The sequence below is a fragment of the Kineosporia sp. NBRC 101731 genome, assembly GCF_030269305.1.
GTDB lineage: Bacteria > Actinomycetota > Actinomycetes > Actinomycetales > Kineosporiaceae > Kineosporia.
Map to the genome: position 1 here is coordinate 226,047 of NZ_BSTC01000010.1, position 86,730 is coordinate 312,776.

At 70.0% G+C, this 86,730-nt stretch carries 77 protein-coding genes and 1 pseudogene (1 of these 78 cut by a window edge); 49 read left to right on the forward strand and 29 right to left on the reverse strand.

Annotated elements, in window-relative coordinates; translation table 11 throughout:
• Positions 1–1,542: the 5' portion of a diguanylate cyclase domain-containing protein gene (locus QSK05_RS25370; RefSeq protein ID WP_285599829.1), read on the reverse strand. The gene continues 1,065 nt to the left of window position 1, outside the view; 1,542 of the gene's 2,607 nt are visible here — the first part of the coding sequence; the start codon lies at positions 1,540–1,542; its stop codon lies off the left edge, out of view.
• A gap of 273 nt (positions 1,543–1,815) precedes the next feature.
• Here QSK05_RS25370 and QSK05_RS25375 point away from each other — a divergent pair, with 273 nt between their 5' ends.
• Positions 1,816–3,180 (forward strand): M20/M25/M40 family metallo-hydrolase, encoded by a 1,365-nt coding sequence (locus QSK05_RS25375; RefSeq protein ID WP_285599830.1) that lies wholly within the window; start codon positions 1,816–1,818, stop codon positions 3,178–3,180.
• 72 nt (positions 3,181–3,252) lie between these two features.
• Here QSK05_RS25375 and QSK05_RS25380 read toward each other — a convergent pair whose 3' ends face one another.
• Entirely contained in the window at positions 3,253–3,504 is a 252-nt protein-coding gene (locus tag QSK05_RS25380) for a DUF5703 family protein (RefSeq protein ID WP_285599831.1), read from the reverse strand.
• A gap of 107 nt (positions 3,505–3,611) precedes the next feature.
• On the opposite strand from QSK05_RS25380, the gene QSK05_RS25385 reads away from it, so the two are divergent.
• Positions 3,612–3,950 (forward strand): primosomal protein, encoded by a 339-nt coding sequence (locus QSK05_RS25385; protein ID WP_285599832.1) that lies wholly within the window; start codon positions 3,612–3,614, stop codon positions 3,948–3,950.
• Between the two features lie 522 nt (positions 3,951–4,472).
• On the forward strand, positions 4,473–6,740 hold the full coding sequence (locus tag QSK05_RS25390; RefSeq protein ID WP_285599833.1) for a SulP family inorganic anion transporter: 2,268 nt from the start codon (positions 4,473–4,475) through the stop codon (positions 6,738–6,740).
• Positions 6,741–6,857: 117 nt separating this feature from the next.
• Here QSK05_RS25390 and QSK05_RS25395 read toward each other — a convergent pair whose 3' ends face one another.
• Complete coding sequence (locus tag QSK05_RS25395; protein WP_285599834.1) at positions 6,858–7,787, reverse strand: aldo/keto reductase; 930 nt, start codon at positions 7,785–7,787, stop codon at positions 6,858–6,860.
• 42 nt (positions 7,788–7,829) lie between these two features.
• Here QSK05_RS25395 and QSK05_RS25400 point away from each other — a divergent pair, with 42 nt between their 5' ends.
• The 5 genes from QSK05_RS25400 to mshC all read left to right on the forward strand — a co-directional run bounded on the left by QSK05_RS25400 (position 7,830) and on the right by mshC (position 12,262).
• The gene (locus tag QSK05_RS25400; RefSeq protein ID WP_285599835.1) at positions 7,830–8,675 is read left to right on the forward strand and encodes an undecaprenyl-diphosphate phosphatase; all 846 of its coding nucleotides are present in this window, start codon (positions 7,830–7,832) and stop codon (positions 8,673–8,675) included.
• 35 nt (positions 8,676–8,710) lie between these two features.
• Complete coding sequence (locus QSK05_RS25405) at positions 8,711–9,445, forward strand: histidine phosphatase family protein (RefSeq protein ID WP_285599836.1); 735 nt, start codon at positions 8,711–8,713, stop codon at positions 9,443–9,445.
• A 10-nt stretch (positions 9,446–9,455) separates the two neighbouring features.
• Entirely contained in the window at positions 9,456–10,022 is a 567-nt protein-coding gene (locus QSK05_RS25410) for a DUF3090 domain-containing protein (protein ID WP_285599837.1), read from the forward strand.
• Positions 10,023–10,039: 17 nt separating this feature from the next.
• On the forward strand, positions 10,040–10,918 hold the full coding sequence (locus QSK05_RS25415) for an SCO1664 family protein (protein ID WP_285599838.1): 879 nt from the start codon (positions 10,040–10,042) through the stop codon (positions 10,916–10,918).
• An 87-nt stretch (positions 10,919–11,005) separates the two neighbouring features.
• Positions 11,006–12,262 carry a cysteine--1-D-myo-inosityl 2-amino-2-deoxy-alpha-D-glucopyranoside ligase gene (gene mshC, locus QSK05_RS25420; protein WP_285599839.1) on the forward strand — a complete coding sequence of 419 codons (1,257 nt, stop codon included), beginning with the start codon at positions 11,006–11,008 and terminating at the stop codon, positions 12,260–12,262.
• Positions 12,263–12,339: 77 nt separating this feature from the next.
• Here the strand turns inward: mshC and QSK05_RS25425 are convergent, their stop codons facing one another.
• The gene (locus tag QSK05_RS25425; RefSeq protein ID WP_285599840.1) at positions 12,340–13,212 is read right to left on the reverse strand and encodes a PAC2 family protein; all 873 of its coding nucleotides are present in this window, start codon (positions 13,210–13,212) and stop codon (positions 12,340–12,342) included.
• A gap of 256 nt (positions 13,213–13,468) precedes the next feature.
• Here QSK05_RS25425 and QSK05_RS25430 point away from each other — a divergent pair, with 256 nt between their 5' ends.
• Entirely contained in the window at positions 13,469–14,221 is a 753-nt protein-coding gene (locus QSK05_RS25430; RefSeq protein WP_285599841.1) for an HAD family hydrolase, read from the forward strand.
• Between the two features lie 640 nt (positions 14,222–14,861).
• On the opposite strand, the gene QSK05_RS25435 is transcribed toward QSK05_RS25430, so the two are convergent.
• The 3 genes from QSK05_RS25435 to QSK05_RS25445 all read right to left on the reverse strand — a co-directional run bounded on the left by QSK05_RS25435 (position 14,862) and on the right by QSK05_RS25445 (position 19,329).
• Positions 14,862–17,390, reverse strand: coding sequence for an ABC transporter permease (locus tag QSK05_RS25435; protein WP_285599842.1), 2,529 nt, complete (start codon positions 17,388–17,390; stop codon positions 14,862–14,864).
• 1 nt (position 17,391) lies between these two features.
• Positions 17,392–18,138, reverse strand: a complete 747-nt coding sequence (locus QSK05_RS25440) for an ABC transporter ATP-binding protein (protein ID WP_285599843.1) — start codon at positions 18,136–18,138, stop codon at positions 17,392–17,394.
• A gap of 333 nt (positions 18,139–18,471) precedes the next feature.
• Complete coding sequence (locus QSK05_RS25445) at positions 18,472–19,329, reverse strand: RecB family exonuclease (protein WP_285599844.1); 858 nt, start codon at positions 19,327–19,329, stop codon at positions 18,472–18,474.
• Positions 19,330–19,477: 148 nt separating this feature from the next.
• Here QSK05_RS25445 and QSK05_RS25450 point away from each other — a divergent pair, with 148 nt between their 5' ends.
• The 3 genes from QSK05_RS25450 to arc all read left to right on the forward strand — a co-directional run bounded on the left by QSK05_RS25450 (position 19,478) and on the right by arc (position 23,865).
• Positions 19,478–20,602, forward strand: a complete 1,125-nt coding sequence (locus QSK05_RS25450; RefSeq protein ID WP_285599845.1) for a site-2 protease family protein — start codon at positions 19,478–19,480, stop codon at positions 20,600–20,602.
• Between the two features lie 143 nt (positions 20,603–20,745).
• Positions 20,746–21,822, forward strand: coding sequence for a tRNA (adenine-N1)-methyltransferase (locus QSK05_RS25455; RefSeq protein WP_285599846.1), 1,077 nt, complete (start codon positions 20,746–20,748; stop codon positions 21,820–21,822).
• 303 nt (positions 21,823–22,125) lie between these two features.
• The gene (gene arc, locus QSK05_RS25460; protein WP_285599847.1) at positions 22,126–23,865 is read left to right on the forward strand and encodes a proteasome ATPase; all 1,740 of its coding nucleotides are present in this window, start codon (positions 22,126–22,128) and stop codon (positions 23,863–23,865) included.
• Between the two features lie 3 nt (positions 23,866–23,868).
• Here arc and QSK05_RS25465 read toward each other — a convergent pair whose 3' ends face one another.
• Positions 23,869–24,387: a DUF3054 domain-containing protein gene (locus tag QSK05_RS25465; RefSeq protein WP_285599848.1), complete on the reverse strand. Its 519-nt coding sequence runs from the start codon at positions 24,385–24,387 to the stop codon at positions 23,869–23,871.
• A 177-nt stretch (positions 24,388–24,564) separates the two neighbouring features.
• Here QSK05_RS25465 and dop point away from each other — a divergent pair, with 177 nt between their 5' ends.
• From dop to QSK05_RS25505, 8 genes are all read left to right on the forward strand, one after another.
• On the forward strand, positions 24,565–26,085 hold the full coding sequence (gene dop, locus QSK05_RS25470) for a depupylase/deamidase Dop (protein WP_285599849.1): 1,521 nt from the start codon (positions 24,565–24,567) through the stop codon (positions 26,083–26,085).
• A gap of 352 nt (positions 26,086–26,437) precedes the next feature.
• A complete protein-coding gene (locus QSK05_RS25475) occupies positions 26,438–26,638 on the forward strand; it encodes a ubiquitin-like protein Pup (protein ID WP_231482011.1) in 201 nt (66 codons plus the stop codon).
• Between the two features lie 175 nt (positions 26,639–26,813).
• Complete coding sequence (prcB, locus tag QSK05_RS25480) at positions 26,814–27,641, forward strand: proteasome subunit beta (RefSeq protein WP_231482010.1); 828 nt, start codon at positions 26,814–26,816, stop codon at positions 27,639–27,641.
• On the forward strand, positions 27,638–28,516 hold the full coding sequence (gene prcA / locus QSK05_RS25485) for a proteasome subunit alpha (RefSeq protein ID WP_285599850.1): 879 nt from the start codon (positions 27,638–27,640) through the stop codon (positions 28,514–28,516). Before prcB ends, prcA begins: the two co-directional genes overlap by 4 nt.
• Before the next feature lie 131 nt (positions 28,517–28,647).
• Positions 28,648–30,009, forward strand: a complete 1,362-nt coding sequence (gene pafA / locus QSK05_RS25490) for a Pup--protein ligase (protein ID WP_285599851.1) — start codon at positions 28,648–28,650, stop codon at positions 30,007–30,009.
• 106 nt (positions 30,010–30,115) lie between these two features.
• Positions 30,116–31,084 (forward strand): FKBP-type peptidyl-prolyl cis-trans isomerase, encoded by a 969-nt coding sequence (locus tag QSK05_RS25495; protein ID WP_285599852.1) that lies wholly within the window; start codon positions 30,116–30,118, stop codon positions 31,082–31,084.
• Between the two features lie 117 nt (positions 31,085–31,201).
• The gene (locus QSK05_RS25500; RefSeq protein ID WP_231482006.1) at positions 31,202–31,582 is read left to right on the forward strand and encodes an FKBP-type peptidyl-prolyl cis-trans isomerase; all 381 of its coding nucleotides are present in this window, start codon (positions 31,202–31,204) and stop codon (positions 31,580–31,582) included.
• Between the two features lie 78 nt (positions 31,583–31,660).
• The gene (locus tag QSK05_RS25505; RefSeq protein WP_285599853.1) at positions 31,661–32,383 is read left to right on the forward strand and encodes an FKBP-type peptidyl-prolyl cis-trans isomerase; all 723 of its coding nucleotides are present in this window, start codon (positions 31,661–31,663) and stop codon (positions 32,381–32,383) included.
• Positions 32,384–32,408: 25 nt separating this feature from the next.
• Here the strand turns inward: QSK05_RS25505 and QSK05_RS25510 are convergent, their stop codons facing one another.
• On the reverse strand, positions 32,409–33,587 hold the full coding sequence (locus tag QSK05_RS25510) for a DUF3866 family protein (RefSeq protein WP_285599854.1): 1,179 nt from the start codon (positions 33,585–33,587) through the stop codon (positions 32,409–32,411).
• Between the two features lie 48 nt (positions 33,588–33,635).
• On the opposite strand from QSK05_RS25510, the gene QSK05_RS25515 reads away from it, so the two are divergent.
• From QSK05_RS25515 to QSK05_RS25555, 9 genes are all read left to right on the forward strand, one after another.
• Positions 33,636–34,664: a helix-turn-helix transcriptional regulator gene (locus QSK05_RS25515; RefSeq protein ID WP_285599855.1), complete on the forward strand. Its 1,029-nt coding sequence runs from the start codon at positions 33,636–33,638 to the stop codon at positions 34,662–34,664.
• Positions 34,661–35,671, forward strand: coding sequence for a helix-turn-helix transcriptional regulator (locus QSK05_RS25520; RefSeq protein ID WP_285599856.1), 1,011 nt, complete (start codon positions 34,661–34,663; stop codon positions 35,669–35,671). The genes QSK05_RS25515 and QSK05_RS25520 overlap by 4 nt, the downstream gene beginning before the upstream one ends.
• 297 nt (positions 35,672–35,968) lie before the next feature.
• Positions 35,969–36,331 carry a hypothetical protein gene (locus tag QSK05_RS25525; protein WP_052527724.1) on the forward strand — a complete coding sequence of 121 codons (363 nt, stop codon included), beginning with the start codon at positions 35,969–35,971 and terminating at the stop codon, positions 36,329–36,331.
• 111 nt (positions 36,332–36,442) lie between these two features.
• On the forward strand, positions 36,443–36,775 hold the full coding sequence (locus QSK05_RS25530) for a hypothetical protein (protein WP_285599857.1): 333 nt from the start codon (positions 36,443–36,445) through the stop codon (positions 36,773–36,775).
• Between the two features lie 52 nt (positions 36,776–36,827).
• Positions 36,828–37,115, forward strand: coding sequence for a Sec-independent protein translocase subunit TatA (gene tatA, locus QSK05_RS25535; RefSeq protein ID WP_285599858.1), 288 nt, complete (start codon positions 36,828–36,830; stop codon positions 37,113–37,115).
• A 98-nt stretch (positions 37,116–37,213) separates the two neighbouring features.
• Positions 37,214–38,071 (forward strand): twin-arginine translocase subunit TatC, encoded by an 858-nt coding sequence (gene tatC / locus QSK05_RS25540; protein ID WP_285599859.1) that lies wholly within the window; start codon positions 37,214–37,216, stop codon positions 38,069–38,071.
• Between the two features lie 35 nt (positions 38,072–38,106).
• Complete coding sequence (locus QSK05_RS25545) at positions 38,107–39,021, forward strand: diacylglycerol/lipid kinase family protein (protein ID WP_285599860.1); 915 nt, start codon at positions 38,107–38,109, stop codon at positions 39,019–39,021.
• Positions 38,997–41,834: a DEAD/DEAH box helicase gene (locus QSK05_RS25550; RefSeq protein WP_352302554.1), complete on the forward strand. Its 2,838-nt coding sequence runs from the start codon at positions 38,997–38,999 to the stop codon at positions 41,832–41,834. Before QSK05_RS25545 ends, QSK05_RS25550 begins: the two co-directional genes overlap by 25 nt.
• 146 nt (positions 41,835–41,980) lie before the next feature.
• Positions 41,981–42,406 carry a superinfection immunity protein gene (locus QSK05_RS25555; RefSeq protein WP_285599862.1) on the forward strand — a complete coding sequence of 142 codons (426 nt, stop codon included), beginning with the start codon at positions 41,981–41,983 and terminating at the stop codon, positions 42,404–42,406.
• Here QSK05_RS25555 and kdd read toward each other — a convergent pair.
• Positions 42,383–43,492 (reverse strand): L-erythro-3,5-diaminohexanoate dehydrogenase, encoded by a 1,110-nt coding sequence (gene kdd / locus QSK05_RS25560; RefSeq protein ID WP_352302591.1) that lies wholly within the window; start codon positions 43,490–43,492, stop codon positions 42,383–42,385. The genes QSK05_RS25555 and kdd overlap by 24 nt on opposite strands.
• 77 nt (positions 43,493–43,569) lie before the next feature.
• On the opposite strand from kdd, the gene QSK05_RS25565 reads away from it, so the two are divergent.
• Positions 43,570–44,943 (forward strand): KamA family radical SAM protein, encoded by a 1,374-nt coding sequence (locus tag QSK05_RS25565; RefSeq protein ID WP_352302594.1) that lies wholly within the window; start codon positions 43,570–43,572, stop codon positions 44,941–44,943.
• On the opposite strand, the gene QSK05_RS25570 is transcribed toward QSK05_RS25565, so the two are convergent.
• Positions 44,916–45,356 carry an Lrp/AsnC family transcriptional regulator gene (locus tag QSK05_RS25570; protein WP_285599865.1) on the reverse strand — a complete coding sequence of 147 codons (441 nt, stop codon included), beginning with the start codon at positions 45,354–45,356 and terminating at the stop codon, positions 44,916–44,918. The two genes, QSK05_RS25565 and QSK05_RS25570, sit on opposite strands and share 28 nt — an antisense overlap.
• Before the next feature lie 199 nt (positions 45,357–45,555).
• On the opposite strand from QSK05_RS25570, the gene QSK05_RS25575 reads away from it, so the two are divergent.
• Positions 45,556–46,476: a 5'-3' exonuclease gene (locus QSK05_RS25575; protein ID WP_352302597.1), complete on the forward strand. Its 921-nt coding sequence runs from the start codon at positions 45,556–45,558 to the stop codon at positions 46,474–46,476.
• Positions 46,477–46,479: 3 nt separating this feature from the next.
• Here QSK05_RS25575 and QSK05_RS25580 read toward each other — a convergent pair whose 3' ends face one another.
• Complete coding sequence (locus QSK05_RS25580) at positions 46,480–47,034, reverse strand: hypothetical protein (protein WP_285599867.1); 555 nt, start codon at positions 47,032–47,034, stop codon at positions 46,480–46,482.
• 164 nt (positions 47,035–47,198) lie between these two features.
• Here QSK05_RS25580 and QSK05_RS25585 point away from each other — a divergent pair, with 164 nt between their 5' ends.
• From QSK05_RS25585 to kal, 6 genes and pseudogenes are all read left to right on the forward strand, one after another.
• Positions 47,199–48,320 (forward strand): hypothetical protein, encoded by a 1,122-nt coding sequence (locus QSK05_RS25585; RefSeq protein WP_285599868.1) that lies wholly within the window; start codon positions 47,199–47,201, stop codon positions 48,318–48,320.
• Between the two features lie 37 nt (positions 48,321–48,357).
• A pseudogene (locus QSK05_RS25590) lies at positions 48,358–49,323 on the forward strand (glycoside hydrolase domain-containing protein); the annotation flags it as partial.
• A gap of 72 nt (positions 49,324–49,395) precedes the next feature.
• A complete protein-coding gene (locus QSK05_RS25595) occupies positions 49,396–50,976 on the forward strand; it encodes an amidohydrolase (protein WP_285599869.1) in 1,581 nt (526 codons plus the stop codon).
• A gap of 84 nt (positions 50,977–51,060) precedes the next feature.
• Positions 51,061–52,632 carry a lysine 5,6-aminomutase subunit alpha gene (gene kamD / locus QSK05_RS25600; protein WP_285599870.1) on the forward strand — a complete coding sequence of 524 codons (1,572 nt, stop codon included), beginning with the start codon at positions 51,061–51,063 and terminating at the stop codon, positions 52,630–52,632.
• Positions 52,629–53,396, forward strand: a complete 768-nt coding sequence (gene kamE, locus QSK05_RS25605; RefSeq protein ID WP_285599871.1) for a lysine 5,6-aminomutase subunit beta — start codon at positions 52,629–52,631, stop codon at positions 53,394–53,396. The genes kamD and kamE overlap by 4 nt, the downstream gene beginning before the upstream one ends.
• Positions 53,383–53,856: a 3-aminobutyryl-CoA ammonia lyase gene (gene kal, locus QSK05_RS25610; RefSeq protein WP_285599872.1), complete on the forward strand. Its 474-nt coding sequence runs from the start codon at positions 53,383–53,385 to the stop codon at positions 53,854–53,856. Before kamE ends, kal begins: the two co-directional genes overlap by 14 nt.
• Positions 53,857–53,880: 24 nt before the next feature.
• On the opposite strand, the gene QSK05_RS25615 is transcribed toward kal, so the two are convergent.
• Both QSK05_RS25615 and QSK05_RS25620 read right to left on the reverse strand, forming a co-directional pair.
• Positions 53,881–54,609 (reverse strand): hypothetical protein, encoded by a 729-nt coding sequence (locus tag QSK05_RS25615; protein ID WP_285599873.1) that lies wholly within the window; start codon positions 54,607–54,609, stop codon positions 53,881–53,883.
• 34 nt (positions 54,610–54,643) lie between these two features.
• On the reverse strand, positions 54,644–55,528 hold the full coding sequence (locus QSK05_RS25620; RefSeq protein ID WP_285599874.1) for an ABC transporter ATP-binding protein: 885 nt from the start codon (positions 55,526–55,528) through the stop codon (positions 54,644–54,646).
• 770 nt (positions 55,529–56,298) lie between these two features.
• Here QSK05_RS25620 and lnt point away from each other — a divergent pair.
• Genes lnt through QSK05_RS25635 form a run of 3 tightly spaced genes read left to right on the forward strand, consistent with a single transcriptional unit; the run spans position 56,299 to position 59,463 of the window.
• Positions 56,299–58,062 (forward strand): apolipoprotein N-acyltransferase, encoded by a 1,764-nt coding sequence (lnt, locus tag QSK05_RS25625; RefSeq protein WP_285599876.1) that lies wholly within the window; start codon positions 56,299–56,301, stop codon positions 58,060–58,062.
• Between the two features lie 19 nt (positions 58,063–58,081).
• Positions 58,082–58,921, forward strand: a complete 840-nt coding sequence (locus QSK05_RS25630; protein WP_285599877.1) for a polyprenol monophosphomannose synthase — start codon at positions 58,082–58,084, stop codon at positions 58,919–58,921.
• A 23-nt stretch (positions 58,922–58,944) separates the two neighbouring features.
• Positions 58,945–59,463 (forward strand): FxsA family protein, encoded by a 519-nt coding sequence (locus QSK05_RS25635; protein WP_285599878.1) that lies wholly within the window; start codon positions 58,945–58,947, stop codon positions 59,461–59,463.
• A gap of 426 nt (positions 59,464–59,889) precedes the next feature.
• Here QSK05_RS25635 and QSK05_RS25640 read toward each other — a convergent pair whose 3' ends face one another.
• The 3 genes from QSK05_RS25640 to QSK05_RS25650 all read right to left on the reverse strand — a co-directional run bounded on the left by QSK05_RS25640 (position 59,890) and on the right by QSK05_RS25650 (position 63,160).
• Positions 59,890–60,240: an RNA polymerase-binding protein RbpA gene (locus tag QSK05_RS25640; protein ID WP_285599879.1), complete on the reverse strand. Its 351-nt coding sequence runs from the start codon at positions 60,238–60,240 to the stop codon at positions 59,890–59,892.
• Positions 60,241–60,461: 221 nt separating this feature from the next.
• Positions 60,462–61,847, reverse strand: a complete 1,386-nt coding sequence (locus QSK05_RS25645; RefSeq protein WP_285599880.1) for an MFS transporter — start codon at positions 61,845–61,847, stop codon at positions 60,462–60,464.
• Between the two features lie 56 nt (positions 61,848–61,903).
• Positions 61,904–63,160, reverse strand: coding sequence for a M15 family metallopeptidase (locus QSK05_RS25650; protein ID WP_285599881.1), 1,257 nt, complete (start codon positions 63,158–63,160; stop codon positions 61,904–61,906).
• A 290-nt stretch (positions 63,161–63,450) separates the two neighbouring features.
• Between QSK05_RS25650 and QSK05_RS25655 the strand changes: the two genes are divergently transcribed.
• Positions 63,451–65,649, forward strand: coding sequence for a malate synthase G (locus QSK05_RS25655; protein WP_285599882.1), 2,199 nt, complete (start codon positions 63,451–63,453; stop codon positions 65,647–65,649).
• 71 nt (positions 65,650–65,720) lie between these two features.
• Here the strand turns inward: QSK05_RS25655 and QSK05_RS25660 are convergent, their stop codons facing one another.
• On the reverse strand, positions 65,721–66,545 hold the full coding sequence (locus tag QSK05_RS25660) for an enoyl-CoA hydratase/isomerase family protein (protein WP_285599883.1): 825 nt from the start codon (positions 66,543–66,545) through the stop codon (positions 65,721–65,723).
• A 138-nt stretch (positions 66,546–66,683) separates the two neighbouring features.
• Between QSK05_RS25660 and QSK05_RS25665 the strand changes: the two genes are divergently transcribed.
• The gene (locus QSK05_RS25665) at positions 66,684–67,070 is read left to right on the forward strand and encodes a winged helix-turn-helix transcriptional regulator (RefSeq protein WP_352302600.1); all 387 of its coding nucleotides are present in this window, start codon (positions 66,684–66,686) and stop codon (positions 67,068–67,070) included.
• Here the strand turns inward: QSK05_RS25665 and QSK05_RS25670 are convergent.
• Positions 67,046–68,017 carry a GlxA family transcriptional regulator gene (locus QSK05_RS25670; RefSeq protein ID WP_285599886.1) on the reverse strand — a complete coding sequence of 324 codons (972 nt, stop codon included), beginning with the start codon at positions 68,015–68,017 and terminating at the stop codon, positions 67,046–67,048. The genes QSK05_RS25665 and QSK05_RS25670 overlap by 25 nt on opposite strands.
• A gap of 199 nt (positions 68,018–68,216) precedes the next feature.
• Between QSK05_RS25670 and QSK05_RS25675 the strand changes: the two genes are divergently transcribed.
• The 3 genes from QSK05_RS25675 to QSK05_RS25685 all read left to right on the forward strand — a co-directional run bounded on the left by QSK05_RS25675 (position 68,217) and on the right by QSK05_RS25685 (position 72,085).
• Positions 68,217–69,476: an amino acid permease gene (locus tag QSK05_RS25675; protein ID WP_285599887.1), complete on the forward strand. Its 1,260-nt coding sequence runs from the start codon at positions 68,217–68,219 to the stop codon at positions 69,474–69,476.
• A gap of 9 nt (positions 69,477–69,485) precedes the next feature.
• Positions 69,486–70,862 carry an FAD-binding oxidoreductase gene (locus QSK05_RS25680; RefSeq protein WP_285599888.1) on the forward strand — a complete coding sequence of 459 codons (1,377 nt, stop codon included), beginning with the start codon at positions 69,486–69,488 and terminating at the stop codon, positions 70,860–70,862.
• Positions 70,863–71,002: 140 nt separating this feature from the next.
• The gene (locus QSK05_RS25685) at positions 71,003–72,085 is read left to right on the forward strand and encodes a DNA glycosylase AlkZ-like family protein (protein WP_285599889.1); all 1,083 of its coding nucleotides are present in this window, start codon (positions 71,003–71,005) and stop codon (positions 72,083–72,085) included.
• Positions 72,086–72,235: 150 nt separating this feature from the next.
• On the opposite strand, the gene QSK05_RS25690 is transcribed toward QSK05_RS25685, so the two are convergent.
• From QSK05_RS25690 to QSK05_RS25710, 5 genes are all read right to left on the reverse strand, one after another.
• Positions 72,236–73,153: a metallophosphoesterase family protein gene (locus QSK05_RS25690; RefSeq protein ID WP_285599890.1), complete on the reverse strand. Its 918-nt coding sequence runs from the start codon at positions 73,151–73,153 to the stop codon at positions 72,236–72,238.
• Positions 73,154–73,162: 9 nt separating this feature from the next.
• Complete coding sequence (locus QSK05_RS25695; protein ID WP_285599891.1) at positions 73,163–73,810, reverse strand: hypothetical protein; 648 nt, start codon at positions 73,808–73,810, stop codon at positions 73,163–73,165.
• A 49-nt stretch (positions 73,811–73,859) separates the two neighbouring features.
• Positions 73,860–75,971: an NACHT domain-containing protein gene (locus QSK05_RS25700; RefSeq protein WP_285599892.1), complete on the reverse strand. Its 2,112-nt coding sequence runs from the start codon at positions 75,969–75,971 to the stop codon at positions 73,860–73,862.
• Between the two features lie 44 nt (positions 75,972–76,015).
• Positions 76,016–76,693 (reverse strand): 7-carboxy-7-deazaguanine synthase QueE, encoded by a 678-nt coding sequence (locus tag QSK05_RS25705; RefSeq protein ID WP_285599893.1) that lies wholly within the window; start codon positions 76,691–76,693, stop codon positions 76,016–76,018.
• 225 nt (positions 76,694–76,918) lie between these two features.
• Entirely contained in the window at positions 76,919–77,536 is a 618-nt protein-coding gene (locus QSK05_RS25710) for a TetR/AcrR family transcriptional regulator (RefSeq protein WP_285599894.1), read from the reverse strand.
• Positions 77,537–77,689: 153 nt separating this feature from the next.
• Here QSK05_RS25710 and QSK05_RS25715 point away from each other — a divergent pair, with 153 nt between their 5' ends.
• Positions 77,690–78,835 carry an alpha-hydroxy acid oxidase gene (locus tag QSK05_RS25715; RefSeq protein ID WP_285599895.1) on the forward strand — a complete coding sequence of 382 codons (1,146 nt, stop codon included), beginning with the start codon at positions 77,690–77,692 and terminating at the stop codon, positions 78,833–78,835.
• On the opposite strand, the gene QSK05_RS25720 is transcribed toward QSK05_RS25715, so the two are convergent.
• From QSK05_RS25720 to QSK05_RS25740, 5 genes are all read right to left on the reverse strand, one after another.
• Positions 78,800–80,611 (reverse strand): serine/threonine-protein kinase, encoded by a 1,812-nt coding sequence (locus QSK05_RS25720; RefSeq protein ID WP_285599896.1) that lies wholly within the window; start codon positions 80,609–80,611, stop codon positions 78,800–78,802. The genes QSK05_RS25715 and QSK05_RS25720 overlap by 36 nt on opposite strands.
• A 147-nt stretch (positions 80,612–80,758) precedes the next feature.
• Positions 80,759–81,604: a helix-turn-helix transcriptional regulator gene (locus QSK05_RS25725; protein WP_285599897.1), complete on the reverse strand. Its 846-nt coding sequence runs from the start codon at positions 81,602–81,604 to the stop codon at positions 80,759–80,761.
• A 315-nt stretch (positions 81,605–81,919) separates the two neighbouring features.
• Entirely contained in the window at positions 81,920–83,002 is a 1,083-nt protein-coding gene (locus tag QSK05_RS25730) for a lactonase family protein (RefSeq protein ID WP_285599898.1), read from the reverse strand.
• Between the two features lie 23 nt (positions 83,003–83,025).
• Positions 83,026–83,439: a nucleotide triphosphate diphosphatase NUDT15 gene (locus tag QSK05_RS25735; RefSeq protein WP_285599899.1), complete on the reverse strand. Its 414-nt coding sequence runs from the start codon at positions 83,437–83,439 to the stop codon at positions 83,026–83,028.
• 284 nt (positions 83,440–83,723) lie between these two features.
• Entirely contained in the window at positions 83,724–84,566 is an 843-nt protein-coding gene (locus QSK05_RS25740; protein WP_285599900.1) for an LLM class flavin-dependent oxidoreductase, read from the reverse strand.
• A 72-nt stretch (positions 84,567–84,638) separates the two neighbouring features.
• Here QSK05_RS25740 and QSK05_RS25745 point away from each other — a divergent pair, with 72 nt between their 5' ends.
• From QSK05_RS25745 to QSK05_RS25755, 3 genes are read left to right on the forward strand one after another with little or no spacing between them, the layout of a single operon-like run.
• On the forward strand, positions 84,639–85,127 hold the full coding sequence (locus QSK05_RS25745) for a YxiG-like protein (protein WP_285599901.1): 489 nt from the start codon (positions 84,639–84,641) through the stop codon (positions 85,125–85,127).
• Positions 85,124–85,519 carry a YchJ family protein gene (locus QSK05_RS25750; RefSeq protein ID WP_285599902.1) on the forward strand — a complete coding sequence of 132 codons (396 nt, stop codon included), beginning with the start codon at positions 85,124–85,126 and terminating at the stop codon, positions 85,517–85,519. Before QSK05_RS25745 ends, QSK05_RS25750 begins: the two co-directional genes overlap by 4 nt.
• A gap of 40 nt (positions 85,520–85,559) precedes the next feature.
• Positions 85,560–86,225 (forward strand): class I SAM-dependent DNA methyltransferase, encoded by a 666-nt coding sequence (locus tag QSK05_RS25755; RefSeq protein ID WP_285599903.1) that lies wholly within the window; start codon positions 85,560–85,562, stop codon positions 86,223–86,225.
• The last annotated feature ends 505 nt before the right edge of the window (positions 86,226–86,730 follow it).

The following is an 86,730-nucleotide window of genomic DNA, read 5'->3' on the forward strand; positions in this document are numbered from 1 at the left end:
GGAGTGACCGGTCCTGATCACCTGCTCACCCAGCCCCAGCAGCTGTTCGTCCTCGGTGGCCCCGGCCCGTTCCAGCTCTGCGGGATCGTGGTAGATCGAAGGCCGGTGGATGCCGACCACCTCGTCCGCCCGCCACCCCAGCATCTGCTCCGCGCCCCGGCTGAAGAACGTGATCAGCAGACTGGACGCGTGGCACCCGACGATCGCTACGTCCTCCACCGCGTCCAGAACCCCGGCCAGCCGGGTGTGCGCCTGCTGGAGATCCAGCTCGGCCTGCCGCATCTCGGTCACGTCGAGCACGGTCGAGCGCACCCGGGCGGGCCGGCCGTCGGGGTGCCGGTCGAGCCGGTTGCGGGCCATCAGCGTGCGCTCGGTGCCGTCCGGGCGCAGCAGCCGGAACTGCATGTCGGGGATCCCGATCCCCTCCTGCGCCCGGGACAGCGCGGCGATCACCACCCCTCGGTCGTCCGGGTGGATCAGCTCCAGGTACGCCTGCGCGGCCGGGGCCACGCTCCCCGGCTCCCGGCCGATCTGAGCGAACATTCCCGCGCTCCAGCGAGTCTCGTTCGAGTCAAGGTCCCAGGTGGACGAGCCCAGACCGGCGATCTGCTCGGCCGCCACGAGATCGGCGCCGTCGGCCCGGGTCCTCTCCAGCAACCGGGACCGGGCCTGCGCGGCGAGCACCACGAACAGCGTGCACAGCGTGGCCGAGACCAGCACGGCCTGGATCGCGAACGTCTGGGCGGCCGGCGGTTCCTGCACCACCGGACCGACCCCGCGCAACGCGCCGACGGTCGTGATCACCGCCATCAGCAACAGCGAGCCCATCGCCCGGGCCGGGCCCAGGCGCAGACCGCCCCAGATCAGCGGGACAGCACAGACGAAGTCGGGCACGACCCGCTGATCGGTCAGGAAGACGCCCGCGGTCGTCAGGCCGAGCACCACGGCCTGGGCGGCCCACTCCAGGTTCAGCCGGTGCCGCCGGACCTCCCGGAGCAGGCTGCCGGCGTCCGCGGAGACCAGGAACAAGGGCGACACCATGAGCAGGCCCAGGCAGTGGCTGCGCAGGTACCCGTTCCACAGCCCGGGAACGGATTCCCCGCCCGGAAGATCCTGGGTCAGGGCGAACACCGTGGCGCCGCACATCACCCCGCCCACCGCGCAGCCCGCGAACCGCACGGCCGCGAGGGGAGAGTCCAGCAGCACCCCGCCGGGAAAAGCCCGGCGCAGCAGGAGACTGATGACGAGGGTCTCGCCGAGGCCGGCGCCGAGCACCAGCAGGGCGCTCTCCAGGGACGCGTAGTACGTGCTGAGACGGGTGACGAGCTGCCCGGTGGCCAGCGCGACCAGGGTGATCGGCCAGGACCGGGGACGCAGCCGGGCCAGCAGTGCCACCCCGAGACCGGAGAGCGGCCACCAGACGGACACCGGCAGGGCCGGGTCGCGCAGCAGGCGGATCCCGAACTCGGACACCCCGAGCCCGAGCAACAGGCAGCCGACGAGGAGCCCACCGTCCCGTGTCAACCGCCCCTGGGCAGTCACGTCGTGCCTCCCGTAGGGTCGGCGGACCGCAGCGATCGGCACTGCTGGCACCCCTGTTCGCGCGTCTTCGTCACGCTCCGGGCAGCAGGATCGACGAGCCGTTCACCGGACTTGACCCCGGACTCCCGGGACCACTCCCGTGCCACTCCCGTGGCGTTCTCGTGCCGTTGCGTGAACCGGGACGCAAAGGGTCAGTTCACGCGTCCTCCATCAGAGATCGTGCCCGTTCGTGTGTACGGTGGCCGGACCAGACGACTTGCGGAGGTCCACGTCATGAGAAGGCCATCGGCACCCGTGCCCGCCGGAGCCGACCCGGCACTCGCCGGGGAGTACCCATCGGCCGGCGACGAGGTGGTGTCGATCTGCCGTGACCTGCTGCGGATGGACACGAGCAACTACGGCGACAACAGCGGCCCGGGCGAGCGCCAGGCCGCCGAGTACGTGGCCGCGCTGCTGTCCGAGGTGCAGATCGAGCCGCAGGTGTTCGAGAGCGAGCCCGGTCGCACCAGCGTGGTTGCGCGGTTCCCGGGCACCGACGCCGGCCGCCCGGCGCTGCTCGTGCACGGTCACCTCGACGTGGTGCCCGCGCAGAAGGAGGACTGGCGGATCGACCCGTTCTCCGGCGAGATCGCGGACGACTGCCTGTGGGGCCGCGGCGCCGTGGACATGAAGGACATGGACGCGATCATCCTGGCCACGATCCGGCAGATGCGCAGGGAAGGCCGCAAGCCCCCGCGCGACATCGTGCTCGCCTTCATGGCCGACGAGGAGGCCGGCGGGGTCAAGGGCTCGAGCTGGCTGGTGGACAACCACCCGGATCTCTTCGAGGGGGTGGACGAGGCGGTCAGCGAGGTCGGTGGTTTCTCGGTCGAGCTCCAGGGCCGGCGCACCTACCTGCTACAGAGCGCCGAGAAGGGCATCGCCTGGGTGCGCCTGACCGCGCGCGGACGGGCCGGTCACGGCTCGCAGGTGAACGGCGACAACGCGGTGACGCACCTGGCCGAGGCCGTGGCCCGGATCGGCGCGTACCGCTGGCCGACCGTGATCCCGGCGACCGTGCGGGCCTTCTTCGAGGGGGTGCGCGAGCAGACCGGCGTGTCGCTGCTGGCGGGGGAGGAGGTGGACGTCGAGAAGCTGCGCGAGATGTTCGGCACCACCGCGCGCTGGCTCGAGGCCACCGTGCAGAACACCGCCAACCCGACCGTGCTGGACGCCGGGTACAAGCACAACGTCATCCCCGGCCAGGCCCGCGCCCTGGTCGACTGCCGCTACCTGCCGGGCCAGCGGGACGAGCTGATGCGCACCCTGACCGAGCTGGCGGGCGATCGCGTCACGGTCGAGGTCCTGCACGGTGATGTGGCCCTGGAGGCGGGGTTCGAGGGCGGCCTGGTCGACGCGATGCGTCAGTCGCTGCTGGAGCTGGACCCGGGGGCCGCGGTGCTGCCGTACTGCCTGTCCGGGGGCACGGACAACAAGGCGTTCAGCCGGCTGGGCATCCGGGGCTACGGTTTCGCGCCGCTCAAGCTGCCCGCCGACCTGGACTTCGCCGGCATGTTCCACAGCATCGACGAGAGGGTCCCGCTGGAGTCGCTGCGCTTCGGCGTGCGCACGTTCGACCGCTTCCTGCAGCTGGCCTGAACGCCGGTCCGACCACTGGCGCTGTGACGCTCGTCGCGGCGGGGCCCGGCCCGGGCCCCGCCGCTGTCACGTCTAGATCGTGCGCTCGACGCGCATGATGCGCCGGCGGAGCCAGACCCGCCGGCCGCCGCCGAACGACAACTGCACGCGGGCCAGCTCCCAACGGCCGTACTCGGCCTGTTCGGTGAGCTGTTGCCGCGCTTGTGACCTGCTGATTCCGCGGGGCAGATTGATGATGCGGTACTCGTAGTCGGCTGAGAACGGGGTCGCTTCTGCGCTGGTGGGGCGCACCCTGGGGGCGAGATCACGCACGTTGTCGCTCAAGGCAGCTCTCTTCGTCGATATTCCCATCGGTCGGAGTCCGATCCTTCGGACGCAGGCCCGCACGAGTCGGGTCTGCCCATGTCATCACGAACCGATACGGTCATGCCATGACGACGGAGCCCCGAGCTGCGCTTGACCGCCTGATTGCTGCTCTTGAGGCGCACCTGGACGCCGCCAGCAAGCGGACGGGGGAGGCCGACCCCGCAGTGGTGGCGGCCTACCAGACCTTGGCCGACGCCTTCGAGACCTACGACGAGTCGCTCTACGACGCCTTCGACGAGGTGACGCCCTTCGTTCTCTACGACGACGCCGAAGACGCGCTCACCGGCGAGGACGACGACGAGGACGACGATGACGACCTCGAGGACTACGAGGACGAGGACGACGAGGACGACGATGAGGAGGAGGACGAGAAGGACGACACGCCCGCCCCGGCGCGGCCCTGACCTTCTTTTCCTTCGTTCTTCTTCATGGCCCGCCCGACCATATTCATAGCCCCGCCCGACCATGGGTGCCGGCCGGCTGAGCCGGGCCGGCACTTCGTGCTGTCCGGGCACAGATGAAACACCATTCAATTACTATTCGGTAGTTCGCTGTGGCCACAGTTCAACGTGTGAATACACCACGTCGTTCCCGTTCTCGCGGCATCCGGGGGAATCCCGGGCCCGCGCATCGCCTTCTGCAAATCTTTTGATTAATCTGTAAGGCGTTTCCCGGCAGCGTCTTTGGTGATCTTCACGGCTGATTGCGCCGGTGCCTGAGTGAATTCTCGGGCATCTCGGATTGACCTCAGGGTCTGATGGCCCGCAATCTGTTCACTGTAAGTCTCCAGTCGGACTCATATGGTCACGCTCGGTTTCGACCACGTTGTCTTCCGAGGGCCTTCGGCTGGAGTTCCGGGCATGGACGCCCGACCCACATGTCCCATGCACCTCCCCGACGCCGCCGAACGACGCCAGGAGAGATCCATGAGCAAGGAGTCCACGTCCACCGTGACACCGCCCACCGGTGTGCCGGAGAACCGTGTTGAAGTAACCAAAACAACCACACCGCAGTCTCATTGGCGGGCCGACACGGAAGCGTCGCTGGTCGTCTTCCTGGTCGCGCTGCCCTTGTCACTCGGCATCGCCGTCGCCTCGGGTGCGCCCGTGGTGGCCGGCATCATCGCCGCCGTCATCGGCGGCATCGTCTGCGGGCTGATCGGTGGCGCGCCGCTACAGGTCACCGGCCCGGCCGCGGGTCTCACCGCGGTCGTGGCCGGACTCGTCGCCGAGCACGGCTGGCGGGTCACCTGTCTGATCACCGTGATGGCGGGCCTGGTCCAGATCGGATTCGGCCTGACCAAGGTGGCCCGGGCCGCCCTGGCCATCTCGCCGGCCGTGGTGCACGGCATGCTCGCCGGCATCGGCCTGACCATCGTGGTCGGCCAGCTGCACGTGCTGCTCGGGGCGAAATCGCCCAGCTCCGCCCTGCAGAGCATGACCCAGCTGCCGGGGGAGGTCATCGGCCTGCACACGGCGTCCGCACTGCTCGGGCTCGGGACGATCGCCCTCACCCTGCTCTGGCCTCACATGGTGGCCTACCTGGGCCCGCTGCGCACGGTGCCGGCCCCGCTGGCGTCCGTCACCCTGATGACGCTCGCCTCGCTGCCGTTCACCGTCGAGCGCGTCGATCTGCCCGGCAACCTGCTGTCCGCCGTGCAGCTCCCGGAACTGCCCGACACGGCCTGGGTCTCGGTCGGGATCGGGGTGCTCACCGTGGCCCTGGTGGCCAGCGTGGAGACACTGCTGTCGGCCGTCGCGGTGGACAAGATGCACGAGGGCCGGCGGGCCGATCTCGACCGGGAGCTGATCGGTCAGGGCTCGGCGAACATCCTCTCCGGTCTGGCCGGCGGCCTGCCGGTGACGGGGGTGATCGTGCGCAGCGCCACCAACGTCCGGGCGGGGGCCAGGACGAAGTGGTCGGCCGTGTTGCACTCGGTCTGGGTGGCCCTGTTCTCCGTGGTCCTGGTCTCGGTGGTGATGCGGATCCCGCTGTCGGTACTGGCCGGTCTGCTCGTCGTGATCGGGCTCGGGCTGGTCAATCTCGGTCATCTGCGCAGTGCCCACCGGCACGGTGAGGCGGCGGTCTGGGTGGCCACGCTGGCCGGGGTGCTGCTGCTCAATCTGCTCGAGGGCGTTGTCGTGGGTCTGGTGGTGGCGCTCGGCTTCGCGGCCCGGCGCTCGATCCTGGCCAAGGTCGAGGTGGTGTCCCCGGCCGACGAGCCGGACGGCACCTGGCGGGTCGTGCTCGCGGGCACCGTGACGTTCGTGTCGCTGCCCTCCCTGGCCCGCCGTCTGTCGGCCGTCCCGGCCGGGGCGCCGGTCAAGGTCGAGCTGGAGGTCGACTACCTCGACCAGGCCGCGAGCGAGCACCTGCTGGACTGGGTGGAGGAGCACCGCCGGGGCGGCGGCTCCGTCAGCGTGTGGGAACAGGGCGCACCCGTGCTGAGCGAACTGATCAGCGGCGGGAAGGCCCGCAAGGCAAGGAATCTCGATGACGGCAGCTCCGGGTCGGCCGCACCCTGGGACCATGGCCTGGTCGAGATCTCCTCGAACGTCCCGGCCGACCCGGGCGAGACGCTCGACCGGGTCCGGGTCCTCGACGGCGTGGGCAGTTTCCACGACCGGCTGGGGCCCCGGATGCGGGGGGTGCTGCACGACCTGCGGGAGGGGCAGTCACCGTGCACGCTGTTCATCACCTGCGCCGACTCCCGGGTGGTGCCGAACCTGATCACCCACTCCGGCCCGGGAGACCTGTTCACCGTGCGCAATGTCGGGAACCTGGTGCCGGTGCGGCCTTCCGACCCGGGAGACTCCACCGTGGCCGCGGTCGAGTATGCGGTCGGGGTGCTCGGCGTGAAGACCATCGCGGTCTGCGGGCACTCCGGGTGCGGTGCGATGCGGGCCCTGCTGGAACCGGACGGGGACCTCGGCGGTGCCCTGCCCGGCTGGTTGGTCCACGCACAGGACTCGCTGCACCGCTTCCGTGACCAGGGCGGCACCGACGACACCGACCGGCTGGCCCAGCTGAACGTGATCGCCCAGCTGGGGCACCTGATGGAGCACCCGCTGGTGCGCAGCCGGGTGGAGGCGGGCTCGCTGGAACTGGTCGGGATGTTCTTCGACATCGGCGAGGCGGAGGTGCGGGTGCTGGAACCGGTGACGGGCGAGTTCGACCTGCCCGCAGGGGTTTAGGGCCTGGTCGTGATCATGCAGAACCTCCCCGGAGGTTCTGCATGATCACGACCGGCTCAGGAACATGACCTGCGGGAGCTGTTACGGGGCTGATGTTTCTCACCGGGCCGGGGTTTCTCACAGGGCCGAGGCCGACACTTCGTCGAGCACGCCGAGGATCTCGGCGGGCAGCTCGACGTCTTCACTGCCCAGGGCCTGCCGCAGCTGACCGGCGGTCCGGGCCCCGAGCAGTACCGAGCTGATGCCGGGCCGGTCACGCACCCAGGCCAGGGAGATCTCCAGAGGGCTGAATCCGAGGCCGTCCGCCGCGGCGATCACGGCGTCGGTGATGCGCCGCGACGGGCGGTCGAGGTACGGCTCCACGAACCGGGCGAGATGAACCGAGGCCGCGCGGGAGTCGGGCGGGGTGCCGTGCCGGTACTTGCCGGTGAGTACCCCGCGGCCCAGGGGCGACCAGCCGATCACGCCCAGTCCCAGATGCTCGGCCGCTGGAATCAGCTCGTTCTCCGGATGCCGCTGCACGAGCGAGTACTCGCTGTGCACGACGGCGGGCGGGTTGCCGCCCGAACACGCCAGGGCGGCCTGCCAGGCCGCGACGTTGGCGATGCCCACGTAGCGGGCCCGCCCGGAGCGCACCGCCGTCTCCAGCGCGGAGAGCGTCTCCTCCAGCGGTACGGCCTCGCTCCAGCCCGGGGCCGTCCACAGGTCCACGTGGTCGGTGCCCAGGCGGGCCAGGGTGGCGTCCAGCGCGGTGAGCAGCGAGCGGCGGGACAGGTCGGGGCCCGGCCGGTACAGGGGCACGACAGCCTTGGCCGAGATCACGAGATGATCACGTACGCCCAGGGTCTCGAGCAGCTTGCCGAGTGTCTCCTCACATGCCCCGGCGCCGTAACGGGTACCGGCGTCGACCAGCGATCCGCCTGCGTCGAGAAAGGCTTTCAGCTGGTTGGCAGCCTCGTCCGGGTCGGTCTCCCGGCCCCAGGTCATCGTGCCCAGGCCCAGCCGGGAGACACGTAAGCCGGTGCGGCCCACGTATCGCTGCTCCATGACGTGTCAACCTAGCGCGCGCGGGCTGACAAAGTGGCCCACATGAGTTCCGTCGGATATCTCGATGCCATCGTCCTGGGTGTGGTCGAAGGCCTCACCGAGTTCCTGCCCGTGTCCAGCACCGGCCACCTCACCGTGGCCGAGGGGCTGCTCGGCCTGAAGATCGACGACCCGGCGGTGACGTCCTTCACCGCGATCATCCAGTTCGGTGCGATCGTCGCGACCTTCCTGTACTTCCGGGCCGACTTCGTCCGGCTCGCCCTGGCCTGGCTGCGCGGCCTCGGCCCGGCCCGCGGCCGGCACCACGCGCCCGACCCCGACTACCGCTTCGCCTGGCTCGTCATCCTGGGCTCCAGCCCGATCGTCGTGGTCGCCCTGGTCGGGAAAGACCTCATCGACGGCCCGCTGCGCAACCTCTGGGTGGTCGCGGGCTCCCTGATCGCCTGGAGCGCGGTGATCTGGTGGGCCGAGCGCAACCCGCGGCAGGAGTACGAGGAGACCGAGCTGGGCGTGCGGGAGGTCCTGATCATCGGGCTGATGCAGTGTGTCGCCCTGGTGCCCGGCGTGTCCCGCTCCGGTGCCACGATCTCGGCCGGGCTGATGGTCGGCGCCACCCGGGTCGCGGCCACCCGCCTGTCGTTCTTCCTGGCCGTCCCCGCCCTCACCGGCGCCGGGGTCTACTCGCTGAAAGACGTGAACACCGAGGTCGTGGGCTGGGGCCCGATGGCGGTGGGCACCTTCGTCTCGTTCCTGGTCGCCTACGCCGCCATCGCCTGGCTGCTGAAGCTGGTCGCCGGGCACTCGATCGCCGTGTTCAACCCGTACCGGATCGTGGCCGGGCTCGTGGTGATGGGACTCCTGGCGACCAATGTCCTGTCCGCCACCTGACCCGGCCGGCCGGACACCCCGTAGGCTCATCGACCGTGCCCACCGTTCTGCTCGTCCGTCACGGCCGTACCGCCGCCAATGCGAGCGGGATCCTGGCCGGCTGGACGCCGGGAGTGGCGCTGGACGAGACCGGGCAGGCCCAGGCGAAGACCCTGGCCTCCCGGCTGGAGAACATCCCGCTCCGGCTCGCCGTCTCCAGCCCCCTCCAGCGCTGCCAGGAAACCGCGTCCACCCTCCTGGGGACCCCGGGGAAACCCGAGCTCCTCACCGACGACCGGCTGGGGGAGTGCCGTTACGGCGACTGGACCGGCCGTCCGCTGAAGGAACTGGTCAAGGAGAAGCTCTGGCCGGTCGTGCAGGCCCACCCGTCGGCGGTGACCTTCCCCGGCCCCGAGGGTGAGTCGATGCCGGCCATGCAGCACCGGGCCGTCTCCGCGATCCGCGAGTACGACGCCCGGGTCGCGGCCGAGTTCGGCGACCACGCCGTCTGGATGGCGGTCTCGCACGGTGACGTGATCAAGGCGATCCTCGCCGATGCCCTCGGCATGCACCTCGACCAGTTCCAGCGACTCGTCGTCGACCCCTGCTCGGTCTCCGTGATCCGTTTCACACCGCTGCGCCCGTTCGCCGTGCGCATCAACGACTCCGGCACCGACCTGGCGTCCCTGGTGCCGGTTCCGCCCGCCGAGCCGGCCCCGGGCGACGATGCACTGTCCTCGTCGGACGCGGTCGTCGGTGGTGGTGCGGCACCGTCGTCCGGAACGTCGTAGGGTCCCGGGTATGCCGCGCCAGGTATATGAGTACGAGTCACCGGACCGGTTCGTCGCGGGTACGACGGGCCAGCCCGGTTCCCGCACCTTCTTCCTCCAGGTCCGCACCGGTCACCGCCTGACCACCGTCCAGCTCGAGAAGCAACAGGTCTCGGTGCTCGCCGAGCGGGTCGACGAGCTCCTCGACGAGGTGCTGCGCCGCACCCAGGGCAGCGCCACCGTGCCCGCGCTCGCGCCCACCCGCACCGAGGACACCGCCCCGCTGGATACTCCGATCGAGGAGGAGTTCCGCGTCGGCACGATGAGCCTCGCCTGGGACGGCGAACTCGAGCGCGTCGTGATCGAGTGCTTCGAGGCCGGCGAGAACCTCAACGAGGACGAGGACGAGCTGCCCGACACCGACGAGGAGGCCGAGGGCGCCGTGCTGCGGGTGTCGCTCGCCGGTGCCGCCGCCCGGGCCTTCGCCAAGCGGGCGCTCGCCGTGGTCGGGGCCGGTCGCCCGCCCTGCCCGTTCTGCACGTTCCCGCTCGATCCGGAAGGGCACATCTGCCCGCGGGCGAACGGGTACCGGCGCTGACGGGGACCGGGCCCGGGATGCTCGAGGAGCCGGAACTGCTCCAGCTCCTCGCCGAGGGCGAGATCGACGTCCAGGGCCGGATCACCGGGGCGAGCAACGCCACGCTCTACGTCTCCGTCACCCTCGACGGCGTCAGCACCGGCGCCGTGTACAAGCCGATCTCCGGCGAGAAGCCGCTCTGGGACTTCCCGTCCGGCACCCTCGGCCTGCGCGAGACCGCCAGCTACGCGCTGTCGGCCTACAGCGGGCTCGACGTGGTCCCGCCGACGGCGCTGCGCGACGGCCCGTTCGGTCCCGGCAGCGTGCAGCTGTGGGTCAACGCGTCGGCACAGGACGAGGCGGTCACCGGCGACGGCTCCACCGGTCTGGGCGGCCTGCCGCTGGCGGTCGAGCCGGTGATGGGCGAGCCGGGGGCGGGCGTTGTCGACGTGCTGCCGCCCACGGCCGTACCCGGCGACTGGAAACAGGTCCTGGTGGCCGAGGACGCCGTCGGCGACCCGATCGTCCTCGCGCACGCCGACGACCCGGGCCTGCGCCGCCTGGCCCTCTTCGACGCGGTGGCCAACAACACCGACCGCAAGGGTGGGCACATCCTGCGCGGCGCCCACGGCCGGCTCTTCGGCGTCGACCACGGGCTCACCTTCAACCTGGACGACAAGCTGCGCACGGTGCTCTGGGGCTGGGCGGGTGAACCTCTCGACAACGAGCTGGCCGACCTGCTCGAGCGACTGGTCACCGACCTGTCGGGCGACAGCGAACTACACACGGCGCTGTCGGGTCTGCTCGAGGCCGACGAGGTGCACCGCACCGCCCGCCGGGCCGCCCAGCTGCTGCGGCGCCGGCGCTTCCCGAAGCCCCCGGGCGACTGGCACGCGATCCCCTGGCCGCCCTTCTGAAACGCTGGGATTTATTCCCGGAATTACCGTGGAACTAGGGCCGGACCAGCACGGACATCGCTCGGAGTCGTCAGTTAGGCTCCGTTCGTGATCCCCTGGCCTTCTCCCGCTGTCCCCCGTCTGCCCGGCTCTGGTGCGCCGGTCCGCGTCTTCGACTCCTCGGAGCGCACCCTGGTGACCACGCGGCCGGAGGGTGAGGCCCGCATGTACGTCTGCGGGATCACCCCGTACGACGCCACCCACATCGGGCACGCCTCCACCTACGTCGCTTTCGACCTGCTGCACCGCGCCTGGCTCGACGCCGGGCACGAGGTCTTCTACGTGCAGAACGTCACCGACGTCGACGACCCGCTGCTCGAGCGCGCGAACGCCACCGGTGACGACTGGCGCGCCCTCGCCGACCGCGAGACCGACCGCTTCAAGGACGACATGGTCGCGCTCGGCGTGATCGCCCCACGCGTGTTCATGACCGCCGTGGAGTCCGTGCCGCTGGTCGTCGAGGCCGTGCAGAACCTGCTCAAAGACGGTAAGGCCTATCTGGTCCCCACCCCGGACGCGCTGAACCCCGGCGCCCAGGACGTGTACTTCGACGTCACCGCCGACCCGGACTTCGGCCGGGTGGCCAAGCTGTCTCCCGACGAGGCACGCACCACCTTCGCCGAGCGCGGCGGCGACCCGGACCGGGCCGGTAAGCGCAACGAGCTCGACCCGCTGCTGTGGCGCGTTGCCCGCGAGGGTGAGCCCTCCTGGGAGGGCGAGACTCTCGGCGCCGGCCGGCCGGGCTGGCACATCGAATGCGCCTCGATCGCCCTGCGTCACCTCGGCATGGGCTTCGACGTGCAGGCCGGCGGCGACGACCTGCTGTTCCCGCACCACGAGATGAGCGCCTCGCACGGCCAGGTCATCACCGGCGAAGAGCCCTTCGCCCGGCACTACGCCCACGCCGGCATGGTGCGCCTGGACGGCGAGAAGATGAGCAAGTCCCGCGGCAACCTGGTCTTCGTCTCCCGGCTGCGTGCGGCCGGGGTCGACCCGCAGACCATCCGCCTGGCCATCCTGGCGCACCACTACCGCACCAGCTGGGACTGGACCGACGAGGGCCTGGCGGCCGCCCAGGTGCGTCTGGACCGCTGGAAGGACGCGCTGTCCCGGCAGGAGGGCCCCGACCCGGAGCCCGTGCTCGCGGCCGTCCGCGAGGCGGTCGGCACCGACCTGGACGCCCCGAAGGCGCTCGCCGCGGTGGACGCGTGGGTGGACGAGATGCTCACCACCGGCGGTTCGGTCGAGGGGGCGCCGGGTCTGGTGGCCCGCACGATCGACGCGCTGCTGGGCGTGCGTTTCTGAGTACCTGAAAAATGGGGGACGCCCCACGACGAACGCCCCATGCTCACCGAGCGTGGGGCGTCCGTTTTTTCTGGGGTCTACAGCATTCCCGGCTTGCCGCCGTCCTCGTCCGGCCGGCGTCGCCGCAGGTAGCGCTCGAACTCCTTGGCGATCGCCTCGCCGCTGGCCTCGGGCAGGTCCGCGGTGTCCTTGGCCTGCTCCAGCTGGCGCACGTACTCGCCGATCTCGGTGTCCTCCTCCGCCAGTTCGTCCACGCCGCGCTCCCAGGCCCGGGCGTCCTCCGGCAGGTCACCCAGCGGCACCGTGACGTCGAGTACGTCCTCGATGCGGCGCAGCAGCGCCAGGGTGGCCTTGGGGGAGGGCGACTGGCCCACGTAGTGCGGTACGGCGGCCCACAGCGACAGGCTCGGCAGTCCGGCCTTCGTGGCCGCGTCCTGGAGCACCCCGACGATGCCGGTCGGTCCCTCGTAGCGGGACGGTTCCACGGCGAGCTTGTCCAGCAGCCGTTCGTCGTCACTCGTCGTGGTGACCGGGATCGGGCGGGTGTGCGGCACGTCGGCCAGGAGTGCACCCAGCGTGATCATCGTGCCGACCTTGAGGTCGTCCGCGTACTGCAGGAGCTCGCCGATGAACTTGCGCCATCGCATCGAGGGTTCGATGCCGCGGACGATCACGATGTCGCGGCTGGCCCCCGGAGGTCGCGCCCAGTAGACGCGGGTCGTGGGCCAGGTGATGGTACGACTGCCGTCCTCGTCCGTGCCCACACTCGGCCGGTTCACCTGGAAGTCGTGGTATTCCTCCGGATCGAGCTCTCCGACGCTGGTCGCGCCCCAGACCCGTTCCAGGTGTGCCACGGCTCCGCTGGCGGCCTCACCTGCGTCGTTCCAGCCCTCGAAGGCAGCCACCATCACGGGGTCCCGCAGTGGCGGCACTCCCGACAGATCTGTCACGCCTTCTCCTCGCTCACACTCGTCATCGCGGTGAGGTCACCGCCCTCGCCGCCCAGCCTACGGGCGGTGCGGGTCCGGCCGCCGCAGACGGGCTGGACGCGGACTCTAGACTCGGTAAGAGAGCCTGCGCCTGAGTCATTCCGGAGTCCCTCCGATGACGACGGTGAGTAAGCGCTCCGGGCCACTGCGTGCGGCGACGAGGTCACGCGCGGTACCCCTGTCCGCATCCGGCGTCAGAGGCGAGTACCCCACCACCGTGACAGAGATCAGTGAGTCGACAGAGATCAGTGCGTTGACGGAGATCAGTGCGTCCCGGACCAGCCCGGCCACAACGGCCCTGCGGGCGGCCGGCCTTCCCGCCGCGGTGCTGTGGGACATGGACGGCACTCTCGTCGACACCGAGCCGTACTGGATGGCCGAGGAGCACCTCCTGGTTGCCGAGTTCGGCGGCGAGTGGAGCGACGAGCACGCTCACGCTCTCATCGGCAACGCGCTGATCGACTCGGCCCGCTACATCCAGCAGCACGGCGGCGTCACCCTGCCCGCCGACGAGATCATCGCCCGCCTCACCACCGGCGTCGTAGGTCGCATCGCGGTCGAGGTGCCCTGGCGGCCCGGCGCCCGTGAGCTGTTGTTCGAACTGCACGAGCTGGGCGTGCCCTGCGCCCTCGTCACCATGTCCTACCGCGAGATGGCCGAGGCGATCGTCGCCACCCTGCCCCGCGAGCAGGGCGACTTCTTCCGCTTCCTGGTCACCGGTGACGAGGTCACCCACGGCAAGCCGCACGCCGAGCCCTACCTGCGCGGGGCCCAGCTGCTCGGTGTCGAGCCGGGGGAGTGCGTGGCCATCGAGGACAGCCTGACCGGTGTCGCCTCCGCTGAGGCCGCCGGTGTGCCTCTCCTGGCGGTGGAGCACCTGGTCCCCGTCCCCGAGCGAGAAGGCCGCACGGTCACCCGGAGCCTGGCCGGCTGGACGGCGAAAGACCTGGGCAAGCTCATCAAGAGCTAAGACCCGAGGGCAGGCCCTCCTCACCCCCGAAAAAACCTTCCGTGATCATGCAAAATCTCCCCAGAGTTCTAGAACTGTGGCCAGGAGTTTTCTGCATCCTGAGGTGGGCTCCCGCATCTCCGTCGTGATCAGGCAAGGGTTCCCCGATGATCTTGATGCCCGCTCCGGCCCGGATCCCCGGGTTTCTGGGTCTTTGGTCCCAGTGCGCAGATTTGACCTCCTCCCAACATGTACCCCCGCACCGGTCGGCCGCCGGCTGTCACCGGGCCGGGTACCGAGCGGAGGTGGGCCGGTTCGCAGCGTCACTGTGGAACGCCGACCCTCTCCCCGGTTCCTCAAGCTGGTCATCGGCCTCGGCGTCGCCGCAGCACTGGTCAGTGCCACTGCCCGAGCCGATGCTGCCCACCTGCCACATCTTCCCAGCCTCGGCCGGCCCGGCGGCAGCAGCTGTCATGCTCTGGCGCCCGTCTCGCCGGCCCACCCGGAGTACCGATCTGACCTCGGCGCTCCGATCTGACCCCCGTACTCCGATCTGACCCCTCGTACTCCGCCGACGGGGAACATCCGTGCGTCCTGCCCGCACGGATGTTCCCCCGGAGTGCTCGAAAGGGATCGCCGAACGCTTGCCCGGCCACACCTTTCAGTCGGCCGTGATCGCCTTCAGTACATCGAGGCGCACCGCACGCCAGGCCGGCATGATCGCGGCAACCATCCCGGCGACCGCCGAGAACACCAGCACGATCGCCAGGGTGAGCCACGGGATCGACAGGGCCTCCAGGCCCTGCGACACCAGGGCCCGCTGCAGTACCAGGCCGAGCACGAGGCCCAGGGCCATCCCCAGCACCGCGCCGAACACCGCTGTGCTGACCGACTCCGCGCTGATCATGCGCCGCAGCTGACGCCGGCTCATGCCGACCGCCCGCAGCAGCCCGATCTCCCGGGTGCGCTCGAACACCGACAGAGCCAGCGTGTTGATGATGCCCAGCACCGCGATCAGCACGCTCAGGGCCAGCAGCGCGTAGATCAGGTAGAGCAGCGAATTGATCTGCGCCGCCTGGGCGTCCGCGAACTCGTCACCGTCCTGCACGGAGACCACGAGGAACGGTTTGACCACGTCTTCCAGCTGCGACCGCAGTGCTGCCGTGTTCGTGCCGTCCGACTTCACGTAGAGCAGGAAGTCGCCCTGCTGGGCAGCCGGCACCGTGCCGGCGTACAGGTCGAGCGGGACAATCATGTTCGGGTTGTTCAGCGCCTGGGAATCATCGATGATGCCGCCGACGGTGAGGCTCTGGTTCTTCTGGGTGCCGACCTCGGCCGTGAGGGTGTCGCCGACCTTCCAGCCGCGGTCGTCGGCCGCGGTCTGGCTGACCACCACGTCGCCCGCGTCGATCGAGTCCAGCGAACCGGCCACGACGTTGAGCTTCACGTTCTCGGTCATGGCCCGGGGGTCGGCGGCGATCGCGAACACCGAGCCGTCGGCCAGCTGTACCGGTGCCGAGCGGATCGTCGCCACCGAGGTGACGCCGGGCATCTTGGTCACCTCGTCGGCCACCGTGGTCGGAATCATGGTGAAACCGCCACTGCTCAGCACGTAGTCGGCCGTGAGCTCGCTGTCCACGATGTCGGAGACACTGGCGTTCGCCGAGGAGGCGAACACGCCCACGCTCGACATCAGGGCCAGACCGATCATCAGGGCACTCGCCGTGGTCGCCGTGCGGCGGGGGTTGCGCAGCGCGTTCTCCCGGGCCAGCCGACCGACGGTGCCGTAGAGAGCCGTGTACGGGACGCCGATGAGGCGCACCACCGGTCGGGTGAGCCAGGGCGCGGCCACCAGCAGACCGATGAGCAGCAGCGCGGCCCCGACGCCGACCAGGGCCCACTGCGGTTTGTCGCCCAGCGACCCGGGCAGGATGGTGGCGAAACCGGCCAGCACCAGCACCAGGCCGATGATGCCGCGGCGCAGCACACCACCGGGCGGGGTCTGCGCGTCGTCGCGCAGCGCCGCGATCGGGGCGACCCGGGAGGCCCGCAGAGCCGGGAAGATCGCCGACAGCATGGTCACCACCAGGCCGATCAGCAGACTGACGACCACCGTGGTCACGGTGACCGGCAGGCCCCCGGTGATCTCCAGCCCGGACTGCTTCACCACGGCCTGCAACCCGGCCGCGAGCAGGATGCCCAGGCCCAGACCCACCACCGAGCCGGTCAGGCCGAGGATGGCCGCCTCGCCGAGCACCACCCGCAGTACCTGACCGCGGGAGGCACCGACCGCCCGCAGCAGGGCCAGCTCACGGGTGCGCTGGGCGACCAGCATGGAGAAGGTGTTGGCGATGATGAAGGCCCCGACGAACACCGCGATCAGGGCGAACACCAGCAGGAACGTCGTGATGAACCCGATCGCCGTGCCGAAGGAGTCTTTCTGCTCCTGATAGACGACGTCGCCGGTGACGACCTCGGTACCGGCCGGGACGACCTGGGCGATCCGGTCGCGCAGCGTCTCCTGGCTCACCCCGTCGTCGGCGCCGATGGTGAACGACGGCACCTCGCCGTCCGGGGCCCAGGTGGCCTCGGCGGTCTGCTCGTCGAGCAGCACCAGGGTGGCGCCCGCCAGGCTGCTGCCGAAGGTGAAGACCCCGGTGATCGTGACGTTCTGCGGGTCGTTCTGGATCAGGGCCTTCGTGGTGTCGCCCAGTGCGAGCCCGGCCAGCTCCAGGGTGGACTCGTCGACGAGAACCTCACCCTTCTTCTCCGGGGCCCGGCCGGAGGTGATCTCGATGGTCGGGTCGTCCGGGTCGTAGCCGAAGCCGAGGTTGGGCGCGCCGCCGTTACGGGTGGCGGTGCCTTCCCGGTTGACCAGGATCGCCGTGCCGGCCATGTCGGGCGCGACGCGGGCCACACCGTCGACGGCCTCGATCGTCTTCTCCAGCGAGAGCGGGAGCGGCTCGCGCTGTTTCGAGCCGTCGACCGCGGTGGTCTCCAGCTGGGACCCGCGCACCTGCACATCGGTGCCGGCTGAGGTCTGTTCGACGATCGCGTCGAACGTGCGGGTGATGCTGCCGCTGAGCACCAGTGTGCCCGCCACCAGCGTGACGCCGAGGCAGACCGCGAGTGCCGTCAGGGCGAAACGGAGCCGATGGGTGAAGATTCCCTTGACGGTGATCTTGAACATGTCAGCTTCGCCGTCCGGTGGCGTCGAAACCGCGCATCCGCTCGAGCACCTTGTCGGCGGTGGGGTCGACCATCTCGTCGACGATCTCGCCGTCGGCCAGGAACAGCACGCGGTCGGCGTACCCGGCCGCCACCGGGTCGTGGGTGACGATGACGATGGACTGCCCGAACTCCTTCACCGAGTTCTGCAGGAACGACAGGATCTCGGCGCTGGCCCGGGAGTCGAGGTTGCCGGTCGGTTCATCGGCGAACACGATTGCCGGCCGGCTGACCAGGGCGCGGGCGCACGCCACCCGCTGCTGCTGGCCGCCGGACAGCTCGGTGGGCCGGTGGCTGAGCCGGTCGCGCAGCCCTACCGTGTCGACGACCCGGTCGAACCACTCCTGGTCGACCTTGCGCCCGGCAATGTCGACGGGGAGTGTGATGTTCTCCCGGGCCGTCAGGGTCGGCACCAGGTTGAACGACTGGAAGATGAAGCCCAGGCGGTCGCGCCGCAGCTGGGTGAGTGCCTTGTCCTTGAGTCCGCGCACCTGCACGCCGTCGATCTCCACGTCGCCCCCGGTGGGCCGGTCCAGCGCCGCCATGCAGTGCATGAGCGTGGACTTGCCCGACCCGGAAGGCCCCATGATGGCGGTCATCTCGCCCCGGCCGAAGTCGACGCTGACGCCGCGCAGGGCCTTGACCTGCGCCTCGCCCTGCCCGTAGACCTTTTCCAGATCAATCGCTCTCGCGATTGCTTCCGTTCCCACCCTGTACTCCCCATGGTTTCGTCTTCGGACTGGCACAGAACAGTGGGGACTGGTGCATCCCCCGGATCCCTCTCCTACCGTTCCCGAGATGCGTACCCCCACGCCTCGGGTGCCTCCCTGATCCGACCCCGATCTTGCTCCGGCCGGGGTCAGGGATCGTGCACCGGCCGGTGACCAGTTTGTCACCCGGGCCGCGGACGGCGCCGGGACAGGCCGCAGGAGTGCGGCAAATTGACACACCGGTAACGAGCCGCCGCCGTGGTCTCCAGATACGCCGGGGCCGTGACCGCGGTGGTCGCACCGTCGTGCGCAGGCCCTGCCGTCGAGCCGGCGTCATCCGGGGTCCGCCATGACCAGGGCCTCGTCGGACCGGTCCGGGTTGAGGAACCGGGTCACCGCGTCAGCCGGGACCGGTGGTGGCGTGCCACCTTTGGCCGGGCAGCGGGCGTGGTGGTCGCACCACGAGCACAGGCGGCTGGGGGAAGGCCGCCAGTCGCCCGTGCGGGCGGCCTCGGTGATCGCCTCCCACAACGCCTTCACCTTGCGTTCCACGGCCAGCAGGTCGGCCTCGTCCGGCTCGTACCGCAGGATCTCGCCGTCGCCCAGGTACACGAGCTGGAGCACCGTGGGCAGGATGCCCCGGGTGCGCCACAGCACCAGCGCGTAGAACTTCATCTGGAACAGGGCCTTCGCCTCGAACGCCTCCGACGGGGCCCGGCCGGTCTTGTAGTCGACCACCCGCAACCGGCCGTCGGCGGCCACGTCGAGCCGGTCGACGTAACCGCGCAGCATCAGCCCGTCGTCCAGCACGGTCTCGACGTAGAGCTCGCGGTCGGCCGGTTCCAGCCGGGTCGGGTCCTCCAGCGCGAACCAGCGGCCGACCAGCCGGGACGCCGAGGCCAGCCAGCCCTCCAGCTCTTCCTGCGGCTCGTCCCCGTAGAACAACGCCGAGACCTCGGGCCGCTCCTTCTGCACGTGGGCCCAGGCCGCCGGGAGCAGCTCCTGCGCCGCCTCGACCGTGCGCCGGTCGGCGGGCAGGTCGAACAGCCGTTCCAGCACCTCGTGAACCAGTGTGCCGCGCACCGCGGCGGAGCTCGGGGCCTCGGGCAGCCGGTCGATGACACGGAAGCGGTACAGCAGCGGGCACTGCATGAAGTCGGAGGCCCGGGACGGGCTGAGTGCTGCTGCCATGCCGGAAACCCTAGACGTGGGGTCCGACAGTTCTGATGACGACCGGAATGTCCCCCCGGGCGAGCGCCGCGACCTGCTTTAACATCCTGCAGGTGACCAACCCCGGGCCCGGCGGACAGATGTCCCGCGCGACATCCGGCCCCGGCCGATGAGTGCCGCCGAGAAGACCCCCGCCGCGGAGTCCGGGATCCGCCTGGGCCGGGTCGGGCGGGTGCCGGTCTACCTGCGCCCGTCCTGGTTCCTCGTCGCCGCCGCGATGACCCTGCTGTTCGCACCCACCGTGCGCGCCTGGGTGGACCTGACCGGCCCGGGCGTCTACCTGATCAGCTTCGTCTTCGCCCTGATCCTGCTGCTGTCGGTGTTCGTCCACGAGGCCGCGCACGCGCTCGCCGCCGCCGCTACCGGCACCCCGGCCACGGCGATCGTGCTCGACCTGTGGGGCGGTCACACCGCCTTCGACACCCCCTCCGCCGGCCCGTGGCGAGCCGTTGCCGTCGCCGTGGTCGGCCCGCTGTCGAACGTCGTCATCGCCCTGGCCGCCGAGCAGGCCGTGCACGGCGCCGAGCCGGGCAGCGTGCTGCGGCTCCTGCTCGTCGCGACCGCCACCTCCAACCTGGTGGTCGCCGGCTTCAACGCCCTGCCCGGACTGCCGCTGGACGGTGGCCGGGTGCTGGAGGGCTTGATCTGGCGGTTGAGCGGCGACCGGCTCCTGGCCGCCGTGGTGGCCGGCCACGCCGGCCGGGTCATCGCGGTCGGCACCCTGGTCTACGCCGGTTTCTCCGTCCTGACCGGTGAGCGCGGGCCCGCCAGTGCCTTCTGGCTGGTTCTCGTCGGCATCCTGCTGTGGCGGGCGGCCGGGCAGGCGGTCGAGGTGGCGCGCTGGAACATCCGGGCCGAGGCGGTGCTCGTGGACGATCTGCTGCAGCCCGCGGTGGCGGTGTCCTCCGGAGCCACCGTCGCCGGGGCCCTGATGTCGGCCGCCGGGGCCGGGGCGACCGCCGTGGTCGTGCTCGACGTGTACGGCCGGCCCTCCGCCATCGTCGACGAACGCGCCGCCGCCGGCGTGCCCGCGGCCCGGGCCGAAGAGGTCCGGGCGGGTGCCGTGGCCGAGGCCCTGCCCGCCGGTGCGGTCCTGGCCACCGGCCTGGCCGGTCAGGAGTTGATCCAGGCCCTGCAGGACGCTCCGTCCGCCCGGTACGCGGTCCTCGGCCCCGGTGACGTCGTGGTCGGCGTGCTGGACTGGGAGGACGTCGCCCGGTTCGTCGCCCCCTGACCGGTGACCTGACCGGTGACTGACCGATGACCCCGGGCCGGTGCGCACCCGCGTCCTGGATCACCGAACGATCACTGAACGATCACCGAAGGATCGCCGCCCCGGCGCGATCCACCCCCGCCGCGCCCATAGACTCGCTCCTCATGACCGAAGCACCCCCCGCCCCCACCGGCGCCGATCGCCGCCGGGGCCCGTTCCGGGCCGGTGACCGGGTGCAGCTCACCGACCCCAAGGGCCGGCTGCACACGATCGCCCTCGACCCCGCCAAGGAGTTCCACACCCACCGTGGGTACTTCCGCCACGAGGAGCTGATCGGGCAGCCCGACGGCTCGGTGATCCGCAACACCGCCGGGGTCGAGTACCTGGCGCTGCGGCCGCTGCTGGCCGACTACGTTCTGTCGATGCCGCGCGGTGCCGCCGTGGTGTACCCGAAAGATTCCGGGCAGATCGTGCAGATGGCCGACATCTTCCCCGGGGCCCGCGTCGTCGAGGCCGGGGTAGGGTCCGGCGCTCTGACGATGTCCCTGCTCAGGGCGGTGGGCGACACCGGGCTCGTGCATTCCTACGAACGCCGCGAAGACTTCGCCGCCATCGCCAAGGCGAACATCGAGACGTTCTTCGGCTCCGAGCACCCGTCCTGGCAGATCACTGTGGGTGACGTCGCCACCGACGTGGTGGAGACCGACGCCGACCGGTTCGTGCTCGACCTGCTGGCCCCCTGGGACTGCCTGGAGGCCGTGGCGAAGGCGCTCGTGCCCGGCGGTGTGCTGATCTGTTATGTGGCGACCGCCACCCAGCTGTCCCGCACGGCGGAGGCCCTGCGCGCGGACGGCCGTTTCACCGAGCCGCAGGCCTGGGAGTCGATGGTCCGCGGCTGGCACCTGGAAGGGCTGGCGGTACGCCCGCAGCACCGCATGGTCGGCCACACCGGCTTCCTGCTCACCTCCCGGCGCATGGCCGACGGCCTGACCGCACCGCTGCGGCGCCGGCGCCCGGCCAAGGCCGCCGCCGACGGTGAGCAGGGCGTGGCCGAGGCGTGGGGCGAGTGGACCGCTGTCGACCTGGGGGAGCGCCCGGTGTCCGACAAGAAGGTCCGCAAGGTGCGTCGCGACGTCACCGGCGCTTCGGCGCAGGCCCTTGCGCTCGCCGAGGATCTGGACACCGATCCGGCCGACGAGCAGGACGGCGAACCCCGCCCAGGTTTCGATCCCGCTAATTGATGCCCGTGCGGGGTGGCTTTTTCGGCGTTCCCGGGTGATGGTTCTGAGCCAAAGGGCGCCAGTCATCCGGGAACGGTGGAGAGATCTCGGTCACCTTGCTTGTCCGGTTACGGACGGTCAAGTGACCATTGAGACACCCATTGTCACTCCGCACGTGCCAGGATGGCTCCTTTCCGGTCTGCGACGGTGCCGACCGGCACGAGATTTCATCTCGTGGATGGATTTACGCCGGATCGCCGTTAGGGCGTGAAAGCGGGCTAGGGTCGAAGCATCGACCTTGCGCCGGACGGGAGGGTTACCGCCATGACCGACCACAGCAGCGGGTACGGCCTTGACGAGGCCGCGCTACGGCGCGAGATCGTTCGCCTCCAGCAGGAGGTCGAGCGACTCTCGGCTGCACGGACTCCAGGGGCGGCAGGAGACGAGATAGAGCGTCTCCGCGCCCAGGTCAACCAACTCGGATCCCAGAACGAGCGTCTGGCGGGCACCCTGCGCGACGCTCGCGAGCAGATCGTCCAGCTCAAGGCCGAGGTGGACCGGCTCGCCCAGCCCCCCAACACCTTCGGCGTGTTCGTCGGCCAGGCCGAGGACGGCACGGTCGAGATCATCAGCTCCGGGCGCAAGATGCGGGTCGCGGTGAGCCCGTCGATCGAGGTCGACGAGCTGCGACCGGGCCAGGAGCTGATGCTCAACGAGGCCTTCAACGTGGTGGCGGCGCGGCAGTTCGAGAAGACCGGCGAGATCGTCATCCTCAAGGAGATCCTCGACGAGGGCGAGCGCGCGCTGGTCATGGCGCACGCCGACGAGGAGCGCGTCGTGCACCTGGCCGGGGCCCTGCGTGATCCGGAGGTCAAGCTCAAGGTCGGCGACGCCCTGACCATGGACCCGAGGTCCGGGTTCGCCTTCGAGAAGGTTCCCCGCGCCGAGGTCGAGGAGCTCGTCCTCGAAGAGGTGCCCGACATCGACTACTCCGACATCGGTGGCCTGGGGCCGCAGATCGCCAACATCCGCGACGCGGTCGAGCTGCCGTTCCTGCACCCCGAGCTGTACCGCGAGCACGGGCTCAAGCCGCCGAAGGGCGTTCTGCTGTACGGCCCTCCCGGCTGCGGGAAGACGCTGATCGCCAAGGCCGTCGCGCGGTCGCTGGCGAAGAAGGCCGCCGAGGCCAGGGGAGAGAAGGACTCCAAGTCCTACTTCCTCAACGTCAAGGGCCCCGAGCTCCTGAACAAGTACGTCGGTGAGACCGAGCGGCACATCCGGCTGATCTTCAGCCGGGCCCGCGAGAAGGCCAGCGAGGGCACCCCGGTGGTGGTGTTCTTCGACGAGATGGAGTCCCTGTTCCGCACCCGTGGCTCGGGTGTGTCCAGCGACGTCGAGACCACGATCGTGCCGCAGCTGCTGTCGGAGATCGACGGTGTGGAGCGGCTCGAGAACGTCATCGTGATCGGTGCCTCCAACCGGGAGGACATGATCGACCCGGCCATCCTGCGTCCCGGCCGGCTCGACGTGAAGATCAAGGTGCAGCGGCCCGACGCCGAGGGTGCCAAAGACATCTTCACGAAGTACCTGACCGAGGACCTCCCACTGCACCCGGACGATCTGGACGCCAACGGTGGCTCCCGCAGCGCCACCGTCGACGCGATGATCCAGCGCACCGTCGAGCGGATGTACGCGGAGTCCGAGGAGAACCAGTTCCTCGAGGTCACCTACGCCAACGGTGACAAGGAGATCCTCTACTTCAAGGACTTCAACTCCGGTGCGGTGATCCAGAACATCGTCGACCGGGCGAAGAAGGGCGCGATCAAGAACTTCCTCGACTTCGGGCAGCGGGGCATCCGGCTGCAGCACCTCCTGGACGCCTGCGTCGACGAGTTCAAGGAGTCCGAAGATCTGCCGAACACCACCAACCCCGACGACTGGGCGCGGATCTCCGGCAAGAAGGGTGAGCGGATCGTCTACATCCGCACGATCATCCAGGGCAAGCAGGGCACCGAGCCCGGCCGCTCGATCGACACCGTGGCAAACACCGGCCAGTACCTGTAAGTCCTAGCTACGCAGCCGTTCCGGTCGGCTCGCCGCGTGCGGGTCGGCCGGGTCGGTGGGTTTGCTCGAGGACGTCGTCGAGCCTGCGCGGGTCTGCTGCGGGAGGGTTCGGGGCCGGCTGGGGGAGGTCGTGCGTAGCTGGCGCCGGACGGCGAACCGGGCCGTGGTGCGCCATCCGGCCAAGGTCAGGGCGAGGAACACCGTGGCGACCATGACGAACGAGAACGGTGTGCCGTCGTGCTGGACGACGTTACGCAGGATCATGCCGATGACCAGCGTCTTGATCAGCACCATCGCGGCACCCGGAAGGCTTGCCGGGGCCAGGCGGAACGCCACCACTCCGACGTAGCCGCCGGCCACGCCGAGCCAGAACGGCCAGCCGGTGGTGAGCAGCCCGGTGAGGGTGATGCCCTCCTCGTGCGAACTGCGCCCGATCGACACGAACACCAGCACGCAGACCAGGTCGGCCAGCGCGGCGACCGCCAGGGCCCGGCCGGCCGTGCGGGAGGTGGAGGGGATCATGACCTGCGCTCCTAGGGATCGCTCGTCGCGGTGCTACGGGCTCGTCAGCGTAGCCACCGAGCCGGGTTCACCGGAGGGGAACCCGTCACCTCAGCGATGTGGGGGCCCGGTGGCCGGATGCTTGTCGTACCCGGCGCCTAGGCTGAGTTCCATGAGCCGAACCAGGGCGGTGCCCCGATGACCGCGCGCCGGGTGATGGGGATCGAGACCGAGTACGGGGTCTCCGCCCCCGGCGACCCCGCCGCGAACGCGATGCTGATGTCGTCGCAGGTGGTGAACGCCTACGCGGCGCCCTTGGGCAGCCGCGCCGGGCGGGCCCGGTGGGACTACGAGGACGAGGCCCCGCTGCGCGACGCGCGCGGCTGGGAGATCAGCCGCGACAGCGCGCACTCCAGCCAGCTCACCGATGCCCCCGACGACCCGGGGCTGGCCAACGTCATCCTCACCAACGGGGCCCGGCTCTACGTCGACCACGCGCACCCGGAGTACTCCTCGCCCGAGGTGCTGACCCCGCGCGACATCGTGCGGTGGGACAAGGCCGGTGAGCAGGTCATGCTCGAGGCCTGCCGGCGGATCGCCGCGAATCCGGGCCTGGGCGACGTCAACCTGTACAAGAACAACACCGACAACAAGGGTGCCTCCTACGGCACCCATGAGAACTACCTGATGCGCCGGTCCACGCCGTTCGCCGACATCGTCCGGTACCTCACGCCGTTCTTCGTGTCGCGGCAGGTCATCACCGGGGCCGGCCGGGTCGGCCTGGGGCAGGACGGCACCGGCACGGGTTTCCAGATCTCCCAGCGCGCCGACTTCTTCGAGGTCGAGGTCGGGCTGGAGACCACCCTCAAACGACCCATTATCAACACCCGCGACGAGCCCCACGCCAGCGCCGACAAGTTCCGCCGCCTGCACGTCATCATCGGTGACGCGAACCTCTGCGAGGTGGCGACGCTGCTCAAGGTCGGCACCACCAACCTGGTGCTGGCGATGATCGAGGACGCGGCGTTCACCCGCGACCTGTCGCTCGAGCGCCCGGTCGGCACGCTGCACGACGTCTCACACGACCCGACGCTGAAACAGCAGGTGACGCTGCGGGACGGCAACTCGATGACCGCACTGGAACTGCAGTGGCTGTACTTCGAGCAGGCCAGCGCCTATGTGAGCGACCGGTTCGGTGACGACGCCGACGAGGCCACCACCGAGGTGCTCACCCGCTGGGAGAGTGTGCTCAGTCGTCTCGGTGAAGACCCCATGCTCTGCGCCCGGGAGCTGGACTGGGTGGCCAAACTGCGACTGCTCGAGGGTTTCCGCAACCGCGAGAACCTGAACTGGGACGCCGCCCGCCTGCAGCTGATCGACCTGCAGTACGCCGACGTGCGCCCGGAGAAAGGGCTCTACCACCGGCTGGCGTCGCGCGGGCAGGTCGAGCGCCTGGTCACCGACGCGCAGATCACCGAGGCCGTGCACGAGCCCCCGCACGACACCCGGGCCTACTTCCGCGGCCGCTGTCTGGCCCGCTACGGCGAGAACGTGGCCGCGGCGAGCTGGGACTCGGTGATCTTCGACATCCCGGGCCGGGGGGCCCTGCAGCGGGTGCCCACCCTCGACCCGTCCCGCGGCACCAAGGAGCATGTGGAGGCCCTTCTGCAGCGCTGCCGCACGGCGGCCGACCTGGTAGACGCCCTGGCCGCCGAATAGGCGCACAGCGGCCTTCCGGGAGGCCGCTGCCGACCGCTCAGCACGTGATCCGAGCCCGGACCGAGCCCGGACCGAGCCCGGACCGAGCCCGGACCGAGCCCGGACCGAGCCCGGATCAGGCACGGACCCAGCTCGGATCAGGCACAGACCCAGCTCGGATCAGGCACAGACCCAGCCCGGATAGAGCCCGGAACCGGCCCCGGCACGCCCGGTTGCGGACTGTTTCTCGTCCCCTACACGGTGTCCATCAGGTAATTCTTCGCAGAGTGGGCTACGGCACGCGCCTAAATCGCGGGCACATGCTTAGGATCACTGCAAGGAAGCTCGCAATCGCAGAGCGCAGGAGGCAGTCATGGCCGGTCAGGAACAGCAGCGCCCGACCCGACGCGACGACGAGCCCGCCGACGACGCCGCCCCCGCGGCGCCGCCCGCGGGTGGTGCGGCCCAGACCACGGACGCCGACGTGGACGCGATCCTCGACGAGATCGACGACGTCCTGGAGAGCAACGCCGAGGAGTTCGTCAAGGGATTCGTACAGAAGGGCGGCCAGTGACGGCAGCCGTCCGGGGCGGACCGGGCCCCTCGCGGGCCCGGTTCCACCCCCCATGCCGCCCTCATGCCGCCCTGAACATCGCCCCGACGCCGTCGTCCACCGGTTCGCGCTACGCGGAAAACTTCTCGTGCCGAGCCGATGAGCGAACGCCGTCCATCTGGATAGGGTTTCGCCCGTGACTGCCGATCCCTTCCGTGAAGGGCGGTTGCCGGAGGCGTTCTTCGCTCCGGGCAACTCCTCGTTCACGGACTTCCTCGCCGCCCACGCCGAACACCTCCTGCCCGGGCGAAATCTGCCCGCCGGAGCCGTCATGCCGGAACTGCCGCACTCGACCACGATCGTTGCCGCCACGTTCGACGGCGGAGTGGTCATGGGTGGCGACCGGCGCGCCACGATGGGCAATTACATCGCCCACCGCGAGATGGAGAAGGTCTACCCGGCCGACGACTACTCGGCCGTCGGCATCTCCGGAACGGTCGGGCCCGCCATCGAGATGGTGCGCCTGTTCCAGGTCGAACTGGAGCACTACGAGAAGATCGAGGGCACCCTGATGTCCCTCGAGGGCAAGGCCAACCGCCTGGCCACCATGCTGCGGGGCAACCTGCCGCTGGCCATGCAGGGCCTGGCCGTGGTGCCGCTCTACGCCGGCTATGACCTAGACCGCAACGTCGGGCGCATCTTCTCCTACGACGTCAGCGGTGCCCGCTACGAGGAACACGGCTACCACAGCACCGGTTCCGGTTCGCTGTTCGCGAAGGGCTCGCTGAAGAAACGCTGGCGTCCCGGGCTGACCGCCGACGAGACGGTCGGCGTGGTGCTGGAATCGCTGCAGGACGCGGCGGACGACGACTCGGCCACCGGTGGTTCCGACGTCGGCCGGCGCATCTACCCGGTGCTCGTCGTGGTGACGGCCCAGGGTTACCGGCGGCTTTCGCAGGACGAGACCGAGGCCGCGTTCCAGGCCGTCGTCGCGCGTAACGCCGAGGGAGGGAGCGCCCGATGAGCATGCCGTTCTACGTCCCGCCCGAGCAGCAGATGAAAGACCGGGCCGACTACGCCCGGCGCAACATCGCCCGTGGCCGGCCGGTCATCGTCCTCGCCTACGACAACGGCATCGCCTTCGTCGCCGAGAACGCCTCGCGCTCGCTGCACAAGATCAGCGAGATCTACGACCGGATGGCCTTCGGCGCCGCCGGCCGTTACAACGAGTTCGAGAACCTGCGCGTGGCCGGGGTCCGGTACGCCGACCTGCGCGGATACTCCTACGACCGCAGCGATGTCACGGCCCGGGGCCTGGCCAACGCGTACGCCCAGATCCTGGGCAATGTGTTCACCCAGGACTCCAAGCCGATGGAGGTCGAGCTCGCGGTCGCCGAGGTCGGCGCGACCCCCGAGCAGGACCAGATCTACCGGCTCACCTACGACGGATCCGTCGCCGACGAGCAGGGTTTCGTGGTGATGGGCGGTCAGGCCGACACCATCTCCTCGGGCATGCAGGAGCGCTGGCGACCCGGTCTGACGTTGTCGGCGGCGCTGACCCTGGCCGTCGAGATGCTCGGGCGCGACAGCACCAACGGGGCCGACCGGGCCCTCACCCCCGATCGTCTCGAGGTCGCGGTGCTGGACCGGGCCCGGCCCCGGCGGGCCTTCCGCCGGCTCGGCGGGCAGCTGCTCGAGGCGCTGCTCGCCCCCGACGACCCGACCACCGACGTGCCGAGCAGCGACGACTCGCGGCCCGGGGCGCACGACACGCTGACGGGGGAGCAGGCGCCGGCGAGCCCGGTGAACCCCGTACCGCAGGTGGGTGACCCGGTTTCGACCGAGCCCGACCAGGAGCCCGGCCACCCCGGGAACGACGCAGGGGGCGCAGGAGAATGACCGGATCGCTGCCGTTCGGGCCCGAAGGACTTCCCGACGGGCCCGACGGTGGCGAGCCCGGAACGAACTCCACGATCAACCCATTGCCCCACACTGGTGCCAATGGGCGAGAAGGCACCTACAGTAAGGGAATGGACCGCCGAATCTTCGGGCTGGAGACGGAATACGGGGTCACGTGCGCCTTCGAGGGGCAGCGCAAGCTGTCGCCCGACGAGGTGGCGCGGTACCTCTTCCGCAAGGTCGTCTCATGGGGCCGTTCCAGTAACGTCTTTCTCCGCAACGGTGCCCGGCTGTACCTCGATGTCGGTTCGCACCCCGAGTACGCCACCCCCGAGTGCGACGACATCCGCCGGCTGGTCGTTCACGACCGGGCCGGTGAGCGCATCCTCGAAGGTCTGCAGGTCGACGCCGAGCGCAGACTGCACGAGGAGGGAATCCAGGGCGATGTCTTCCTCTTCAAGAACAACACCGACTCGGCCGGGAACTCCTACGGCTGTCACGAGAACTACCTGGTCTCGCGGCACGGCGAGTTCGGCCGGATGTCCGACATCCTGATCCCGTTCCTCGTCACCCGGCAGATCCTGGTCGGGGCCGGCAAAGTGCTGCAGACGCCGCGCGGTGCGGTGTACTGCCTGTCCCAGCGGGCCGACCACATCTGGGAGGGCGTCTCCAGCGCCACCACCCGGTCGCGTCCCATCATCAACACCCGCGACGAACCGCACTCCGACGCCGAGCGGTACCGGCGCCTGCACGTCATCGTCGGTGACTCGAACATGTCCGAGACCACCACGATGCTCAAGGTCGGCGCCACCGACCTGGTGCTGCGGATGATCGAGGCCGGTGTGGTGCTGCGCGACCACACTCTGGAGAACCCGATCCGGGCCATCCGGGAGATCAGTCACGACCTGACCGGTCGGCGCAAGGTCCGCCTCGCCAACGGCCGCGAGGCCACGGCCCTGGAGATCCAGGAGGAGTACCTGGCCCGGGCGAAGGAGTTCGTCGAGAGCCGCGGACTCCAGACCGACAACGTGAAGCGGGTTCTCGACCTCTGGGAGCGTGGTCTGCGGGCCATCGGTACCGGCGACCTGTCCCTGGTGGACCGGGAGCTGGACTGGGTGATCAAGCACCGGCTGATCGAGCGGTACCGGGCGAAGCACAACCTGCCGTTGTCCTCGCCCCGCATCGCCCGGATCGACCTGGCGTACCACGACATCCACCGCGACCGGGGGCTGCACTACCTGCTCATGAAAAAGGGCCTGGTGGAACGGGTCGGGGCCGACATCGAGGTGTTCGAGGCCACGTCCGTGCCGCCGCAGACCACCCGGGCGAAACTGCGCGGCGACTTCGTGCGGCGGGCCCAGGAACGCCGTCGCGACTTCACGGTGGACTGGGTGCACCTGAAGCTCAATGACCAGGCGCAGCGCACAGTTCTGTGCAAAGACCCGTTCCGTTCCGTCGACGAGCGCGTGGAGCGACTGATCCAGAGCATGTGAGCCAACTGTGACCCGGGCCGCTTCCGGGCACCTGGGCGGATGCCGGGCACCCTCAGCTATATGCCCTAGGGTGTTCGGCGTCCCGTTCCCACGACGAAGGTCGAACGTGCTCTCACGCAAAGCCCTGTTGCGCGCCGGCGCGGTTCTCGTAGCCGCCGCGGCCGTGGTCTCCGGCTGCTCCAGCGCTTCCTCCGGGAGTGCGGGGAAAGCCGCGTCCAGTACGACGACTGACATCGAAGCGATCAAGGTCACCGGCAAGGTCGGTGACACCCCCAAGGTCGACGTGCCCACGCCGTTCTCGACCGAGAAGACCACCCGCAAGATCCTCACCGCCGGTGACGGTGCGAAGGTCACGGCGGGCCAGCGTGTCTCCATCGACTACCTGGGCATCAACGGTGCCGACGGCAAGCAGTTCGACAGCAACTACGACGGTGACACCTCGGCGTTCACGCTGGACGCCGGCCAGGTCATCAAGGGCATGGTCACCGGCCTCGTGGGTGCGCCCATCGGCTCCCGCGTCCTGATCACGATCCCTCCGGCTGACGGCTACGGCACCCAGGGTGTCTCCGCTGCGGGCATCGGACCGACGGACACGCTGATCTTCGTGGTCGACATCGAAGACGCCGCCGACGTGCTGAAGCGGGCCACCGGCAAGAAGATCGCGGCCAAGAAGGGCCTGCCCACGGTCAAGCTCGACAAGACCGGCGCCCCGACCATCACCCTGCCCGACGGCAAGGCTTCCGACTCCCTCGTCGTGCAGCCCCTCATCGAGGGCACCGGCGCGAAGGTGGCCAAGGGGCAGACCATCACCGTGCAGTACACCGGCGTGGTCTGGCCCGGCGGCAAGGTCTTCGACTCGTCCTGGGCCAAGGGTTCCCCGGCCAGCTTCGAGATCGGCGCCGGCCGCGTCATCTCCGGCTGGGACAAGGGTCTGGTCGGCAAGAAGGTCGGCAGCCAGGTCCTGCTCGTCATCCCACCCGACGAGGGCTACGGCGCCGAGGGTCAGTCGGACGCCGGCATCAAGGGCACCGACACCCTGGTCTTCGTCGTCGACATCCTCGACACCACCGGCTGAGTCGATTTGAGTGCAGGGCGGCCGTGAAGCAAGCTTGACGGCGCCCTGACACCCGGTCGCCCACCCTGGCTGCCTCGGTGCGGCCGACGACCACGCACGTCACTAAGGAGAAACACCATGAGTGCTGAGCTCAAGCGCCCCGAGATCGAGTTCCCCGAGGGAACCCCGCCCACCACGCTCACGATCACGGACGAGGTCGTCGGTGAGGGTGCGGAGGCCGTGGCCGGCAACACCGTCACCGCGCACTACGTGGGCGTGGCGTTCTCCAGCGGTGAGGAGTTCGACGCCTCCTGGAACCGGGGCGAGGCGCTGAAGTTCCGCCTCGGCGTCGGTCAGGTCATCGCGGGCTGGGACCAGGGCATCGCCGGCATGCGCGTCGGTGGCCGTCGTCGCCTGGTCATCCCGCCGGACCTGGCCTACGGCGCCCGCGGCGCCGGTGGCGCCATCGGCCCGAACGAGACCCTGATCTTCGTCGTGGACCTCGTCGACGCCCGCTGATCTCTGAGCGTCCAGCGCCCCTCCACCGCAGGTGGAGGGGCGCTTCGTCGTTCACGCCAGGTGGAGGAGGGATGGACCATGACGATCCGTGGGTGGGTGCGCCGTTGGAACCAGGACGAGGGCTGGGGCGTGATCGAGTCTCCGGACGTCACGGGTGGTGCCGCGTGGACGCACTGGAGCGTGGTGCAGATGGCGGGATACCGCGAGTTGACGGTGGGGGAGCATGTGCTGTTCGAGTGGGAACCGTTCGATCAGGATGGTTATGGTGCTCGTGCGACCCTCGTCCTGCGGCTCGGGGCGCAGGATGCTCCGGTTGCCGAACCGGAGCGCTCTGGGGCGTTCGCCAGTTCGATGCGGCTCGACATCGACAGCCCGGTCACGGCCGATTCGTCACTGACAGGTCTTCGGCTACCCACCATGACCGTGGCCAACGACGGTTCGCCGCAGATCACGTCGCCGGGCGGTGAACCGCCAGCGGCTCTGATCGTCTGGCCCCTGATCAGGGGAACCGGAGCGCAGATCCGTGCGCAGCAGGTCATCGCCGTGCACTACACCGGCGTGATCTGGCGGGACGGCAAGGTGTTCGACTCCTCGTGGGACGAGCCGGCCCGGGTCGAATTCCAGATCGGTGCCGGTCAGGTGATGCGCGGCTTGGACGAGGGTCTGGTCGGGCAGCAGGTGGGTAGCCGGATTCTGCTGGTGATTCCGCCGGACCTGGCCTCTGGCGCCAGCGGCGTCGGCGACCTCATCGGCCCACACGAGACCCTGATCTACGTCGTCGATCTGCTGGATGCCCGCTGATCTGCGGTGCTGGCCTGCGGCCCGATCAGTGCGCTGGGGCTTGGCGCACCAGGTGTGCGGCGTGACGACCGGCGGCTGCTGCGGCCAGGAAGGCGGCGGGGTCGGCGGCCAGGTTGCGGCCCATCGTCGAAAGTCCCACCGGACTCTCCCCGAGGGCCTCGAGAAGACCATCCACCGGGACCCGGACCTCGCGGTGGCGACCGGTCGGGGCGAAGAGGGGGGCCACCTGGGCCTCGACCAGTGCGGCCAGGTCGGGCAGGGGGATGGGGGCGTTGTCACCCTGGGCTGATGCGGGGTTGCCATCCACCGAGGCGAGCCCAGACACGTCCTCAAGCAAGGAACCGAAGTCGGGGACGACGACATCGGCTGCCGCGAGCGCGACCCGGCCGTAGGCGGTCAGGCTGTGGTGGGAGACGCCGCGGTGACGTTCGCGGGCGTCTGCGCCGGAGATGCGCAGGGTGGCGACGCCGCGCCCATTGAGGACGGCGGCGGCGTTCAGCACCTCGCCGGCCTGGACGCCGGAGAACCCCCAGCGGGTCCCGGTGCCGAGGTTGCCCGGGCCCTGGCTGACAACGGCCACATCGACCTGGGCCACGTGCTTGGCCGCGAGCAGGCCGGAGTGCACACTGACGGCCTCCAGATCGCCACCGAACGCCTGGCCCACGGTGATGCAGGTGTCCAGCCAGTCGGCCTCACGTAGGCCGGCGATCGTGCGGGAGAACCAGGCGGGCAGGGCTCCGCCGTCGGTCATCACGTAGGCGACGCGGGCCTGGGGCGCGGCCTGACGCAGCCCGGCGAGGATCGCGGGCAGTGAACTGTGCAGGTCGGCGACGATCACGGGCAGGCCCAGCAGGTCGTCGGCGTCGGCCAGGACGGAATGGAAGGGGGACTCCTGCTCGTCCACCCCGAGCACCATCGCCTGCAGGGGCGTGTAGCGGGCCTTCACCAGGTGGCCGGGACCGGGCTCCGGATCGGGTGGGAGGGTGTCGAGGAGCGCGGCGACCAGCGCGTAGCCCCCGGTGCCCAGACCGCGCTCCAGTGCGGTCACGTTGAGCAGTACCCGCTGCCCCTCGACCGGCCGCCCGACGAGCGACGGGTAGGCCAGGGCGCGGATCGTGCGCCCCTCCACGACGGCCTCGTACTCGACCGCCCCGTCCCATTCGCGTCGTTCGGACGTGACTCGACCCTCTCGCCACACAATCACGCGCGTGACGATATCTCTCCCTCACCCCGGCTCGGGTAGCTTGGTGCGGTGTCCTCGCGGCGTACCGAGCGGCTGCTCAATCTGGTCATCTGCCTTGCGGCCACCCGGAGGTGGCTGACGAAGGAGCAGATCCGCTCTGCCGTGCCGCAGTACGCCGACGGCGACACCGCCGAGGCCTTCGACCGGATGTTCGAGCGCGACAAGGAAGACCTGCGCGATCTCGGGATTCCGGTGGTCACCGGTACCGATGAGCGCTGGTTCGACGACGAGCCGGGCTACCGCATCGACCGCGACGACTACGCGCTGCCGCCGATCGAGCTGGATGCGCAGGAGCTCGCCGTGGTCGGGCTGGCCAGCCGGGTCTGGCAGCAGGCCGGTCTGGCGGGGCCGGCGGCGCGGGCCCTGACCAAACTGACCGCGCTGGGCGTGGACACCGACGACGCGGGCGCCGGGCTGGAACCGCGCATCCGCACCCCCGAACCGGCCTTCGGCCCGCTCTACGCGGCCACGCGCGACCGGCAGGCGGTGACCTTCTCCTACCGCAAGCCGAACGGCGACCTGGCGGTGCGGGAGGTGGAGCCGTGGGCGGTGGCCAGCCGTAACGGTCGCTGGTACCTGATCGGCAACGATCGCGGCCGGGGCGCGGCCCGGGTGTTCCGGCTCTCGCGCATCGAGAGCGACGTGAAGCGCCGCGGCCGGGCCGGTGCCTATGGGGTCCCGGAGAGTCTCGATGCGCAGTCGATGATCGGCAAGCACGTTCCTCCGGTGGACGACCGGGTCGCCACCGTGCTGTTGCGCACCGGTCGCGGTGCGGGGCTGCGCCGTCAGGTGGTGGCCTGCGCCCCGTCCGCGCAGCGGCCGGGATGGGACGAGCTGCAGATCAGAATTGGGGACGCGGGAATGCTCGCGCAGTCACTGGCCGGCCTCGGGCCGGACGCGATCGCCCTGGAACCGGCCGATCTGCGCGGTGAGGTCGTCCGGCGGCTCAAGGGTGCCCTGGCCACCCAGGCAGAGCTGGTGGCCCCGGACGTGACGATCACTCCGGAAGAGACGATTGACGTGGTGCCCCACCCATGAGCGCTGTCGCAGCGACCGCCCGCCTGTCCCGTCTGCTCACGATGGTGCCCTGGCTGCTCAACCGGCCCGGCGTCGAGCTCGGCGAGGCCGCCCGGAACTTCAAGATCACCGAGCAGCAGCTGGTGAAGGATCTGGAGCTGCTGTTCGTCTGCGGTACGCCCGGGCACATGCCGGACGACCTGATCGCCGCCGAGTGGGACAGCGGCCGGATCTACCTGGCCAACGCTGACGCCATCGCCCGGCCGTTGCGCCTGGACCAGGACGAGGCGATCGCGCTGATCGCTGGTCTGCGCACGCTGTCCGACCTCCAGGAGCCCGGTGAGCGCCGGGCCGTCGACTCCGCGCTGGTGAAGCTGTCGGCCGCCGCGCAGGACGCCGTCCAGGCGGCGAGCCGTCTCGACATCGACCTGACCCCCGGGCAGAGCGGTGTGGAGCAGGCCCTGGGTACGGCCCGCGAGGCTCTGCGGCGCCACCGGCGGCTGCGACTGCAGTACCTGGTGCCCGCGCGCGACGAGATCACCGAGCGGGACGTGGACCCGATGCAGGTCACGAGCATCGACGGGCGCTGGTACCTGGAGGCCTGGTGCCACCGGGCCGAGGGGGTGCGGCTGTTCCGCTTCGACCGGGTGGCCGGGCTGCGCGTGCTCGACGTGGACGGCACCCCGCCCGGCGACGCCGTCTCCCGGGCCGTGGACGAGCAGCTCTTCACCCCGTCCCCGGACGACCTGATGGTGACCCTGGAGGTCGAGCCGCGCGGCCGCTGGGTGGCCGAGTACTACCCGGTCGAGGAGACGCAGGAACTGCCCGGCGGCCGGATGCGCGTGGTCATGCGGGTTGCCTCGCCCGACTGGATCCCGCGTCTGGTGCTGCGCCTGGGAGGTGCCGGGCGGGTGGTCGAGCCTGCCGGTCTGGCCCGGCAGGTCGTCGACACGGCCACGCAGGCCCTGGCCGCCTACGGTGCCCACGGCGCCGCGATGTCACCGGTGCAGCACGAGCCCTCACGCTGAGTCCCGCGGGGTAGTTCGTTCGGGTGGCGTCCCTCTTTCGTGATCCGTAACTCGCTGATGGCGGGGCCGATTCACTCTGTGCCGATTCGCCCGATCGTCCCCGCCCGGCGGCGTTACGCCGTCCGGCTGACGTTGACCCGGGCTGTTGATGTGGCTCGGGCGACACGCCGTGCTCGGCCGATGCACCCCGCGTCACCGGGGCGGCCTAGGTATTACTGTCGGCGGTTAAGGAGTCGCGGGCCGTGGCCGAAGAACTGGTCGACGATGAATGGCGGCTCTGCTGGAGGTGGATCGCAAATGACGACGATCAAGGCGTCGTGCCCGAGCTGCGGTGATGTTGAGCTGACCCCGCACCAGGTGCGTCTCGTCGTCTGCTCCGTGAAGAGCTGGTCCTACTACGCCTTCATCTGCACCACCTGTCACGAGGAGGTGCGTAAGCCGGCCGGTCGAGACGTGGTCGCCCTGCTCATCTCCGGTGGCGTGGTCGCAGAGCCGTGGAACGTGCCGGCCGAGGTGCTCGAGGAGCACGAGGGGCCGACATTGAACTACGACGACGTGCTGGACTTCGCTCTCTGGCTGGAGCAGGCCGACCTACTCGCTGCGGCTGCCGCGGCCCAGGGCCCACGGCCCCGGGCCCAGGCACCCGAGACAGCCGCCTGATGCCGGGCTGAGGGTCGGGGCTCGCGCGAGCCCGAACATCGGAACCGGGGTATCCGCCGACGGGTACCCCGGTTTCGTCATGTACCCCCACGGATGCCCTAGGGTTGCCGGGTGTCCGTGTGGTGGTGGGTCCTGATCTGGGTCGTTCTGGTGCTGGGCGCCCTCGGCGTGCTCGCGATGATCGGATTGTCGCTGTGGCGCAGCGCGAAGGCTCTGCTGCGCGAGCTCGCGACGGCGTCCGGGCGCTTCGCCGAGATCAGCACGAAACTGGAACAGGTCGCCGAACAGGCCCAGTCCCGGGAACCAGCCGTGTTCACCGATCCGTTGGAACTCAGGCAGGAGCGGTATCTCGCGCAGCGTGCGCACGGTGCCCCCCGCGCGGCAAAACCGGTGAGCCGGGCGGGCACAGGGTCTGCCGGGCGACCGGGGCAGCGCGTACGATGACACCGACCGTTGGGCAAACTGTGCGCTACGGGTTCAGTGGAAAGGACATGTCATGGGCTTTCTGAAAGAGCCTTCGCACATCATCATCATCGTCCTCGTGGTGGTGATCCTTTTCGGCAGCCGGCGTCTTCCCGACGCTGCGCGCGGTCTCGGCCGGTCCATGCGCATCTTCAAGTCTGAGATCAAGCAGATGCAGGACGACGACAAGGACACGTCGGCCCGTCGCCGTGAAGACGACCCCCGCACGGCTCCCGTGTACGAAGAGCCGATCGAAGGCCGTGTGATGACGCCGCAGCAGCAGCGTGAGCAGGCCGGCTACCAGAGCCGCAACGACATCTGACGGTCCTTCGGGCCCGTTCGACCCCCATTCGCGAGAGGAACTGACCGTCGGTGGCGGTGCGGAAGCCACAGCGGCGACCCAAGAATCCCGAGGGCAGGATGGCCCTGCGGGAACACCTGGCAGAGCTACGCCGCCGGCTGGTGATCAGCGTCGTCGCGATCATCGTCGGGGCGGGCGTCGGGTGGTGGCTGTACGAGCCGATCATGAACGCGGTGATCATCGACCCGCTGAACGATGCATCGGCACACGGCCAGAAGGTCACGCTGACCTACCGCGCCATCGCCGACGCGTTCAACATCAAGGTCAAGGTCGCGGTCTACACCGGCATCGTGTTCTCCAGCCCGGTGTGGCTGTACGAGGTCTGGGCGTTCATCACCCCCGGCCTGACCAAGAAGGAACGCCGCACCTCGCTGTGGTTCGTCGCGTTCGCCGTGCCGCTGTTCCTCTCCGGCGTCTGGCTGGCGATCCTGGTGCTCCCCAAGGCCGTGGCCTTCGGTGCGGAGTTCGCCCTCGAGGGCTCGCTCAACCAGCCTGACGCCGGCACGGTCATCACCTTTGCCAGCCGTCTCATCATCGCGATGGGCGTGGCCTTCCTCACCCCGCTGTTCCTCGTCGGGCTCAACATGATGGGCCTGGTCAGCGGCCGGAACATGGGCAAGCACTGGCGCCTGGCCGTGTTCGTCGCGTTCTTGTTCGCCGCGATCGTCTCGCCCTCGCCCGACGCCACGCAGATGATCATCATGGCGCTGCCGCTGGTCGGTCTCTACACGATCTCGGTCTTCGTCTCCCTGTTCAACGACCGGCGCCGGGCCCGCAAACGCTCCGACGACCCGATCTTCGGCCTGGGCGACGACGAGTCGAGCCCGCTGGGCGCTGACGACGACCCGATCCGCGACGGCGCCCCGATCAGTGACGACACACCGATCGACAAACCGGAACGGCTCGACCGCACCTGACGACCCGCCTTCATCTGGTCCCGGGCACCACCCCCGTGACCGGCACCGTGATACTCGCCGTCAACCCGGTCGCCGGGGCCGGGAGAGGATTCATCGCGGGCGCCCTGACCGGCGTGCTGCTGCGGCGGGCCGGGCTCACGGTGCATGAAGTGACAGGTCACAGCGCTGACGAGACCCGGAAGGCACTCACCGTCGCCCTCCGGGAAAGACCCGACGCCCTGGTCGTCGTCGGCGGCGACGGCATGGTCAACCTCGGCCTGAACGCGGTGGCCGGCACCGAGGTCCCGCTGGGGGTGGTCGCGGCCGGCACCGGCAACGACATCGCCCGTGAACTCGGCCTCCCGATCCGGGACATCGAGAGCGCCACCGCGGTCGTCGTCCGCCATCTGCACCGCCCCGTGGTCCGCGACGCGGGCCGGGTGACCACCTCGTCCGGTGACACCCACTGGTTCCTCGGCGTGCTCGCCGCCGGTCTCGACGCCCTCGTGAACGAGCGCGCCAACGGCTGGAAACGCGCGCCGGGACGGGCCCGCTACGCCCTGGCGACCCTGCGCGAACTGCCGGGATTCCGCCCGCTGCGCTACCGCCTGCACCTCGACGGGGAACCCGAAGAACGCACATCGATGCTGGTCACGGCCGCGAACTGTGCCTCTTACGGGGGCGGGATGCGGGTCTGCCCGGATGCCCGGCCCGACGACGGGCTGCTCGACGTGCTGACCGTGGAACCGATGCGCGCCGTGCGCCTGCTGACGATCTTCCCCGGCCTCTACCGGGGCACCCACGTCTCCCACCGCAACGTCGAGATCCGCCGGGTGCGGCACCTGCGGATCGAGACCCTGCCCGGCTCGCCGGAACTGGCTGCGTACGCCGACGGCGAGCGCATCGGACCGCTCCCGGTGGAATGTGAGGCAGTACCGGGTGCGATATGGGTTCTCGCTCCGGAGCACTGACGGGTAGCGTAAGCCCGGTGACGTCGCCCGCCGAACGTTTTGCCGCGGCACGAAAGCGCGCTGAGGAGAGCAAAACACCGCTCTCGCGCTTCCGCGGCAAGTACCCCTTCGATCTCGACGGGTTCCAGCTGGACGCCTGTGCGGCGCTCGCCGACGGTCGCGGCGTGCTGGTGGCCGCCCCCACCGGATCGGGCAAGACCGTCGTCGGTGAGTTCGCCGTCTTCCTGGCCATGGACTCGGGCCGCAAGGCGTTCTACACCACGCCGATCAAGGCCCTGAGCAACCAGAAGTACGCCGATCTCGCCCGCATGCACGGGGCCGAGAACGTGGGTCTGCTCACCGGTGACACAGCCATCAACGCCGACGCCCCCGTGGTCGTGATGACCACGGAAGTGCTGCGCAACATGCTCTACGCGGACTCCCCGGCCCTCCAGGGCCTGGCCTACGTGGTCATGGACGAGGTGCACTACCTGGCCGACCGGTTCCGGGGCGCCGTCTGGGAAGAGGTGATCATCCACCTCCCCGACGACGTGCTGCTGGTGAGTCTCTCGGCCACCGTCAGCAACGCCGAGGAGTTCGGCGCCTGGCTGGACACCGTGCGCGGCAACACCGAGGTCGTGGTCTCCGAAGACCGGCCGGTGCCGCTGTGGCAGCACGTGATGGCCAATCGCCAGCTGTACGACCTGTTCGCCGAGAGTTCCTCGACCGACAACCTGAACCCGGAACTGCTGCAGATCACCCGCGACGCGAACCGGCGCGAGCGGCAGTTCCAGGGGGTGGGTGGCCGGCGCGGAGGGACGACGGCGGCCCGCGGGTCGAAGAGCCGGGGCACCTACACCCGGGGCGGCCAGCGTCGGCCCAGTGCGACGCCCAGCCGCGTCGAGGTCATCAACGCGCTCGACAGTGCCGGGCTGCTTCCGGCGATCAGCTTCATCTTCAGCCGGGCCGGTTGCGACGCGGCGGTGCAGCAGTGCCTCTACGCGGGCCTTCGGCTCACCTCGCCGGAGGAACGCACCGAGATCCGGCACGTGGTCGAGTCGCGGACGGCGGACATCCCGGACGAGGACCTCTCGGTGCTCGGCTACTACGAGTGGGCCGAAGCGCTCTCGCGGGGCGTCGCCGCGCACCACGCCGGGCTGCTGCCGGCCTTCAAGGAGGTCGTCGAGGAGCTGTTCACCCGTGGTCTGGTGAAGGCGGTCTTCGCTACCGAGACGCTGGCGCTGGGCATCAACATGCCCGCCCGCAGCGTGGTGCTGGAGAAGCTGGTCAAGTGGAACGGGGAGACCCACGCCGACATCACCCCGGGGGAGTACACCCAGCTGACGGGCCGGGCCGGGCGTCGTGGCATCGATGTCGAGGGCCACGCGGTGGTGCTCTGGCAGCCGGGCCTGGACCCGGAGGTGGTCGGTGGTCTGGCCTCGACCCGGACCTTCCCGCTGCGCTCCAGTTTCCGGCCCACCTACAACATGGCCGTGAACCTGGTCGGTCAGGTCGGGCGGTCCCGGGCCCGGGAGATCCTGGAGACGTCGTTCGCCCAGTTCCAGGCCGACCGTGCGGTGGTGGGCCTGGCCAAGCAGGCGCGTAAGCAGGAGGAGGCGCTCGAGGGGTACGCCGAGGCGATGGACTGTCACCTCGGTGACTTCCGCGAGTACGCGTCGTTGCGCCGCAAAATCGGGGAGCGCGAGACCCACCTGTCCCGCAGTGCTTCCCGCGACCGGCGCTCGGACGTGATCGGCTCGCTGGAGCGTCTGCGCCGCGGCGACGTGATCCGGGTGCCCGGTGGCCGCAAGCCCGGCTGGGCCGTGGTGCTGGACCCGGGCGTCGGCGGTGGCGACAGCCTCGAGGGCCCGCGCCCGTCGATCCTCTCGATCGAGCGCCAGGTGCGCCGGCTCTCGCTGATGGACGTACCCGTCCCGGTCGAGGCGACCACGCGTATCACCGTGCCGAAGAACTTCAACGGCCGGGACGCCACTGCCCGCCGCGACCTGGCGTCGTCGGTGCGCAACGCCCTGGGGGCTCTGCGGCACGACGACGACGTCACGAAACGCCGTCCCAAGGGCAAGAAATCAGCAGCGGACGAGGACGAGGAGCTGAACCGGCTGCGGCGTCAGCTGCGTAGCCACCCCTGTCACGGCTGCGCCGAGCGCGAGGACCACGCCCGCTGGTCGGAGCGGTACTTCCGTCTCCGGCGCGAGACCGATGCGCTGGTGCGCCGGATCGAGGGACGCACCAACACGATCGCGCGGGTCTTCGACCGGGTCTGCGACCTGCTCACCGAGCGCGGGTACCTGGCGGGCGACAAGGTGACGCCCGCGGGGGAGCAGCTGCGCCGGATCTACTCGGAGTCGGACCTCCTGGTCTCCGAGTGCCTGCGCAAGGGCGTCTGGAAAGATCTCGACATGCCCGGTCTGGCGGCCGTGGTCAGTGCCGCCGTCTACCAGTCCCGTCGTGACGAGAAAGGGCTCAGCCCGAGGATTCCCCAGGGCGGGCCGACGCTGGCGCTGGACACCATGACCCGCATCTGGTCGGTGCTCGACGACGAGGAGCGCGCGCACAAGCTCGATGTCACGCCCGAGCCCGACCTGGGGCTGGCGTGGGCCATCCACCGCTGGGCGGGCGGCCAGCCGCTGCAGGCGGTGCTGCGTGACGCCGATCTGGCCGCGGGTGACTTCGTGCGGTGGTGCAAGCAGGTGATCGACCTGCTCGGCCAGATCGCCCAGGCCAGTGACGATCCCGCGCTGGTGCGCACGGCCCGGGCGGCGGTGGAGGCGATCAGCCGGGGCGTCGTGGCTTCCGGTCCGATGCGGGCCTGATGTGATCCTGATACACGCCTGAAAGGGCTAACTGCGGACTTATCGGCCGGGCGGGTCAAGTGCACCGCCCGGCCGGTCCGGCCCGGGCACGATGGTGATCATGTCCGGGGGTTGCGCCGGATCTGGCCGGGGGGAAGCGGTACATCATGGAGTCGGACAGTTCTGGTGCGGGAGCGGTCGGCGGGATTCTCCTGCTGCTCTTCTTCGGGGTGGGCTTCGTGCTCTACTTCGTTCCGCTCATCGTCGCGGTCCTGCGCAAACACCCGCAGATCATGGCCATCGGCGTTCTGAACTTCCTGCTCGGCTGGACCATGATCGGCTGGGTGGGCGCGCTGGTGTGGGCCTTCGTTCAGCCCCAGCCGGCGATCAACCAGCAGTTCCAGCAGTTTCCGCCGCCGTACCCGCAGCATCCCCAGAACCCGCAGCATCCCCAGAACCCGCAGGGCCAGCCGTACCCGCCTCAGCAGCACCAGCAGTATCCGATCCAGGCGTCGTACCAGCCGCCGCCCCCCTCGTTCGGCCCGTCCGGAAACCCGGGGCAGCCGCCCTCACAGCCGCCCCGCGAACAGTGAGCGCACCCCCGGCGATCCGCGAAACTCCGTGAGTGCCAGCTCGGCGTGCCCGGCCGAGTAGCCGTTCCCGACGAGCATCGTGATGTCGGCGGCCAGCGCCTCGGCCCCGAGCGCCGCCGCGCTGAACGAGGTGGCCATCGAGAAGAAGATGATCGTGCCCCGCTCGGCCGTGGCCAGCACCGCGCCGTGCTCGCAGCCCGGAACATCGACGCAGACCACCGTGACATCGGCCGGACCGCCTGCGGCGCGAACCTTCTCGGCCACCTGAACCGGATTGCGGGCGTCGGCCACCACCACCGCGGTGGCCAGCGGCTGGGCATCGAGACGGTTTGCGGCGAGCAGGGTTTCGCGTTCCTCGACCGACCGCACCACGCCGATCCGGTGAGTGGCCCCGGCCGACCGGGCCGCGGCCAGGGACAGGCTGCCACTCTTGCCGGCCGCCCCGATCACGCACACCACGCTCGTTTTCGGGAGGGCACGGGAGCCGCCGCTCTCCCGTGACGGGTACCCGATCGTCATCCCCGGCCCGGCCGTTGAAGCCACCACCCGGGCCGTCAGCGACGGTGCCCCGCACACGTCGAAGACCGCCAGGGCCTGCGCGGCGGGCAGGTCATCGGGCAGCACCGCGGCGATCGAGCGGCCGAACAGGATCGCCCGGCCCGAGCACGGCACCTGCTCCGAGAGTCCGTCCCAGGCATCCAGATCGTCCAGCACCAGCGGTGTGCAGGTCAGCGACACCAGCGTCGCGACCTTCTGACCCACGACGAGACCCAGGGGCGAGTCCGGGCCCACCTGTGCCACCGTCCCGATCAGCATGCCGCCCGAGCCGGTGACCGGATTGTGCATCTTCCCGCGCTCGCCGACGATCGAGCGCACGGCCTCACGCACCGCGGCGCCGTCGCCGTGCTCCTCCAGGAGCTGCCGGAAGCTGGCCGCGTCGAGATTCAGCCGCTCGACGTCGATGTGGACCTCGTCCGGGGCGAGTGGCCCGGAGGGGTCGAGTCGCCATGCGGCCTGTGGCAGAACTCCCTCCGGGGTGAGCACGCGGTGCAGTCCCAGTGGCGAGTGCGGCCCTGCTGCGAACATCGGCATGCTGAAAATCCTCCCGTAGAACTCTCCTCAGAGAGGAAATTCTTGCTTATTCTCAAGGCGTGGCGGAACTCATGGCGTCAAAATCTTCGGCCGGCCGAACGGTGCAGCCTTACGAGTACCGGCGCCGTGAACTGGTCGAGCCCGACTGGACGCGGTTTCCGGGGTGGCGCACGGTGTCGGCGCAGGAGTTCTCGAGCGCCCAGTGGCAACGTTCGCACTGCGTGAAGTCGGTCAAGCAGCTGCACGAGGTGCTGGGTGATCTGGTGCCGGAGGAGTTCTACGCCGACCTGGCCCAGGATCAGCAGGACCACGCCACGATGTCGATGCTGCTCCCGCCCCAGATGCTGAACACCATGCTGACCGACGTGACCACGTCGTCCTCCATGTTCACCGACCCGGTGCGCCGCTACATGCTCCCGGTGGCCAGTGACCGCCTGGCCCACTGGCCGAGCCACCCCCGGGCGAGCCGGGATTCGCTGCACGAGCACGACATGTGGGTGGCTGAGGGGCTCACCCACCGTTACCCGACGAAGGTGCTGGCCGAGCTCGTCCCCACCTGCCCGCAGTACTGCGGGCACTGCACCCGGATGGACCTCGTCGGCACGTCCACCCCGTCCGTGACGAAGCTGAAGCTGGCCGGCAAGCCGGTCGACCGGTACGCGGCCATGATCGACTACCTGCGGGGGCACCCACAGATCAGGGACGTCGTGGTCTCCGGGGGAGACGTCGCGAACGTTCCGTGGCGGCAATTGGAGTCGTTCCTGGACCAGCTGCTCCAGATCGAGTCGATCCGCGACATCCGGCTGGCCACCAAGGCACTGATGGGACTGCCCCAGCACTGGCTGCAGCCCGACGTGCTGGAGGGGATGCATCGGGTGGCGGTCCGGGCCCGGCGGCAGGGGGTGAGCCTGGCGGTCCACACGCACGTGAACACGGTGAACTCGCTGACCCCGGCGGTCGCTGCGGCGGCGAAGGCCCTGCTGGAGGCCGGCGTGCGGGACGTCCGCAATCAGGGGGTCCTGCTGCGCGGGGTGAACGACGCACCCGGGCAGTTGCTCGACCTCAGCTTCGCCCTGCTCGACGAGGCCATGATCACGCCGTACTACTTCTACATGTGCGACATGATCCCGGCCTCGGAACACTGGCGGCTGCCACTGTCCCGGGCCCAGGAACTCCAGCACGCGATCATGGGCTATCTACCCGGTTTCGCCACGCCCCGCATCGTCTGTGACGTTCCGTTCGTCGGTAAGCGCTGGGTGCACCAGGCCGAGAGCTACGACCCGGTGCGCGGTATCAGCACCTGGACGAAGAACTACCGCACGTCCATCGAGACCTGCGACGACCCGGGCACCGGCGACTACGTCTACTACGACCCGATCGACACCCTGCCCACCGCCGGCCAGAGGTGGTGGGGCGATCAGATGGAGAGGGGCCGCGCCTCGTAGGGGGTGGACAGCACGATCGTCGTCCGGGTGCGCACAGCGGCCACCGCGCGGATCCGGGCGAGCAGGCCCTCCAGGGCGGCCGGCGTGGCCACCCGCACCTTGAGCAAGTAGTTCTCGTCGCCGGCCACCGAGTAACAGGCCTCGATCTCGCTGATCGGCACGAGCCGCTCGGGAACGTCGTCGGGCGCCGCGTGGTCGAGCGGAGTCACCGAGACGAACGCGGTGAGCGGAAGGTCCACCGATTCGGACTGCACCACCGCCGTATAGCCCCGGATGATGCCACGCTGTTCAAGGCGCCGGACCCGCTGGTGTACCGCAGATGTGGACAAACCCGTCGCGCGGCCCAGATCAGTGAAACTCATCCGGCCGTCCTGGGAAAGCAGCCGTAAAATCTGTCGGTCGATCTCCTCCATCCGGCGAACGTTACAGGCCGGAAGTTACAGGTGGCACAGCGTTTGCTCTGCGATGTCACCACGTCGCAGAGCGTCACTCCGATGTACCAGTTGCGTGCGCGGTTGCCCGGCCGGACCTGCCTGGACCAGCCGGGACCTACCTGGACCTGGCAGGATCGTTCCCGTGCCCGTCACCTTTCCCGACCCCCGCCCCGAGCTGATGCTGCTCGACGCCGCGTCGCTCTACTTCCGGTCGTTCCACGGCGTGCCCGACACGTTCACCGCTCCCGACGGCACGGTCGTGAATGCGGTGCGGGGGTTCCTGGACTCGGTGGCCTACCTGGTCACGATGCGGGGGCCGCGCCGCCTGGTGGCCTGCTGGGACGAGGACTGGCGCCCGGCGTTCCGGGTCGAGGCGATCCCCTCGTACAAGGCGCACCGGGTGGCGAATCCGCGCACCAACGAGGAAGAGGTGCCCGACCTGCTCACGCCCCAGGTGCCGCTGATCATCGAGGCGCTGTCACTGCTCGGCATCTGCCGGGCCGGTGCCGCCGGGTACGAGGCGGACGACGTGATCGGCACCCTCACGGCCCGGCAGGTCGCCGGGGGCCAGGGTCTGGTGGACGTGGTGACCGGCGACCGCGATCTGTTCCAGTTGGCTAACGACGCGGCCCGAGTGCGGGTGCTCTACGTCGGCAGGGGTGTGCGGCGGCTCGAGATCGTCGATCAGGAATGGCTTTCGGGTAAGTACGGGGTCGGTACCGGGCAGATGTACGCCGAGATGGCCACGCTGCGCGGAGACCCGAGCGACGGTCTGCCCGGCGTCGCCGGCATCGGGGAGAAGACCGCCGCGAGCATGCTCAACCGGTTCGGCACCCTGAGCGCGTTGCGTGCGGCCGCGGCCGATCCGGCGTCGGACCTCTCACCCGGCCAGCGCAAGAAGATCGTCGAGGCCTCCGCCTATCTCGACGCCGCCCCGGCCGTGGTCACGGTCGCCCCCGACGCACCGATCCCGGGTCTGGACGACGCCCTGCCCGACACCCCGCCCGACCACGACGCACTCCTGGCGTTCGCGGAGAAATGGGGTGTGTCCAGCAGTGTTTCGCGGGTGGTGCAGGCGATGACGAAGGCTGCCCGGTAGCACTCAGCCCTCGGCGAAGAGCTCGGCCTGCCGGTTGAGCATCCGCAGCACCCCGAGCACGGCCACGGTGAGTTCATCGATGTCGTCGATCTCGCTGAGCGGCTCCCGGCCGAAGGGCTCACCGGCGATCAGCCGGTTCAGCCACCGGGACTCGCGCTGGGGCAGGCGGAATTCCGAGCCGATGTCGTTCAGGGCGGCCCGGACAACCGCCGCCACCATCGGCTCGGAGGCCTCGGACAGCAGGAGCTCGGCCCGCGCGAGCCAGCCCGAATCTCCCTCGGCGGCGAGCTCGACCTCGTCGCTGAACTGCGTCGACACCTCCAGCTCGAGCCACCAGACGGCCGGCCGGATCTTCTCGAACTCGTCGTAGGGCAGGTGCAGTGCCCGTTCCACGAGGGCGCGGGCCCGGACTTCGTCGCCCTCTTGCAGCCGCGCGACGGCCTTGTCCAGCAGATTACCCGCAGCCTCTTGCAGGGCTTCGGACGTCTCTCCCAGCAGCGCGCCCGAGGCCCGCCGGGTGACGTTGAGACTGCGCTCGGCGCGCCCGGTTTCGATCACCAGAAGACTCCGCTCAGATCGGCGAATCCGGATCAGCGCGCCACTGCCCTGATCTCAAGGGTCGGTCGACAACCAGCCTATCCGCGAAAGACCACCCACCGTCGCACCGGAAATTGATCTTCAGTACCCCGCCCGGTCGGGTGATCGCCATGTCAGGACGGTTCGTGGGGGAAACAGTAACGCCGCCACATCTGTCCTTATATGTAAGGAATCGCACGTCTTCGTGGAGTTCCTGGCACGTCCGGCTCCCCGCCGTCGCACTCGCCGTCTGCCTGACCCCTGTCGGTCTGCTGGCGCCTCTGGCACCGACCACCGCTCACGCCGCCGAGATCTCGGCCTTCGACGCGGTGAACCAGTTCATCGGCACCGAGCTGGACACGTCGCAGAACAAGAGCAACGACGCCTACGGCAACATCTACCCGGGCGCGAGCGTGCCGTTCGGCATGGTGCAGCCCAGCCCGACGACCTGGGGGGAGAGCAACCCCAACGTCAGCCAGAAGGGCGGGTACGAGTACACCGCCTCGCTGATCCGGGGTTTCGGTCTCACCCGGTACGAGGGGACGGGGTGCACGGGCCGGTTCGGTGGGTACGAGTTCCCGACGATCCCGTACGCGGGCGAGCTGACCGGGGGCGTGCTACCGAAGAGCCCCGCGAGCAACATCAAGGACTACTACCTGCCGTTCCGCCACGACAACGAGACCTCCCAGCCCGGCTACTACGGCGTGAAGCTCGACAACGGGGTGGAGGCGGAGATGACCTCCTCCACCCGCACCGCCGTGAGTCGCTACGACTTCCCCAAGAGCGGTAGCTCGTCCCTCATTCTCGACGTCTCCGGCCCGAACAACCGCACCTTCGGCAGTGAGGTGACGATCGACCCGGCGACCCGCACGGTCTCGGGCTGGATGTACGGCGTCGACGTCTGCGACAACGGCAACTACTACAAGGCGTACTTCTCCACCACGTACGACCACGACTTCGCCGCGTACGGCACCTGGACCGACGACACGATGACGGCCGGTTCCACGCACGCGGTGAAGAGTAGTGAGGACGTGGGGGTCGACTACCGGCACGACACCGGCGCCTGGCTGACCTTTGCGCAGGGCGCCAAGGTCGTCGCCACGACCGGGTTCAGTTACGTGAGTGTCGAGAACGCGGCTCTCAACAGTGAGACCGAGGTCGGGGACGACGGTTTCAACGACGTGCGGGCAGACGCGAAGAAGGCGTGGAAGGAGGCGCTCGGGACGGTGGACGCCGAGGGCGGCCGGGGCCTACACCCAGACCGGTAACTACCTCTCCAACCAGCCGGCTTTCGGAACACCCTGGGTCTACAACTGGCTGCAGGCACCCTCGAAGACCACGGATGTCCTCTACCGGGCTGTCGAGCAGATGTACGACACCACGCCGAGCGGACTGCCCGGCAATGACGACCAGGGTGCGCTGAGTGCCTGGTACGTCTGGGCGAACATCGGCCTGTACCCGGCCATCTACGGCACCGGTGACCTGGTGGTCAGCGCGCCGATGTTCGACCGGATCGTCATCGACCCGGTCGGTGTCTCCCGGAAGATCAAGATCAACGCCTCCGGCGTGGCCCGGGGGGCCACGTACGTCAACGGCCTGGAGGTCAACGGCAAGGCCCGGTCGAAGTCCTGGCTGGACAGCTCTTTCGCCCAGGCCGGGGGAACCCTCGACTTCACCATGACGGCGACCGCGGGTACCTGGGGCACTGGTGCCTCCGATGTTCCCCCCTCCTACACCGAGGGATCGAACGCCCCCAACAGCGTGGGCACCACCCCGGACGGCCAGGGCAACCTCGGCTCGATCGACCTCAGCGACTGGTCCCTGTCGCGTGACTCGCTGGCCGCGGCGGGTGTCACGCCGGGGTCCGCGGTGGGCGACTTCACCTGGCCCGCCTCGGGACCGGGGGAACCGGACAACTGGATTCCGCACGGCCAGAAGATCGCCGTGACCGGACAGGGCGCGCTGTCGTTCCTCGGCCTGTCCACCAACGGCCCGGCGAAGGGCACGGCCGTGGTGACCTACACGGACGGCACGACCCAGGACGTCCCGTTCTCCCTCAGCGACTGGGCCGCGAGCCCGGCGGCGGGGGAGCGAGCGGCGGTCACCCTGACCGGCCGCAGCAACGTCAACGGCACGGCGGGCACCGGCACGTTCCGCGTCTTCGCCTCCGCGCCGGTCGCTCTCGATCCCGCCCGGACGGTCGCGTCGGTGACGCTGCCGGAGAGCACCGACAAGGGCATCATGCACATCTTCGATGTCGCGGTGAGCTGACCCGGGCCGGGCGGTCATCCTCGTAGGCCGTGAGGGTGACCGCCCGACCGTCGCATACGCCACACTGACCCCGTGAGTTCGACCCTCTACCGACGCGCCCAGTTGCCGGAGCCCCCCGGCCTCCTCGACGAGTTGCCGCGCCGGTGGGAGGTGCTGGTGCGCGACGGTGTCATCGCCCGGATCACGCCCGAGGGCGCGGCGGCGGACGGGGCCGACGGGGCCGACGAGGTGGTCGACCTGAACGGGGCCCTGCTGCTGCCGGGTTTCGTGGACGCGCACGTGCACGTCACCGACACCGGCCTGTTGCTCGCCGGGGTGGACTGCTCGGGTGCCCGCTCGGTCACCGAGATTCTCGACCGGGTGGCCGATCTGGCCCGCCGTCGGCCCGGGCGGCAGGTGCTGGGACACGGCTGGGACGAGCTGAACCTGGCCGAGGGGCGGCCGCCGACGGCGCAGGAGCTCGACAACGCCAGTGGTGGGGCGGTGGTGTACCTGTCCCGGGTGGACGTGCACTCGGCCGTTGTCTCCGGCGCCCTGGCCGACCAGGCCGGACTGCGAGGGCTCGAGGGCTGGCAGGAAGGTGGCCGGATCGAGCGCGACGCCCACCACGCCGCGCGGCACACGACCCGGTTCGCGATCCCCGCCCCCGAGCGGCGGGAGCTGCAGCTGCTCGCCCTGCGGCACGCGGCGGACCGGGGGATCGTCGAGCTGCACGAGATGTCGGCCCCGCACATCGCCCCGGACGAGGACCTTCTGGCCCTGCTGGATCTGGCGGAACCGGGAACGGCGGACATCGTCGCCTACCGCGGTGAACTGGTCGCGACCGAGCAGGAGGCCCGTGAGGTGCTGGCCCGGTTCGGCGGCCGGCTGGCCGGGCTGGCGGGCGACCTGATGATGGATGGCGCGTTCGGGTCCCGCACGGCCGGGCTGCTCGCCGATTACGAGGACGCGCACGATCACCGCGGATATCTCTACGCCACCGCCGACCAGGTCCGCGACCATCTCGTGGCCTGCACCCGAGCCGGTGTGCAGGGCGGCTTCCACGTCATCGGCGACCAGGCGGTCGCCGAGCTGGTGCAGGGGCTGCGGCAGGCGGCGGAGCAGTTGGGGGACGATGCGATCGCCGCGGCGGGGCACCGTCTCGAGCACGTCGAGGGCATCGGCGCGCACGACATCCGGACCCTGGCCGACCTCGAGGTGATCGCCAGCGTGCAGCCGGCCTTCGACGCGTTCTGGGGCGGGTACGGCCAGATGTACGCGAAACGTCTGGGCATCGACCGGGCCCTGGCCCTGAACCCGTTCCTGTCGATGCTGCGGGCCGGTGTCGACCTGGCCTTCGGATCGGACAGCCCGGTGACGCCGTTCGCGCCCTGGGAGGGCGTGCGGGCGGCACTGCGCCACCACAACCGGGCCCAGCGCCTCGACCTGCGCACCGCGATCGAGGCGCACACCCTGGGCGGGCGCCGGGCCGCCCGCCGCCCGGGGCCGGCGACCGTCCGGCTGGGTGAGGGCGACCGGGCCGAGTTCACCGCCTGGACGTCACCGGGCATCCGGGTGGCGAACGCATCGGCCGAACCGGTCACGCTGGCCGTGCTGGCCGAGGAACTCTACGGCGGTGACCCGGTGCCGGAGCTGGTGCTCACCCGCCGATGACGCTGAATGCGTGCGAGGGACCCGAGCCTCATCGGAACGGCTGTAAGTCTTCCTGAAAAGGACCCTCGATGCGATGATTCTTCCGTGGAAACGAGCCAGAGTGCGCTGATTCGCCTGGATCCTGCCCAGGTCCGCCGGGCCCGGACCCTGGCCCGCAGAGCCGGGCGCCCGATCGTGCAGCTCGCCACCACCCACACCACGGTCTCCGTCGAGCGGGCCACGGTGCGCCTGGCCGGCCTGGAGGGCGCCGACAGCGAGCGCGTGCCCTGGGTGAACCGGCTGGTCGACGCGGTCCGCAGCGAGGTCGGGCTGGAACACGGTGTGGCTCTTCCGGTCTGGGACGCGCTCGTGCGCGGGCAGGCGCCCGACCTCCTCACCCTGGCGCAGAAGGCGTCCACCGGTGGGGGCGGGTTCCGGATCCCCGCCGGTCGTGACCTGGTGCGGGCCCGGTCGGCGGCCCGCAAGGCCGTCGGCACCGGGATCAAACGCATCGACGCCAGCCGGAAACAGCGCGAGCGCATGATCCGGCGCCACGGTGACGCGCCCCGCCGACCGTGGATCTACCTGATCGTGGCCACGGGCGACATCTACGAGGACATCCCGCAGGCCTGCGCCGCCGCGCGGGCCGGGGCCGATGTGATCGCGGTGATCCGCTCGACCGGGCAGAGCCTGCTCGACTACGTGCCCGAGGGGGCGACCCGCGAGGGGTACGCCGGAACCTACGCCACCGGCGAGAACTTTCGGCTGATGCGCGCCGCGCTCGACGAGGTGAGCCGTGAGCTGGGCCGGTACGTGCGGCTGACGAACTACGCGTCCGGCCTGTGCATGCCGGAGATCGCGGCGCTCGCGGGCCTGGAGCGGCTCGACATGATGCTCAACGACTCGATGTACGGCATCCTCTTTCGCGACATCAACCCGGTGCGCACGTTCGTCGACCAGCGGTTCAGCCGTCAGATCCACGCCCGGGCGGGCATTGTCATCAACACCGGGGAAGACAACTATCTGACCACGGCCGATGCGGTCGAGGCGGCGCACACCGTGACGGTGTCGCAGCTGCTCAACGAGTTCTTCGCGAAAGAGGCCGGCCTGCCCGACGAGCTGATCGGTCTGGGGCACGCGTTCGAGATCGATCCCGCTGTGCCGCAGTCGTTCCGGCTGGAACTGGCGCATGCCCTGCTGGCCCGCACGTTGTTCCCGGCGGCCCCGCTGAAGTGGATGCCCCCGACCCGGCACATGACCGGCGACGTGTTTCGCGGCTACCTGCTCGACGGTTTCTTCAATCTCGCGGGAGTGCTCACGGGGCAAGGCATTCTGCTGGTCGGGATGATGACCGAGGCGGTGGTGACGCCCTGGCTGAGCGACCGCGACCTGGCGCTCGACAACGTGCGCTACGTGCTCGACGCGTGTTCCGGACTGACTGAGGATTTCCGGCCCCCGCCGGACGGTTTCATCGCGACCCGGGCCCGCGAGGTGCTGGGTGAGGCGGTCGGGCTGCTGGAGTCGATGGTGGACGAGGGGCTGCTCACGGCGATCGGTCACGGCACGTTCGCCGGGATGAAACGGCCGGCCGACGGCGGGCGGGGTCTGGACGGTGTGGTGAAAAGGGCCGAAGGGTATCTCAATCCGGCCATCGAGGCGTTGGAGGCAGATCAGTGAGCGCGGGGGACGAGCGCCTGGTGCGGCCCTACGGCGACACCACCGGTGACGGGATGGTGCAGGTGTCGTTCACCCTGCCGGTGGCCGCCGGGAAGCTGGCCGAGGGGGCCGCGGCCCAGCTGGCGGGCTCGATGGGGATCGAGCCGGCGATGGTGGTGCACTCCAAGGCGCTGGGGCCGGAGCACACCTTCTTCGTGGTCTACGGCCCGGTGCGGCACCTGGTCGATCTCTCCGCGGTCACCGTGACCGAACGCGATTACCCCTTGCTGACACCGAAAGACGTGAACGCGGGCATCCGCCAGGGTCTGCGCCGCAAGCTGGTGGTGCTGGGGGCCTGCGTCGGCACGGACGCCCACACGGTGGGCATCGACGCGATCCTGAACATCAAGGGCTTCGCCGGGGAGAAAGGCCTGGAGTACTACCGCGAGATGCGGGTGGTGAATCTCGGCGCCCAGGTGGCCGTGCCGCAGCTGGTGGAACGGGCCCGGGCCGAGCGGGCCGACGCTGTGCTGATCTCCCAGGTGGTCACGCAGAAGGATGCGCACCTGACCACCACCCGGGAGGTGGCCGCGGCCTTCTCCGAGGCCTACCCGGCCGGGCGCCGGCCGTTGCTGGTGGCCGGTGGGCCGCGTTTCGACGAGGGTGCGGCCACGGCCCTGGGGGTCGACCGGATCTTCGGGCGGGGCACCACCCCGGGCGAGGTGGCGTCGTACCTGGCCCATGCGCTGGTGCCGGCGAGAGGGGCGAAGCATGACCGACAGTGAGCGCATTGAGGACGAGGTGCGCACGCGGGCGGGGAACGCCCGTCTTCGGGGTGGCCCGGTGGGGGACGACCGCGAAGGTGCCGATCCGCGACTGGGTCTGGTGGTCGTCCACCAGCGATACGTCTCGGCGGCCCACGCCCACTACGCCGGTGACCTGGTGGACGGCGCGTTCGGCCTGGCCTGCTTCGGCGATGTGGCCACCGAGATCTGCATCCGCACCGACGGGGACGAGGGCCTGTTCGCCTCGTACGCGGACATCCAGTTCCTCGGGCCGATCCGGGCCGGGGATGTGTTGCAGACCACGGGCACGGTGACCCGGGTCGGCCGGCGCTCCCGGGAGATCGACTTCACCGCCGTCGTCCTGTGCCGCCTTCGTCCCGATCTGGGGATCTCCGCGTCACAGGTGCTGCCGGAACCGATCGTGGCGATCCGGGCCCGGGGGACGGTGGTGGTGCCCTGAGGGCCCGCCGGGCCCGGGCCCGCCTCAGTAGTCGCGGGTACCGATCCGGGCGGCCGCTGCGGTGAGCAGCGCCAGGGTGTAGGCGGTGGCCACCACGAGGCCGCCAGGATCACCGCTGGTCGCGTCGCGGGCGGCCGAGAAGAGCAGGAACCCCGAGAGCGACTCCGCGCCCGGCGAGTACGTGGCCGCCGCCAGGGCGAACAGGGGCTCCACCAGCAGGGAGTCGAGCAGGAGCAGACCGGCGGGGATGGCGGCGGTACTCGTGAGCCAGCCCAGAGCGGCACCCGCCCAGCAGAGCAGGATCAGGGCGAGGAGGTGATGGGTGAGGACGGAGGGGATCAGGCCGACCGGGACGGGACGGCCCAGGGCGAGCGCCGCCCCGAAGGCCAGTGCCGTCTGGGTGAGGCCGACCGCGGTGCTGAGAGCGGCCAGGACGACCAGGCGGGCCAGGGCCAGGCGTCCCCGCCGGGGCTCCACGAGGAGAAGGACCGTGGCCAGGTGGTAGCGGGTTTCCTCGAGAACGGAGACGACCCCGATCAGCATGACCGGTAGGCCGACGAACGGGAGCAGCGACGCGGAGCCGGCTCCGGTGAGGGCCGCCGTCGCGGCCCCGGTCTCCAGATCTCCCGAGGACTCGGTCGCGATGACGAAGAGGGCCGCGACTGTGCCGGCCAGGACGGCGAGGGGAACGAGGATCCGCAGCGGCGGCAGACTGAATATCCGCCGCGCCTCCATCCGTACGGTGTTGCCCACGTTCGCTGCTCGTCCCTCGTCGATCGTTCGTCAGTTATGGAATCTCGGGGTGGGAACGTCCTGCCCCGGCGGTGAAGACGGAGTCGGCCGCGGTGGCCTCGAGGAACGCGTCCTCCAGCGAGGAGGTGTGGGACGAGAGTTCGTGCAGGGTGATGCCGTAGTGAGCTGCGAGTTCGCCGAGTTCTTCCAGGCCGGCTCTCCCGGTGACGACCAGCCCGTCGGGCCCGTGCGGCTCGACCGGGCCGATGTGGTTGGCCCGGAGGCATTCGGCCAGGTGCTGGAGGTGAGGTGAGCGCATCACCACGTAGCGGTGTGTGAACCTCTCGACGAAGTCGCCCAGCCGACCCTGAGTGATGATCTGGCCTCGGCCGAGCACGATGACTTCGTCTGCGGTCTGTGCCATCTCGGCGAGTTGGTGCGACGACAACAGCACCGTTCGGCCCTGCGCCGTGAGCGAGGTGAGGAAGTCGCGCAACCAGCGGATGCCCTGGGGGTCGAGGCCGTTCGCCGGCTCGTCGAGAATGAGGTACTCCGGGTCGCCGACCAGGGCCGCGGCCAGGGCCAGGCGCTGTTGCATGCCCAGGGAGAACTCGCCGCTGCGCTGCCGGGCGACATCGCTGAGCCCCACCAGATCGATCACCTCGTCGACCCGGCGATTGCTCGCACCGGCCGCCGCGGCCAGCATGTGGATGTGGGCCCAGGCGGTGCGGCCGGGATGGTGTGCCGTCGGGTCGAGCATGGCTCCGACCGTGCGGGAGGGATGCCTCAGCTGATGTATCTGGCGACCGCCGAACGTAGTGGACCCACTGCCGCGAACCAGTCGCAGCATGAGGCGCATGGTGGTGGACTTACCGGCCCCGTTGGGGCCGAGGAAGCCGGTGACGACACCGGGGCGTACCTCGAACGACAGGTTGCGCACCGCGTGGACGCCGTTGAACTCCTTGTTCAGCCGGCGGGCACTGATGGTCAGACTGTCGCTCCTTCATCGGATGAAAGTGGCGCCCCAGCGCCCCGATCGGGTTGAAGTGGGGCAAAAGTTACACAGGGTGCCAGCTTTTTCCGGCGCTCGGGCCGACCGGGATGTGGTGATCGCCACGGCCGCCCGAATGCCGCGGGCCCGCGTTGGCCGGACACCCGACGGGGCGGCTCGGGTCGCATCCGGGTTTTCGCGTCGCTTCCTGCACCGGGAACGGTGGTGGTGACCCGGCCCGGACGGACGATGGCGGTGCGCCGATAACGATGTGACGCCGAAAACCCACCCGATTCATTACTCCAGGTCGACACGCCGTCACGCTGAGAAACGGCCTGTTTGGCCGACTACCTCTCTGGCCTCAGATTTAACGCGCTGACCTGCGGATATAGAGAATCGTCGCAGGTCAGCGCGTCGAATTGATGACGGAGCCCTGGTTCACTAGCCTCGACGGCGCGATCGCTACGATCACAGCGATTGCCAGGGACGTCGGCCGAGTCCGGCGCCGCTCAGTAGACAACGGTGTTGTCCGTACATCCAGTGCGGGCAATGGCGGTCCGAAGGGCGGCGCGGACCCGGCCGGGCACCTGCCGGTCAGGCAGCCGCGTCGGTTCCACGTGGTTCGGGACTGCTGGTCCGGGGTTGGCCGTCACGCCAGACGGCCCTGACCCTGGCCAGCGCCCGTTCGATGCTCCGGTGGGCTCCCGTACTCTTGCGGGATGAGCGATTCGGCCGTGGTCGAGCCCGGCGTCGGCAGCAATCTGGGCCGCGAGGCCGGCCAGGCCGATATCGCTCATCCGGTGAAACCCCAGACCAGGTCCCGGCGCGGCCCGCTCACCCGGCTCCGGCAGGCGGGTCCCGCCCTGGTCTCCTCCCTGCGCACCTCGTCCGGCCGTCTGGCCTGGGCCCGCCTCCTGCTCGCGGGTGTCAGCGGCTACGTGCTCCACCTGGCGTTCCCGGGCATCGGCATCTGGCCGCTGGCCCCCGTGGGCGTGGCCGGCCTGGCCCTCGCCACCCGCGGCGTCAGCGGCCGGTTCGGCGCCCTGCTCGGCTTCGTCTTCGGCCTGGTCTTCTTCCTGCGCCTGATCCCGTGGATCGGCATCTACGTCGGCGCCCTGCCGTGGGTCGCCCTCAGCATCACCGAGGCACTGTACGTAGCGGCGATGGGAGCCCTGCTGCCGCGCGCCTGGCGGGCCCGTGGCGGCCTGCCCGTCCTGCTCCTGGCCTCGGGTGGGCTGTGGGTGGCGCAGGAGGCCGTACGGGGCCGCTGGCCGTTCGGTGGCTTTCCCTGGGGGCGCCTGGCGTTCTCCCAGTCGCAGGCGCCGACCGCCCCCCTGGCCTCGATCGGCGGAGCCCCGCTGGTCTCCTTCGCCGTCGCGGTCGCGGGCACCCTGCTGGCCTGGGCGGTGGTGAAGGCCCTCCTGGTGCTGCCCGGGCTGCGCTCGCGCGCCCTGCGGCAGCTGGCCCTGCCCGCCCTGGGCGTGGCGCTGGCTCTGGCCGTGATGGGCTTCGGCACGCTGATCCCCCTGCCCACCGCCGGATCGGGCGACGACAGCACCACCCGTGTGGCCGCCGTGCAGGGCAACGTGCCCCGGGCCGGGCTGGACTTCAACTCCCAGCGCCGGGCCGTGCTCGACAACCACGTCAACGCCACCATGCAGCTGGCCCAGAAGGTCGCCACCGGTGAGGCCGAGCAGCCCGACGTCGTGCTCTGGCCGGAGAACGCCAGCGACATCGACCCGTACATCAACGCCGACGCCGCGGCCGAGATCAGCGCCGCGACCGACGCCATCGGCGTCCCGATCCTGATCGGTGCCGTCGTGCAGGGCCCGGGCGACTACGTGTCCAACACCGGCATCGTCTGGCGGCCCGGCCAGGGCGCGGGCACCGGCGACGACAGCACCTACGTGAAGCGGCACCCGGCGCCGTTCGGCGAGTACATGCCCTACCGCGACTTCTTCCGGCTCTTCAGCAGCAAGGTCGACCTGATCTCGAAAGACTTCGTCTCCGGCGACAAGCTGCGCGACAACCCGGTCGGGGTGATGCGGATGGGCAACGATGATCAGGACGGCCAGGTCCGGGTCGGCGACGTGATCTGCTTCGAGGTCGCCTACGACAGCCTGGTGCGCGACTCGGTCAGGGCGGGCGCCACGATGCTCGCGGTGCAGACCAACAACGCCACGTTCGGCTACACCGACGAGAGCGTGCAGCAGCTGGCGCAGTCGCAGTTGCGGGCCATCGAGTCGGGGCGGACGGTGGTCAACATCAGCACCGTCGGAGTCAGTGGCATCATTCTCCCGGACGGAACGGTGGTGGCCCGTTCCGGGCACTACACCCAGGACGTTCTGGAGGCCACGGTCCCGCTGCGGACCGAGCTGACGATCGCGACCCGGGTGGGGGAGTGGCCGGAGTGGATCCTCACCGCGCTCGCGCTCGGCCTGGTGCTCGGCACCGCGCTGAGCCGTCGTGAAAAGACCAGCTGAGAGAGGCGAACTTCCCCGCATGACTTCGCAGGCCCGGTCCGGCCGGGTGCTGGTGATCATCCCGACCTACAACGAGCTCGAGAACCTGCCTCTGATCCTCCGCCGCCTGCGCGCGGCCGAGCCCGAGGCTCACGTGCTCGTCGCCGACGACAACAGCCCGGACGGCACCGGTGAGCTCGCCGACCAGCTGGCCGCGGCCGACGACCACGTGCACGTGATGCACCGGGCCGGGAAACAGGGGCTGGGCGCGGCGTACATCGCCGGCTTCGAATGGGGCCTCGAGCAGGGCTACGACGTGCTCGTCGAGATGGACGCGGACGGCTCGCACCCTCCGGAGCAGCTGCCCGACCTGCTCGACCGGGTGGAGGCCGGCGCGGACCTCGCGATCGGCTCCCGGTACGTGAACGGCGGCAGCTCGGTGAACTGGCCGCGCCGCCGCCAGCTGCTCAGCAAGGGCGCCAACACCTATGTGGCACTGGCCCTGAATCTGCACGTGAAGGACTCGACCGCCGGGTTCCGCGCGTTCCGCCGCACCACCCTGGAGAAGCTCGACCTGCATGACGTGGACTCGCAGGGGTACTGCTTCCAGGTCGATCTGACCAAGCGGGCAATTCGGCAGGGTCTGCGCGTGGACGAAGTACCGATCACGTTCGTTGAACGAGAGCACGGTACGAGCAAGATGGACCAGGCGATCGTGGTGGAGGCGTTGTGGCAAGTGACACGGTGGGGCGTCCGGTACCGGAGCGCCCAGGTCAGCAGGCTGGCCAACCGGGCGGTGGGTCGTACACCCGGGCTGCCGGGGGAACCGGAGAAGCAGGCGCACGACCCCAGCAACGCCGGCGGCCCGGCGGCCGACTGAGGTGGTTCCTGGCGGCGGCCCTGTTGCTGCCGCTGCTGGAACTGATCATCGCGATCGAGATCGGCACCGTGATCGGTGGCCTGGCCGTGTGGGGGCTGTTCCTACTCGGCTCGGTCGTCGGCGCGACCATCGTGCGGCGTCAGGGCGTCGCGGCCTGGCGCGCGCTGACGTCGTCGATACGCTCGGGCACGCCGCCGAGCCGTGACCTGGCCGACGCGACGATCCTCATCCTCGCGGGCATGCTGTTCACCTTCCCGGGCTTCGCCACCGACGTGGCGGCGCTGTTGCTGGTGCTGCCGTTCACCCGGCCTCTGGCCCGTCGGCCCCTGGAGCGCTACTTCCGCCGGGCTGCGGCCGACCAGGCCAGCATGCGCAGCGCCTACGTCAACCGCGTCCAGTTCGGCCCCGGAGTCCCCGGTTCGGGCGCCGCGGGCGCAGCCGGACCGGCCGGCGCTCCGGGTGCGGGCCGCTTCGGCGCCGGATTCGGCCGCGACGACGTGATCCAGGGCGAGGTCGTGGACGAGGGCAACGAGCGCCCCTGACCCCACCGTGAGCTCGAACACGTTCGCGCCTCGGCTGCGGCCCCTCCTCCCTTCGCGGTCATGCAAAGTGTCCCCCCACAGACCATTCTGTGGGGGACACTTTGCATGACCACGAAGAAGGGTAAGAGGGAAGGACGGCCGGGGCTCAAGGTTCTGTGGGCTCAGGGCTCAGGGCTCAGGGCTCAGGGCTCAGGGCTCAGGGCTCAGGCTGAGGGCTTCAGGGGTGAGGACCGAGGTGCGAGGGGTGGGGGCTGTGCGTCTGGGCTCTGGAGCGGGGTTGCCCGGGCCCGGCCGGCCACCTGTGGGCCGTGACCTTCGAGCGAAGGGCTCGACGTCGTCCTTCATGGGGGACCGGACGCGAGAAAGCCCGGCCTCCCCATCGGGGGAGATGCCGGGCTCTGCTCGTGTAGTGGCGCTTCGCGCGCGTTATGCCGAACGACGTCCGTTGAACCGGCCGGAGCGCAGTAGCGCCAGCCGCTCTTCGAGCAGGGTCTCCAGTTCGGCAGTGGTGCGACGTTCCATCAGCATGTCCCAGTGCGTACGAGCGGGCTTGGTGGCCTTCGGTTCCGGGAGCTCGGCGTCTTCGCGTAGTGCGAACTCGCCACAGCGGCATTCCCAGAGCGGGGGCACATCAGCTTCCATCGCCATCGGAACAACGATGGAGTGCCCGTTCTTGCAGTGGTACTTGATGTCCTGACGGGCGGCCGGCTGAATTCCCGACTCGCTCTCCAGGCTCGAGGCTCCAAGGCGCGTCCCGCGCATGCTCCGCTCACCCATGACGGCTCCCTCCGCGACTGACGGCCAGTCTCACATTCGCACAACGCCGGGGTCCGGCGAGATGTTCCTGTGATGTGTCGTCGTGATCCGCTCATCGGACGACTCATTTCGTCAACCTGAGCGTACAGAGCGTTATTCCATTGAGATAGAGGCTGGGCGAAATATCTCAGCATGTAGTCAATGGTCGATCGCACGCAGTGACAATATTGCCGGGAGTGACGTCAGATGACTGCAGGTACCGGGTTCCCGGCCTGCGTGATGCCCTTCCCGACGTTCACCCGGTTGAGCAGCAGGCCGCCGACCACGAAGAACGCGATGAGCACGATGATGGCGTACCGGTAGGAGTGGGTGAGCTGGAAGGTGAGCCCGAAGGCCAGCGTGCCGAGCCAGCTCGTACCGCGCTCGCAGGCCGCGTAGAGGCTGAAGTACTCCGCCTCCCGACCCCGCGGGATCAGGTGGCTGTACAACGACCGCGACAGCGCCTGGGTGCCGCCCAGGGTGAGGCCGATCAGGGCGGCGAGGAAGGCGAACGGCAGGAACTGACCGTGCGGCAGGAAGTAGCCGATGCCGATGACGCCGCACCACACCACCAGGCTGGCGCGCACCGTCGCGTAGGCACCGGTCCGGGCCGCGATCCGGCCGAACGACAGGGCGCCGATCACGGCCACGAACTGCACGATCAGGATGGCCAGGATGAGCTGGTCGGAGCTCAGGCCGAGCTGCTCCTGGGCGTAGATGCCGGAGGCGTAGATGATGGTCTGGATACCGTCGTTGAACACCAGGTAGGCGATCAGGAAGGCCATCGTCTGCGGGTAGCCGCGCAGGTGCCGCAACGTGTCGCCGAGCTGGCGGAACGCGGCCCGGGCGCCCGAGGCCGCGCCGGCGGAGACCGGGTCGACCGGGTCGACCGGCGGCCGGTCCCGCAGCCGGCGGTAGGGGACGATGGTGAACAGGCCCCACCACAGACCGGCGAGCAGCAGGTTGAGCCGCACCGCGCCCTCGGTGGACAGGCCCACCGCGTCGTGGGCGGTGACCAGGACCAGGTTGACCACCAGCAGCAGGGTGCCGCCGACGTAGCCGATCGCCCAGCCCCGGCTGGAGACCCGGTCGCGCTCGTCCGGGCCGGCCACGTCGATGAGCAGCGAGTCGTAGACCACGATCGAGCAGGCGTACGCCAGCGTGGCGATCAGCTGCAGTGCCACCCCGAGCTGCCAGTTGTCGCCGCTGAGGAAGACCATGGCGGCCCCGGCCGCCGAGCCGGTCCAGGCGAAGTACGCCAGCATCGAGCGCTTGCGCCCCGAGCGGTCGGCCAGCGCGCCCACCAGGGGGAGCAGCAGCGCCGAGAACAGGGTCGCGAAGGTCACGGTGTACAGCGACAGCGAGCCGGGCGAGACCGGAACGCCGAGCACGTGCAGCGAGGTGTCACAGGCCAGGTCGGTGTCCTGCCCGGGGCAGGCGTCCCGCTTGGCCAGCACGGTCAGGTAGGGGCCCAGCAGCACCGTCAGCGTGGTGGTGAGGAACGCCGAATTGGCCCAGTCGTAGACGTACCAGGCCCGCTGCTGTCGGCGGCTCTCGTCGGCGTTGCTGACGCCCGGATCAGTGGTCACCGGCACATCATGGCGGCACCGGTGCCCCGGCCGGGCGAACGATGATCAAACAGCCGCTATCCGCCGAACTCCCAGTGCCACGGCTCCGGCCGGGAGCCGCCCGGCTGCGCCCAGGCCGGGTGGAACCAGCCGAACACCGGGGCGTTGACGAACAGCCACTCGTGCTCCGGCGTGCCGAAGCTCTGGATGCCGCCGCACAGGTCGGTCGCGGTGCCCCAGCCGTGGTTGCTGGTGCCGGGCCGGGCCGCCAGCTGGGGCTTGGTGGCGTAGAGCCGGACCTGGGTCGCGTAGTCGCGGTAGGAGTCGGTGACGCAGATCGGCGTGCCGAACTGCTGGGCATAGGCGTTGCTGAGCTGGTCGAACGTAAAGGCGGCGTCGGCCCGCAGATAGTGCCCGGGGGCGGTGGCCAGGGCGCACAGCGCCGTCAGCGGGATCTCGCCGTTGGGGTAGCCGGCGACCTCGGCCGTGCACGACCCGGTGACGCCGGTGACGATGTTCGCCGACGGGTCCGGTGACCGATCCGCCTGCAGGGCCGCCCGCAACTGCCGTTCCTTCCTTTCCGCCGCGCGCACCCGGCCCCGGCTCGAGCCGAGGGCGGCCTCCGCGTCGTCCAGGATCCGCCGCTGCCGGGCGACGGCGTTGTCGGCGGCTGTGCGCGCCTCGTTGGCCGTCCGGGCCGCCGCGAGGGCCGTCCCGGTGGCGCGCGCCGCGTCGGCGGCCGCCTTCTCGGCCCGGACCCGGGTCCGGCGTCCCGCGGCCAGCTCGGCCGAGCGGCTCTCACCGATGCGCCGCAGGGTGTAAAGGGTGGAGGTGAACCCGTCCGCCTCGGGCCCGCCACCATTGGTGCCGAGCAGCGTGTTCAGGATCGGGCTCGCGTTCAGGCCGCTGCCGCTCTGGTAGGACTGCCGGGCCCAGAACCCGACCCGCTCGCCGGCGGCCCGGGCCTGTGTGGTGGCGACCGCGAGTTCGTCGTCGAGCCGGTCCTCCTGGGCCTGCGCGGTCTCCAGCGCCCGGCGCGCGGTCGTGTAGGCCTCCAGGGCCTGGCTCGCGAGCAGCGCGGCGGCCTGCGCGGCCTGCCGCGCGGACTGCACGCTGCCGGCCCGGGCCCGGGCCTGGTCCCGCAGGGCGGTCACCTTCTGTGCCTGTGCGGCCAGTTCCGCGGCCGTCGGCTCCCGTTCGGCAGTGCCTGAGGACGTCGGCCCGCTCACGGAGGGCGAGGCGGCGGCGGTCCCGGGCCCGAGGACCGTCAGCATCGGCAGGAGCGTCACGAGGGCCCCGAGCAGGAGAGCGGGAGTACGACGTCCGGAACCCACCTGACGCGTCCCCTTACCTGCTTCTGATCCGCTACTGATCTGCTGCTGACCGGTCGCTGACGTGGTGCTGACGTGATTCGTCCTGCCGGATCTGGGTTCGGCCCGGTGAAGGGGCGGCTGAACGGGCAGGACCCGAGGTGATGCGGGTATCACCCGGCCGGCCCACAGGACTTCCGGCCGTGAACCGGTGACCGATGGCCGGACGAGCGACGGGCCCAAGCCCTCGACAGCCCCGGATGACGCCATAAAGTGGTGTGCGGCCCAGAAAACCCTGCACGTGAGGCGGATGCATGACCGAGTACACCTCCCTGGGGTCGCTGCAGGTCGCGACCCTTTTGAAGGAGTTCGTCGAGGGCGAGGCCCTGGCGGCCAGCGGCGTACAGGCCGATGCGTTCTGGGCCGGGCTCGAGCGGCTCATCGCCGACCTGGCGCCCCGCAACCGTGAGCTGCTGGCCGAGCGCGACCGCCTCCAGACCGCGATCGACGGCTGGCACCGGGAACGGGCCGGTCGGCCCTTCGACATCACCGCGTACGAGGCCTTCCTGCGGGAGATCGGCTACCTGGTGCCGGAACCGGAGTCGGTGCGGATCGGCACGACCGGCGTGGACGAGGAGATCGCCCGCATCGCCGGCCCCCAGCTGGTGGTGCCGGTCTCGAACGCCCGGTACGCGCTGAACGCCGCGAACGCCCGCTGGGGCTCGCTGTACGACGCGCTCTACGGCACCGACGCGATCAGCCACGAGGAGGACGGCACCGCAGCGGGGTACGACCCGGCCCGCGGCGCCCGGGTGATCGCGTTCGGCCGCGACTTCCTCGACCGGGTCGCCCCTCTCGTGGAGGGCAGCCACAGCGAGGCGGGCGGTTACTCGGTCTCCGGCGGTGAGCTGGTCGTGCACGTGCCGTCCGGCAAGACAACCTTGTCCGATCCGGCCGTCTTCGCCGGTTACACCGGCACCGCGGTCGAGCCGGACCGCCTGCTGCTGGTGCATCACGGGCTGCACGTCGAGATCGTCATCGACCGCCAGGGCCCGATCGGTCGCACCGACGACGCCGGCGTTCAGGACATCGTGCTGGAGTCGGCCGTCACCACCATCGTCGACTTCGAGGACTCGGTCGCCGCGGTCGACGTCGAGGACAAGGTGCGTGACTACCGCACCTGGCTCGGCCTGAGCCGGGGCGACCTGACCGCCCCGGTGAGCAAGGGCGGAAAGACCTCTCTGCGCACCCTGAACCGCGACCGCGCCTACGCCGTGCCCCGCAACCACGGCGAGCAGCTCACGGTGTCGGGACGGGCGCTGATGTTCGTGCGCAACGTCGGGCACCTGATGACCACCGACGCGGTGCTCGATGCCGACGGTCAGCAGGTTCCCGAGGGCATCCTCGACGCCGTCATCACCACGCTCGCCGCCCTGCCCGGCCTGCAGTCGGCCTCCAACAGCCGTACCAACTCGGTCTACATCGTCAAGCCGAAGATGCACGGGCCCGACGAGGTGGCCTTCGCGGTAAGCCTTTTCGAGCGCACCGAAGAACTGCTACGGCTGCCGCGCAACACCGTCAAGCTGGGCCTGATGGATGAGGAACGGCGCACGTCGCTGAACCTCGCCGCCTGCATCGACGCCGCGAAGGACCGCATCGTGTTCATCAACACGGGCTTCCTGGACCGCTCGGGCGACGAGATCCACACCTCGATGGAGGCCGGCCCGATCGTGCGCAAGGAAGACCTGCGCTCGCAGCACTGGCTGGCCTCGTACGAGACCCAGAACGTCGACATCGGCCTGGCCGCCGGGTTCTCCGGGCGCGCCCAGATCGGCAAGGGCATGTGGGCGATGCCCGACCTGATGGCCGACATGCTGCAGCAGAAGGTGAGTCAGCCCCGCGCCGGCGCCACCACGGCCTGGGTGCCCTCGCCGACCGCCGCCACGCTGCACGCCCTGCACTATCACGAGGTGGATGTCCGGGCCGTGCAGGAAGAGCTGTCGAGCAGAGGACGACGCACCTGCGTCACGGATCTGCTGCAGCTTCCGCTCGGGTCGCCCCAGGAGTGGGACGAAGAGGTGCGGGCCGAGCAGGTCGACAACAACTGTCAGTCCATCCTGGGGTATGTGGTGCGCTGGGTCGATCAGGGAGTCGGCTGTTCCAAGGTGCCCGACATCCACGACGTCGGGCTCATGGAAGACCGCGCCACCCTGCGTATCTCGAGCCAGCTGCTGGCGAACTGGCTGCGCCACGAGGTGATCTCGCCGGAGCAGGTGCGCGAGAGCCTGGCCCGGATGGCGGCCGTGGTCGACCGGCAGAACGAGGGCGACCCGCAGTACCGGCCGATGGCCGGCGACCTGGAGGGAAGTCAGGCCTTCCTGGCCGCGAGCGACCTGATCTTCCTCGGCGCTCAGCAGCCCAGCGGGTACACCGAGCCGATCCTGCACGCCCGGCGCCGGGCGGCGAAGGCGGTCAACTCGATGACCCACGCGCACGGGCTGGCGGTGGGCTGAAAACCTTTCCGTGATCATGCAAAGTGTCCCCGGGGACACTTTGCATGATCACGGAGGGTTGAGGTGGGGGTTTACAGTGCGCGCATCAGGTCTTCCAGGCGGCGCTCGCCCTCGCGGGTCTGCACGCCGGCCGCCAGTCCGCCGCGGATCAGCTTCTCCGCGGCGGGTTTCACGAACTGGCTGGCCCAGGCCGCGTGCTCTAGCAGCATGCCCGCGCTGAGATCGGCCGGGGGCAGGGCGCTCTTGGCGGCCGCGATGGTGCCCTCGGGCAGGTTCGCGATGTTGCGGGCGATCCGGTCGACGAACGCGTCGATCTCGCCGGCCGGCACGGCCCGGTTGACCCAGCCATAGCGTTCGGCCGTCTCGGCATCGAAAAGGTCTGCTCCAAGGACAATCTCCAGAGCGCGGGAACGGCTGACCCGGTCGCGCAGGTACTGGGTGCCGCCCCCGCCGGGCACGATGCCGCCGAGTGCCTCGATCTGGCCCAGGCCGGCCCGGCCGATCGCCGCGAAACTCAGGTCGGCCGCCGCGACGAACTCGGCGCCGCCGCCGCGGGCCAGTCCGGTCAGCTTGACGATCGAGACCTGGGGCAGGGCTCGTAGTGCCTCGCCGAGGGCCTGGAACACGTTGAGCCCGGCCGGTGCCCCGGCCGTCGGGTCACCGGCGGCCGGGTCGTCCACCAGGGTGAAGTCGACGTGGGCCAGGAAGAACTCGGGGTCGGCGCTCTCGAACACGACCACCCGGGTGTCCGCGTCCTCGGGCAACCCCGCCAGGAGCGTCCTCAGTTCGGCCATCAGAGCCAGGCTGAGCACGTTCACGGGCGGGTTGTCGATGACGACCCGCATCACGCCGCTCTCGCGGGTGATGTGGAGGGTCTCGGGGGTGGGGTGACTCATGGGGATCTCCTGGCGACGTCTTGCAGGTATCTGATGTATACCTAGCCTCCAAGGGGTTGACGGAGCCGTCAATAACGCACTTTCAACATCGTAAGGATCGTGGAGGATACCTGGATGACCGGCGCGATGACCGGCGCGATGACCGGCGTGACGTTCGAGATCACCGATCCGGACTGGGTTTTCCGGGTCGATTGCCCGAGCCGGCCGATCCTCGACCAGATCGCCGACAAATGGTCGGTGATGGCGATGGCGGTGCTGGAGGAACCCCGGCGGTTCAATGAGGTCAAGCGCCGGATGGAGGGCATCACCCAGCGCGTGCTCACCCAGACCCTGCGGAAACTGGAGCGCAACGGCATGATCGAGCGCCGCGTGCTGCCCACCTCGCCGGTCGGGGTGGAGTACTCGCTGACTCCGCTGGGCCGTTCGCTGCAGGAGCCGTTCGGGGTGCTCTACCGCTGGACCGTCGAGCATGCCGACGAGATCCGGCAGCGGCAGCAGGACTACGACGCCCGCACGGCTGGCTGACGAGGGCGGTAGAGGTGCCGGTAGCTGGACGGCGAAATCGTCGCGACCTTCTGGAAGTGCTGACGCAGACCGGCCGGTGAGCCGAAACCGGTTCGGAGGGCGATCGCTTCGATCGGCTCGTCGGTGGTCTCCAGCAACTCCTGGGCCAGGCGCACCCGTTGCTGGATCAGCCACTGCAACGGGGTGACGCCGGTACGCCCGCGGAAATGCCGGGCGAAGGTGCGCGGGGACAGGTGGGCCCGGGCGGCGAGATCGGCGACGGTCAGGGGTTCGTGCAGGCGCTCCAGGGCCCAGCCCAGGGCCACGCCGAGCGGGTCGTCACCGGTGGTGCCGATCTGGGCCGGGGGCACGAACTGGCGCTGGCCCCCGTCGCGGTGCGGGGGAACCACCATGCGCCGGGCCACCTCGTTCGCGACCGCCGCACCGTGGTCGAGGCGTACCAGGTGCAGGCACAGGTCGATGGCCGCACCGGTGCCGGCGCTGGTGTGCACGTCACCGTCGCTGACGTAGAGCACGTCGGGGGTGAACTGCACCCCGGGGAAGCGATGGGTGAAGTCGACGGCGTTCATCCAGTGCGTGGTGGCCCGGCGCCCCTGGAGGATCCCGGCCTCGGCCAGCAGGTACGAGCCCGCGCAGATGGAGACGATGCGCGCCCCGCGATCGTGGGCCCGGCGCACGGCGGCGACCAGGTCGGGCGGCGGCTTCAGCTGATGGGCCCGGTTCATGGCCGGGACCAGCACGGTGTCGGCCTGCTCCAGGGTGCCCAGATCGCCGTCGGGAGTGACGGCGAGGCCCGCCGCCGTGCGGTATCTGGGCTGTGCACCGCAGAACCGCAGCTCGTACCAGGGGTCCACCAGATCGGACCGGTCGATCCCGAATACTTCACAGGGCACGGCAAACTCGAACATCGGCATGCCGTCGGTGAGGGCGAGCGCAACCGTGTGCATGCGATGCACGGTACTGGCAGGAATCCAGCGCCGGAAGGCATTTCTGCCACTGTCGAGGCCCGGTGCGCCCGGACCACAGTGAGCGCATGACAGCATCCTCACCCGGCGACGCCCCTCCCAACCTCCGTGATCATGCAAAACCTCCCCAGCGTTCTAGAACTCTCTGGGCCACCGTTCTAGAACTCCGGGGAGGTTTTGCATGATCACGGACAAGGTGTTGGCTCGCGAACGTGCCGCCGGGCTGGGGGTCGGGCAGGGGACGGCTCTTTACGTCGGGGCTGTTCTGGGGACCGGGGTCATCGCTCTGCCCGCGCTCGCCGCGAAGGCGGCGGGACCCGCGTCCCTCATCGGCTGGCTGCTCATGGTGGCCGCCTCCGCGCCGCTGGCCTTCACGTTCGCGGCGCTGGGGGCCCGGCACCCGGACGCGGGCGGGGTGGCCCACTACGCCCGCCTGGCGTTCGGCCCGCGGGCCTCGGCCGTGGTCGGCTGGTGCTTCTACGCCGCCGTGCCGCCGGGTTCCTCCGCCGCGGCCTTATTCGCCGGGTACTACGTCGAGTCGGCCGTCGGGGGAGGGCGTGCCACCGCGATCGTCACGGCCTTCGCGATGGTGCTCACCGCGGCGGGGGTGAACTGGTTCGGCGTGCGGGTCTCGGGCCGGGCGCAGCTGGCCCTGTCGGTGCTGCTGGTCGGCTTCCTGCTGGTCGCGGTGCTCTTCGCGCTACCGCACGCCGATCCGGGCCACCTGGAACCCTTCGCGCCGCACGGGTTCGCGGCGATCGCCCCGGCCACGGCGCTGCTGGTCTGGAGTTTCGTCGGCTGGGAGGCGATTACCCATCTGACCGGGGAGTTCCGCGACCCGGGCCGGGATCTGGCCCGGGCCACGGCGGCGGCCGTGGTGATCGTCGGGGTGATCTACCTGGCGGTGGCCCTGACCGTGATCCTCGTGCTCGGACCGGCTGCGGCCGACTCGGCCGCGCCACTGGGTGAACTGCTGGCGGTGGCTTTCGGTGGGAACGCGCGGGTGCTGGCGGCGGTCGCGGCCGTGCTGCTGACCTTGGGCACGATGAACGCCTACTACGCCGGCGCGGCCAAGCTCGGGGCCGCGCTGGGACGGGACGGGGCTCTGCCCGCCTGGCTGGGGAGGGGAAGCCGGGCGGGCGAGGTGCCGCGCCGCAGCCTCGCGGCGAATGTGGTCGCGTCGCTCACGGTGCTGGGAGTGGTCAGCGCGCTGGACCTGGATCTGGGCTCGATCGTGCTGGCGACCAGCGGCCTGTTCGTCACCGTGTACGCCGTCGGGGTGGCGGCGGCCCTGCGCCTGCTCGAGCAGCGTGTGGTCGCCGGGATCGCGATGCTGACCGTGCTCGCCCTCCTGGCGATGACCGGTGTGCATCTGCTCTGGGCGCTCCTCGTCGCGGCGGCCGCGCTCGCCTATGGTGGCTGGAAGGTCCCTCGACGCTGAGGAGCACGCATGCCGGCACCGACCCCTACGGCCCTCGACGAGCTGGTGGCCTCGCTGCCGGACGGCGTGGTGATCACCGATCCGGTACGCACCGACAAGTACCGCTACGACCGGGCGGCCGACCCGGATGCGGGCACGCCCGTGGCGGTCGTGCGGGCGGAGAGCACCGGGCAGGTGCAGACAGCTCTGCGGTGGGCCTCGGAGCACCGGGTGGCCGTGGTGCCCCGAGGTGCCGGGACGGGTCTGTCGGGTGGCAGCACAGCGGTTTCGGGCGGCATCGTGCTCTCCACGGAACGCCTGCGGGACATCCGCGTCGACCGGCTCGGCCGGGTCGCGGTGGTGCAGCCCGGCCTGCTCAACGCCGAGGTGAAGCGGGCCGCGGCGGAGTGTGGCCTGTGGTATCCGCCCGACCCGTCGTCCTTCGAGATCTGTTCCATCGGCGGCAACATCGCCACCAACGCGGGCGGCCTGTGCTGTGTGAAGTACGGCGTGACCGCCGACTACGTGCTGGCTCTGGAGGTGGTGCTGGCTGACGGCCGGGCGCTGCGCCTGGGCGGGGCCCGGCTGAAGGATGCGGCCGGCCTGTCGCTGACGAAGCTGTTCGTCGGCAGTGAGGGCACTCTCGGCATCGTCACCGAGATCACCCTGCGCCTGATGCCGCCGCAGCACCCGCCGCGCACGGTCGTCGCCGGTTTCGCGGACACCCGGGCCGCGACCGGGGCGATCGTCGCCATCACCGCGGGCCTGCGCCCGTCGATACTGGAGTACCTGGACCGCACCACCGTCAACGCCGTCGAGGACCACCTGCGGATGGGCCTGGACCGGTCGGCGGCCGCGCTGATCGTCGCGCAGACCGACACCGAGGGCGCTACTGCCGACCGGGAGCTCGCCGCGATCGTCGAGGCCTGCGAACGCCACGGCGCGACCGAGGTTCTCGCCACCGACGACCCGGACGAGGGCGAGGCGTTCACGGTGGCCCGGCGGCAGGCCATTCCGGCGCTGGAGAAGAAGGGAAAACTGCTGCTGGAGGACGTCGGTGTCGGCGTGGCCGCTCTGCCCGCCCTGGTCGCGGGGATCGAGAGGATCGCGGCCGCGCGCGACGTCACGATCGCGCTGATCGCCCATGCCGGTGACGGGAACACCCACCCCCTGATCGTTTTCGACCCGGCCGACGGGGAGGCCGCGGCCCGGGCCGGCCGGGCGTTCGGCGAGGTGATGGACCTGGCCATCGCCCTGGACGGCACCATCACCGGCGAGCACGGGGTGGGACGGCTGAAACAGCCCTGGCTGGCCGCGCAACTGGGGGAGGACGTCATGGACCTGAGCCGCCGCATCAAGGCCGCGATCGACCCCCTGGGCATCATGAACCCCGGCGCCATGATCTGACACGACGACGTGCAACAGGGAAGTGGGGGCCCTCCCGGCCGGAGGCTGGGGGATCGCCTGATCACGGAGGAGCTCATTTCTCGGCCGTGATCAGGCAAACTTTGCCCGAGGCGCCCCCGACGTCGGATAGAACATCATCCATGAACCTGACCAGGGAGAACGTGCTCGGGTACCGGTTCCGGGCGCAGGGGCTCGACCGTGACGGCGGTGTCGAGGGGTTGCTGGGCCTCGGGATCCAGGACACCCCCGCCGGAACCGCGGCGACCGCACTCGCGGCCCGGGGCGCCGAACGCCCGCCCGGGACCCGCATCGTCTGGTCGTGGCGCGGTGCCCCGCACGTGCACGCCGAGGCCGACCTGAAACGGCTGGCCGCGGCCACCTGGCCGGTGGACGACGCCGACGCCACACGCCGCATCAGCAACCCCCGCATCAAGGAAGGCGCCCGACGGGGACTCGAGGCCTTCGTCGCCGCGGCCACGGCCCTGCGCGAGGCCGTCACCGAGAAGCTGCCGAAGGGCGAGGTGAGCCGCCGGGTCAGCGCCACCGTGCCCGACGACCTCAACTTCGACTGCCCCACCTGCGAGTCCCGGCACATCAGTGGCGGCCTGTTCCAGCTCGTCGGGGTCGCGGCCGGTGTCGAGGTGGTCACGCAGGGCCGGTCAACCTTCCTGCAGCCCTTGCCGGCGGCCCTGCGCCGTCGCGAGATCCCGCGGGCCGGGAGCGGTCTGGACGAGATGCTGCTGCGGTACCTGCACGTCAACGGCCCGGTGTCGAGCGCGGCGCTCGCGGCCCACGCCGGGATGACGGCCACCGCGCTGAAGCCGCACCTGCCGGCCGGCCTGGTCGAGGTGAGCGCCGGGAACACCGGGAAAGTCTGGGCGCCGGAAGGCGACCTGGAGGATCTGCGTCGTGATGCGCGTCCTGAGGCAGTGCGGTTGCTGCCCGGAGGAGACCCCTGGCTGACGGTGCGCGACCGCGATCTGGTGGTACCCGGGGCCGAGCAGCACCGGGCGATCTACACGTCGCTGAGCAACCCCGGGGTGGTGCTGGTGAACGGCGACGTCACCGGCACCTGGCGGGCGAAACGTGCCGGGAGGGTGCTGGACCTCGAGATCACGGCGTTCGGCGACCTGTCCGCCGCGGTGAAGCAGCAGGTGGAGCAGGAGGCCCGGCTGATCGCCCCGGCCCGCGCGGCGCAGGACGCCCGGGTGCGTTACGCATAACTCAGAAGAATTTTGAGAAACCGGGGAACCGAACGAGGTCGGCGTGAGTCTGAATGGATACCCGGCGGTGGTGCGCGGCGGAGGTCGCCGTATGTCAGGGTGCGGCGAGAGCCGCCGTCACTGCCGCCGGGGCCAAACGTCCGGAGCCGATCAGGCCCGGGCGGCGTCGTCCTCGGGCTTGGGCCACAACCGGTGAAACGTGGTGTCCGTGCCACCCTCCGGCGCCACCACACCCTCGGGCACCGGCAGCACCTGGCGCAGCCACGAGCGCTGCCCCCACATCCGCCACTCGCGCGGGTAACCCACCGAGACCTCCTCGAAGCGCGTGCCGTCCATCCAGGTGCGCCGCGGGATGTGCAGGTGGCCGTAGACCACCACGTCGGCCCGGTAGCGCCGGTGCCAGTCACCGCTCAGCGAGGTGCCGCACCACTGCGCGAACTGCGGGTACCGCAGGATGTCGTTGGGGTGCCTCTCCACCGGCCAGTGGTTGATGAGCACCGTGCGCACGTCGGGGCTCAGTGCCTCGAGCCGTTCGCGGGTGTACTCGACCCGGGCGCGGCACCAGTCCTCCCGGGCCGGATAGGGGTCCGGGTGCAGGAAACGCTCGTCCGAGCAGACCACGCCGGTGTCGTAGGCCCGCTTGAGCGAGGCCTCCTGGGTGGTCGTGCCCGGCGCCAGGAACGAGTAGTCGTACAGCAGGAACATCGGCACGATCGTCACCGGGCCGCCGTCGCCGGTCCACACCGGGAACTCGTCCTCCGGCGTGAGGACACCGATCTCGCGGCACAGCTGGACCAGCCGCTCGTAGCGCGCGAGCCCGCGCAGCGTGACCTCGTCGCTGGGGTGCGTCCACAGTTCGTGGTTGCCGGGCACCCAGATCACCTGGGCGAAGCGCCCCGCGAGCAGCCGGAGCGTCCACTCGACGTCCTCGACCTTCTCGGCCACGTCGCCGGCGACGATCAGCCAGTCGCCGGGACCCTCCGGGTGCAGGGACTCGGTGATCTCCCGGTTCTCCCGGTAACCGATGTGCAGGTCGCTGACAGCGAGAAGTTTTGGCGTTTCGGACACCCCGCCACGCTACCCCGGCAGTCCGGCGACGGGCCGCTCGTCCGTGCTCGCGACGCGTCCCTGCTCCAGATACAGCACATAGCTGGCCACGGCCGGGACCTCGACGGCCAGGCGGCCGGGCTCGATCAGCATCTCCTCGGTGGCCAGCAGCCCCTTCGACTCCGGGTCGAAGATCAGCGTCAGCCGCCGGGCCGGCCCGAAGGTGAACTCGAACGAATAGCCCAGGCCGGTGCGCCCGGCCCGGTCCACCGTCTCTCCCCGGGCCACGAGATCGGGTTGACCGATGAGGATCTCGTAGAACGCGGCGGCCAGCCCGGACGGGATCGCCTGGGTGTGCAGGCGCTGTACCGAGGCGATGAGCACCAGGGTCTCGGGCACGTTGTGCTGCGGCGAGGGAGCGCCCTTGAGCAGGTAGGCCCGCAACTGGCCGGGGTCGTGCGGCAGGTCGGGGGCCCACTCGACCTGTGCGGTGGTGGTGCTGTCACTGCGCGCCGTGTTCGGCCGCTGTTCGATCACCCGCACCTGCCCGTCGGCCGCGCTCCACCGTTCCCGGTCCTCGGCCATCAGCTCCAGCTGCCCACGGCCACCACCTCCCACACCGAGGTTGAGGTGCCATTCACGGGTGCGGAGGTAGCTGAAGGCCTGGTTCGAACTCACGAGGGTGAACTTTAATGGGGCTTTGCCGCAGAACGCGCCTTCGGCGGGTTCAGGGCGTGGGGGGTGCTGACGCGATGCGTTCTGCCACCCGGCGGTGACGGAACTGGTACACGGGCCCCACCTGGCGCAACAGGCCACGCCGGTGGGCGTCCACCAGGAACGGCATGAGGCGCAGGGGGAGACGGCCCCGCCAGGCCTGGATCACCACGGACCAGGTGTAGGTGGCCGAGGCCGAGACGGTGAGCAGGAGTGCCACGGCCGCCGCCACCGCGATCAGCAGCCCCACCCTGAGCCAGTAGGCCATGGGCTGCTCGCGCCCGAGCGTGGTGAGCCCCAGTACCGCCGTGGAGCAGGCCAGGAAGGTGCTGGATCCGAGCGCGAACACCAGGGTCCAGATCCGGTCGCCCCACAAGGTTTCCGCCGGGCCGGAAGCCCCTCGCCCGTCGGCCACGGGCCGGCCGATGTAGGCCAGGGCGATGGCGAAGAGCCCGAAGGCCCAGCCGATGATCCCCACGATGATCATCGTGGTGCCGTCCGTGAAGCTGGAGGCCAGGATGCCGCAGGCAGTGGTGAAAAGGGTGAAGGGGAGGATGGTGCGCCAGTTCTCGCGGGTCCGCAGGGCCTGCGAGTGCACCCGGCGAGGCAGGGCGCTCTCACCGGGTTCCTTGACCCGCAGCGTCATCAGGATGCCCCCGAGCATCGCCCCGGTACCGAAGATCACGGCCAGAGCGGGAGCTGTGGCGGTGGCCGTGGCCAGTCCCAGGCCGGCGCCGAGGAAGATCGACAGCAGGAACTGGCCGGCCCGGGACCGGATCCGGCCGCTGACCGTGAGGGCCACGAAGAGGGTGACGCCGGCGATCACCCCGCCGCGCCAGAAGGTCGCCAGGGCCAGGAGGCCCCCGCAGGTGGTCGCCAGCACCGTGGCGCGCAGGGCCCGCCGGGTCGTGGCGCCCACGCTCTGATGGAGCTCCCACCAGGCGATGTTGGGCGTGCGGTACTGCTGCGTGTACCGGGCCAGCTCGGTCAGCCAGCGGTGCTCCGGCCCCGCCGGGGTCTGCGCGGGGGTGTCCTGGTAGGCCGAGGCGATGTACGAGTCCAGGAGATGGTCTTCCAGCGATCTCGCGGTCGGGAACCGGTCGGGCGAGACCAGTTCGTCGGGCAGCCCCGAGCCCCCGGCGTAGAGCGTGCGCACCAGCGAGAGCATGAGCGGGGTCGAGAGCGCCTGTGCGGCCGGGGAACCATCGACCGCGATGGCGTCGATGACCTTCTGCCAGCGAACGCTGGAGTGCGGACGCCCGTCGAGGATGAAGTCCCGGGCCGCGGGCGGGTCGATCGGCTGGAGCTCGATGACGATGTCGACCGGCACCACCAGATCGTTCGACCTGACCAGGTCCTCGTACTCCTCGCTGCGGCAGGTGAGGATCAGGGGTGCGCGGGTGGCCCGGAGGTGGCGCAGCGCCGCGGACTTGCGGCGGGGGTCCAGCTCGTCCAGCCCGTCGATGATCGGCAGGATCGCGCCCGACCCGAGCAGTTCTTGCCCGGCGTTCGGGCCGAACTGCGGGGCCATCAGTCCCGGGTAGGTCTCCCGCAGGCTCCGCCGGACGAAGTCGGCCAGGTCGTGGCTCAGCGGGTCCCAGGCCGCGGCGGAGAACAGCACGGGAACAGCGGTGACGTCCTCGGACAACAGCCGGAGCAGGAGCAGCACGGAGAAGGTGGTCTTGCCCGCCCCGGGCTCACCGAGGATGACGACCCGGTCGTAGCCGCCCTCGGTGATGCCCCGGGAGAGCTCGGGCAGGGCGCCGCGCACGGCAGCGGCCGACGACGGGGGTGCGGACACCAGGACGTCGCGTGTGGACTGACTCCAGTACAGCTCGATCGGGGTGACATCGCTGAGCCCGCGTTTGCGCGCCTCCGCGGTCCACTGATCGGTGACCGCCGTGCGCAGCCAGTCCTTCGCGGCCGTGGTGGTGGCGCTCGCCGGCGCCGTCGGTTCCGGGTGCATCTGCCGGTAGACACCGAACAGGAGGCCCGGCACCGTCACGGCGAAACCCCACCAGGCCTCGAACCGGTCGAACCCCAAGGTCTGCATCAGCACGCCGATGACGGCGCAGGTGACGACGACAGCAATTCCCGCGACCCACCGGTTCCGAATCCCCGCCATGCCCGTCATCCTCTCGTTCGCGGGCACTGCGCGTCTCGGGAGTCCTACAGGTTCGTCAGGGCACTCAGCCGGGCGGAGAGGTTGAAACCCGCCTGCACCGCGGCCTCGGAGACGGCCGCGAGCCGGCTGGTCGACAGCGCGGCGGTCGTCGCCTCGGGCACGATCCAGATCCGGTCGATCGGCAGCTCGTGCAGCTTGGTGATCTGCACGGCGGACTCGATGTCGCTGAGGTCCCGGACGGCGAAGGAGAAGTCGATGTCGTACTGCTGGGCGACCTGCCCCCAGGCGACCAGCGACTCGCGGTTGATGCGCGACCAGGCCGGGTCGCCGGAGTGGGCCAGCTTCGGCGAGACGGTCACCCAGCTGACGCGCTGCAGGGTGAGTTCGGTCGGGGGGAAGGTGCCGTTGGTCTCCACCCCGATCTCGTATCCGCCGAGCAGTTCGAGGAACTGCGGCCAGGCCGGGGAGTTCTGCTGCTGCAGGGGTTCGCCGCCGCTGATCACGATGAGGGGAGTGTTGGCCGAGCGGGCCGTCTCGGCGATCTCCTCGATCCGCCAGTAGCCGACCTCGCGGGCCAGGTCGAAGCGGGACGTGTCCCAGGTGAAGGCCGAGTCGCACCAGGTACAGGAGAGATTGCATCCGCCCATCTGGACAACGACACAGCGACGCCCGGCCGAGCGTCCCTGGGGGTGGACTGTCGGTCCGACGACGCCGGCGATCACGAGCGACGGACGTGCTCGGACCGCGGTCAGCGGTTGTTCGCTGGCGGTACTGATGGTGACCCTCCTGTAACGATGCGCGGCCCTCCAGGGAGCATCATCACATGTCTAAGCGGTGGTTAATGCAGGACTGCGGAAATTTCCCGCCCCGCATCTGAACCGTCTTCCCAAATGCTCAGATCCGTTCACGCACACTGAATTTCATCATCCTGATCTGTGTCCGACCACTCACGTCGAGTGATCGGACTGAGCTGAAAGGGTGGCTGTCCAGGCGGCCAGTACCGAATGCCCGAGCATCTCGGCGATCTTCTGCGGAGACCAGCGCAGCGTCTCGGACAGGTCGACGATCACCCGTTCGTCGAACGTCGTGATCCACAGGAGCACCGAGTAGCGCAGATCCACGGGCGGGATCTCGCCGATCTCCACGAGCCGCGCCACCGCCCGCGTCAGGGTGGTGTCGAGCTCGGAGAGCAGGGGGTCGGAGCCGTCGTGGACGCGCTCCAGGTAGCCACGGGCGCTGCGGATGTGGGTGGCCGCGCGGCCCCACGTCATGGCACTGAGCACCCACTCGTGGCAGACGATCTCGAACGAGCGCAGCGGGTCGGGGTCTTCGCCGGCCGCGTGGAGCCTTGCCAGCAGGGCGTTCTGGATGCGCCGGTAGAACGCGTCGTGCACCGCGTGCACGTCGTCGAAGTGCCGGTAGGTGGTGGCCGTCGAGACGCCCGAGTGTCGGGCCAGTTCGGGCAGGCTGAAGGCCAGGCCGCGTTCGCGGAGGAGCTCACCCGCGGCGTCCAGCAGTTTCTGCCGGGTTCTCAGTGTGTCGGCCCGGAGGTTGTCGCCTGCCATTGCTGACGATCCTCCCATCCCGGGTGGGTCGCCGGTTGTGTCGAATCCGTTAAGCGCAGTAAAGACGAGAAAAACTTCTCGCCTCTGCGGTGTATGTGGTTATTTGAGTCCTAGAGTTGAGAACATCTTCTCGTTTCGATGGAGGGATGCCCGATGGTCGCATTCAAGTCGGTCGCGGCCCCCGACGTGGCCACGCTCCCGGTGATCCGTCAGACCGCCCTGTCCCGTCTCACCCCCGAGGTCGCGGATTTCCTCGAAGGCGGTGCGGGCGACGAGAGCACTCTGCTGGCCAACCGGTCTGCCTTCTCCCACTGGGGTTTCCGGCAGCGGGTGATGAGCGGTCTGGCCGGCCCGGACCTGTCGACGAGCTTTCTCGGTATCGAGCTGGCCATGCCGGTGATGACCGCTCCGTTCGGTGCCGACGGCCTGTTCCACCCGCAGGGCCAGAAGGCGGTCGCCCGCGCGAACCGGGCGGCCGGGATCGCGAGCATCGTGCCCGAGGCCGGCACCTTCGGCCTGGAGGAGGTGGTGCAGGCGGCCCCGGAGGCGGCTCGCATCGCGCAGTTGCACCCGATGGGGCCGGAGAAGAATTTCCTGGCCATGCTGGCCCGCATCGAGGACGCGGGGTGCGAGGCGATCTGCCTGACCGTCGACTGCCCGACCGGCGGCTGGCGGGAACGGGTGCTGCGTCACTCCTTCGACCTGGACGCCCGGTACGTCGCCGGCAACTACCCCGACAGTCCCGACAGTGCGGATGGTGGCGAGACCACGCTGATCCAGGTCTTCGGGCAGCTCTTCGAGCGCAGCGCCACGGTGTGGTCGTGGGATCGCCTGGCGTCACTGATGTCCCACACCCGCCTGCCCTGGTTCGCCAAGGGCATCATGACCGCCGACGACGCCCTGGCCTCCGAGGCCGCCGGGGCCCACGCGGTCTACGTGTCCAACCACGGTGGCCGTCAGCTCGACGGCGTCCCGGCGGCTCTGGATGCGCTGGTCGAGGTACGCCGGGCGATCGACGGGCGCCTGCCGATCGTCTTCGACAGCGGTGTGCGGCGCGGCGCCGATGTGGTCAAGGCACTGGCCCTGGGCGCGGACGTCGCGGTGATCGGCCGGCTCGCGGCGTACGGGCTGGCCGCCGGTGGGCAGGCCGGGGTGGAGCGGGTGCATTCCCTGTTGTACGACGAGATCCGTACGGTGCTCACGCTTCTGGGGCGTGGCGGGGTGCACGACCTGAGCCCGGACGTGCTGATCCCGCAGGGCGGCTCAGTTCTCCACGGCATCCTCGGCGCTGACGTCTGACAGCGTCACCACGGTGGCGCCGCGGTCGTCGGGGTCGTCGTCGATGTCCACCTCGAAGTAGCCGTCCAGGTGGTAGGCGTTCTGGCTGAAGTCGAACGACGACTCGCCGTCGTCGGCCAGGTCGAGCAGGTAGGTGGCCGCCGCGCAGGGCGCCTCCGGCGCATAGTCCGGCTCCTGCCCGTCGGCGAGCCCGTTGCACTCGAAGAGCGTGAAGTGCGGTTCGTCGTGCTCGTCGTCGTCACCCGGGTGCTCGACGAAGTTCTTGTCGATGTGGTCGGAGTTCGGCGCCGACGCGTTGATCCGCACCACCTGCTGGTTGTGGGAGGCGATGAAGGTGTTGAAGCTCGCCGCCAGGTCGAGGTCGCCGAGTTCGGTGTTGTACCAGGCGATCCCGTTCTCGTCGAACGTGGTTGCCGGGGTGGTTCCCACACTGCTGGAGGACGTCGTGGTCGCCTCGGGCGTCGGTGTCCCGTCCGGGGCGGTGGTCTCCTCGGGCGAGCTTGAGGACGTCGGTGTCACCGCGGCGGTCGTGGCCGGTTGGGCGGTGGTGTCGTCGTTGCCGTCCGGGGCGAGGAACAGGATCCAGACCAGTGCCCCGGCCAGGACGAGGGCCGCGACGCTGGTCAGCGTCAGAGCGACCCGGGAGCGGTGGTTGCCGGTGCCGGTGATCTGGGTCGTACCCGGTGCGTACAGCGGCTGGGAGGGCAGGCTCGGGGCCTGGGCGGCGGCGGGCTGGTGCCATTCCCGGCGCAGGACGCGCTGGGTGGCGCCGGTGTCCGCCGCGGCTGCTCCGGCTGCTTCAGCTGGGAACAATGCGGTGCGGGCGGCGGCGGGCTCGTCGGTGTTCCACGGTTCCCGGGCGTTGCCCGGTGCCGCCGCGGCGGCGGCCTCACGGGCCGCCCGCCGGCCCCGGCGACTACCTGGGTCGGCGTCCTGCGCGCTGCGGGCGGCGGGCCGCATCCGTTCGTTCTCGTCGACCAGCCCGGCCAGCACCTGCCAGGCGTCGGGCCGGTGGGCCGGCTCAGGGTCGAGGGTGGCGCGCACCAGTGGCTCGATCCACTGCGGCAGGCCGGACAGGTCCACATCGGCGTGCACGGCCCGGTACATCAGGGCCGGTGCCGGCCCGGAGCCGAACGGCGGGTGGCCGGTCGCGGCGAACAGCACGGTCAGGCCCCAGGCGTACACGTCGGCGGGCGGGCCGATCGCGGTGGTGCCGGTGATCTGCTCCGGTGCCATGTAGCCCGGGCTGCCCATCCCGACGCCGGTACGGGACGAGAGCGTGGCCGTCTCCAGTGCCGCGATGCCGAAGTCGATGACCTTCGGGCCGTCCGGGGCCAGCAGCACGTTCGCCGGTTTCAGGTCGCGGTGCACCACGCCGGCCGCGTGGATCGCGCACAGTGCCTCGGCCAGTCCGGAGGCCAGCGCGTGCAGCAGTTCGGGGGTGAGAGGACCATCGGCGTTCACCACGTCGTCCAGGCTCGCGCCCCCGACGTACTCGGTGGCCAGCCATGGCTCGTCGGCGTCCGGGTCGGCGTCCAGCACCCGGGCCGTGCAGGCACCCGTGACCGCGCGGGCCGCCTCGACCTCACGCCGGAACCGCGAACGGAACCTCGGGTCGGCGGCGTACTCGGCCTTGACCGCCTTGACCGCGGCGGGCCGGCCCGCGGTGTCGGTGCCGACGTACACCACTCCCATACCGCCGGTTCCCAGACGGGCGACGAGGCGGAAGGTCCCGATCGTCGCCGGGTCACCGGCCCGCAGGGGCGACAACGGCACAGCTTCTCCTGAGGTTCGGCGGTCTGACGATCACTGACCGGCGAATCTACCTGTACCGGATGAGAGGCGAATGAATGCCCCTCGTCCGGTCATCCTTTCGTTACCGGGATTCTCGGGGTTCGACGGATGCCGGTTCTGGGGATGCCGTCAGATCAGGCCGTTACGCACGGCGTAGGCGACCGCGTGCGAACGGTTACGCAGACCCAGGCGCTGGGACAGGTCCTGGATCACCGTCTTCACCGTGCGCTCGGAGTAGGCCAGCCGCCGGGCGATCTCCCGGGTGTCGCAGCCCTCACCGAGCATCCGCAGCACCTCCAGCTCACGCTCGGTGTGCGGCTGCGCCGCGGGCACCTGCACCGTCGAGCTGGCGACCAGGTGCTCGCCCTCTTTCAGCGCAGACACCCGGGGACGCGGCGCGCGCACCTGCCGCACCAGCCGGCTCAGCAGCTCGGCCGGCAGCACGCTCTCGTCGGCCTGCGTGCAGGAGATGGCCCGGGCCAGCGAGCGCGTCGTGATCGCCGAGCGCCGCAGGATGCCGATGACCCCGGCGTCGAACGCGTCGGCCATGCCGCGGGCGTCGATCTCGCCCACCACCAGCAGGGTGCGCCGGGCACCGGACTCCTGCACCGCCCGCAGCGCCAGCAGACTGGGCTCGTCCATCGACTCGGCCGCCACCACGGTCACATCGGCCGTGGCCATCCCGGCCTCGGGCACCAGTTCGATGCCCGGGCAGTCGCGCAGGTAGGCGACCATCCCGGCCTGCGACAGCCGGTCGCAGCCGAACACGAACACCTTGGTCGAGCGGGCGCCCCCCGGCTGGCCCGTCTGCGGGTGCGGGCTGCTGCCCGGCACCGTGCCGGGGCCGCGGGTCGTGTTCTGCGTCCCGGCCTGGTTCGGGTACTGGTCGGGGCGTTGCTTACCGTGCTGCGTGAGTACCCTGGGCCGGTTCACGCCGGTCGCCAGACTGATCCCCGTGCTGTTGCCGGTCTGCATCGAGACTCCTCCGTCGCTGCCGGGCATCCCCCGCCCGAGAACGTAGACGTGATGATGCCGTCCGGCGGGGTCCCAGTGGTAGGAGACGCAAGAATCGGCTCAGATACATGCCTCACGCCGAAGATCCGCACGAAGGCGACACTCGGTACAGCAAGACAGCACCGGGTGAGCGACTGTGTTCAGAAGGTAGCGGAATCCCGTCGCTGCGAACACGGCCGCTGCACAGCGTCGCCCCCTCCGGCAGTCTGAGTGATCGTCCCGCCCGATTCCCGCCCGATTCCGGCCCGACCGGAGCCGGTTCCGGGCGGGCCGGGATCAGGACCAGGCCAGGCACACCGGCGTAGGAACCTGGTAGTTACGCACATAGGAGAGCATTTTCTCGCCCTCGGCCCGGGTGTCCACGGCGAACACCGCGACCGACCCGCTGTTCTGGTGCGCGACCAGCAGATGCTGCTCGTCCGGGGTGAACGCGATGTCCCGCGGCTGCTGCCCCTGCGTGGGGATGCACCCGACGAGTTCGAGTGCGTCGCCGGTGCCGTACCGGAAGATGCTCACGCTGTCGTGACCGCGGTTACTGGCGAACACCAGAGTGCCTGACGAGTGCACGCGGACCGCGGCGGCGGAGCTCTCCGTGCCCTGATCGAGTTCGGCCTGCGGCAGCAGCGGCACCGAATTCACCGGGACGAAACCGGATTCGGCCCGCCGGAACGTCGACAGGGTGTTGCCCAGCTCGCCGACCAGGAAGAACACGTCGCCCGAGGGGTGGAAGGCCAGGTGCCGCGGACCGGTCCCGGCCGGGCAGTCGATGCGCCCCTTCGGCACCAGCCGGCCCTCGTCCACCCGGTACACCAGCACGGCGTCCAGGCCGAGATCGGGCACGTAGAGATCCTGCCGCTGCGGGTCGAAGGCGACCATGTGCGGGTGCGGGGCCTCCTGGCGGGACGGGTCGGTGCCCGAGCCCTCGTGCTGCACGACGTCGAGGCGCTCGCCGATCCGCCCGGTTCCCTCGTCCAGGGCGAACAGGGCGACCGAGCCGCCGCTGTAGTTCGCCACGGCCAGGTACCGGCCGTCGGGGGAGACCGCCAGGTGTGCCGGGTCGCCGCCGCCGGAGGGCTGCATGCCGAGCAGTACCAGCCGGTGCGACTCCTCGTCGATGTGGTAGGCGCAGACGTCACCTTCGCCGTTGTCCGAACGGGTCTCCGAGACCGCGTACAGAACATTCTTGAAAATCGTTACCCAGGAAGGGTTTCGCAACACCGTCGCCAGGGTGGCCTCGCCCGGGCCACCATCGCCGGTCCAGCGGGCGCGCATGATGCCCGGTGCCTGCCCGTCGACGTGGGGCAGACGCTCGGTGTAGGTGCCGACGAAGAGATCGTGAAACTCGTTCCTGACTGACATGGGGTCGAGTATGTCGGGAGGCGTCAGCGCGCTCGCGGACGCCACCCCGTGGCCCACAACGCCTGCGCCGGGCCGAACATGGGGGAGGGTAGGCGCTCGAGGTCCGGCCACCAGACCCACTCCTGGGCCTTCTCCGGTTCCAGCACCTGCGGCTCGCCCTCGGCCTCGACCAGATGATGCAGCGTGATGTAGTGCAGCCCGGCCTCGGCGAACACGTCGCTGGTCCACCGGATCGGCGACACCCGCACAGCCCGAAGCCCCGTCTCCTCCGCCAGTTCACGGGCCGCGGTCGCCCCCGGCTCCTCGCCCGGATCCACCTTCCCGCCCGGGAACGACCAGGTCCCTTCCCCGTGCGCCCCGAGCCGTCGTCCGAGCAGCACCGCGCCGTCCCGCACCACGACCGCGCTCACCCCCACCAGGGGACCCCGCAACTCCACGTCAGACCTCCAGGCCCAGCTCGTCGTGGAAAGGGTGGCACCGTGCCCAGCCCTTCCCTCCGTGATCCGGCAAAGTGTCCCCGGCCCCGCCCGCCGCGGTGACACGAGGGACGCCCCTCCTCACCCCGTGGTGATCAGGCGAACCCTCCCGGCGTCTCTGCTCTGCCTACCGACGCTCCCCCTACCGACGCTTCCCCTACCGACAGCTCCCTTCTGTTGGAGCATTCCTTCCGACGGAGCAACGGTCTTCGGGCACCCGCCCTCAGTGCCCGCGCTCGTCGTCGTCAGGCCCGGGGCGGTCCGGCCTCCAGACGCGTCGTGACCTCGCGCATCTTCTGCTCACTGTGTTGCTCGCCGCCCCACCGGGACTCCAGCCACCAGGTGGCACCAGCTGCGGCCCACGGGGTCACCTTCGCGATCGCGGCGGCCCGGTCGTCGGCGGGGGTCTCGCCCTCGTGCACGACGTCGAGATCCGTCCGGCCACGCTCGGCCAGCCAGGCGATGAGCTCACGCTGGTCGTCGGGAGCGGCTTCCTGGCCGTCGCCGCGGTAGTACTCCGGGATCACACCGTCACACCGCAGGATGCGGGCCATCGACCGAGGCCGGGGCCAGGCGCCGACCGCCCAGATCGGGATCGACGGCTGCACGGGTCGCAGCCCACCACTGCCGATGCCTCCGGTGCCGACGTCGAACTGATAGTGCTCACCGGTGTAGGACTGCCCGCCCCGCCAGAGCTCACGCATGAGGTCGATGCCCTCGTCGAGCATGGCCGCACGCTGCCTGCGGTCGGTGACCTCGCCGCCGCCGGTGGGCAGGACCGGATCGAGCGCTCCCAGACCGAGACCGACGACCGCGCGACCGCCCGAGAGGTCGTCCAGTGTGGCCACCTGGGACGCGAGTTTCCACGGACGACGCCACGGCAACGGGGTGAGCATGGTGCCCAGGCGGATCCGGGACGTGGAGGCAGCCATGGCGCTGAGAAGACCCCACGCGTCTACCCCGTAGGCCGCCTCCCAGACGAAGACGCCGTCCCACCCCGCCTGCTCGGCCAGGACGGCCTGCCGGAGCTGTTCGGTCGCCGAACCACCGGGGAGGATGAAGCCGAAGCGCATGCTCTCGTTGGTCATGCTCCAGTGATAACAGCGCCCACCGACAGTCTTGGCCGGTCGGGGCGAGCCACGGCCGGGTGGCGTGATGGGATGTCCGCCGTGAACGCGGACGAGATCGAGCAGGCCCTCGACGACCTCTTCGACCAGGCCCTCGTGTACCACGGGTACACCGACTACATGCGTGACTACGAGGTGCTCGTCCAGGGGAGCGCCGACCCGGGCGCCGGGCAGGGGTACCGGCGCTATCTCTTCCGGCACTGTCCCAAGGTGAGCGTCACCTCGACGATCGGCACCGACGTGTGGGCCCGCTCGCTGGACGAGGCCCTCGTCCACCAGCAGACGCCCCAGAGCAACGACGTCTACGCCTGGGGCATGCGCCGGCAGGCGCTCTATCCGGGAGCGGGCCGGGCGGAGACCTCCCGGGAGACGAAACGCTGGTCCTCGCGCCTGGGCGTGCCGTTCTACGAGGTCACTCTGGAGGGCAACGGTCACGAGCTGCACCTGCTGTTCTCCGACCTGACGGTCACCGATCTGGAAGCGGGCTACACACCCTTCGTGGTGCCGGAGGCGCAGTCATGAGCGAACCGACGAAGCAGAAGACCGACCGCTGCCCGTGCGGATGGGGCGACCCCTATCGGCAGTGCTGCGGTCGCTATCACGCAGGGGAGGCGGCACCGACGGCCGAGGCGCTCATGCGCAGCCGCTATGCGGCCTTCGTCGTGGGGGACAGCGACTACCTGCTGCACACCTGGGCCCCGGAGAACCGCCCGGAGCGCCTGGACCTCGACGAGGACATCATCTGGCAACGCCTGATCGTGCTGGACCGCACCGGCGGTGGACCGTTCGACACCGAGGGCACCGTCGAGTTCGAGGCCCACTACCGGCATCAGGGAACCCGCGAGGTCCAGCACGAGGACTCATCCTTCCGGCGCGACCAGGGACGATGGGTTTATGTCGGACCCCGTTCCTAGAGTTCGGGGCGAGTGGACCATCGACCTCAGGGAGCCCGCCGTGCCGACCGCCGCCCTCGATCCCGCCCTCCGGTCCGTCCGGGCCACGTACGACCAGGTCGCCGTCGACTATGCCGACCTGCTGCGCGACCACCTGGCCACGAACTGGACCTCCCGGGCGGTGCTCGGCCTCTTCGCGGATCTGGTGCGGGCCGAAGGACGACGCGGTCCGGTCGGCGACATCGGGTGCGGTCCCGGTCGGATCATCGGGCACCTGGCAGACCTCGGCCTGGACGTGTTCGGTGTGGACCTGTCCCCGGCCATGATCGACGTGGCCCGGCGCGAGCATCCGCAGCTGCGGTTCGAGGTCGGCACCATGACCGCCCTCGACATCGCGACGGGGTCGCTGGCCGGGGCCCTCGGCTGGTATTCGCTGATCCATCTGCCCGGCCGGCTGGTCCCGGTGGTGCTGGCGGAGTTCCGCCGGGTGCTGATGCCGGGTGGCTACCTGCTGCTGGCCTTCCAGGAGGGGGAGCAGACCCGGCTCATCACCCGGGCCTACGGTCACGACGGCCTGTCGCTCACCCTGCATCGCCGCACCGTCGCCGAGTACGAGGAGCTGCTGACCGCGGCAGGCTTCGCGGTCTGCAGCAGCACGGTGGCGGCTGCCTCGGGTGGAGAACGCGAACGACAGGCTTATGTCGTCGCCCGGGCTGCCGATGAGTAGGAGGGTGAGCTGCGGCACCACTTCATGAAGGAGGTGGTGTTGTGGTCGGAGGCGTACCAGAGTGCTGGTAATGTTCTCCAAGGGTTTTCGGCGGGTCGCTCAGGCGGACGCCGACTCCACGGAAGCAACGGACATACACATGGCCGGTTCCGGGGTGATAGAAACTCTCTCCTCTGCAAAGGCTTAAGTCATTGTTGCGCACCCTTAGGGGTGGGCTCTCATTGCCATTTGCTAATGCGTTCAGGGGAAAGCTCCATCGTCGTTTAAAACCGCGAAACACGGATTTGACCGGCGAGCAACACAGGGTCTACTGTTTACAACGTCGCCAGGACGGAACGCCGAAAGGCGAGAAGTTCTGAGCGTCCGCTCCTTGAGAACTCAACAGCGCATCTGAACAACCGATGCCAATTGGCTAGCCGTTAAGGCTGGTCCTTGGCTGATGGATCAGGCTTCAGGCATGTATCGACCCCCGTCGGTGTGTCTGGTGATGGGTCTGGTTCTTATT

Coding starts and splice junctions, on each gene's coding strand:
- QSK05_RS25435 (WP_285599842.1), bottom strand. CDS start 17,390: ATGTTCAAGATCACCGTCAAGGGAATCTTCACCCATCGGCTCCGTTTC.
- QSK05_RS25445 (WP_285599844.1), bottom strand. CDS start 19,329: ATGGCAGCAGCACTCAGCCCGTCCCGGGCCTCCGACTTCATGCAGTGC.
- tatA (WP_285599858.1), top strand. CDS start 36,828: ATGGGCTTTCTGAAAGAGCCTTCGCACATCATCATCATCGTCCTCGTG.
- QSK05_RS25675 (WP_285599887.1), top strand. CDS start 68,217: ATGATCACGGACAAGGTGTTGGCTCGCGAACGTGCCGCCGGGCTGGGG.
- QSK05_RS25390 (WP_285599833.1), top strand. CDS start 4,473: ATGAGCAAGGAGTCCACGTCCACCGTGACACCGCCCACCGGTGTGCCG.
- QSK05_RS25385 (WP_285599832.1), top strand. CDS start 3,612: ATGACGACGGAGCCCCGAGCTGCGCTTGACCGCCTGATTGCTGCTCTT.
- QSK05_RS25525 (WP_052527724.1), top strand. CDS start 35,969: ATGACGACGATCAAGGCGTCGTGCCCGAGCTGCGGTGATGTTGAGCTG.
- tatC (WP_285599859.1), top strand. CDS start 37,214: ATGGCCCTGCGGGAACACCTGGCAGAGCTACGCCGCCGGCTGGTGATC.
- QSK05_RS25550 (WP_352302554.1), top strand. CDS start 38,997: ATGGGTTCTCGCTCCGGAGCACTGACGGGTAGCGTAAGCCCGGTGACG.
- lnt (WP_285599876.1), top strand. CDS start 56,299: ATGAGCGATTCGGCCGTGGTCGAGCCCGGCGTCGGCAGCAATCTGGGC.
- QSK05_RS25725 (WP_285599897.1), bottom strand. CDS start 81,604: ATGCAGACCGGCAACAGCACGGGGATCAGTCTGGCGACCGGCGTGAAC.
- QSK05_RS25395 (WP_285599834.1), bottom strand. CDS start 7,787: ATGGAGCAGCGATACGTGGGCCGCACCGGCTTACGTGTCTCCCGGCTG.
- QSK05_RS25375 (WP_285599830.1), top strand. CDS start 1,816: ATGAGAAGGCCATCGGCACCCGTGCCCGCCGGAGCCGACCCGGCACTC.
- QSK05_RS25740 (WP_285599900.1), bottom strand. CDS start 84,566: ATGACCAACGAGAGCATGCGCTTCGGCTTCATCCTCCCCGGTGGTTCG.
- QSK05_RS25565 (WP_352302594.1), top strand. CDS start 43,570: ATGGCGTCAAAATCTTCGGCCGGCCGAACGGTGCAGCCTTACGAGTAC.
- QSK05_RS25455 (WP_285599846.1), top strand. CDS start 20,746: ATGACCGAAGCACCCCCCGCCCCCACCGGCGCCGATCGCCGCCGGGGC.
- QSK05_RS25505 (WP_285599853.1), top strand. CDS start 31,661: ATGACGATCCGTGGGTGGGTGCGCCGTTGGAACCAGGACGAGGGCTGG.
- QSK05_RS25730 (WP_285599898.1), bottom strand. CDS start 83,002: ATGTCAGTCAGGAACGAGTTTCACGATCTCTTCGTCGGCACCTACACC.
- pafA (WP_285599851.1), top strand. CDS start 28,648: ATGGACCGCCGAATCTTCGGGCTGGAGACGGAATACGGGGTCACGTGC.
- QSK05_RS25700 (WP_285599892.1), bottom strand. CDS start 75,971: ATGGCGGGGATTCGGAACCGGTGGGTCGCGGGAATTGCTGTCGTCGTC.
- QSK05_RS25655 (WP_285599882.1), top strand. CDS start 63,451: ATGACCGAGTACACCTCCCTGGGGTCGCTGCAGGTCGCGACCCTTTTG.
- QSK05_RS25575 (WP_352302597.1), top strand. CDS start 45,556: ATGCTGCTCGACGCCGCGTCGCTCTACTTCCGGTCGTTCCACGGCGTG.
- QSK05_RS25750 (WP_285599902.1), top strand. CDS start 85,124: ATGAGCGAACCGACGAAGCAGAAGACCGACCGCTGCCCGTGCGGATGG.
- QSK05_RS25640 (WP_285599879.1), bottom strand. CDS start 60,240: ATGGGTGAGCGGAGCATGCGCGGGACGCGCCTTGGAGCCTCGAGCCTG.
- QSK05_RS25745 (WP_285599901.1), top strand. CDS start 84,639: ATGTCCGCCGTGAACGCGGACGAGATCGAGCAGGCCCTCGACGACCTC.
- QSK05_RS25715 (WP_285599895.1), top strand. CDS start 77,690: ATGGTCGCATTCAAGTCGGTCGCGGCCCCCGACGTGGCCACGCTCCCG.
- arc (WP_285599847.1), top strand. CDS start 22,126: ATGACCGACCACAGCAGCGGGTACGGCCTTGACGAGGCCGCGCTACGG.
- dop (WP_285599849.1), top strand. CDS start 24,565: ATGACCGCGCGCCGGGTGATGGGGATCGAGACCGAGTACGGGGTCTCC.
- QSK05_RS25665 (WP_352302600.1), top strand. CDS start 66,684: ATGACCGGCGTGACGTTCGAGATCACCGATCCGGACTGGGTTTTCCGG.
- QSK05_RS25630 (WP_285599877.1), top strand. CDS start 58,082: ATGACTTCGCAGGCCCGGTCCGGCCGGGTGCTGGTGATCATCCCGACC.
- QSK05_RS25660 (WP_285599883.1), bottom strand. CDS start 66,545: ATGAGTCACCCCACCCCCGAGACCCTCCACATCACCCGCGAGAGCGGC.
- QSK05_RS25670 (WP_285599886.1), bottom strand. CDS start 68,017: ATGCACACGGTTGCGCTCGCCCTCACCGACGGCATGCCGATGTTCGAG.
- QSK05_RS25520 (WP_285599856.1), top strand. CDS start 34,661: ATGAGCGCTGTCGCAGCGACCGCCCGCCTGTCCCGTCTGCTCACGATG.
- QSK05_RS25465 (WP_285599848.1), bottom strand. CDS start 24,387: ATGATCCCCTCCACCTCCCGCACGGCCGGCCGGGCCCTGGCGGTCGCC.
- prcA (WP_285599850.1), top strand. CDS start 27,638: ATGAGCATGCCGTTCTACGTCCCGCCCGAGCAGCAGATGAAAGACCGG.
- QSK05_RS25410 (WP_285599837.1), top strand. CDS start 9,456: ATGCCGCGCCAGGTATATGAGTACGAGTCACCGGACCGGTTCGTCGCG.
- kal (WP_285599872.1), top strand. CDS start 53,383: ATGACCGACAGTGAGCGCATTGAGGACGAGGTGCGCACGCGGGCGGGG.
- QSK05_RS25685 (WP_285599889.1), top strand. CDS start 71,003: ATGAACCTGACCAGGGAGAACGTGCTCGGGTACCGGTTCCGGGCGCAG.
- QSK05_RS25450 (WP_285599845.1), top strand. CDS start 19,478: ATGAGTGCCGCCGAGAAGACCCCCGCCGCGGAGTCCGGGATCCGCCTG.
- QSK05_RS25500 (WP_231482006.1), top strand. CDS start 31,202: ATGAGTGCTGAGCTCAAGCGCCCCGAGATCGAGTTCCCCGAGGGAACC.
- QSK05_RS25400 (WP_285599835.1), top strand. CDS start 7,830: ATGAGTTCCGTCGGATATCTCGATGCCATCGTCCTGGGTGTGGTCGAA.
- QSK05_RS25710 (WP_285599894.1), bottom strand. CDS start 77,536: ATGGCAGGCGACAACCTCCGGGCCGACACACTGAGAACCCGGCAGAAA.
- QSK05_RS25680 (WP_285599888.1), top strand. CDS start 69,486: ATGCCGGCACCGACCCCTACGGCCCTCGACGAGCTGGTGGCCTCGCTG.
- QSK05_RS25555 (WP_285599862.1), top strand. CDS start 41,981: ATGGAGTCGGACAGTTCTGGTGCGGGAGCGGTCGGCGGGATTCTCCTG.
- QSK05_RS25570 (WP_285599865.1), bottom strand. CDS start 45,356: ATGGAGGAGATCGACCGACAGATTTTACGGCTGCTTTCCCAGGACGGC.
- QSK05_RS25415 (WP_285599838.1), top strand. CDS start 10,040: ATGCTCGAGGAGCCGGAACTGCTCCAGCTCCTCGCCGAGGGCGAGATC.
- QSK05_RS25475 (WP_231482011.1), top strand. CDS start 26,438: ATGGCCGGTCAGGAACAGCAGCGCCCGACCCGACGCGACGACGAGCCC.
- kdd (WP_352302591.1), bottom strand. CDS start 43,492: ATGTTCGCAGCAGGGCCGCACTCGCCACTGGGACTGCACCGCGTGCTC.